Below are 80,902 nucleotides of genomic sequence, written 5' to 3'. Positions count from 1 at the left end.
GGAGCAGCGGCGATTTGCGAACATCGAGTACGTCCCCTCCGCGAATGAGAGGGTGAGAAGCAGGAAGATGGCGAAGACCGAGGAGTGGCTGAACGACCGTTCGTAGGGATTCTCGACAAAGAGGTCCTGGGTGCCGAACGAGCAGAGGCTCAGCATGAACAGGCTGAGCACCGTGAGCAGGACGACGGATTGGACGAGGCCCAGGCAGAAGGCCCACCATCGGCCTCGACGAGCCAGCCAGGACCAGAGAACGACAGGCAGGTAACCGGGGACGAGCCAGCATGAGAGCAAGAGCAGCTGCAGCGGGGGATTGGGGCAGGCGGTGACCCCGCTCCCGACCAGCGTCATCCCGAACATGCAGAAGACGCAGAGGTAAAGTCCGATGAGGAACGCCAGGAAGGCCGATTGCTTCTGGCGGTCGGGATGGCGACACCAGAGGTAGGCGCGGCGGGACAAGGACGCGGCGCGCGCCCGGATCGGCTCGCCGCCGAGCCAACGCTGAAGGTCATTGGACAGCTCGCGGGCCGAGGGGTAGCGGGAATCCGGATCCTTCTCCAGGCATTTCAGGCAGATCGTCTGGAGGTCGAGATCGACGAGCGGATTAATCCTCCGGGGCGGGGCGGGGGGCTGGCTCCGGACGAGATCGATGGTCTCGATGACCGATCCGGCCCTGAATGGGGGGCGGCCGGCCAGCAAGGCGTAGAGGATCGCACCCAGGCCGTAGACGTCGGTCGCGACCGTCGTGCACCCCCGCGTGCCCGCGGTCTGTTCGGGAGCCATGTAAGGCGGAGAGCCGAGCACCTCCCCGGTGACGGTCAGTTCCGGGTCGCCCGCTCGCTTAGCCAGGCCGAAGTCCGTGACATAAGGCTGACCGTCGCCGTCGAGCAGGATGTTGGAGGGCTTGAGATCCCGGTGGAGCACTCCGCGCTGGTGGGCGTGGAAGATGGCTTGCGCCACCGAGGCGACCACTCTCGCCGCTCCGCGGGGATCATCGCGGAAGTCGCCCAGGCGGTCAGCCAGGCTCGAGCCTTCGATGAACTTCATGCTGTAGTAGTCACATCCGTTGTCGTGGCCGACATCGTGGATGGGCACGATGTTGGGATGGTCGAGCGCCGCCACGGCCTCGGTCTCGGCCTGGAACCGCCTCCGCTCGGCGGGCGTGGCGAACTGCCCCGAACGGACGACCTTGACCGCCACGACCCGTCGCAGGCTCCGGTGCCAGGCCCGGTACACCAGTCCCATTCCGCCGCCTTTAATCGCGTTCAATAGCAGGTGATCGCCCAGGATTCGGTAGCCCTCTGCCGCCGCCTTGTCGACGCTCGGCGATCCGTCGAAGGGCGACGAAGCACGGCCCGCGATCGGCTCGGCATCGATCGCCGTCGCCGCGAACCCCCTCTCGTGATCGGGCTTCGCCAGGCCCGACACCATCCGACGGGCGGAGAAGAACTCGCTGAGCCGTGATTCCATCTCGGGATGCCGTGCGATCAGCTCCCGAGGGTCAGGGCCATGGCCTGCCTCCAGTTCCTCGAAGTAGGCGGCGAGCACTTCGCAGACCTGCTCATCCTCGAGCCCGTGCCAGGTGATCTCGTCGCCGGCCATCATGAGCTTGCCCCTCACGCAGAATCGAGCATCAACGATCGGAGGTTCTGCAAACCCCGATAGATGAGGCCGACCACGGCCTGGTTGCTCCGGCCCATCAGGATTGCCACATCGGAGATCGGCTGTTCGTACAGGTGGTGGAGCTCGACCGCTTCCCGTTGATCCGGAGACAGTTCCTGAAGCGCGCCCTCCAGGCGTGCCATATCCTCGTGCTTCTGCGCCTCGGTCTCCGGCGACGGATCTCCCCCGCGGAGCGACCTGAGGAGGCGGACCGACGACTGGTCGAGCATCGCGTTGATCGACGTCGTTGTCGAAGGGTGTCGGCCGACCCGTCGGCCGACCTCGGCGATCTGATTGGCCAGGATGCTGCGTAGCCACGCAGCCTGTTCGCCGGCCGTGGTCCCTCGGAACTGGGCGGCGTGCTCGTGCGCGGCCAGGAGTGTCCGCTGGACAAGGTCCGACGCGTCCTGATCGCCGATCAGGCCCTCGCCTAATTGCAGGCGGGCTTTCAGGTGCAGATACTCGCGAAATTTCTCCAGGGGCCGCGGCGGCGCGGTTTGATCGTGAGACACGACGAAGTACCCTGAATGGACCGGCTCTTGGATTTCCGGGTTCGGTTTCGTTCGAGGTTTCGCGCCTCGTACCGGTTTTAACGCGCGATTCCCCACGGAACAATGCGTCGGTGAATTCCTTCTTGCAGACATTTGTGACCGGCGACCCTGTTCTTGGGCCGAGTACGGGCCTAGAATTTCCTCTAAGGGTCAGTCACGCATCGATCCACGGTGCGTAACTTCGTGGATCATATTCCGGGATGGCCCACCCGCGGCCCCCGGGCGGTGAGCACACCGAAACGACCGTACTGCCGGCTCTTGGCCTCCTTTCCCGGCGTCTGCATGGCGCCTCCGGAGAGAGCTTCATGATTCGCCTCAGACGATGGCGAGACGACCAGGGCTTGCTGCGCCCGGGATATCTGGCGTGCCTGGTGCTGCTGGCGGCCGCGCCGGCCGTCGCGCCGGCCCGGGCCGCCGACACGCCGAAATCCTCACCGACCCGATCCGCGGCCGCCGACCGCCACCCGGGCCGGGCGGCCTTCATCGACCGCCTTCTGGAGGAGAGCTGGAAGAAGTCCGGCGTGACCCCGGCGCGGCAGGCAACCGATGAGGAGTACCTGCGGCGGGTCTACCTGGACGTCGTGGGTCGGATCCCGTCGGTCGCGGAGGCCCGGGCGTTCCTCACCACCAAGGAGCCGGACAAGCGCGAGAAGCTGGTCGACTCGCTGCTCGAGCACCCGGACTATCCCAAGAACATGGGGACCGTCTGGACCGTCTTGCTGATCGGGCGGGGGAACCAGGGGCGGACGGTCGACCGGGGGGCGCTCGCGGGCTGGCTCCGGAAGCAGTTTGCGGCCGACCGGCCCTGGAATGAGATCGTCCACGACCTGGTCGCGGCCACCGGCTCCAACAAGGAGAATGGCGCGGTCAATTACACGCTCGCCCACCTGGAAGGGGAGGCCGTCCCGTTGACGTCGAGGACGACCCGGCTCTTCCTGGGTCAGCAGATCCAGTGCACCCAGTGCCACGACCACCCGTCGAACGACTGGAAGCAGGCGGACTTCTGGGGGATCAACGCGTTCTTCAAGGGGCTCAAGACCGAGGACAAGACGGCCGTCAACGACACCGGCCTGGAAGCCTACGACCACACCGAGCTCCGCGACCAGCCGACCGACGCCTTCGTCCGCTACGACAAGCGGAACGGACTGGTGGGCATCGCCTTCCCCCGCTTCCTGGACGGCCGGAAGATCAGCCAGAACGGCGACGTCAACCGCCGCGACGAGCTGGCCAAGCTGATCTCCGACCCGAAGAACGAATCCCTGGCGCGGGCCTTCGTCAACCGGACGTGGGCGCACTTCCACGGCCGGGGCTTCGTCAACCCGGTCGACGACATGGGTCCGCACAACCTCCCCGTCCAGCCCGAGATCCTCGAGAAGCTGGCCCTGGAGTTCCGATCGTCGGGCTACGACGTCAAGCAGCTCATCCGCTGGATCACGGCGTCTCGCTCCTACCAGGTCGCAAGCCTGAAGCCGAAGGGGGCGGAGAAGCAGGACAGCCTCTTCCAGGTCATGCAGCTCCGGCCCATGACCCCGGAGCAGCTCTTCGACTCGCTCCTCACCGCCACCGGCGCCCATCGGACCGGAAACGCCCTCACTGGCGACCGGAAGCGGGATGCCTGGCTCCGCCAGTTCACCTTCGCCTTCGGCAACGACGAGGGGGAGGAATCGACGAACTTCCAGGGGACGATCCCCCAGGCCCTCATGATGATGAACGGCGAGCTCATGAACGACGCCCTCTCGGGCAAGGGGGGGAGCTTCCTGGAGGGGATCGTCGAGGAGGCCCAGCAGGTGCGTTCGCCCGGGGCCTTCCTCGTGAATCAGGTCTACTACGCGGCGCTCAGCCGCCCCCCCGGACGCAAGGAAGCGGACCGCGCCGTCCGTTACCTGGAGAACAACCCCGACTCGCTTCGGGTGATCCAGGACCTGTTCTGGGCCCTGCTCAATTCCAACGAGTTCATCCTGATCCACTGAGCCCGACGCGACCTGGTCCCGACCCGGGACCGAAGGAGCCGAACCCGTGACCCCTCGCCCCCTGACGAATCCCAGCCGACGCCACTTCCTGGGCCACCTGGCGGGAACCGCCATGGGCGTGCCGGCCATGCAGTTCTTCTCGTCGCTCCGGGCCGGCGCGGAGACCGCCCGACGCAATCAGCGGAGCTGCATCGTGCTCTGGATGTCCGGTGGCCCCAGTCACCTGGACATCTGGGACCTGAAGCCCGACAGCGAGAAGAACGGCGGCCCGTTCCGGCCGATCGACACCTCGGCCTCGGGCGTGAAGATCACCGAGCATCTGCCCAAGGTCGCCAAGCAGATGCACCACCTGAACGTCATCCGCTCCCTCGATTCCAAGGAAGGGAACCACGAGCGCGGCAATTACCTGATGCACACCGGGTACGTCCCGAACCCGACGGTGGTGCACCCGGGCTGGGGATCGATCTGCGCCTTCGAGCTGGGGGAACAGCTCCGGAATTTCGACCTGCCCCACTGCGTCGCGATCAACGAACCGGGGCAAGGCGCGGGCTTCCTGGGGATGTCGTATTCCCCGTTCATGATCCAGAATCCGAACGCGCCGATCGCCAACCTGAGGCCCCCCGCGGATGTAGACGGGGACAGGATGGCCCGCCGCCTCGACATGCTGGCCGCGCTCGAGAACGACTTCGTCGGCCAGCGCAAGAGCCAGATGGCCAGCGACCACAAGGCCGTCTACGGCAAGACGATCCGGATGATGAACTCGAAGCTCAAGAACACCTTCGACCTGAGCACCGAGCCGGCCCCGATTCGCGAGGCGTATGGCAAGGGCTCGTTCGGGTCGGGCTGCTTGCTGGCCCGGCGGCTGGTGGAGCAGGGGGTGACCTACGTGGAGGTGGCCCTCGGCGGCTGGGACACGCACACGAATAATTTCGACACCCTCTCTCAGCGGCTCCTGCCGGAGCTCGACCAGGGGATGGGGACCCTGGTGGCCGACCTGGCGTCGCGGGGATTGCTCGACTCCACCCTGGTCGTCTGGATGGGCGAGTTCGGCCGGACGCCGCGGATCAACCAGAACGCCGGCCGGGACCACTGGCCCAAGAGCTGGTCGGTCGTCATGGGCGGCGGCGGCCTGAAGGGGGGCCACGTCATCGGCGCCACCGACAAGGACGGCGTGGAGGTCGTGGATCGGCCCGTCGGCGTGATGGACCTGGTCGCCACGATGACGAAGAGCATGAACATCAACGTCGAGACCCAGTACACCACCCCACGCGGCCGGCCCATGAAGGTCGTCGACGGCGGGCAGCCGATCAAGGAGCTGATCGGCTAGCACCCGGTTGCCGGGCTCGATGCGGGACAGGCAGGAATGCCTGTCCTCCTTTCTCCCCGGCCGCGGCCGGACCTCATTCCACCGTCAGCACCCCGTTCATGACCATCCAGTGGCCGGGGAAGGTGCAGAGGTACGGATACCGCCCCTTGACGGACGGGGCCCGGAACGAGATCGCGAACTCGGTCCCCGGATCGGTGATATCGGCATAGACCAGGATATCCTCCCCCTTGGGAATGTAGTGGCGGAGCGCGGCGTCCGGCTCGGCGATGATCTTGTTCACCAGGTCTCCGACCTTCGCGAGGGTCCCCGGCCGGATCAGGGCCCAGTTGTGCGGGACCACGTCCGGATTGGCGAAGACCAGCTTGATCGGCTCATCAGGCTTGGCCGTGAGCGCGGCCGGGATGAAGCTCAGGTTGGGGCCGGCCGTGACCCGGATCTCGCGGGCGCCGGCAATCCTGGCCTTCCAGCGATTGGGGACCTTGACCTCGTTCAGCGCCAGCAGGTCGGCGAGGATCGGGTGCACCGCGATGGTCTTGTTCGCCGGCCTGTAGCCCGGGAAGCCCGTGAACGGGGCCGACAGCTTGTGAACGGTGAGGAACGCGTCCACGGGATCGCCGGCATCCACCTTGAGGCGGAGGTGGAGCTGGCTCACCGGCTGGAGGTCGGGCAGCTCCAGGAAGAGCGATCGGCCATCCCCCAGGACCTGCGCCGACTGGATCGGCCAGACGTCATGGCCGGGCAGGCCGCGATGGCTCGGCGAAAGCTCCTGGGAGCCGTAGGCGCTGCTGTACCGGTAGTTCCACGCCTGGGCGAGGTGATTCGAGGGATTCGAGGCGATAGCGCGATCGACGGGGCGGCTGAAGGTCAGGAGGATGCCGTTCTCGTGAGCCTGGCTGGCGACCGGTAGCTGGACGGGCTCTCCGGTATGGCGGACGCGCTGGAAGCAGCCGTCCGCGGAGGTGTAGGTCCCCCAGCCGCTCATCCCGCTGACGTAGAGCTGGCCGTCGCGGGGATGAAACCGCCCGCGGTGCACGCCCGAGGCGAAGTCGCCCGGCAGGGGGATCGCCGCCCCCTGGGAGATCCCGTCGATCGGCTCGCGGAGGACCAGGAACGCGGTCCCCGCTCCGAAGGAGAGGTGGACCGTCAGCCCCTTGACCGGGCCCCAGGAATCGCTCGTGACCTCGACCTGGGAGCCGCTCGAGTTGTCGAGCCCGCGGGGCAGGTAGACGAGCGGCTGATCGGGGGGGCGTCCGTCCTTCGGTCCGCCGTAGCCGAAGTGCGCGCCGGGCTTCACCTCGCAGATCATGGACGTCGGCGTCCACTCGCCCTCGGAGTTCGGCACGGTCAGGACGCCGGCGGAGGTCAGCGAGACCCCGTCCGGATTGCGGAGCCCGGTGGCCAGCACCGTCACGGATCGACCGTCGGCCGCGATCTTGAGGATGCCCTGCTTGCCCGAGGCCGTGTAAAAAGCCCCGGAGGGATCGCGCTGGAGGCCGCAGATGAAGTCGTGACCGGCCGGCGAGGTGTCGTAAGCGTTGCTGACGCACTCGTAGAAGTCGGCCTCGCCGTCGCCGTTGAGGTCGTGCAGGCGGGTGATCTGGTCGCGTCCCAGCACGTGGGCCTTCCCGTCCACGACGACCAGGCCCAGGGGCTGGTGCAGCCCGGACGCGAACCGCCTCCAGCGGACGGCGGAGAGCGTGTCGTCCAGGTTCTCGACGTGCCAGACGTCCCCCTGCATCGTGCAGATCAGGGCGGAGCCGTCGGGGAGGAAGTCGTGGTCGCCGAAGAAGAGCAGGGCGTTCCAGGGGTTGGCGAAGGGGGGCTCGATGGTGTCGATCGCGTACGGCCGGCCGCGGCCGAGCGACCCGCGCGTGGTCAGGACCTGGGGCCACTGGGGAGGCCCGCCCTTGATGACGCGGGAGAGCTCCTCGTCGCCGGCGGATCGCACGGTCCGCTTGAACTTCCCTCCGGCGACGCCCGCTTCATCCAGGTAGTCTTTGCCGTCGATCCGATAGGCGAAGACGACGCGCGGGCCGTTGCGGTAGAAGCCCAGATACTGGAAGGGTTTCTCGGGCTTCCGGCCCTCGGGGCGGGGCAGCGGCGAGCCGTCCATGATGAGGCCGTCCATGAAGCCGTGCCGGGTGGCCGAGAATTTGACGAAGCCGCCGGTCCAGATCGCCTCGTAGCAGAGCGTCTCCGGGTTGAAGCAGGCGGAGAGCTCGCCGCGGTCCCCCAGCCGGACGCAGACGCCCTTGGGCACCGTCACCCCCGCGCCGCGGAAGACGCCGCAGAGGACCGAGCCGAGCACGGTCTTGTTCCAGCGGTCGTCGGCCCAGGTCGTCTCGTTCTGGTTGCCCCAGTGGCCGAAGCTGCCGCCGTCGAGGCCGGGGTAGGGGGGGAGCACCGCGGGGAGGGGGGACTTGCCGCGGAAGGCATCCGCTTCCTTGGCGTAGAAGTCATAGACCCGATCGCGATTGACGGGCTCCTGCCAGTGGTCCCACTGCTCGGGATGGATCGGTCGGCGGTCGAAGGTGAAGGAGGCCGGCACGTGCGATCCCCGGGCGACCATCGCGGAGCCGGAGCCGCCGGGACGGCCTAGTTCCATCAGGAAGCGGACGAGGTCCCGCCGCTCGGCCGGGGTCATTGAGGCCGCGATCCCCTCGGGCATCACGGTCCCGACGGGGCGCTGTTCCTCGATCGATCGCTTGGGGATCGTCACGATGTGGCCGGCCGAGGCGTCCTTGAAGACGATCGAATCGGCCGTCGACTCGATCGGGTAGCCCTGGAACGTCTTGCCGTCCTCGGTGGAGACGGCCATGGCCTCGTAGCCGGGCTTGACCTTGAGCCGGGGGAAGAGGACCGACTCGGCGAGCTCCTCGGGGGTCAGGCAGGCCCCGGCGGTGGTCAGCTCCGGGCCGATGGTCCCGCCGGCCTCGCCGACGCGGTGGCAGTTGGTGCAACTGAACCTGGGATCGAGAAAGACCGCGACCCCCCGCCGGGGATCGCCCTCCTTCCTTGCGCTGGCGGCCAGGGCCGAGGCCTCGGCGGGGATGGCGTTCGGGCCCGTGCCCGCCGCCTTCTCGGACGGGCGGGGCGGGACGGGGGTCCTCGGGGTTGGCTTGGGACCGGCGGGCTTGCCCTCGAGCTGCGGGAGGAGCCAGTCCAGGCCGTCCAGGTTGTCCTTGAGGCGTGCCTCGGCGTCGTCCTGGGTGTGGCCCAGGATCCCGATCGGCCCGCGGTAGCCGCTGTCGCGGATGATCTTGAGCAGCTCCAGGTCGTGCTCCCCCTGGCCGAGCGGGAGGATCTTACGCCCCACCCGATCGCCGCCGCTGTCCATGCCGTTGAGGTTGAGCGCGAACAGGTGCGGCTTGATCTTCGGGAGGACCGCGGCGAACCGGCCGAGGTGGTCGTGGCCGTGGTGGAGGTTGTAGACCATCCCCACGTTGGTGACGCCCTGCGATTTCAGCCGGTCGAGGATGGCGAGCTGGTTTTCCGGCTCTCCGAACCAGCCGCCGTGGTTGTACAGGCCAACCGTGCAGCCGATCTTCGCGGCCTCCTCGGCGAGCGGCCGGAGCCTGTCCGCGGCGGCCTGGACCCTGCGTTCCTGCTCCGCCCCGGTCGCCTTGTCCTGGCCGAAATCGAGGAGCGACCAGAGCTGGGCCTTGATCCCGTGCCGCTTGAGGAGGTCGAGGATCCTCCGGGTGTCGGCATTCAGCTCGCCGGGGGCCCAGAATGCGTCCAGGGCGACGCCATGCCGCTTCAGGGCCTCGACCTCGGCGTCGAACGTGGGGACGTGCTCGGCCCGCCAGTCGTAGGCGAAATGCCGGAAGCCCAGCTTCTGGAGCATCGCGGCCCGCTCCTCGGGGGGCCGATTCTTCGAATCAAAAGGGACGATGCACCACGCGATCAGGTTGTCGCGAGCGAAGAGGGAGGACCCCGCGGCGGGGGGCGGATCGGCGGCCGCGGCCGCACCGGCGGCGGCGGCCCATGGTCCGATCCAGGCGAGGAGGGCCACGGCGACGGCCCGTCTCCTCGCGCATCGCGTGCGTACGGTCGGGATCATGATCGGGTCCCCATGAATGGTCGTTGGTTACCACGACTCGCGGGCCGGGCGGGACCGGCGGCGGGGGCGGGATGCTCGACTTCGAAGTCGGTTCAGGGTAGCCGGACCGAGAGGTGTCGGCAACCTGTCAGTTGCCGGCCTTCCAGTAGTCCGGCAGCCCGGGCTTCGTCGCCCGGAGGATCTCGAGGATCGCCGCCCGCTCCTCGGGCGTCCGCCGCTCAAACGCCGCGCCCCGGTCCTTGCCGCTGAGGACCTCCCAGAGTCGAAGGTAGGCCCGGTCGCGGGCCGCGGCGGGCAGGGCGTCGAATGCCCTCGAATAGATCAGGTAGCTGCACGGGTAGCGGAACATCCTCGTGTTCAGGTCGAAGTCGCGGAGCGAGCGTCCCCGGCCGTCCCTGGGGCCCCTGGCTGCAAAGTCCGCGGCGAACGTCGACGTGCCGCGGACCGGCCCGGACAGGGGAGCCTCATCCAGGAAGAGCATGTACCGGACCAGCTCCTCCACCGGCCCGTTGATCCGTCGGGCCGTGCTTTCCGACATGAAATCCTCGGGCTCGCCCAGGGCCCTGTTGATCTCCCGCGCCGACTCGACGGCCAGCCTCGCCTGATAGTTCGCCAGCGTGATCAGGTTGTGCAGCTTGACCTGATGCTCCAGGACCATCAGGGCCACGATGTCGCTCCCCGGGGCGAGGTAGGCAGACGTGTCGAATCGCTTCGACAGGTCCAGAAGATTCGCCCCCGCGCGAAGATCGAGTTTCTCGGGATGTTCGCGGTCGGTCACCAGCGCGTTGCCCATGTGGACCTGGGTCCCGTGCGTGCCCGTGACGTACCAGCCACCCCATCGCTCCCTGAGCGGGCTCTCATGGCTCGTCGAGAAGGTCCCGGCGTTGAAGGCCGGCTGGCCGGACGCATCCGGATAGACGGATCGGACCAGGTGGCCCGGCACGTCCTGGGTCCTGGCCGACGCATGACACTGGAGGCAGTCGTGCGTCTGCCGCTGGAACGACGGCTTCGAATGGCGATCCTGCTCGAGCAGGTAGAACGTCCCCCCGAGCGCGGGATCGGCGGCCGAGAATTCCAGGACCTCGGAGCCCTGGACGAAACCGACGTAGACGTCGTCATTGAAGTAGATCGCGCGGGGAGTCTCCGGCGCGATCCGGGTCCGCTGGAAGCTCGTCTTGGAGAAGACCAGGACCTGCGACGAGATCGGGATCTCGAGCGCGGAAAGCACCGAGCGGAGATACCCCGTCCGGCCGTCGTGACGGAGGACTTCCGTCCCCGCCTTGAGCTTCGCCTGCAGCCTCGCCACCGGGTCGTCCGGGGTGGCCGTCAGGTAGTTGATGGGCGCACGCTCGAAAGGGATCTCGGCGGCCCAAGCCGTAGCGAGAGGAAGGACCACCAGGCTGGCCACGCTGACCGCGAACGGCACGACCCTGTCGACTCGAGATCGCGCGACCAACCTGGTGTGTCTTGGAGTCGGCCTATATCCGTTCATGATTATGACGCCTGCCCGCCGCAAGAGCCAGCGCAAAAAGACGTTTCGAGAAACGTGACGGCCGGAGCACCGTCGGCCGCCGGTGTCCGTCCTCATCGTTCCACGATCACGAATCTAACAAAAGGAAAAATGGATCTCAATATCCAGAATTGGGGCGAGCCGATGTTCTTGACGCATCAATTCATGCGGGGGTATATCAATAAAGCAGAGGTCCTTGATTCCTCGGACAGGACGAGGTCGCGTCATGGGTGCCATTGCCTGCCCGCAGTGCGAGTCCCGCCTCAAGGTTTCGGAGGAGTGGAGGGGGAGGAAGATTCGGTGCCGGTCCTGCGGCGCGGTCTTCGTCGTGGGAGGGGGATCAACCGCGGCAGAATCGACGGCCGGTCCCGCACGCAAGCCGCCGGGGCAGGCGCAGTCGGTCCGCGAGGCGGCGTCCCCGGCGCCGCGAGGTTCGGCCGCGGGCAGCCGGACGGGCAAGCAATGGGAGGTCGGCGAGACGGTGCCGCTCTCGGGTGGGCCGGTTCGTCGACCGAGTCCCTCGCCCGAGCTCGAGCAGCCGGCGCCCCTCTCGCCCGTCGCGAAGGGCCTTAGCTTCCTCCCGGCGGTCGGTGCGCTCGGCCTGGTGGCGATCGGCGGTGCTTTGGGCGGGGGCATCGGCGGGGGCCTCGCGGGGTTGCTGGTGACGGTCAACCTGGCGATCTGCCGGCAGGCCCGTTGGCCGCTCGCCGTTCGATACGCCAGCGTCCTGGCCATCGGGCTGATCAGCAACGCGATCATCCTGGGGGCCGTGGTGTACTTGCTGAAAAACATGCCCGGCGAGAAATCCCCGACCGCGCCCCGGGTCGTCATGGCCCCTGCGCCTCGGAATCCGCCCGCCAAGTTCCCCGTCCAGGAGCCTGGCTCGCGGCCGTTGAAGGCGGAGTCCTCGCTGGACGCCCCCGGCACTCTGATCCCTCAGCCTCCCGAATCGGCCGGTCGCGAACACCGGGCCTTCACGTTCGAGCCGGCCGGCCCTTACGGACGACCCGAAGGTGCCGACTACCGGACGGTGCTGGGGCCGCTCGACCGGACGATCGACCCCGTCGGCGATTGCCGGATCGTCGTCGATGGAGCCTCCGCGGAGATCGAGGTTCCGGGGACGTTCCACGACCTGGTCCGACGTCCCGGGGAGACTCGCTTCGCCCCTCGGCAGTTTCGTTCGCTGGAAGGGGATTTCTTCGTGAAGGTGACCGTGCCGGCCTATGAGCCCCCCCGGGACCCTCCGGCCGAGCATTCCAGCGTGGCCTACAACGGGGCGGGGCTATACGCCGTGGGGGATGACGGCCGATCGATCCGGCTGGAGCGTGCCTCATTCGAACGAAACGGCATCCTCAACACGTATTTCCTGGCCTCCCTGCAAATTGGCGACTCGCCGCCGACGGAGGAAGAGCGCAGCACCGCCGCCGACGCGACCTATCATCTGTTTCTGGAGCGACGGGGCGGGAAGCTCCTCACCGGGATCAGCACGGACAACGTGAGCTGGGCGACCTGGCCCCCCATGGACTTCCCGGCCCGGAAGGTGGATGTCGGGATCGCCGCGGTGAACACGGCATCGAGGCCGTTCAAGGCCGCATTCCGCGACATCCAGCTCCGGGTCCCCTGATCCGCCGTCGGACCTCGGCCAGGCCTCCCGCAGTTCCCGCCGGAAGGGACTCAGCCCAGGGTCGGGACGGGCACCACGAAGGTCCGGAGCATCATCTTCCGGAGCAGGCTGATCTCGCCGCTATGGCGGGCCTCGTCGTGGAGGCCGTGGAGGATTGCAAACCGGACGGTCCGGGATGGATTCCCCGCGTCCGGCGCGTCGAGGGCCTCCGGCGAGAGGCTCGCGCAGAGCTCGTGGAGCCGGGCCTGCTGCTCGATGAGGGCCTCGCGGACGTCATCGAGGGGCGGCCAGGTCTCCGGCGCCGTGTGCGCGGGGTTACTCTCCCAGCTAAACATCTGGAGCCAGCCCGCGGGGAGCTTCGGTTCCTTCCCCAGCGCCTTCATGGTGAGGAACTCGGTGACGAAGTAGGCGTGGCCGGCGTGCCAGAGGCAGGAGTTCCTGAGGCCCGGCGGCGTCCAGCGGGCATGGACGTCGTCCAGGTTCTTCAGCTCGCTGAGGGTCTTGGCTCGCACGTCATCGAGCACGGTGAGGAGGGACTTGTCCGGCGTCATCTTCCATTTCTCCCTGCAAGCGCAACGGGGCAATCGGCCCGGCGACCGTCTTCCATCGGAGCCGCCATTCGGGCGGACCGTCGACTTCCCAGGTTCCGCGAGCGGACGCCCCGATGCAACCCCACTTGGTCCGCCCTCTCGACCTCCAGATGACCTGGTTTCGGGGCCGGGCTGTTCGGTTATGATGGCCGATCTGGCCCCGCGTGCCGCCGGTGATCGACCGCCGCCCGGCCTCGCGGGGAACCTGGAGGCCATCCATGAGTTCCAACAAGCCTGCACCTGGACGCGCCGCTCGACGTTCTCCGGCGGGAGGAAAGCCCCGTGACAAATCGGGAGTTGCCGTCGTCCTCGACTTCACGCTGAGCCGGATCGAGGCGTTCAACGCGGAGCGTGGTGGAGGCGTCGCCGTCCGCAAGGATGCGCACGGCTACTCCCTCTTCCGCGTCGACCAGGAACAGCCGGTGGCGCGACTGCGGTCGCGGGACTCGGGGAAGACCTTCGAGATCCTCTACTGGCACCCCTTCCGGGAGCGGTGGTTGCCCATCGGGGAGCTGGGAGGGGTCATCCTCCCCCTGAACGAGGCCCTCGAATACATCGCCCGAGATCCCGTCGATTGCTTCTGGCGATGACGAGTCCAGGCGGAGGATCGTCCCGGTCGTCACGCCCACGGGTCTCATTGCACGGCCATCTCCGGGTCGGTACGCTCTGAGGATGGTGCGCGATGCTCCCATCGTGCCGGTCCGTTCGCGACGTCTGGGCAAGAGGTTGGAGAAGATGGAAACAATGCAGGCCCTGGTGAAGAAGGAAGCCAGGCCCGGTCTGTGGCTCGAGCGAGTCCCCGTCCCGCGGATCGGGATCAACGATGTGCTGATCAAGATCCTCCGGACCGGCATTTGCGGTACGGATGTGCACATCTACGAGTGGGATGCCTGGGCGCAGAAAACGATCCCGGTCCCCATGGTGGTCGGGCACGAATTCGTCGGCGAGATCGTCGAGGTCGGGTCGAACGTCACGGACTTCCACGTCGGCGAGATCGTCAGCGGCGAGGGGCACGTGGTCTGCGGTCGGTGCCGGAACTGCCTGGCCGGGCGGCGGCACCTCTGCAAGGACACGAAGGGCGTCGGCGTCAACCGGCCCGGGGCGTTCGCCGAATTCCTGGCGCTGCCGATGACCAACGTGTGGGTGCACGACCCCCACATCCCGCGGGACGTGCAGTCGATCTTCGACCCGTTCGGCAACGCGGTCCACACGGCGCTCCAGTTCGACGTGCTCGGCGAGGACGTGCTGATCACCGGGGCGGGGCCGATCGGCGTGATGGCGGCGGCCATCGTGAAGCATGCCGGGGCCCGCCACGTCGTGGTGACCGACGTCAACCCGTATCGCCTGGAGCTGGCCCGGAAGCTCGGCGCGACGCTCGCCGTCGACGTCCGCGAACACTCCATCGCCGCCGCCCAGGAGCGGCTCGGCATGAAGGAGGGGTTCGACGTCGGGCTCGAGATGTCGGGCAATCCGGCCGCCTTCCGCGACCTGCTGGCGAACATGTGCCACGGCGGCAAGATCGCCATGCTGGGCATCCCCACCCAGGACATCTCGATCAACTGGCACACCGTGGTCTTCAACATGCTCACCATCAAGGGCATCTACGGCCGCGAGATGTACGAGACCTGGTACAAGATGACCGTGATGCTCCAGTCCGGCCTCGACATCGCGCCGGTGATCACCCACCGCTTCTCCTTCGAGGACTTCCAGAAGGGATTCGACGTCATGCGTTCCGGCCAATCCGGGAAGGTCGTCCTGACCTGGAACGAAGGCTGAGGAACGGGGGCTTCGGAGAAGGGGCGAGGGGCGAGGAGGACGGAAGGAACGGTCGGAAAATCGTCCGTGCCGTCAACCGCCCCGCATCCGTCCTGGGCCCCGTCAAACCCATGACGATCCCCCCGTCCTCCTCGCCCCTCGTCCCTCGCCCCTCGCCCCAATTCCGAATCCCCTTTTCACAGCCACTGGAATCTTGGAGAACTCGATGTACGGGACGCTGAAAGGCCATCTGCAGGGCCAGCTCGACGAGATCAAGGGGGCGGGGCTCTGGAAGGGCGAGCGCGTGATCACGACGCCCCAGCGGGCCCACGTCGGCGTCAAGGGCCGCAATGATGTCCTGAACATGTGCGCGAACAATTACCTGGGGCTGGCGGATCATCCCGAGGTCGTCGCGGCCGCTCGCGGGGCCCTCGACCGTTGGGGCAACGGCATGGCGTCGGTCCGGTTCATCTGCGGCACCCAGGAGCCGCACAAGGAGCTGGAGGCCGCCATCTCGTCGTTCCTGGGGACCGAGGACACGATCCTCTACTCCTCCTGCTGGGACGCCAACGGCGGCCTGTTCGAGACGATACTCGGGCCGGACGACGCGGTCATCTCCGACGAGCTGAATCACGCCTCGATCATCGACGGGATCCGCCTCTGCAAGGCGAAGCGGCTGCGGTATCGAAACAATGACCTCGCCGACCTCGAGGCGAAGCTGAAGGAGGCGGCCCCGGCGCGGTTCCGCCTGATCGCCACCGACGGCGTCTTCTCGATGGATGGGATCATCGCGAACCTCGCCGGGATCTGCGACCTGGCGGAGAAGCACGACGCGATCGTGATGGTGGACGATTCTCACGCGGTCGGGTTCATGGGCAAGCACGGTCGCGGGACTCACGAGCACTGCGGGGTCATGGGGCGGGTGGACATCCTCACCGGGACCCTCGGCAAGGCGCTCGGCGGGGCCAGCGGCGGCTACACGAGCGGGCCGGCCGAGGTCATCGGCCTGCTCCGCCAGCGTTCGCGGCCGTACCTCTTCTCGAACGCGGTCGCGCCCCCGATCCTGGAGGCCTCGATGAAGGCCATCGAGATCTGCCGGCGGTCGACCGAGCTGCGCGATCGGCTCGAGCAGAACACCCGCTTCTTCCGCGAGGAGATGACCCGCCGCAAGTTCAACATCATCCCGGGCGAGCATCCGATCACGCCGATCATGATCGGCGACGCCGCGTTGGCGGGGAAGTTCGCGGAGAAGCTGCTGGAGCGCGGGGTCTACGCCATCGGCTTCTCGTATCCGGTAGTCCCCCACGGCAAGGCCCGCGTCCGCGTCCAGGTCTCCGCCGCCCATTCGCGGGAGGACCTGGAATTCGCCATCGAGTCGTTCACCGCGGCTCGGGCGGACCTGGAAGCCTGATCGCCCCGCGCGGTCCCTCGATCGTTAGGCCTTCCGCGCGAAGACGATCCAACCTCCGGCCCGGATGCTCGGCATCAGCCAGGGGCGTTCGATCTCGCGATAGGATACGTCCTCGAGCGGGATGACCTCGTCGATCCGGAAGCCGGCGAGGCGGAGCTCCCGACGGAGCTCGCCCCAGCGATAGAGGTGCACCTCCATCCCCGGGATGCCGCGGTAGGTCATCCGTCTATCGCCCAGCTCGGATCGGCCTCGCAGGGTATCGATGAGCTGGGAGATCAGCCAGGACCGCCCCTGGGGATCGCGGAGATTGAGCCACAGGTTGTGGACGTGGATCGCGAGCCGTCCCCCGGGCCGCAGGATCCGGGCCGCCTCGTGCATCGCACGCCGCCGCGCGGCCTTGCCCCGGATCATGCCCAGGGTGCTGAACATCGACAGGGCGACGTCGAACGTCGCGTCGGGGAAGCAGGCCAGGCGGCAGAGGTTGGCGCGGACGGCTTGCAGCTCCACGCCCAGGTCCTCGGCCTTTCGCTGCACGATCTCGAGCATGGGACGGGACAGGTCGACCGCGGTCACGTCGAATCCGCGGCCGGCGAACCGGAGGGCATGCCGGCCGGAGCCGCAGCCCAGGTCGATGAGCCGTCCGGGGATGTCGAGCCGGCCGTCGAGGATCCGCATGTCGGCCTCGAAGAGGGGATGTCCGGCGAAGTAGGCATCCTCCTCCACGGCCAGCCTGGGCGTGTGGAGATACTCCCAGAGGGAGACGTTCACCCCCTCCGGCATCCTCCACGCGGGCGGTATGCGTTCGATCGGCATGGCAGGGACTCCCGCGGCCGGGCGGTGCGCGAGGGCGTCAGCCCGGCGGCGGCGTCGCCAGGATGACGGCGGATCGAGGCGTCAGGTCCAGGTGGAGGGCGCCCTGCTCGACCTTGCAGGTCACGCCGGGCCTGCCGGGCGCCTCGAAGGGCGTGCCCTCGGCGACGAGGCTGCCGGCGGGGACCGAGAGCCTCTGGTGACGCGTCGACGCGTTGAACGCGACCACCACGGCCTCGCCATCGAGCTGCCGGGCGTGGACGAACAGGTCCCCCTCCGCGTGGAGGATCCGGTAGCTACCCCGCCGCAGGGCGGGACGCGCGTGACGGAGCGCGATCAGGCGCTGGAACTCGTGGAGCAGGTCCGTGTCCCAGGTGTCCGTGCGGTGCCACGGGAAGGCGCCCCGATTGAACGGGTCGTGGCCGCCGCTCATGCCGATCTCGTCCCCATAGTAGATCGACGGCGCGCCCGGATAGGTCATCTGGAAGGTGGTCGCCAGCTTCAGGGCCGAGACGTCGCCCTGCGCCAGCGTGACGAACCGGGCCATGTCGTGGCTGCTCAGCAAGTTCAGCATCACGGCGTTGATCTCCGGGGCGTAGAGCCCTCGGAGCCGCTCGATCGACGCCCGAAAGGCCTCCGCGCCCGGCGGCCCGGCGGGATAGAGGCTTGTCGGCCGTAGCTCCTTTTCATCGACCCGTTCGCCGATGAAGAAGGCGACGCAGGCCTTCGTGATCTGGTAGTTCATGACCGCGTCCCACATGTCCCCCTGGAGCCACCGCTGGGAGTCGGTCCAGACCTCGCCGACGATGTACGCCTCCGGGTTCCCGGCCCGGATCCGTCGGCGGAACTCGCGCCAGAATGAGTCGTCGTCGATCTCGTTGGCGACGTCCAGCCGCCAGCCGTCGATGCCCCGGTCGATCCAGTGGCGGCCGATCCCCCAGAGGAATTCGCGGACGGCCGGGCTTCCGGTGTTGAACTTCGGCAGCGCCGGCAGGTTCCACCAGGCCCCGTAGTTCGGCCGCTTCTCCGTGTCGTAGGCGTTGAGCGGGAACCCCTTGATGTGGAACCAATCCAGGTAGGCGGAGTTGGGGCCGTTCTCCATGATGTCGTGGAACGGGAAGAACCCCCGGCTGGCGTGGTTGAAGACCCCGTCCAGGACGACGCGGATATTCCGCGCATGGGCCTCCTTCAGCAGCCGGTCGAGGGCGGCGTTCCCGCCCAGCATCGGATCGACCTTCTCGTAGTCGTGGGTGTGGTAGCGGTGGTTGGAGGCGGACTGGAAGATGGGGGTGAAGTAGACGGCGTTGACGCCCAGGTCCTGGAGGTAATCCAGGTGCTCGATGACCCCGATCAGGTCACCGCCCTGGTAGCCGTGGTAGGTCGGCGGGGCGCCCCATTCGTCGAGGTGACCCGGCTTGGGGACCGCAACGCTGCGGGCGAATCGATCCGGGAAGATCTGGTAGAAGACGGCGTCGCGGACCCATTCCGGTGTCTCAGGCTGCACGAGTCGGATACTCCCATCGCGGATGCCGGGGAAGACGCTCAGCCGACGGCGACCTTGAGCCAGTAGATCTGCTGGCGGTCTCCGCGGATCCGCAGGTCCTCCAGGAACGGGTCGAGGGTCAGCTTGACCGTCCCCTTGACCCGCGCCTTGTCGTTGAGGCGGACTTCGATCTTCCGCTTGAAGTCGATGATGCGGGGGCTCACCCAGATGTCGATCCGCGTGACCCCCGCGGCGCGGACGTTCACGAGGTTGCCGACGGCGCTCGTCTTGTACTTGATGGTCGCGGGGCTGAGGTTCTGGCCGAGCATCTCAACCGCCTCCGGCGCCGTCGATCTCCCCGCGGCGAAGTCGCGGATGACCGCGCCGTAGAAGCGGTTGTCGCAGGACCGGGCGCTCGCCACGTCGAACGACTTGGGATACGGATCGCGGCGGTGCCGATCGGTCCAGTCGAGGATGGCCGGGATCTCCTCGGGCAGTTCCTCCAGGCCCCGGTGGACGTACTCGGAGTAGGTCACGTCCCAGGCCTTGAGGATCAGCGGCTTCAGGTAGTTGCCGAAGACGATCTCGTTGGCGGCCGGCGCGAGGTCGCCGATCGCGAAGTAGAGGGGGAGACGCTCGTGGTGCGGCAGGTAGCGCGGCACATACTTCGCCGGGAAGCCGGAGAGTACCGCGACGCCCGCGAACAGGTCTGGATGCCCGAGCGCGACGTCCCAGGCCATCGTCCCGCCCTGGAGCTGCCCGGCCACGAAGACCCGGTCGCTGTCCACGGCGTATCGCTTGCGGGCGTCCCGCAACGCGATCTCGACGGCCGCATGCTCGGCGGGCGAGAACTGGTACTCCGAGGACTCTCCGGCCGTCGCATACTCCGGCACCAGCAGGATGTATCCGCGCCGGGCCGCCTCCGCCGTCCAGGCGTCGACCGCCGACTTGGGGCCGGTGCCAGAATGGAGCACGACGAGCGTCGGGTAGGAGCGGAGCGGATGATACTCCGGGGGCAGGACGATCGTGTACTCGGTGGGCTCCTGGTCCTCGCCGGCCTCGATCTTGTGGCCGATCCGCTTCTCCGCCTCGGCGGAGGGGTTGTAGAGCGGCGGCGGCATGAGCTGGACGATCCGGGTGGCCAGCTCGAGCTTTCGATAGCCCTCGGCCGCGCCCTCCGAGGCCGGCCAGTCCAGGTCCTCGAGCCTGGCGACGATCCCCTCGCGCGACGCCGCGTCGGCGGAGCCCAGGTAGTCCCGGATCAGGTCGCGGGCCTTCCAGAGGACATCCGCCGCCTTCAGGTCGGGGCCGGCCATGTCGCTGCCGGCGACGAATCCCGACAGGGCCAGGGCGAACAGCTCCGCATCGGTCGAGCTCGCGGCCGCCTTCGCCTTCCGCCAGGCCAGGAAACGGTCGCGGACGGCGTCCGGCGCCTGGTCGAGGGCTCGGTTGACCTCGATCACCCGCTTCCGCCAGGTCCCCCGATCCACGATCGGCAGCTTCGACTCCAGGCGGTTGATCTCGGCGGCGATCGACTGATCGGCGGCGCGTTGGTCGTCGTCCTGGCGGATCAGGTCCCGGACCTCCAGCAGGAGCTCGGTGCCGATCGCCTTGTCCGTGAAGGTCCGGAGCAGCGCCGCCGCCCGTTTCGGCTGCTGGGCCTTCTTCCGCGTCTCGACGTCGGATCGCCGCTGCGTCGCCTCGGCCTGGATCATGAACGTCTTGGCGCCGGAGGCCCGTTCCGCCAGGTCGGTCTTGGGGAACTCCTTGACGAGCTTGTCGAGCTCGGCCTTGGCCTCGGGATACCAGCCGGCATCCATGAAGAAGCGGACGACGCGCTCGCGCTCCGCCTGGTTGGTCTGCTCGACCTTGTTGAGCAGCCCGGTGACGACTTCCCGCGGGACCTGGGACGTGGCGACCTGGCCGAGCCAGAAGTTGTCCACCCCCCGAAACCGCGACACGTGGGGACCGATCTCGATGATCGCCTGTTCCATGGCGACCGGCCGGCTCGTCGGCGAGGCCTGGAACCGGAAGTCCCGCCGCCCGCGCTCGTTCCAGGCGCCGGCCTGGATGCTCGTCACGTTCTTGGGCATGGCCCCGGCGTGGACGCTCAGCGGCTGGACGAGCGTGAACTTCTCGCCGGTCCGGAACGCATTGTCGCCGACGATGTGGTCGATCCGCGAGTCCCGGAGGACCGTCTTCTTGAGCCCGTCCCAGAGGAAGACGAGGGTGTTGTCCTTGTCGGGCGCCCCCTGGCTCCGGTAGACGATCCCGTTCTTGAGATAGATCGTGTCGGCGCGGCCGCTGGCGGCGATCTGGAAGCTCAGTCCGCCGAGGAGGGCCGCCGCCAGGGCCGCCGACTGTCCGGGCCTGAATCTGTCTCGCACGGGCTTCCCCTCCTCCGGGACGTCTCGTCCCCTCGCACGTCCTCGACGGCCGGCGCACGACTCGACTTGACTCGGTGGGTCGTGCGGGTTGTCGCGGGTGCTCTCGGTTCCCTCTCGCTGAAACAGTCTACACTTCGAACTCGCGGCCATTGCAGGCCAATTCGCCGAGACATCCCGCGGCCCTCGGAGTGCGGGGCGGGGGTGTGGCGTGCCCGGCATCCGACGCGTAACCTGGGATCCACGGGACCGGAAAGGTCCTCCCGACGCCCGGCCACCAGGACCACGACCATGGCGGAGACGACGCTCAGGTTCCGTTGCTATCGCTGCAAGCAGTTGATCGGCGCCTCCTCGCGGAAGGTGGGGACCGCCGTCGAATGCCCCCGATGCAAGACCGAGCTCGTGGTCCCCGAGCCCGACGATGCCCCCGCCCCCGAGGCCCGGGGCGGGGCCGAGCCGTCGCTCATGGACCAGATCGTCGCGGCGATCCCCGACGACCTGGCGTCGATCCGGCCCGAGGACATCCGGGCGGAAGGCGAGTTCGCCAACCTCATCGTCACGTCTCCCGAGCCTTCTCCCGCGGCCGCCGAGGCCCCGGGAGGCCCCCGCCGGGAGCGGGACGGACGTTCCGCCGAGGAGCCTCTCCGGTTCGAGATCCCCGTCCCGGTCCCCCCCGAGCTCGCACCGGTGGACGAGGTCCTGGTCGCCGCCTTGCCTTCGATCGCGATCGATTCGCCCTCCCTCCGGCGGCAAGATCCGGACTACCCGCCCGTTCGCGAGGTCGTCCTCCAGCCGGCGACCGTCCTGGCCTGGTCGCTCCTGGTGCTGATGGCCGTGCCGATGGCGTTCATCGCGGGGCTCCTGATGGGACACTTCATCTGGCGGTGACCACAAGTTATCGCCGCTCGATGTCCAGGACGCATGGCAAGGCCATTTCATTCGGTCCCCGGCCGTCGCCATCGCGGGTGGAACGCGGGGTCCTCCATCTGCTACGATGGTCGTCCATCGCTTCGTGCCACCGAAATCGAGGTCCTCCATGCGTTCCGACACGATCAAGAAGGGTGACGCACGCGCCGCCCATCGCAGCCTGCTCCGCGCGACCGGCGTGACCGAGCAGGACTGGAACAAGCCCTTCATCGCCGTCTGCAACAGCCACGTGGACATCATCCCGGGCCACGTCCACCTCCAAGCCGTGGGGAACTACGTCAAGGAGTGCATCCGCGCCGCGGGGGGCGTCCCGTTCCTGTTCAACACGATCGGCGTCGACGACGGCATCGCCATGGGGCACGCGGGGATGAAGTACTCGCTCCCCTCCCGCGAGCTGATCGCCGACAGCGTCGAGACCATGATCCAGGGGCACATGTTCGACGGGATGATCTGCATCCCCAACTGCGACAAGATCGTCCCCGGCATGTTCATGGGCGCGATGCGGGTGAACATCCCCACGGTCTTCGTCTCCGGCGGCCCCATGGAGGCCGGCAAGACGGCCAGCGGCAAGACCGTGGACCTGATCGACGCCTTCGTGGCGGGCGCCCAAAAGGCGAACGGCAAGATCACCGAGGAGGAGCTGCTCGAGATCGAGCAGGTCGCCTGCCCGACCTGCGGCAGTTGCTCGGGGATGTTCACGGCCAACAGCATGAACTGCCTGGCCGAGGCCATCGGCATGGCGCTCCCCGGCAACGGCACGATCCTGGCGACCTCGGCCGATCGCAAGCTGCTCTTCGAGCGGGCGGCGAAGCGGGTCGTCGAGCTCGCCGTCGAGTTCGGCCGCAAGGGGGAGGGTCACGGCCTGCTCCCGCGCGAGATCGCCACGGCGGCGGCCTTCGACAACGCCATGGTCCTGGACATGGCCATGGGGGGCAGCACCAACACGGTCCTCCACATCCTGGCCATCGCCCACGAGGCCGGCGTGCCCTTCTCGCTGGAGCGGATCGACGAGCTGAGCAAGAAGACGCCCAATATCTGCAAGGTGAGCCCCTCGAGCCATTACCACATCGAGGACGTGGCCCGCGCGGGCGGGATCCACACCATCCTGGGCGAGGTCGCCCGCGGCTGCCCCGGGCTCCTGGACCTCTCCTGCCGCACGGTCACCGGCAAGAGCCTGGGCGAGAACATCGCGGATTACGACGTGCGGCAAGCGACCGCCGTCACCGCGGCCCGGACCTGGGCCCAGGTCCGCCCCGGCGGCGAGCGGACCAGCCAGGCGTGGACCGTCCCGAGCGTCGCCGCCGAGTCGCGGTCGCAGGCGGCCGGCCTGGCGCTGCTCGACGCGGAGGGGGAGGGCGTGGAACCCGGGCCGCTCGACGGATCCGGCGGGAATGGTGACGGGCAAGGCTCCGGCGACGGCTTCGATCCCTTCGACGTCATCCGGCCGACGGACCGGGCCTACTCGCAGACGGGGGGGCTGACGATGCTCTCCGGGAACCTCGCCCCCAAGGGGGCCGTGGTCAAGACGGCCGGCGTCAGCAAGTCGATGTACAAGCACTCGGGACCCGCCGTGATCTTCGAGAGCGAGATCGACGCCTACAACGGCATCGTCTTCGGCAAGGTGAAGGCCGGCGACGTGATCGTCGTCCGCAATGAAGGGCCGAAGGGCGGGCCGGGCATGCAGGAGATGCTCGCCCCCACGACGGCCATCAAGGCCGTGGGCCTGGACGACAAGTGCGCGCTCGTCACCGACGGCCGCTTTTCCGGCGGCAGCGCGGGGGCCTCGATCGGTCACGTCAGCCCCGAGGCCGCCGTGGGGGGACCGATCGGCCTGATCCGCGACGGCGACCTCATCGAGATCGACATCCCCGCCGGCAAGCTCTCCGTCCGCCTCTCCGATGAGGAGCTCGCCGCCCGCCTCGAGAGCTGGACCCCGCGGCCCAACCCGTTCAAGACCGGCTGGCTGGCCCGCTACGCGAAGATGGCCACCAGCGCCGACACCGGCGCGATCCTGAAATGGGATTGAGCCGCCGGCCCGCCAAGGGGTGAGGGCGACGTCGCGACTCACCCGCCCGAATCCCACCTGGCTTCGTCCCTGAGGCTCCCCCCGGATGGCTCGCAAACGCTCCCGACAGACCCCGAGTCCCGACGTCGCTGCGCCGGTGGCGCGCCCCTCGTTGCCGCCGCCCTCGCAGCGGCCGAAGGGGTATCGCGTGGAACGGCCGACGCTCCCGGGGAAGCCCGAGCCGGCCAGGGAGTCGCCGAGGAAGTCGGACCCGGCCCGCCTCCCGGCCCGGCCGGGTCTCGCCGCGAAGGACCCGGCCGGACCCGGCAAGCTCGGCGTCCCCCGGATCAAGTCCTACGCCGCGGTCGCCGCCCTGACCGCCTCGCTCACGCCGAAGGTCATGAAGGCCGTCCTCGACTCGGGCAAGCGGCTCGAGCCGGCGCTGGCCGCGGCGCTCGAGGGACGCAAGGAGACCTCGTGGAGCCATCGGCGGGTCGCCACCCGGTCGATCTCCGCCCTGCTGCGCTGGTGGGGCTGGATCGAACCCCTCCGGCTGGTGCAGGTGGAGGAGCAGCTCGCGCTGGCCTCGGCGCTGGATTCCACCGAGATCGACGGCTCGGCGCGGATCTGGGCCGAGAAGGCCGGCATACCCCGCACCGCCATGATGGCCGCGGGCGACGCCCCGAACTGGACCGCCCGCGCGGAGGCGCTGAAGCGATGGGTCCAGGGGCGGCCGGTCACGGCCGACCCGTGGCTCCTCTTCCCCGCCTGGCTCCGCGATCAACTCCCGGTGCCGCCCGGCGACACGCCGGCCAAGGGGAAGCGGCTCGCGTTCCTCTTCACCCTCCAGTTGCCCTGCCCGCTTTGGGTCGGCATCCGCGGAGGGACCGAGAAGACCATCTGGAATGAGCTCCGCGAGGCCGGGCTCAAGCCCTGGATTCATCGCCGGTGGACCTCGGCCGCGAAGCTCGATCCGGACACGGACCTCCGCGGCCAGCGGGCCCTTCAGGAGGGGGAGCTCGCCATCGAGGACCTCGCCTCCCAGGCGGTCGGGCGCGTGGCCGACCCCGATCCGGGCGAGCGCTGGTGGGTCGTCCACGGCGGCAACGGCCTGGTCGCGCTCCACCTCGGCTGCCTGATGCAGGGCAAGGGGGCCGTGGTCGCGACCGACGAGAACGAGCCGCGTCTCCGCGCCGCCTCCGTCCGGTTCCGCAAGTTCCCCTGGCGGAACATCGCCGCCAAGTCGTGGGACGGCCGCCACCTGCCCGCCAAGGCCGGCTCGTTCGACGGCGTGATCGTGGAACCCCCCAGCTCCGACGTCGGCTCGTGGCGACGCCATCCCGAGGTCCGCTGGACGGTCCGCAAGGAGGACCTCCCGCGCCTGGTCGAGGCCCAGACCCGGATGCTGGCCACCGCGGCCCCGGCGGTCCGGCCCGGGGGTATCCTGATCTACACGGTCCCCACGGTGACGCTGGCCGAGACGTCCGAGGTCGTCGCGGCATTCCTCCAGTCGCAGCCCGAGTTCCGGCTGGAGGCGTTCCCGCACCCCCTGGAGGATGCCAACACGGGCGGCACGCTTCAGATCTGGCCGCACCTCCACGACTGCGAGGCCCGCTTCATCGCCCGCTTCGTGCGGACGAGCCGGCCCGTCAAGGTCGCGAAGGCTGGGAAGGATCAGGCGGCACCCGCGGAGGAGGCGACGTGAACCGACGATCGCGGAGGTGGTGGCTGCTCACCTTGACGTGCGGCCTGTTCGCCCCGGCGGCCGCTTCCCAGCCCATCGCTCCGGCCGTCCCCCCCGGCGAGGATGGGGGCGCGGCCCAGGTCGTCGCGGACGACGGACGCACCACGATGCTCTGGCCGATCGGCAACCACCAGCGCGGCCGGCTCGTCATCGACGGCCGGCCGGGTAAACCGCTCCTCGCCGAGCTGTCCGTCATCAGCGAGCCCGGTGGGGCAACCAGGACGCCCCTCGAGGGGGTCGACCCCGCCGCGTTCGTCGTCGTCGGCGACCGGAGGGAGCCGGGCGGACGGCCGCCGGGCATGAGCGTGTTCAACACCTTCTTCGACACGCCCGCCAATCGGCCGCATCGATCGTATCGATCGCGACTCGACCTCAAGCGGGTCGAGGTTCGACGCCACGGCCCGCGGGTGACCGTGGCGATCGGCGAGCTCTCGGCCGGTCCCTTCACCGGCGAGTGGCAGATCACGGTCTCGCCCGGTTGCGGCCTGGTCCAGCTCGAAGCCGTGCTCACGACGAGCGAGCCGAGGACGGCCTATCTGTACGATCTCGGCCTGATGGGCGGACCTGAGTCGGCCGGGGAACGGCTGGCGTGGACCGACACCGAGGGGGCCTTCCGGGAGGTCGAGCTCAATCGAGCGGAGCCCGATCGCTCGATCGCCGTTCGGCATCGGGCCGTCGTGCTCTCCGGGTCGAGCGGATCGGTCGCCTGCTTCCCGCCGCCGCACCAGTACTTCTTCCCCCGCGACCTCACGGACAACCAGCAGACGGTCTGGGCCGGGCGGAAGCACCGCTCGCTCGACGATCGGTTCGGGTTCGGCATCCGCCAGACCGAGCGCGGCGGGGGCGCCTACGTCCCCTGGTTCAATGCCCCGCCGGGATCGGCCCAACGGCTCGGCCTGTTCCTTCAGATCTCGCCCGGCGATGCGCGAAACGCCATGGAACGGACGCTCGCGTTCACGAACGGCGACCGCTTCCCGGCGATCCCGGGCCACCGCACGTTCACGAGCCATTTCCACATGGCCATGGCCATGGCCGCGCTCGACCGCAAGGCGAGGGGTTTGCCGCCGGTCGTGCCCGACTGCGTGGGGATGTTCCGCGAGATGGGGGTGGAGATGGTCCACCTGGCCGAGTTCCACGGCGACGGCCATCCCCGCGACCCGGGCCCGCGCCGGCTCCAGGAGCTGCGGGCGATGTTCGACGAGTGCCGGCGACTCTCCGGCGACGGTTTCCTGATGATCCCCGGGGAAGAAGCCAACGTGCACCTGGGACTCCCCGCGCCGGGCCGCGACGCGGGCCACTGGCTTTATCTCTTCCCCCGGCCGGTCGCTTGGATCATGAGCCGGTCGCCGGGCCAGCCGTTCGTCGAGCCGCATCCCGACTTCGGCAAGCTCTACCGGGTCGGCGATCGGGCGGACATGCTCCGGCTCCTGGAAACCGAGCGGGGACTGGCGTGGACCGCCCACGCGCGGATCAAGGCCTCGAGCTGGACCCCGGACATCTTCCGGAAGGAGGACTTCTTCACCTCCGATCGGTGGCTGGGCGCGGCCTGGAAGGCCATGCCGGCCGACCTGTCGGACGACCGCCTGGGCCGTCGAGTCCTCGACCTGCTGGACGACATGGCGAACTGGGGAAATCGAAAGCAGGTCCTCGGCGAGGTGGACGTGTTCAAGCTCGACCACACCCATGAGCTCTACGGCCACATGAACGTGAATTACGTCCGCCTGGACCGCGTCCCGCGCTTCGAGGAGGGCTGGGCGCCCTTGCTGGACGCCCTTCGGGGAGGACGCTTCTTCGTGACGACCGGGGAGGTCCTCGTCCCCGAGTTCTCGATCTCCGGGGGCGAGTCGGGCTCGACGGTTCGGCTCGCCGCGGATGGCAGGGCCGCCCTCCACGCGACCGTCCGCGGCACCTTCCCTCTCGCCTTCGCGGAGGTCGTCTCCGGGGATGGCGACGCGGTTCACCGGCAACGGATCGACCTGTCCGACGTGCCCGCCTTCGCGATGCGGACCCTCGAAGTCCCCTTGAGCCTGGCCGGCCGACGCTGGGCCAGGCTGGAAGTCTGGGATATCGCTCGCAACGGCGCCTTCACCCAGCCCGTCTGGATCGAGTAGCCATGCCGCCGAGCCGCGGACTTCCCCCTTTCCTGGAGGACGGCGCGCGAGCCCCAATGGGTTCCGGGGTGTCGGGGTTGGCGAGACCGGTAGAATTCATGGTTCGCCGGGAGGAATGAGGCGCCGGAACAAGCAGGAGCCAGGAATGGATGGGGAGATTGATGCTGCGTCGGGGGATGACGGCAAGGGAAGCAAGGATGAGCCGGCCCCCATCCCTCGCCGCAGGCAGGTGACGGTCGCGCTGATGGTCGCGATGATGGTCACGGCGATGGAGCAGCTTGTGGTCTCGCCGGCCATGCCCACCATCATCGCCCAGCTTCGCGGGTTCGAGATCTATCCGTGGGTCATCTCGGCCTATCTCCTCGCCTCCACCGTCAGCACGCCCATCTACGGCAAGCTCGCCGACCTCTTCGGCCGCAAGCGGGTGCTCCTCTTCGGCCTCGGGATGTTCTCGGTGGGCTCGATGCTCTCCGGAACCTCCCAGACCATGGGGCAACTCATCGCCATGCGGACGCTCCAGGGGCTGGGCGCGGGGGCCGTCGGCCCGATCGTGCTCACCCTGCTGGGAGACCTCTTCACGCTCCGGGAACGGGCCCGGATCCAGGGCCTCTTCAGCGCGGTCTGGGGACTATCGAGCATCGGCGGGCCGGTCATCGGCGGCTGGCTGACGATGCAGATGAGCTGGCGCTGGGTCTTCTTCGTGAGCGTCCCGTTCGCGGCCGTGGCGATGCTGATGCTGGTGGTCTGCCTCCACGAGAAGGTGGAGCGCCGGGTCGTGGCGCCCATCGACTGGGCCGGGGCGGGGCTGCTGACGGCCGGGCTGTCGACCCTCCTGCTGATCGTCCTCGACGGCTCCGCGCTCGGCCTGCGGGCCGACCTCCTGCTCGGGGTCCTGACGGCGGTCCTCCTGGTCGGGTTCGTCTTCCGCGAGCTGCGTGCGGAGGATCCGATCCTGCCGATGGACCTGATGGTCCGGCCCGTGATCGCGGCGTCGCTGGTCGGCAACTTCCTGGTCGGCGGCATCCTCTTCGGCCTCGAGACGTTCGTCCCGCTGTTCATCCAGGGCGTGCGCGGGGGGAGCCCGGGCGAGGCGGGCTCGGCACTGACACCCCTCTTCCTGGCGTGGGCGATCAGCGTCGCCTTCGCCGCGAAGGCGACGGTGCGATGGGGGTTCCGCCGCGGCGGCATGATCGGCGCCGTGATGATCGGCCTCGGATTGCTCGGGCTGGTCGCCGGCTCGCTCGACCCGCGCTGGACGCGATTCGCGTTCACGGCGGCGCTGGCGGCGGTCGGGACGGGGATGGGCCTGACCTCGCTGAGCTTCATCCTGGCGGTGCAGCACGCCGTGTCGTGGGGCCAGCGTGGGGTGGCGACCGGGGCGGCCATCTTCTTCCGGACGATCGGTGGCGCGATCGGGGTCGGCGTGCTCGGCGCGGCCCTGGCCTGGAGGCTCGGCCGGCTCCTCGCCGCCGCCGGGGCCGGGGGCATCGACGTGGCCGTGGTCCTGCGCCCGGACGACCACCATACGATCCCGGCGGAGAGCCTCGCGGCCGTCCAGGCGGCGCTCGGACAGTCGCTCTCGGCCGTCTACGTGCTGATCGCGACCCTGGGCCTGGGAACCCTGATCTGCGCCGCGGGCCTGCCCGGCCGCGGGGCCGCGCAGGCCGATGGCACGGCCGATGAGGCCATCGAGGAAGAGTCCCTCGAAGGAGGCTTCGCGGCGGCCGCCTCGGAGCTCTAGGAACCCACCATCGGGGCCCGCGCTGGTCTCTTCCCCGCCTTCCGGACGCCGAGTAGGATGTTGCCGTCGGGACGACCCCACGAACACCGAGAGGCCGCATCATGCGACGACGACGGCGCCTGGACTTCACGAGGGTCCTCCTCACGACGCTGGTCGTGGGGCTGGGCACGGGCTGGGGATATCGCGAGCTGGCCCACGCCCGCGAGCGGGCGGGCGTCCTGACCTCCCGGACGATCACCGTGGATCAGGTGCCGATGAAGGTGTACGAGGACCAGGGGAAGCCGGTCGGTCAGATCGGCCTGTATACCGAGGGCGAATCGCCGCGGACCGCCTCCCTGGTCACCGGCCGATTCGTCGTCGATCCGGGCAAGTCGCCCCACGCCCCGCACGTCCACGAGGATGAGGAAGTCCTGATCGTGGCCTCGGGCGTGGGGGAGATCCTCTGCGACGGCAAGGCCACGAAGGTCGGGCCCGGCTCGGTGATGTACTCGACGCCGAACGTGCCGCACGGGATCAACAACACCGGCGCGGAGCCGCTGACCTTCTACTTCATCAAGTGGCTGCCCAAGGGCGGCGGGACCACGCACTGATTCGATCGCGGGGAGCCAGGATATTCATGAGGACCGCTCGGACTCCCGTTCACTGCCTCATGCTCGCCGTCTTCCTCGGGGCCGCCGGCTGCGGGGGCCCGGGCGACTCGGGACCCGGCCGGGGGGGCGCTCCTCCATCCGCCGCGTCGGCCCGGATCGGCGCGGTGCTGCCGATGTTCAGCCACCCCTTCTTCCTCGCCCAGAAGAAGGGGCTGGAGGATAAGGCGAAGGAGCTCGGCCTCGAGATCGACGTCCGGGACGGCCAGGACGACGACGTCAAGCAGATCGGCCAGGTCGAGACGCTGATCAACCTCGGCTGCAAGGCCCTGATCCTCTGCCCCCGCGACGAGGACGCGCTGGTCCCGGCGGTCGAGGCGGCCAATCGAGCCGGCGTGCCCGTCATCGCCCTCAATCGCCGGATCAACGGCGGCACCGTCCTCTCGTACGTCGGGGCGGACGATTCCGAGGGGGGAATCCTCCAGGGTGAAGGGGTCGTTCAGGCGCTCGGCGCGGAGGGCGGGAAGATCATCTACCTCGAGGGGACCGAGGGCTCGAGCCCGCAACGGAAGCGGAGCGAGGGGCTGATGGCCATCCTCAAGACCCACCCCGAGGTCGTCATCGCCGACCGCCGCTTCGCCGGCTTCCAGGAGGACCGGGCCAAGGGGGTCATGACCGACCTGGTCCGCCGGTTCTCTCCCGGCGAGATCCGAGCCGTCGTCGCCCAGTCGGACGAGATGGCGCTCCCCGCCGCGGAGGTGATCCGCAGCGAGGGCTGGAAGGACGTCCCCGTCTTCGGCTTCGACGGCAGCCACACGGCCTTCGAGGCCGTGAAGGACGGCCGCCTCAGGGCGACCGTCCTCCAGGACCCGTACGAGCAGGGGGCGAAGGCCATGGAGACCCTGGCGGCCCACCTCAAGGGCCACAAGCCCGACCCCGAGGTGATCACCCCGTTGCGTCTGATCACGAAGGCCAACGTGGATCGATTCAAGCCGGCCTATTGAGGGGCCGAGGGACGTCCCGGGACGTCCGCGCCGTCCCCCCGACGTCAACGGCCGCGACCGTGGCCGAAGCTCCCGTGAGGCCCGCCGGGCCGAAACCCGCCTCCGGGCCCGAAACCGCCGCCGGGCCCGCCCAGGATCAGGTCGAGCTGAGCGGACTGGCCGGGGTAGCTGGTGGTTGAGCGGCCCAGGTTCGTCAGGTCGGTCTGGATGGCCGTCTGGTCGTTGGCGATGGCCGTCAGCTCGGTGGTCGTCGCGTTCAGGCCCTTCGCGACGGTGACGAAGTCATTGTAGGCGGTGGTCACCAGCGCGGCCTGATCGGTTGTGAGCGCGGCGCCCGAGGCGCCGGAGAAGGCCGCGGTGAACGAGGCCTGGATGGTCGCCGCATTGGCATCGTAGGACCCATCGGCGATGTCCGTGAGCAGGGTCGTCGCCACCGCCTGGAGGGCCGTCCGATCCACGTTCACGCTCGCGTTGCGGAGGGCGGCGAAGTCGCTGTTGAGCGCCTGCCGCTGGCTGTCGGTGACGGACGAACCGGAATAGACGGCCTTGACGTCGGTCTGGAGCTGCTTCAGGTCGGTCGCGAGCTGGGCGTTCTGGGTGGCCGATCCGGTGTGCGTCGAACTCGTCGTGGACGTCGACGTGGTCGTGCGATGGGCCGCGGCGACCCGCGACGCGACCTGGGCGTGGGCCCCGAAATGCGAGAGTGCGATCCGCTCCTCCAGCGGGGCGAGCGTCGGGGCTGCGCGCCGCAACACGGCGACGGGGCTGCGACGATTCGGCTTCAGGGCGGCAAGGAACGTGGGGACGATTCCGCGGCGGTGGCTCAAGAGAGGCTCCTTTCGCGGCCGCGCGTACGCGAATCCGAAGCCCCGGGCGATCAACCCCGCGCCTCGATGATCCGCGGCGACCTTTGGTGATGGAAAATCCGGGGGTGCGACGCTCAAGGGGCGTGACGGGGCCGTGGGCAAGCCGATCGCGGCCGCATCGCCTCGTGCCCCGTCATCGAAACGGAATTTCCATGGCCCGGCGCGCGCAAAATCCCGCGGAAGGATCGCGATCGATCGCGACGCCGGAAGGGTCCGCGGAGCGGTGGGTCGTCCGGGAGGTAGGTCTCAGCCTCAGGAGCGTCTTCCGCGGCGATGGCGGCAGGGAATTCCTGGCGGGGATCGAAAGAGGCCGGCCCGGTCGACGCGCCGGCCCCGTGTCGGGACACACGACGATCACTCCGGCGGTGGCCCGCCGGGAGGGGGACCGCCCGGGCCTCCTCGCCCGCCGGGCCCGCCGGGACCCATCCGCATCTGGCGGAGCGTCTTCGCTTGCTCCTCCGTGAGGATCTTCGCCAGTCGCGAATCGACCTCCTTCTGCAGCTCGTCGAGCTGCTTCGCCTGCTCCGCCGTGAGCCTGAGTCTCTGGCGAAGCGGGGCGGGAACGACCTCACCCGGGCGGGGCATCGTCGTGGGGCCGCCGGGGCCCGGGCCGGGGCCGGAGTCCGGCGAGCTCCCGCGGTCGCCCGCCGCCTCCTTCGCGGCGAGATCGAGGAGCTCCTTCCGCGTCACGGTCCCATCCTTGTCGGCGTCGGCCCGCGCGAAGAGGCGGTGAAGGCGCGTGTCGGTGACCTCCGCCCGGGACAGCTTTCCGTCCCTGTCCTTGTCGAAGCCCAGCATCCGGTCCGCGAAGGTCTCCGCGGACTCCGGAGGTGTCTGGGGGAAGCCCGGAAGGCCCTGGCCCATGGTGGCGGCGAACCCGCACAAAAGCCCACATGTTATCATGATCCGAGAGAGGAAGCGCATGAATGCCCTCGATGGGTCGATGGGGTGGAAGATGGCGGCGCGGGTCGAATCAGGACCGGTTGCCGGCCTTCTCGTCCGGGGTCCGTCCCAGGATCAGGTCGTGCCGGGCGGACCATTCGCCGAGCTTCGAGCCCTCGACTCGCGTCCAATCCGCCATGGTCAGCTCGCGCTCGATGGGGCCGCCGACGGATCGGACGACCTGGTCCACGGCGTTGCCGCCATGGCCGGCGATGTTGATCTGGCTGACGAGGACCTCGCGGTCCCCGCGCTTGACCTTCACGTGAATGTGAGGGGCGGGGCGGCCGGGGTAGGGGACGGGCTTGATCGTCCGGAAGCGGTATTCGCCCGTCGATCCCGTCGTGAACCGGCCGAATCCCTGGAAGTTCCTGTCCGGCTTGCTCCTGGTCGTGCTCAGGTCGGCCGTGTGATGGTAGACCTGGTTGGCGTCGCACTGCCAGATCTCGACGGTCATGTTCGACAGGGGATTGCCGCGCGGGTCCAGGATCCGGCCGGTCAGGTGGGTGATCTCGCCGACGGCCGGAGTGAGGTTGTCGCCCAGGATGATCAGGTCGTTGTCCGTGTCGAGGGGGAGATGGTCGGGATAGAACGGTCCCTCGGTCATCGGCGGCGTGCGGAAGAGCTCGTCGGCGAAGGCACCCGGCGTGTCGAAGAAACAACGGAGACCCGCCAGCCCCGCCATGCCGGTCGCCGCTCGACCCAGGAAATGACGACGGCTGGGAGTTTTCGGCCGTGATGGATTGGACATGGGCGGGCGGCTCCTTGATGAGAGGGTTCGAGAGGAGGATCGAGTGAAGGGGATTCTCTCGGAGGACTGTTAGTCACAGGGGCGATGGAATAGATAACGTCGAACCGTCTGGCGAGAGGACAGCTATTCCGGTCGGAGACCGGCGTCGGGGGGAGCGTCCTTTCCCCGGGGCTCGTCGATCGAGGCAGGGCCACGCCGAATTTTCGCGGCCCATTCATCGATCCGGCGAGCCGCGACCAGGTGGCCGAGCCTGCAATAGTCCTCGGCCAGGTCATCCGCGCGGGCGGCGATCATCTCGCCGCCGGATCGTTCGGCGGCGATCTTCAGGTCGGCCAGGGAGCCGTCCACCAGGACGCGGGCCGATTCGAGCCGCCCCTCCTGGATCTCCAGGGCGGCGAGGGCCTCGCGGACATCGCCCCGGTCGACGCGTGCGCGGAGACTCCGGGGATCGGCGGCGAGGATCCGATCCGCCACCGCGATCGCCCGATTGTAGCTCGTTCGCGCCTCGTCGATCTGCCCACGCCGTCGCAGCACGCTGCCGAGCTTCGAGTGGACGTGGATCCGAGAGATCTCCGCGTCCGCGCTCGGGGCCCCGAGCGAATCCAGCGAGTCGACGTGAATGGCCGCCCGGCGGAGTCGAGCCTCCAGCGTCTCGAGCTCGCCGTCGTCGATCGTCCAGGGGTTGGACATGATCGACGCCTCGACCAGGCGCATCCGGAGGTCGGGCCGATGGGGAGCCTCCTTGACGAGCTCCTCGAGCATGGAGATGGCCCGTCGGAAGGCCTGTTCCGCCTCGGCCGGCCTGCCCAGGCTCGCCTGGATGGCACCCACCCGACGATAGGCCCATGCGGCCTCCGCCTTGAGCCCGCTATTCGAGGCGTTCTGCCGCGCGAACCGGTCGTAGAAGGTGAGCACTTCCTCGATCATCGCGCCGTCATTGGGAGATCCGGACGATCCCTGCGAGGACTTACCGACCATCGGCGACGGGGGCGGAGAGCCGAGGGGAGGGTCGGGCGACCGACCGAGGACATCCGTCCGTTCCATCGAGGCTTCCACGTCCTCCGGCGGCATCGGGGGCCGGTGCCGCGCGGCCCGGCCGGGCGGCGGCGGGAGGAGCATGGATCGGACCCGCAGCCTCTCGAAGAGCTTGTCGAGGAGGTCCAGCGAGAGGGTCTCATTCGCCCTGGCCTGCTCGAGGGCCTTGCCCGTGCTCACGTAGCCCGCCCAGCCGATCGCCGAGGCCAGGATCAGGAGCCCCGAGGCGACCCCGACGAGGGGGGATACCAGCGGATTCCTCCGCGCCCAGCGGCGGGCGCGCTCGAACGGCGAGGCCCGCCTGGCGGCGATCGGCAGGTCTTCCAGGAAGTTCGCGAGATCCTCGCCGAGGGCCGCGGCCGATCGGTAGCGATGCTCCGGCTCCTTCGCCGTCGCCTTCAGGACGATCGTCTCCAGGTCCCTGGGGATCGAAGGGTCGAGCTTCCGAGGCCGGACCGGGTGCTCCTCCCGGACCCGCTTCACCAGCTCGCTGGGGCTGAGGTCTCCGAACGGGGGCCGGAGCGTGAGCATCTCGTAGAGCGTGAGGCCCAGGCCGTAGACGTCGGAGCGGGCGTCCGCGAGCCCCCGGAGCCCCTCCGGGGCCAGGTAGCGGAGGGTGCCGACGATGTCCCCCGGGCCGGTCAGGTCGTTCTGGCCGGCCAGCTTGGCCAGGCCGAAGTCGGTGATCCAGACCGTTTGCTGCTGGTCGATGAGGAAGTTCGCCGGCTTGATGTCGCGATGGAGCACGCCCTGCTCGTGGGCATACTGGATCGCCCCGGCGGCCTGCACGCCCATCCTGGCGATGAACCTCCAGCGCTCGGCGCCGGGGGGCGGCCCCTCGCGGGCCCACCTCGCCAGGAGCTCGTCGAGGGCCGTCCCCCGGATGAGCTGCATCACGTAGAAGGGCTGGCCGTCGTGCTCGCCGATGCCGAAGATGGGGACGATGTTGGTGTGGTGGAGCCGCGCGACCGCCTCCGCCTCGCGGCGAAACCGCTTCAGATGGCTGGCCTTGAGATGGATCCGCGGGATGATCTTGAGGGCCACCGGCCGGCCCAGCGACTCCTGCACGGCCTCGTAGACGATCCCCATCCCCCCCTGGCCCAGCTCGCGGACGACCCGGTACTCCCCCAGCCGTGCCGGCGCCGATCGAGTCAGGTCCCCGACCGGCAGGCCCTGCTCGCGCCGCTTGATCCCCTCCATCAGCGCGATCGTGGGGAAGAACCGGCGGATCAGGTCCGCGTGCTCCGGGTGCCTGACGGCGTAGTCCTCGATCGACGGCTCCTCGCCGATGCGACAACGTTCCGCGAACTCGTCGATGAGGAGATTGAACGCGCGCTGCGAGTCCGACGACGGGCCGGGGGCCGAGCTCTCGGAAGACGCTCCCTCCGACGACGAGGGGCCCACGGTCAAGGTGTCGTCGGTCGGCTTCAACCCGAGGGATGCGGGTTTCATCCGGCACCCCCTTCCGGGCCACCCGCCGCTTCGAGGACCTGCCTCAGGCGGTCGAGGGCCCGCAGGTCGCGCTGGCTCGCGGCCGGCGGATTGATGTCCAGCGTCGAGGCGACCTGCTGGTTGGTCCGTTCCTCGGAGCGCCCGAGCGCGAGGATCTCGCGGTCGAAGGGCTCGAGCCGTTCCAGGACCCGGCGGACCCGCTCGATGGCCTCCATCCGCTCGATGGCGAGGCTCGGCGACGTGAGATCGGCCATCCGGGTGGCCTGCTTCTCCGGGCTCGCCTGCACGGAGCGGTATTCCGCCAGCAGGTCCGCGAGCGCGTGCTCATCGCCCGCGCGGACGCCCTCCACGAGAGTCATGATTTCCGCGCACTGGTCGGTCATGCCTCGTCGCTCGCCCCGAAGATGATCCTCGTCCCGGGGAATTGTATCCGGCCGGCCCGTTCCGGGAACAGCATTCAATGCGGCTCGTCGACGACGGGCATGTCGCCGTCGGATGCGGCCTGACTGGCATCCTTCTCGTTCCGCTCGATCTGAGCGATGCCCCGCTCGGCCATCTGGCGGAGCTCCGCATCCGTGTCCCGGGCCGCCGCGCGGAGGGCCGGGAGCACGGCCGGCCCTTCCTCGGTCATCGACAAGAGCAGCCGGGCGGCGAGGACGCGAGAATCGGGATCGCCCGAACGAAGCTCCTCCAGCAGGAAGGGGATCCCGGGCTTCCGCATCTCCGCCAGGGCCGTCATGGCGGCCTCGCTCCGTCCCGGATCGAAGCGGTCTCGGGCTGCGACGGCCAGGATCGGCATCACGGAGGGATCCTGCTCCGCCAGCTTCCGGAGGGAGCTCGCGGCCTCGGACCGGACCAGGGGATTGACGTCATCGAGCGCCCGGATCAGGTGCGGGATCGCCGGCCGTGCCGCCGCGCCGATCTCGCCGAGAGCCCGGGCCGACTGTTTCCGGATCTGGCCGCCATCCACGGCCAGTTCCGGCTCCGGATCGTCTGGTTTGGAGCGAAGACCGACCAGGTCGCCGGGCTCCGCGAGTGTCCGCATGAGCGCGGGGACCGCGGGGGCCGCCTTCGCTTCGAAGCAGCCGAGCGCGTGCGCCGCGTGAAGCCGCACGAGGGGGGCCTCGTCCTGCAGGGTCTCGACCAGCTCTGGAATGGCCGCCTCGGCGCCGTCGAGCGCCCCGAGATCGCACAGGCCGACGCAGGCGGCGACACGCAACTTCGGTGTCGAGGGTTGGACGGACCAGTGGATGGTGTTATCGGACGAATCGGGCGATGAGCCTCCGCCCAGATACCACGTCCCCTTCGGCAGCCGGACCGTTCGCAGGCGGAGCATCCCCCGCAGCCGCTCGATGATGGGCCCGGCCTGAGGCGCGTCCGGCTTGAGGAGACCGCTCGCGAAGGCCGCGGCCCACCGCACCTGGGGATCGGGATCCTCGAGCAGCTCCTTGATCCGGCCCAGGATCTCCCGCTGGTGCCCTCCCCCGGCCAGGGACTCACCGGAGGCCCCGGCCATGTACGCGGCCACTGTCCGAACTTCGGCATCGGCGTCCTGAAGACCCACGGCGAGCGAGGGAGCGGCGACGGAGACCTCGCTCATCAGCCAGTCCGTGCTGGGGAGGCGCAGCCGCGCCTTCCCATGGGCCCCGAGTATGGTCCGGACGATGGCCTTCTGGTCCTGATCCAGTCCCACGAGGCGAACCAGGGCCATCGTCCGACCTTCATCATCCTCCTCGACATCGAGGAGCCGCTCCTCCAGGACCGCGCGCACGAGCGCGGGCTTCAGCTCGCGGATCGGTGTCTTGCCGTCATCTTCCAGGAGATTGTCGCAGCCCAGGAGGAAGCGCCCGATCGATCGACGTCGCGACCAGGGGGTCTTCGGATCTTCGAGCATCGAGCAGAGTGACGGACCTGTCGCGCGGATATGGACCTCGAGGGCGTGGCAAGCGGCCTTCCGGACGCGGGGAATGGGGTTGTCGAGCAGCTCGATCAGTCGGGCGTAGGCTTTCGGCAGCTCGCCCGGCGCGATCGCCTTGATGGAGTCGGTCGCCTGCTGAGGCAGCAGGAACATGGCGGCCGAGTCGTCGCGGACGTCGTCGAGACGTCGAAGGAGGACGGGCACCGCATCCCGGGCGGCCGGCCCGAACTTGCCAATCGCCGACACCGCCGCAATCCGGACGATCGCCGCGGGATCGTCCATGCGTTCCAGGAGCAGGGGGACCGTCCGCGCCGCCTCATCGGGGAGCGCCGTCAACGCATGACAGGCCCCGGCCCGAACCCGCCGATCTGGATCCTCGAGCGCCTTGCGGAGGGCGTCGCCCGCGCCCGCGAACTGTGCGATGGACCGTGCGGGGTAGCTGCCCAGTGACGTCTCTTCCGGCGAGGTGAAGACGATGCCGGCCGGGTCGGCCAGGGCCAGCCTGAATGCGGCGGCCGACCTCGTCTCGGCGTCCGGGTCCGCGAGGGCCGCCATCAGGAGGCCGACCTCCGCGTCATTGGCCGAGATCATCACATCGTTAGCCGCCCTGCGTATCCTGGGGCTGGGGTCGTGCTGGCAGGCCTTCAGGCCCGCGACGAGGGAGGCATCATCCGGCGTGGCCAGGGACCGGATGGCACGCAGTGCCGCGAATCGAACGGAGTCATCCCGATCCTGGATCAGCGAAAGGATCTCCGGCGGCGTGGACAGGCTCATCCGCATCAGGCCCTCGATCGCCGCCGCTCGGACGCGGGGGTCGGAGTCTCGGAGCGCGGCGAGCAGTGCCTCCCGGTGCGCGGGGCTCGGCGGATCGCTCCCCGATGCCATCCTGCCGAGCGCCTTCACCGCACCGAGCCGCAGCCGGGGATCGCGGTTCTTGCTGGCCGGGATCAGCATCGGCACGGCCCCGCGCGCGGGAGCGCCGATCTGATGGAGGGCCTCGGCCGCCTCGGCCCGGCAGCCCGGCTTCACCAGCAGATGCACGAGGGCCGGCACGGCGGCTCGGCCCGCCGGGCCGAATTCACCGATCGCCCTGACGAGGAGGGGACGCTCGCGCGGTTCCGATCGGTCGAGCCGCGCGACGAGCTCGCGCAGGGCCGTGGGGCCGATCGCCGCGATCGCGGCCGGATAGCCCGTCGGCTGCGGGTACTCGGGGTCGCCCTTGAAGTCGAGCGGGATCGGCGGCCTCGGATCATCCGGCGGGACGGGATCGCCCAGGCCTTCCACGAGCGTCGCCAGCGCCGCCGCGGCCCGGAAGCCCATCAGCTCGACGGCCCGGGCCGCGACCCCCCGCACCCTCGGATCGCGATCGCGGAGCGCCATGATGAGCGGCGCGACGGCGTCCGGCCCGCATCGCGCCAGGGCCCAGGCCGTCTGCTCGCGGGCCTCTCGCTCCGGCCTTCGTGCGGCCTCGATCAGGCGGCCGATGGCGCACCTTGCCTCGGGGCCAAGGTCCTGGAGGACCCTGGCGCCGACCACGAAGAGACGCTCATCCGGCTCGTCGAGGAGTGCCAGGGCCGTCGGCAGGGCCGCCGCCCCGGCGCCGGCCAGCAGGTGGACGGCGGGGGCCGAAAGCCCCTTCGGATCCTTGCGGACGGCGGCCGCCACGGCCGGGATGAGCTTCTCCGCCGGAGCCTCGAGTCGCCGGAGTGCGTCCGCGGCGGCAAGGCGGACGGACCGGTCCGGATCCACCAGCCGGGCGAGCATCGCCTCCGAGGCCGCCGAGGCATCCGGCCCGAGCTGACGGATGAGTTTCGCGGTCACCGCCCGGACCCGAGGTTCCGGGTCCGCCAGCACGGGGATCAGGGCGGGGACCAGCGGTATGGCCCGATGCCCGAGCTGGCCAATCTGTCCCAGGCATCGGACCTTCGCGTCGGCGTCACCGTGAGCCAGCCCATCGACCAGCCTCGAGGGATCCGAGCCATCGTCGCTGGGCGCCTGAATCGTCGGTCCGAAAACCAGGGCCATCGCGAGCAGGGTTGTCGTCAAGGCGGAGCCGCTCACGGGATGGATCCTGGTACGGTGATTCGCTCGAGCTCTTCTTCCACGTCCGCGTCGGCGGGCTTCGGGCGTTTGGCGGCGGCCTCGATCTGCTGGATGGAGCTGGTCGCAAGCTGACGAAGGTCGAAGCTCGCGGACTCCGCCAGCTTCTTCAGGTGGGGAAGGGCCGGCCTGGCCATGTCTCCCATCGACCCGAGAGAAGCCGCGGCCGCCGATCGGTCCTTCGGTTCGATCGACGTCAGCTCCTCGATCAGGATCGGGACCGCCGGGCTCCCCATCCCCTCCAGGGCCTTTCGCGCCACGTCGGCGAGGTAGTATCGATAGCGGTCGTGCATCGCACGGGTCAGCGCCGTGGCCGTCGTGGGGTCGTCCGGGGCGACCTTGACGAGGGCCTGGGCGGCCACGTTGCAGATGAGAGGGTCCGGCTCGTCCAGGGCCCGGATCAGGGCGGGCAGGGCGTCGCGGGCCGGCCCGCCGATCTGGCCGAGGGCCTGAATCGCGAGGTGGCGATCGGCCAGCTCGTCGCGGCTCGAACACTCGCTCCGGCGCTCGACCACCGCGAGCAGGGGCGTCACCACCGACCGCGCGACCGGGCCGAAATGGCCCAGGCAGCGGATCACCGTCCAGCGGGCGAATCCGGTTTCCTCCTCCATGGCGGCCACGAGTTCGCGGACCGTCTCCTCGTCGCCCGTCGAAAGGCTTCCCAGGGCCCGGGCCGCGGCGATGCGGAGCCGAGGACCGCGGTCGCCTGCGACGACTCGCGTGGTCGCCATTCCCTGGAACGTGTGCATGTCGAGATACCAGTCTCCGGGACGGAGCCGCGCCGCGCGGTCCCGGAGCATGTCCTTCAGCTTGCGGACTGTCTCGGGGTCGACCGGATCCGGGGGCCTTCCGGGCCGACGCTGCTTCGTTCCCAGCGTGGTGGCGGCGGCCCAGCGAACCTGCTCGTCGGCGTCATCGAGGGCTCGCGTCAGCGCCGCGAGAAGTCGATTCCGGGGCGCGGCGGGATCGTTGCCGACCGGCTCATTCGCGAGGGGGATCCACGAGGCGAACGCCGCGACGGTCCTCACCTGTTGGTCCGGATCATCCATCCCGGCGATGAGTGCGTCGACGTCCTTCGGCAACGCCACGCCGGAGACCGACCGGTCAACAGTCCCCAGTCGGCTTCTGCCGAGGACCTCGAGGGCCAGCCGGCCCTGATGATGGGGATCGGTCGACAACGCCACGGCCAGCTCGAGCGCGGAGCGACGCACCGCCTCGTCGGCCTCGACGTCGAAGGCGATCCGCTCGATAAAGGGTCGAGCCTCCTCGAGACTTGCTCGCCATTGCGACGCCGTATCCGTGGCCCCGGGGCCCTGGACAGGGACAGGGCCGCCTCGCCGAAGAGCGGGGAGCACCTGCCGATGGCTCGACAGGGCCGTGGCGATGGCGGCTCGAAGGGCAAGGCTGGTCTCCGGGAGCGTCAGCCGGTGGCAGAGTCGTTCCAGGGAGACGGAGACCTCCTGGTTGAGCGCCAGGCGTGCGGCCTCGCGGACGACCGGCCGGGGATCGCCCAAGAGCTCGATCAGCCGATCCGTGATTTCGGGCGCCTCCTTGCGCCGGATCGCCCGGATCGAGCGGGCGGCGCTGATCGTGATGAACGGGGCGAATTCCATCCCCCCGGTGGGATCTCCGAGGGCGTCGAGGAGCGCCGGCAGCGCGGCCGTCGCATCGGTCTCGAAGCCGCCCAGGACCTGGGCCGCGGCGTCACGGATCAGGGGAGCCGGATCGACCCTCAGCCGCTGGATCAGGGCGGGCACCGTCTCGGCCGCTTCACCGGGGAGGGCCGTCAGCGCGTGGGCGGCCGCCACGCGAACCCTCCGATCGGGATCCTCGAGCGCGGCCCGGAGGATTCGCCCCGCGCCGGCCGACCTTGCCAGGGCGTTCGGCGGAGCGGCCCCCCGGATGGAACGATCCGGCGCGATCCGGATCGTCTGCTCCCCGTGGACGACGGCCAGGTTGAGGGCCGCCTCGGCTCGGACGTCGGCATCCGGATCGGCCAGCAGGGAAAGCAGCGCCATGGCGATCCCTTCGTAGCCGGTGTCGGCGGGGTTGACCGCGACGGCCGCCGCACGTCGGACGCGGGGGGCGGGATCGCGCATGGCCGAGACGAGCTGGGCTCTCAGGGCCTCATCGTGATTCGGCCGGTTGGCGAGCATCTCGAGGGCGAAGCAGCGGATTTTCGCCTCCGGATCCTGGACCAGGGGGATGAGCTCGGCGAACTGCATCGACGAGATTTGTGCCAGGCTCCAGGCCGCCGCGAACCGCACCCCGGGATCCGCGTCCCGCGCGGCCCCGGTGAGCCCCTTGATGGCATCCCTCACCGCGGGCGTGCCGTTCAGGTTCATCCGGCCGATCGCCCTCGCCGCGCTGCTTCGAAGCTCGGGGTCCCGGTTCTTGAGGAAGGTGATCAGCATCGGTGCCGATCCGTGGGCGGGGAAGCCGATCCATCCGAGGGCCTCCGCCGCCTCGGCCCGGAGGCCGGGTCGGGCCAGCATGCGGACCAGCCCCGGCACGGCGGGCTCCGCCGTCTGGCGGAAGGCGGCGATGGCACGGATGGCCGCGACCCGCTCCTCGCGTCGCGGGTGTTCGAGCCGAGCCACCAGGGCCCTGAGGGCGTCGGGTCCGATGGAGACCAGGGCCGCATGATAGCCGAGGATGGGGTTGGACCCGTCGTCGTCGTCGTCCAGGGACCTCTGGTCCGGCGTGTTCGGATCGTCGCAGGTGCCGGGTTCGACCAGGGCCTCGATGAGGGCGGGGATCCCTTCCGCCGCGCGGAAAGACAGGATCGCCATCGCCCTCGCCGCGGTGCCACGGACTCTCGGATCCGGGTCGCGGAGAGCCTTGACGATGACGGTGAGGCCCGGCCGGCCGACCTTCGCCAGGGCCGCGGCGATCTCCATCCGAACGCCGCGCTCGGCCCCGCGCGCCGCGGCCAGGAGCGGGACCGCGGCCGGCCCCTCACATTCGCCGACACGCTGGAGGATCCGGGCCCCCAGCACGACGCGTTCCGGCTGCCGCGATCCGAGCATTTCGATCGCGGCCGGGACGGCTCGCACGCCGGCGCCGGAAAGGAGCTCTACGGCCAGGGCGTAGAAACCTCCCGGTTGGTCGCTCGCCGCGACGACCGCCGGGACCAGCCTCTCCGGGTCCGAGGGGACCCGGACCAGGGCCCACGCCGCGGCCAGCCTCACCGCCGGCTCCGGATCGGAGAGCTTGCCGATCAGCGTCGCGGCTGCGGTCGTCGCTTCCCGGCCCAGTCCGCCCAGGATCCGCGCCGCCGCGGCCCGGACTCGCGGCTCGCCGTCGCCGAGGGCGTGGATGAGCTCGGGAACGATCGGCACCCCCCGCGATCCCATCCGGCTGATGCGCTGGAGGGCGTCCATCCTGGTCGCGAGGTCGCCGTGTCGGAGCTGCTCGGCGGCGATGACCGTTGCCGTGTCCCGCGTGGGCGGATCGGCTCGCGACGCGACGGTTGCGGCCAGCAGGCCGACGACCGCCGCCGCCAGGGGCCCGGGATGGAGGGTCAACGTGGAGCCTTTCTCGTCAGCGGTCGCCTCAGGCGAAGATCCGCGTGACCGGATTGCCGGCCGCGACAGGAAGAGGACGATTCAGGGTGTCGCGAAATTCGGTCGCGGGATCGATCCCGAGCGCCCAGAACATGGTCGCGGCGATGTCGTCCGGGGTGACGGGGTCGGAGGCGGGGTAGGCGCCGATGCGGTCGCTCGCGCCGTAGATGGCACCCGGGATCGTGCCGCCGCCGGCGAACAGGACCGTGTAGCAGAAGGGCCAGTGGTCGCGGCCGTCCGGGCCGAACTGCTTGGTGTTCGTCACCCGCGGCGAGCGGCCGAACTCGCCCATCCAGACGACCAGCGTCTCGTCGAGCAGGCCGCGGGCGGCGAGGTCCAGGATCAAGGTCGGGACCGTCCGATCCGTGATCGGCAGGAGCCGGTTGCGGAGCTGCTTGAAATTGTCCCCGTGCGTGTCCCAGCCCCCACGGTCGCCGCCGATCGAGGCTGAGTAATAGACCGAGACGAACCGCACCCCCGCCTCCACGAGCCGACGGGCCAGCAGGCAGCTCTGGCCGTAGGTCGTCCGGCCGTAGTCGTCGCGGACCGACTCGGGCTCGAGCGAGAGGTCGAACGCCTGGCGGACCCGCGGCGACCCCAGCATCGTGAGGGCCCGGGTGTAGAAGGCATCGACCCCCTGCGCGGCCGCGGACCACTCGAGCAGGTCGGTCTGCGAGTCGATCAGCTTCTGGAGCCCGCGCCGGTCGTCGAGCCGCTCCAGGCCAAGGTCGGACGGGAGCGTCAGCTCCGGGAGCCTGAAGCTGGGCCGGTTCGGATCCTGGGAGACGAAGAATGGGTCGTACGCCTTGCCCAGGAAGCTCGCATGCTGCCCCGGGGTGACGGAGCCGTCGCGGAGGACGTGCGGGAAGGCGACGAAGCTGGGGACGGCCGGGTCGCCCACGGGGCGGAACCGGGCCACCGTGCTGCCGTACGAAGGATAGAGCTCCTGCGTATCCCGGAGCCGGATGTCATCGATCGGCGGCGCGTGGCCGGTCAGGCTGTAGTAGGTCGCCGAATTGTGGTTCCTCATCTTGTGATGCACGGAGCGGACCTGCGCGAACCGGTCCAGCACGGTCGAGAATCTCGGCAGGTGCTCCGAGATCGTCATCCCCGGCGTGTGAGTGGAGATCGGCCGGAACTCGCCCCGGATCCCCGAGGGGGCGTCCGGCTTCATGTCGAACGTGTCCAGGTGCGACGGCCCGCCGAACTGGTGGAGGAAGATGACGTGCTTCGCCCGGGGTTTGAGCGACGACCCCGCTCCGGGACTCTCCGCCCGCAGCAGGCCGGCGAGGCCCAGGCCCGCCAGGCCCGAGGTCCCCGCTCGCAGCATGGCACGCCGCGAGAGCCGGCCCGACTGGAAATCCGCGCATCCCCGGTTCATGCTCGCCTCCTGGTCCGCCCGGCCCGATGAGGATCAATGCCGGAGCAGGAACTCCTTGCTGTTGAGGATGGCCCAGGCCGCATCTCGCCAGCCTTCCGTCGGGCTGGACGAACTCCGGACATGCTGCAGGATCGCGCGGGACTCGACGACCGTCGGCTTGCGGCAGAGCGCGGCGAGGTAGAGCTCCTCGAGGATCTGGTCGGGTGGCGTCCTCGCATTCAGCAGGCGGCCGATCCGGTTTTCCGGATGAGCGAGCTTCTTCCGAACGGAGGGGCCGTTGATCATCTGGAAGGCCTGGGCGAGCGTGGTGGAATCGGTCCGCTCGCACTCGCAGGTCAGGAGCCGCTCGGGCTTGCCGAAGACCTTCAGGAACGGGTTCTCGGCACCGATCCCCGGCAACTGCACGGCGCGGAGGCGGGCGGGGGCCTCCTTGTAGCGGTCTGGGACGTCCGTCACCTGGCTGATCGCGTCGAGCAGGACCTCCGCGGGCAGGAGCCGGACCGATGCGTGGGCATGGGTCGACGGATCGTCGTCCTCCCCGCCGACGGGGCGGCCGTCGAGCTGATAGGCATGCGAGCTCATGATCAGGACCACGAGCGGCCGGAGCCTCATCCCGCGGGCGATGAGCTCGTCCGTGAGCGCCTCGAGCAGCTCCGGATTGGACGGCGGATTCGAGGCCCGGAAGTCGTCCACGGGCTCCACCAGGCCCCGCCCCATCAGGTGGAACCAGACCCGGTTGGCCAGGTTGCGGGCGAACTGGCGATTCCCCCGCGTGAGCCAGTCCGCGAGCTCGTCGAGCGCCCTGGAGCCGTCCCCCGAGGCGAGCGCCGGCCCGCCCGGCGGCCGGGGCGCGAGCCTTTCCCGGGTCCGGGGCTGGAGCATGGAGGCGGGGCCGGACGTGAAGATGATCTCGTCGCCGTTGATCTCATGGCTGTCCAGCTTGTCCGATCGGGCGTTGCTCGGCTCCTTGCGGCGGACGTTCGAAAAGCAGGCCGCCAGGCCGTAGTAGTCGTCCTGGGTCCAGTCGTCGAAGGGATGATTGTGGCAGCGTGCACACTGGAGGCGGATGCCCAGGAAGACCTGCGCGACGCTCTCCGCCGCGGTCGTCGGGTCGCGATTGGTCCGGTGGAAGCTGGCCGGGGGATTGCTCCAGGTGGAGCCCCGCCCGGCGACGATGCGGCGGGCGATCTCGTCGAGCGGGACGTCGGCCGCGATCGCGTCTCGAAGCCAGCGCTGGAAGACCCAGACCCCCTTGTCGCCCATCGTCTTCTCTTCGTTGCGGAGCAGGTCCGCCCACTTGAGGGCCCAGAAGTCGGCGAACTCGGGCCGTGCGACCAGCGCCTCCACGAGCCTTGTCCGCTTGCCGGCATCGGTGTCGGCCAGGAAGGCGCGGGCCTCGTCGGGCGAGGGGAGGCGTCCGGTCGCGTCCAGGTAGGACCGCCGCAGGAACGCATGATCCGCGGCCGGCGGCGAGGGGTTGACTCGCAACGACCTCAGACGGGCGAACACCTGCTCATCCACCACGTTGACCGGCGGCGGGCCGTGCCAGTCGAACGACGGCCGGTCCGGCAGGAACGTCAGCCGGCTGACGCCGCGCCCCTTCAGGTAGCGGACCGCCACGGCGACCTCTCCGAGCCTTCGGGCCCGGACCAGGCCCGACACCGAGACCTCCGCCACCGTCGGGTCGCTGAGGTCGAAGGCACACTGCCGGGTGACGTCGCGCGAGGAGCCGTCCTCGAAGGCGGCCACCACCCGGAGCTGGACGGACCGGACCGGATCCGTGACGATTTGCACCGCGGGCTCCACCGCGATCGACCGCAGCCGAGGTGCCGTGGCGAGATCATCGGCGGCCCCGCCGGCGATCCAGGCGCGGAGGGCCTTCGCCTCCGGCGACGACGCGGCGAAGCGGATCCCGCCCTCGTGCGGGACCTGCCCGGTCGGCTTGAGCACGATGAGGCTGGAATCGGGTTGCTCCGCGCAGATCCGACGACCGAACGACTCCCGCGTCAGCACCCGAAGGTCGAACGCCGGGTCATCGCCCCGCAGGCTGAGCTTGAAGCCCCCCTTGCCGCTGGCGTTGCCGTGGCAGGCCCCCATGTTGCATCCGGCCGACGAGAGGAGCGGGACGATGTCGTTCCGGTAGCTGACCCCGGGCGCATCGGCATCCGCGGCGGAGGCGGTCGAAGCCAGGAGCAGCAGGATCGTCGACGTCACGTGTTGCCCCCGGGGAGCGGTCGCCTCGAATCCATCGGTAGGATGTGTGACTGATGTTTAACTTACGTCTCCGGGAGAACTCGCGTCAAGCCGGCGAGCGGGAGGGGCTTCGGAAAGGGGCGAGGGGCGAGGGGCGAAGAGGAGAAGACAGGATGGGCGTCCGACGGACTGAACTGTCAGCCATTCTCCCCGGTCCCTTTCTCCTCGTCCCTCGTCCCTCGCCCCTTTCCGAAGCCCCTCGCCCCCTTTTTCTGAAGTCGCCCCTTGCAAGTCTCCGACAATTGTGGTGAGATGACCCTGGCACAAATGTCGTAGACGGTGAGCGACGCACCATCGGGTGCGTCGCGGTCCGTCGGTCGGGCGGGGAGACGGGCGGATGTCTCAGGCGGAGGACGGGGCGAGGTCGGCGGGGTCACTCACGTTGGGGGAGCTGGCGGCGCTCAATGAGGAGATCGTGGCGCTGGTGAAGGCTGGCTTGCCGCTGGACCAGGGGCTGGCCCGGATTGGCGACGATCTCCGCGGCGGCCTGAAGCGGATCGCGGAATCCCTGGCGGTGCGGCTGGGGCGGGGTGAGGACCTGCACCAGGCGCTCGAGGCCGAGAGCGCGGCGGCCCCGCCGTTGTACCGGGCGGTGGTGGAGGCGGGGGCGAAATCCGGCAACCTCGCCTCGGCCCTGGAGGGGCTGGCCCGTTACATCCGGGGTTACGCCGAGGCCCGCGAAACGATCGGCCTGGCCCTCTGGTATCCGCTGGTGGTGCTGTCCCTGGCCTATCTCCTCTTCCTGGGGATGGTGACCCTGGTCATACCGCGGTTCGTGGAGGCCTGCGAGTCGCTCGGGGTGGAGGTGGTTTCGCCGGTCCGATGGCTGGCGGCCGTCGGCACGCACGCCTGGCTCTGGTGGCCGATCTGGCCGCTGGCGCTCGTGGCCCTCTTCGTCGCCTGGCGGCGATCGGGAGGGGCGGCGGCCTTTCGGGGGCCGGGTCGAACCGTGCTACGTTTCGTCCCCTGGATGAGCGAGTTGAGTGAGGATTACGAATCGGCCGGCTTCGCGGAGCTGCTGGCCCTGCTGCTGGAGCACGGCGTGGGCTACCCCCAGGCGGCTCGGCTGGCCGGGGAGGCGTCCGGCAATCCGACATTGGCCGCCGGGGCCAGGGAGCTTGCCGAGGCCGTCGAGCGAGGGGAATCGCCGCGGGCCGTCTTGAAGGACTCCTCGCCCGGTGCCTTCCGGCCGCTGCTCCGCTGGACTCTCGCGGCCGGGGAGGAGCAGGGATCGCTCGTGAAGGCGCTGCGAAACCTGGCCCCCATGTATCGCAAGCGAGGCGCCTACCAGGCCGAGAAGCTGAGGATCGTCCTCCCGACGGTCCTGATGGTGGTGCTGGGGGGGACGGCGACGGCGCTCTATGGACTGAGCCTGTTCGTGCCCCTCTCGACCATGCTCCGGGGGATTGCGATCCCCTGATCGCGGCCGATCGCGCGGGCGAGCGAACGGTCAGAACCAGTCGTTCGGGAAGGCGAGGCAGAGATGGCGGGCGGTTCCGATCACTCCGGAGGACGTGGCGAGCTCTCGGCCGAGGAAGCGGCCCGGATGACCGATCAGCTCGCCGGCCTGACCGGGGCGGGCTTGCCGCTCGGCCCGGGGCTCGCCGCGCTCGGCGAGGAGCTTCCGGCGGGCCGCCTGCGTACCTCGCTGCTGGAGCTGGGGCAGGCGCTGGAGGCCGGCATACCGCTCGACGAGGCGATGGAGCGGCAGAAGGGCCGGATCCCCGCGCACCTCCGAGGGATCGTCCTGGGGGGCCTGAAGTCGGGCCGGTTGGGAGACGTGCTCGGCCGGTTCACGGGCTACGTGAGCGTCGGGACCGATCTCCGTCGCCGACTCTGGCTGGGGATGGCCTACCCGATCTTCACCATCGCGCTGACGATCCTGATCCTGGTCGTCGCCGACACCTTCGTCGTCGCCATGTTCGAGGCGATCTTCAGGGACTTCGGCGTCTCCCTGCCGGGGATCACGATCCTGCTGATCAACGTCTCCCACGGGATCCGCGCCGTCTGGCCCGGGCTGGCGATCGTCGGCCTGGCCTTCCTGGTCGTCTGGTTGTCGGGCAAGCTGATCGCGGGTAGCCCCGCGTTCCGAGGCGCGATGGCGAAGGTCCCGGTCCTGGGTTCGGTCTGGAAGTACACCGGTTGGGCCGAGTTCTGCCACCTGCTGGCCCTCCTGCTCGAGAGCCGGCTCCCCATGCCCCAGGCCCTGCGATTGACGGGTGAAGGGGTGGAGAACTCCAGCCTGGCCCACGCGGCCGAGTCGATGGCCCGGGGGGTCGAGAACGGCCAGCCGCTCTACTCGACGATGGCGCGCCAGCCGGACCTGCCGCGCAACCTGCCCCGCCTGATCCGCTGGGCCGACGATCACAACACGACCGCGGAGATCCTCCACACGGCCGGCGAGATGTACGAGGCGAGGGCCCGGACCCAGGCGTCGTTCGCGGGGACCGTGATGGCCGTCCTGGCGGCGCTCTTCGTCTTCATGGGCGTCGCGGTGGGGGTCGTCGGGCTCTTCCTGCCCCTGATCATGCTGATCACCAGGTTGTCCGGCTGAGGGAAGGTCGAGGCCCGTCGAGGGACAGATCCGGGGAGCGATCCATGAGCGGCGAGGGTGTCTGGGAGGTCGACGACGAGCCGGAGCGGCAGGGGACACCCGCGTCTCCCGCGCCGAACAAGCCATCCCGGGGATGGTCCGGGGAGGAGCTGGACCTCTCGCTCGCGCCCCCGCCGCGGCCTTCGATGCGGCTCTGGCAGATGATGGTGCTGGTCCTGGTGGTCGCGGTCGGGATGGCCGTCGCCCTCGCCGTCGGTTGGAGCGCGGTCTTCGCGGGGATCCTCTTCCTGCTCGCCGCCGCGATCGCGATGGGCGTGGTGGCCTCGAAGCGGATGTCGACCCAGCAGGACGCGCTGCTCTCCATCATCGCGATCGCCGCCGAGCGCGGCATGCCGCTGCCGGTGACGATCGCGGCCTTCGCCGACCAGTACTCGGGACGGGGACGCCGAAGCCTCCTCGAGCTGGCGGCGAACCTCCACGCGGGCGAGCCCCTGTCCCGGGCGCTGGAAGCCTCGCCGCGGCTGGTCTCGAAGGATGCGGTGCTGCTCGCCTACGTGGGAGAGCGGACGGGGAAGCTGCCGGAGGCCCTGCGGATGGCGGCCGCCTCCCGGGCGGCTCGGATGCCCGTCTGGGGGGCGATCGTCAGCCGCCTCACGTACTTCCTGGCCATGGCGCTGGGGATCGAGGCGATCACCGGATTCATCATGTTCTCAATCGTCCCCAAGATGGAGATGATCTTCAAGGACTTCGGCGTGCCGCTGCCGCAACTGACGGTCTTCGTCATCGAGGCCAGTCATTTCGTCATCAAGTATTTCTACCTATTTTCGCCCCTGATCCTCGCCAACATCCTGCTGCTGATCTATCTGCCGTACTCGTTCACCGGGTGGTGGAACTACGACGTCCCGTTCTTCGATCGCTTCTTCAGGCGGAGGCATTCGGCCTTGATCCTCCGATCGCTCTCGCTGGCGGTCGGTTCCAGGCTGTCGATCGAGTCGGCCTTGCGGACGCTCGAGGAACACTACCCGACCTGGTGGGTACGGCGTCAGCTCGCCGCGGCCGAGTATGAGGTCCAGCACGGCGGGCCCTGGATCGACGCCCTCCAGTCCCGAGGCCTCCTGAAGGCGGGCGATGCGGAGCTGCTGCGATCGGCCACCCGGCTCGGGAACCTGGAATGGGCCATGAAGGAGGCGGCCGACGGCGGCGAACGGCGGCTGGCTGGCCGGCTCCAGGTCCTGATCCAGATGATCTTCCCCCTGATGGTCCTGCTGCTCGGGTTCGTCGTCTTCGTCGTCGCCGCGGCGTTCTTCCTCCCCCTCGTCACCCTGATCTCGAGGATCGCCGACACATGATTATGCGAAGAGGACGATCGGGTCCGCGCGGGGCGTCGGGCGGCGGCCGGATGCGGCCGGCGTTCATCCTGGCCGAGCTCGCCATGTCGGCCGCGATGTTCATGATCGCCATGTTCCTCATCGTCAAGGTGATGGGCTGGGTCGCCGCGGAACGCCGGGGCGCGGAGCGACGGGAATGGGCGGTCCAGGAAGCGTCCAACCTGCTCGAGACGTTCACGGCGCGGCCCTTCGAATCGGTCACCTCGGAGGCCGCCTCGAGGGTCGCGCTCTCGACGCACGCCCGGGGAGTCCTCCCCGGTGCCGAGCTGAAGGCGGAGGTGGTCGCGGACGGGGCCGCGGGGGGACCGGGATCGAAGCGGGTCTCGCTGGTCCTGCGCTGGCGGGACCGTTCCGGCGGTTGGGCCGCGCCGGTCCGGCTGACAACCTGGCTCTTCGCCGGGAGGCCGCGGCCATGATGGTTCGAAGTTTCACTCACGGGTCACTACGGAGGCGAGGCATCACGATCATCGAGATGATGGTCATGATGAGCGGCCTGGCCGCGATGCTCGGCATGTGCGCCATGATGCTCCAGCTCCTGCTACGGCTCGACGCCGACGGCCGGACGCGGATCGACGGGGCCGTCGCCCTGGCTCGGCTCGCCGAGCAGTTCCGGAACGATGCCCATGCGGCGGCCTCCGCCTCGCTGGTGGAGAAGGAGCCCGGCCTGAGGCTCGTGCTCGGGCCGGAGCACGAGGTCCTTTACGACTGCACCAGGGACGCTCGACTTGGCCGGGTCGAGCGGCTCAAGGGTGCCGTGGTTCGCCGCGAGACCTATCCGCTATCGGCCCGGTCGCGAGTCAGGCCGGAGGTCCGCGAGGACGGCCCATACCGCTTTGCCGTGCTGGCGGTGGATCGGCGGACGCCGGACGAGTCGTCGAGCTCGCCCCGGCTCTTCGAGGTCGTCGCCCAGATCGGCAGGAACAGCACGAAGGCCGGGGCGACATCGAGCCCGCCGGCGGGGGGAGGCACGCGATGACGTTCACAACCATCAGGTCGGCCCGGCGCGGCATGGCGGCGGTGGCGGTGCTCGTGTGCCTCGTCGTGCTGACGATGATCTCCGGGGCCCTGCTGCGGCTGGGGGTCGTCCGGCGAGACGGCCTGCTCGTCCACGAGCGCGAGGCCCAGTCGCAGTGGCTGGCGCAGGCGGGCCTCGAACGGGGCCTCGCCCGGCTGGCCTCGAACGCGAGCTACGCGGGCGAGACGTGGACGCTCTCCCGGGCGGACCTTGGCCTGGGCGGCACCGCACGGGAAGGCCGGGCCGACGACCCGGCCGCCGTGATCGTGATCAAGGTCGAGCAGGACGGTGCGTCACGTCACCTGGTGATCCACGCAGACTACCCCCCGGAGGCCCCGCGGCGGGCCCGGTCGTCCCTTCAGGTTGAGCTCGAGCCCGGCTCGGTCAAGACAGGAGCTTCGCGATGATTTGCAGACATCCCCTGACGGCCCGCCGCGGCGGGTTCACCCTGATCGAGCTGCTGGTCGTGATCGCCATCATCGCGGTGCTGATCGCGCTCCTGCTGCCGGCGGTCCAGTCGGCCCGCGAGGCGGCCCGGCGGGCGCAATGCGTCAACAACCTCATGCAGCTCGGGCTGGCGCTCCAGAACTACGAATCCTCGCACGAGTGCCTGCCGCCCGGCGTCATCGCCGCGAGCGGGCCGGTGCTCGACGTCCCCAAGGGGTACGGGTTCGGCTGGATGGCCCAGGTCCTCCCGTACTTCGAGCAGAAGAACGTCTACAACCACCTGAACTTCCGCGTCGACCTGTATGAATCCGTGAACCTGACCTCCCGGACCCACCTGATCCGCAGCTTCCTCTGCCCGTCCGACGGCGGCCCGTCGCGCGACAAGGACCGCGTCGCCATGACGAGCTACGCGGGCGTCCATCACGACGTCGAGGCTCCGATCGCGGCGGACAATCACGGCGTCCTCTTCCTCAACAGCCACGTGACCTACGAGGGCATCACCGACGGCAGCTCGTCCACGCTCTTCGTCGGGGAGAAGCTGAACGACGGGCTGGACCTGGGCTGGGCGTCCGGCACGAGGTCCAGCCTGAGGAACACGGGGCTGGTCCCGAATCGGATGCTCTCGCCGGGGCGGACCGTGCCGACTCCTGCCGGCAATCTCACGGCCGAGGAGGAGGCGGGGCTGGCCAACGTGGGCAAGCCCGATTTCGTGGGCGGGTTCGCGAGCCGGCACCCGGGCGGGGCGAACTTCGCGTTCGGCGACGGGTCGGTCCGGTTCATCAAGTCGAGCATCGCCACCAACGTGTTCGGGCTGCTGGCGAACCGGGCGGACGGCGAGGTGATCGACTCCGACAGGTACTGAGCAACGGGCGCAAGATCCCCGCGACGAGGGAGCACGACTCATGCGACGGTCCCGGGCGTTCACGCTGGTGGAGATCCTGGTCGTGATCGCGATCATCTCCTTCCTGGTGATGATCATGATCCCCGCGTTCCTGGCCGGGGCCGGATCGGCCAGGCGGATCCAGTGCATCAACAACCTCAAGCAGGTCTCGCTCGCGCTCCTGAACTACGAGACCGTCCGGGGCGCCCTGCCCGCCGGCTGCTGGGCGGATTCGCGGCCCGTAAAGAACTCCCGCGAGGGCTACCAGTTGAGCTGGGTCGCGTCGATCCTGCCCAGCATGGAACAAGCGCATATCTACAGTACGATCAACTTCCGTCTCGGGGCGGATTCCGCGGCCAACTCGACGGCCTTCGTGACCCGGATCAACACGCTCCTCTGCCCGTCCGGGGCCCGGGACCTGGGCGATGCCCCCACGGGTTGGTTCCTGCGTCGGACCAATCGTCTCAACCCGGGCCCGACCGGCAAGACCTCGCCCGGCCCCGGGCTCACCCTGTACGCCGCCTGTCACCACGACGTCGAGGCGCCGATCGACGTCGACAATCGCGGCGTGATGTACCTGAACAGCCGGGTTCGCTTCATCGACGTGACCGACGGGCTCTCCTCCACGATCCTCCTGGGAGAGGTCCAGAAAGCGAGCCCGCTCGGTTGGGCAACCGGCACTCGTGCCACCCTGCGAAACACGGGCCACCCGCTGAACGAGGAGGGGGCCGCCGATGCGGACGGGAAGCCGGCCGTCTCGCCCGAGTTCGTCGGCGGATTCGGCAGCTTCCACCAGGGAGACGGCGCCAACTTCGGGTTCTGCGACGGCTCGGTGCGGTTCATCAAGCGGACCGTCGCTCGGGCCGTGTATGAGCACCTGGGGAACCGCCAGGACGGCGAGCCCCTGGACGAATCGGACTACTGAAAGGGCCTGTCCATGCGTTGCGAAGGGCGAACCCGGAGGGACGGGGCGGGCTTCACGCTGGTGGAGCTGCTGACGGTCATCAGCATCATCGCCATCCTGATCGCGCTCCTGCTGCCGGCCATCCAGTCGTCCCGCGAGACGGCGCGGAGGCTGCAATGCTCCAAGAACCTGATGCAAATCGGTATCGCCCTTTCGAACTACGCGTCCGCGCATCGGGTCTTCCCGCCGGGAGTGGTCAACGAGAAGGGGCCGATCTCGAATGTCCCCGAGGGGTATCACATGGGCTGGGCGGTCCAGGTCTTGCCGCAACTGGAGAAATCAGCCGTCTTCCGCGCGTTCGACTTCGCGGAGGGTGTGTACGCGGAGGCGAATCTCACGGCCCGCAGCCACAGCCTGGAGAGCTTCCTCTGTCCGTCCAACGCCTGGCCAACCCAGATGAACTATGCGGCCTGCCATCACGACCAGGAGGCGCCGATCGACGCGGACAATCACGGTGTCTTCTACCTGAATAGCAAGGTCGGCTTCCGGGACCTGTCGGACGGGCCCGGCTGTACGATCCTCGTGGGCGAGATCGTCGGCGAGCAGTCGCCCATGGGGTGGGCCGTCGGCACGTCCTCCACCCTGCGGAACACGGGCACGCCGATCAATGCCGCGAGCGCCCGCAATCCGTCGCTGACCCGATCCGGCAGCCCCGGCCGGCTCACGCCGGAAGAGGTCAAGGACCTGATCGCGACGGGGGCTCTTGACGAAAAGTCGGTCGGGGGCTTCTCGAGTCATCACGGCGGCGGGGCGAACTTCCTCTTCGGCGACGGCTCGGTCCGGTTCCTCGACGAGCGGATCGACGAGGGCCTCTATCGGTCGCTCGGCCACCGGAACGACGGCAATCTGATCAGCGACGACGCGTTCTGAAGCGGACCGATCACGGCGCCACGGCCGCGACGGGCAGGCCATCCCCCCCGCCTTCCGTCCGGATCGCCGAGGTCTCCGCCGGGGCCGCCGATCCCTGGTCGAAGAGCTTGCGCGAGGACCATCCCGCGACGGTCGCGACCAGGCCCGCCGCGGTCGGGAGGAGGCCCCCGGCGAAGGCGAGGAGGCCGAGCATCGCGCCGAGGATGAACAGCCCCCAGGCCCCCGGTCGGGCGCGGACGATGGCCGCCAGGCCGATCGCCGCGAGCACCACCAGCATCAGCAGGGACCGGGCCCGGTCGGCCGTCTCTCCCTCGGAGACCGCCGGCGAGTTGCCGCGGGAGATGGTCAGCGACGCCGGCTCGTCCGCGATCCCCGGCGCCATCCCGATCAGGAACGACATCCGGCCGAGCCCGCGAATCCGGTCGCCGATCGCGGGCTCGGCGACGGAGATCGCGGTCGATGCGGGGGTTTCGTCCTGCCCGAGGTACGATAGGGCGGCGGCAATCTCGTCGTCGAGGGCCGCGGCCTTCAGGCCCTCGATCAGGAGCCGGCGGGAGGCCTGGATCTCCGCCAGGTCGCGTTCCGCCCGGTCCCGCCGGTCGGAGGGGAGGTGGCGCGACGACCAGCGGATCGAGCGCTCGGCGGCCCGGAGGTTCAGCTCGTGGGCGATCAACAGTCCCGCGACCTTCTCCCGGTCGCGGCCCGATCCTCGGTCCATCTGGATGAGGAATTCCATCAGCTCGCGTCCGATCCGTTCGGCGCGATCGAGGATGACGCGGTCGGCGACCGTGAGGTCCAGGTCCGTGGACAGGCTCCGGACCGCCATCCCGTCCGCCAGGTGGACCGTGACCCGGGCGGGCACGCGATCGGGCCCGGTGGTGGGGATCGCCAACCGAAGGTCGGCCGTGTCTTCCCCGGTCGGCGAGGCCGGCGGCGGGACCGTCCAGTAGATGGCCACATGCGGCCCCGCGCTGTCGCGCAGCGGGATGAGCCAGCGACGTTCCCCCCCCCGGAGGGGGCGGACCGGGACCTGGTCGACGGTGGTCCACGGGATCTGGCCACCGGCGTCGAGCTCGACGGTCAGGAATCGCCCCGTCCGCGGCAGGACGTCGACCACGGATCGGCCCCTCGCCGACCCGTCCGGGAGGATCGTCAGGTCGACGTCCGCCGAGACGACCCGGGCGGAGGGATCGGCCTCGTCCTGGCGCTCCGCCGGGCTCGCGGGGACCTGGACGCGCAACGACCAGTTGTCGCGCTCCACATGGAACGCCCGAGCCTGGGTCCCGGGCAGCGTCCGAAACTCCTCGTCGGCGAAACGTCCGGCGTAGGCCACCTGCTGGAACGTGCTCGAGCCGGCCGTGGTCAGGGTCGAACCGATCGCGTGGACCAGGGCGAGATTGGTCGCGACCGAGGAGACTCCCAGCGGGATGACCTCCGGATGCTGGATCTCCTGGCCTGGAGAGAGGGGCTGGGACGACCGGACAACCAGCCGCTGAGTGCCCCAGACCGGCCGGGCGGGGGTGAGCGTCCAGATCGAGTTGCTTCCCCTCTCCTCGCTGGTGCGGCGGAGCTCGTTCCCCGGCATGCTGGCCGTGGCGACGGCCGCCCACGCCTGGGGGATTCGAAGCCGAAGGGACTCGATCGGCCCCCCCCGGACGCTGTAGCGAAGGACCGCCACCCATTCCGCGGCGTCCGGCCCGATGGTCATCTGGCTCTCGATTCGGACCTCCACCTGGGGAGGCGCGGGGATCCAGGTGAGCGTCCCCAGCCGGGCGGCATCATCCACCTGATAGAGCTGCGCGGTCGGGGCCGGAGCGGCCGGATTCGCCGGGGATGGGGCGGGCGCCGTCCGGCTGACCGCATCTCGCGGCGCCTCGATGTCCACGCGGACGTCGGACGTGAGGACGAGCTTGCCGGGGAGTGATTCCATGCCCGGCAGCGCGATCCAGGGGGTCGGCATCCGCAACGACCGTCCGCCGCGGACCATGGGATCCTGGAGGGCGGGGATCCAGCCGGTGATCGCCAACTTCCTTCGGGTTGCCCGGAGGGGCCGGTCGTAGCGGAGCATCAGCGAATCGGGCGCCGTCCGGCTCCAGGCCGTGAGGCCGTCGCATTCCACCTGGTCGACCTTGAGCTCCCTCGGCACCGAGACCGTGAGGTGGTCGACCGCATCGGAGAAATCACCGAGCTCCGCCTCGTAGCTGGCGAGGATTCGCCCCTCCTGGACGGTCAGGTTGAGCGCCGGACGGACCCGGACCCGGACGATGGCCGGCCCGGTCCGGTACTCGGGCCTGTCGTCGCGGCCCAGCCTGGTCGTACCGCAGAGCGTCAGGCGGTCGTCGGGGAGCGGGCCCCAGAGCTTGACGAATCCCTCGTCGCTGAGCGGATCCTCGCCGCGGAGGGGCTCGACGCGCCCGGTCCAGTGGCCGGGCCGGCGGACGCCCAGTGCCCCGGAATAGCGGTCCACCTGGAGCGGCTCGAGGCGCGGATAGTCGCGCCCGGTCTCGACCGGAGAGCCCTCGTCGCCGGCCGCGTCGGGCACGCTCGGCCGCGACTTCGTCCGGGGCCGCCACAGGTCCAGCTCGATGACGGCCCCGTCGCGAAGCGGAGGATCCATGCGGGCAGTCCAGACCGGCTCTTCCTCGGTCCCTCCCCACGACTCCGACACCAGCCCCGGAATCGACGTGGAGCGCGGGATCAGGGCGGGATCCATCAGGAAGCCGAGCTGAGCCAGCGGGCTCGATCCGCGATACGTGAACCGCGCCCTCAGGCGGTCGCCCGCCGGCTGGATGTCGTAGAGCAGCAGGCCCTCCATGTTCGTGCCGGCCGCCTGTGGGGCCGATTTCCCGGGGTCTCCGAGCCGGATCTCGAAGCGATCCGATGGCCCGAGCGAGCCGAGGGTCGCGCCCTCGTCGCCCTTCTCGCTCTTGCCCCGAAGGTTGGGGAGCCGCAGCGTGCCGCCCGCCAGGGGCCTGCCCACGACGACCCGGGCCGAGGGGTGCGGATTCACGGGGATATCCACGCCCTCCGCCCCGCCGGTCGGGCTGAGGGAGGCGGACCGCCGGATCGTCAGGTCGTGCCGGCCGGCGCCGGTCACATCCACCTCGGCCCTCGTCCCTCCCGCCTCGATGAAGACGGGGACCGGCTTGCCGTCGATCGTCGCGCCGATGTCGCGGCACCCGGCGATCGGAATGCTCCATCGGCCGGGGGCCCCGTCCCGCTTCAGGATCACGAGCTCGCTCGCGATCGAGACCTCGCGCGCGCCCTGCCAGGAGACGCGATGCGTCGCATCGACGAGCACCAGGGGCGGCGGCTCGCTCCTCGATTCGACGCGTGCCAGCCGCTTGAGCGTGTCGAGGTCGCTCAGCCGGAGGATCGCTCGCGTCGGGGGCCGGCCCGGTTCGTAGCTCCCCTCGTAGGGGAGGAGGATCGGGATCGGACCGTCGTCCCGGCCCGCCACCGCGGCGGCCCCGAGCAGGAAGGCCAAGGCCGTCGCCGCGGGGGCGACGCGGGCCATGGACCGGGTCAGGCGGATCCCGACGTGAGAGGCCGACTGTCTGGTGGGATGGCTCCGACGGAACTCCTGGAGGGTGATCGTCCGCCCCAGCGAGACCAGCAGGCCGACGGCGGACCCGAAGAAGGCACCCGCGAGCAGTTCGTACGGATCCCGGCCCAGCCAGAGGCGACCGAGGACGCTCAGCGCCAGGAGCAGAGTCGGCAGCACCAGGGCGCGACGGGGGGAGAGACGGACGACGAGGAGGCAGAGCACGATCGCGACCATGGCCGCGGCGATCCATCGGGGGAGGCTCGCCGAGCGGTCATCCCGGATGACCACGCCCGCGGATTCCGAGGGCCATGAGACGCAGGCGAGGTGCCACGAGGACCAGCCCGGCGGGGGACGCAGCCCCGGCCGGCCGAGATCGGAAGCCGATTCGACCGGCGTGAACTCACCGCGCCATCGGGCCACGGACTGGAGCCTGTCGGAGCGATCGCTCCCCCAGAGCAGGGCCTCGCCAACCGAGGCGTTCCAGGATCGGCCGGCCTCGAACTCGCGGCTCGCGGCGGCGGTGGTCACGATCAGGGTCCCATCGACGGGGATCACGGCGAGTCCGTGTCGCTCCAACGATCGCTGCGAGGTGGAAATCCCCGAGGGATCGCGCGAGAGGTCGCAGCGAGACCGGGGCCCATAACCCGCCGCCGCGAGCGAAACCCGATCGATGAGCACGGGGGTCGAGGTGGAATCCCAGCGGATGAACCAAGCGGAGAAGCTCATCTCCTGGGCGGGATTCGCGGTCAGGATCTCGTCGAGCCGTTTCCAGGTCGACTCGGCCACGACGGCGGTCGTGCCCTGGCGTGCACGCCAGGGAAGGCTCGGAAATCCGAGGGCTCCGAAGGGCCACGAAGGGACGACCTCCGGCTCCGCCGCGACGAGGTAACCCGTCGCCCCGGCGACGCGCCGGCCCGGGGGGGCGACCACTTCCCAACTGAACGACAGGCAGGGCAGGTCGAAGACCGGCATGAGGGGACGGATCGTCCCGCCGCCGGTGAGTGCCGTGCCGTCCTCGAAATCCAGGTCCACCGTCCTGGGTCGTGGGGATCCGGCGGCGGCGGGCATCAGGAGCGAGAGCCGGCCGTCCCGGGAGAGGACGGCGGCATTCTCCCCGTCGATCGCGGCCCTGAGGAGCGAGATCCCGGCCGGGAGCTGAAACGAGAGCTCGCGGCCGGCCTCGACCTGGGCAAGCAACCTCAAGCGGTTGAGTCGAGGGCCGTCGGGATAGGCGAGGGTGGTCAGGTTCGCGTCGCGGACGATCCCGTTGGTCTCCGTCGCGGGGAGCGACGTGGTGGACAGGAAGAGTGTGGCCCTGGCGTCTCGGTAAGACAGGGCGTGGGCGATCGCGGACCAGTCTCCGGCCGTGTTCCGTCGCCAAGGTTCTGCGAGCCGCTCCGCGACCTGCGAATCGAGGCGCGAGAGGCCGGCGGTCTTGACGCTCGTGGGCAGGTCGCGGGGGACCTCCACCAGCACATTCGCCCGGGGACGGAGGCGGGCCGGGACGTTGATCAGGGGGATGGCACCCTGGCCCTGCCAGGCAGGGGCGGCGCGGAAGCGTACTCGAGGCGTCGCGTCCGCGGATCCGGGCCGCTCCAGGGACCACGCCGTGCCACTTTCCGGCAGCCCTTCTCGTTTGCGTTCCGCCGTCGTCAACGGCCTGGCGGCGATCGTCGCGCCCTCATCGGACAGGAAGGCCCAGGCGGAATCGGCGTCGACCCCGGTCCCGATCCAGACCGGCAGGTGGGCGCCGGCCACCGTACCGGTCGTCTCGATCTCGCCTTCGATGCGGAGTCGCTGTCCCCCCTGATCGATCCGGACGAGCGTGGTGATCTCCGTGCGGGCTTCCGGCGCGATCCGATCTCGGCGGACGAACGCCTCGCCGTCGTCACCCACCCATCGCCACGCGATCTCGGGGTGGAGTCCGGCCCTCGGGGAATTGGCGCCGGTCAGACCTGGATATCGTTCGTGATCGATCCAGCTCAGTCCCTTCGCCTGGGTCGGGATCAGCCTCGTGCCGGGATCGACGAGCGCGAGCCAGGCCTCGTCGAGGATGGCGGCCCCGAGGGGACGGACCCGAGGGAGGGGCAGGGGATCGCGGCCCGGCGGCGAGGAAGAGGTCGCCTCGATTGTCAGGCTCGGCGGCGCCGACGAGGCGTCGCTGGCGGGTATCAGGACGCGGAGCCTTGTCCCCCCACCGGGCCGAGGAGAGTAGCTCCACGAGAGGGCCTGGTCGGCTCCGCCCCAGGACACTCGGCCGGGCGTCCAGCCCGCGGAGAGGTCCGCCTCGATCTCGGTCGGCCCGCCGCGCGCATCCAGGCCGTTGATCTGGCATTCCAGGCTCGCCACCGCGTCGTTGACCTTCAGCCTCCCGAGCAACCGGCAGGTCGGCCTCGGTCGCCGGAGCGTGAAGTCGAGCTCGGCCACCGAATTCGGCGATTCGGCCTCGAAGACGAGGACGTCGGCCTCGCCTCCCTCGGCCGGGGCTGGGACGCGGCGGCCGGCGCGTTCTCGGCAACCTTCCAGGACCCGAAGCGAATCGAGGCGGACGATCGTATTCCCGCCGGTCCAGATCGCGTCGATCGGTCGAATGGCGGGGACGTTCCAGCGGCCCTCGACGGGGACCCTGGCGTGGGCCACGAAGACGACCTGCGTCGCGGGACGGGGCTGCTGGGAGAGGCGGACATGAACCCGGGTCCGATCACCGGTCCGGCTGACCTGGTGCTCTTTCAGGCCGGGCCCGACGACGTCGATGAGGTCGAGCCCGGGGTCGAGCTCCGCGGAGAACTCCATGGAACCGCGGGGGTCGGGCTGGACGGTCCACTCCGTCCGCCAGTTCGCGGCCCGAGGGTCGATGCGGGGCTCAGGGCCCAGGTCGATTCGCGTGTCCCCGCTCACCCAGACCAGGCCGCCTCCCCGGACGCCCTGATCCGCACGCGAGCCGACGATCCGGAGGTTCACCAGCCCCGGGCGACCGTGGAAGGCCCAGGCCCGGTCGCCCGGCCCCGAGGCCGGGAGGGGGCCCTTGCGAGGTCCGACGGGCCCGATGGGAGCCCATTCCGCCGGCAGCTCGATCGTCAGCACCGAGGACTCGTCGCCGGGCAGGCCCAGCGCGAACCCGCGGTCCTCGGATTCGGCGAGCGCTCGCTGCTCCCAGTCGAGGACGATCCTGACCAGGTCCGAGGGCGCGGCCGTTGGGACGGTGCGGGTCGTGGTGGCCGGCGGCAGGAGCGCGACCGCCTGCCCGGTCGCAAGGGCCCCGACCGGCGGCGCGGCGTCATCGGGCCGGCGGATGGCGGGGGTCCACGGATCGAGCGCCAGCGCCGGGGTGACGGCGCCGGAGCGATCCACCAGGAGCTCGGAGCGCCCCACGAGCGATTTCCCGTCCCAGCACGCGTGATGGCTAGCTCGCACCAGCCGCGGCTCTCTCCCCGCGGGGACGATCGATCCGCCCCGGCCGGCGGCCTCGAGCAGGCCCTCCAGCTCCGACGGCTCGATCATCCGGAGCGGCGTCCCGGCTGGGAACCAGTCGGCGACCTTGGCGGCCGGGATGCGGAGGCGGGCCACGCGCGGGGCCTCCGCCCACGCCGCGGGGCCAGTCGACGCCAGGACGGCCAGCCAGGCGACGAACGCCGGTCCGATCCGGCGGATCACCGGAGGGGGGGCGGCCGACTCTTCGGGAGATGATCGCATGGCAAGAATTCGCAACGAGGTCTGTTCGGGCCAAGCCTCGCCGGCCCTGGAATCAGCGGCCGGCCTGGCTGACGCGCGATCCGGACGAGGGGTCCGGGCCGGTCGTGAAGCTCAGCGGTGAGGCGTAGTCCATGGTCGACGAGGGGCGGTGCCGGATCGCCGTGGAATCGTCGGAGCCGACCTTCGACGGCGTCAGCTCGGAGATTGCGGAACCGGCCGCCGGGCTCGCCGTTTCCGCCCCGGCGGCCCTCGGGCTCCCTTCCGTATATCGTCGGATCCCCAGGCCCAGGAAAGCCAGGACGATGCCGAAGAGGGACGACTGCAGGACCAGGAAGAGGACGCTCGAATGGACGAGCGACACCGCGAGGACGGCCGCGGCGGCGAGCGCCGGGTAGATCACGCGAGGGCCCGACCGCGAGAACATGATCCAGAAGCCCAGTGCGAGCGCGCCGCCGGAGCAGACGGCCACGAGCCAGGCTCGCGACGCGATCCACGGGTGCAGCTCGCGCGGCGGCCCGGGCCGCGAGAAGAGGTAGGCGTGAGTCGCCTCCTGGGAGTCGCCGGTCGGGTCGTCCAGGACCGCGTCGGACGACGCCGAAGCGGAGAGCCACTGCAGGAGCCCGGCGAACGGCCTCCTCGGCTTTCGCTTCCAGACGTAAACGTCCCAGAACCACTGATTCTCGTCCCCCCAGCCGCGGGGGACGCCGACGACCGCCTGGTTCCAGGGCGTCCGGATCTCCCAGAGGGACTGCATCACGACGGCCCCCCCGCGCAGCTCCGGCGGGGACCAGTCGCGGCCCGAGGGCCCCGCGGCCGCTTGATATTCGATGTCGAGCAGGACCGGCCGGCCGCGCGAATCGAGCGGAAAGTCGATGCGGTAGCCGTCGCCCTGGGCGGTCCGCTCCACCTGCTCCGCCACGCGGCCGTCGATCCTCGCCCGGATCCACTGCGCGGCCGGGGGGAGGGAAAGCTCGGCATATCCGGGATGGGTCTCGATCACATACCACGCCTCGGTCCTGGAGCCGCCGTCGGGGCCGTCCCAGGTCCGAAGCAGCATTCGAGGAGCGACGAGCGCGGGGAGCGCCGCCTTCCTGATCGTTCCGGCCGCGAACGGGAGGCCGAGGCCGGCCTCGGCCGTGGTGCGACGATAGGTCCTCGAGCCTCCCGTGGCGACCGCGCCGCCGTCGGCCGATTCCCAGCCGGCCGCCTCGACCTCGGTCGAGATCCCCGGCGCCGGGCTCAACTCGACGACCACCCCGGTCGTGGTCGCCTGCTCGATCCGGACCCAGTCGACGGCCCCCCGGGCCGCCGATTCGCCCTCGGGGATCGTCAAGGGCCGCCGCAGGGTGAACGTCAGGGTGGCGGCGGACTCGATCGGCGGGTCGAGGGCGAGGCGATATCTCGTCGAGGCGGCGTCGGCGGCGGGTTCCGCCTCGGTGACGGTGATCGACGATCGCCCCTTCACCTGCCACTGGTCGCGACGGAGGACGGGGACGCGGACGAACAGCTCGCGGATCGAAGCGTAACGGACGTCGATCGCGGTCTCCTGGCGGATCTCGAGCGAACCCTCCTGGACGCGGGCGGCGAGCTTGATGTCCTCCGAGATCTCCGGGCGATGGCGGCGGAGCCGGCCGCGGAGCAATGGAGGGCTGGACTGGGATTGCAGGACGGCCACGGGGACCCGTCCGCCGCCGGTCAGCCCGGCGACCGCCGCGGCTCGCTCCTCGCCGACGAGCCTCCGGAAGCTGGCCTGATCGACGCCGTCCGACTCCGAAGGGACGGAGGTGGGATCGAACGTGACGTTCCGGGAGGCCAGCACGGCGACGGTCCCTCCCGCCTGTGCTCCTTCTTTGAGCGTGAACAGGGCCAGGCTCGCGTCGCCGTCGACGGCCACCTTCTGCACGCCGGCGAGCTTGATCGCGAACGTCGGCTGATCGCGGGCGACCGCCGTCAGGCGGATCCGTGCGAGCTTCCCGTCCGCGGCCGGCCTGGCGGCGACGGCGGCTCCCGTGCCGGCGGGGACCGGCGCCGCGGTCGGCGGGGAGGCCGCTACGGCGGTCGTCGGGGCGGCCGGTACGGTGGCCACCGACTCCACGAGTTCCGCGGGGCCGGCGGAGGTCAGCTCGAGCCCGGGCGGGACGGCGACCACCACCTCGAAGGGCCGGCCGCGCACCCGCTGGATGTCCAGGGTGGTCTCCGAGCGGGCCGTCTCGCCATCGAGGATGATCCGCGTGGCGGCCGTCGCACGCAGGAGCGGCGGCGCATCCTCCACCGACAGCGACAGCTTGAAGGGCTGGTCGAGGAACTGGAACGCCATGCACGTCCGCGGCTTGGTCCGGAGGTCGGAGGGAAGCTCGCGAGGATCGATCCGCCGGAGCCCCTGCGAGCCGGCGTCGTTCAGCCAGAGGTTCGCGGCCTGGGTGACGCCGATGGCCCCGGTCTGCTCGGCCGCGGCCTCCAGCGCGAAGCCCTTGAAGAGGAACGTCCGCGGCCCTCCCCGCGGGAAGCCGCGGCGGATCTCCATGAAGAGCCGGCGGGAGTCGCCCGGGCGGAGCGGCTCTCCGAGCGGGATCGTCAGGACGTTGGACTCGATGTCGGCCGGGATGAACTGATCGTCGAGCTTGACCTGGCGCGCCACATCCGCGGGATCGAGCTGGATCTGCAGCCTGCGTGCCTGCCCCCGCACGCAGCGGATTGCCCAGGTGGACTGGGTCGTCACGGACTCGGCGTCGGCGTCGATCGACATCTCGACCTGGGCGGTCAGCAGGGGGGGCAGCGGGCTCCCGGCCCCCGCCTGGTTGGTCCACGAGAGGCTCAGCATCGAACGGGGCGAGAGGTGGGCCGTCAATCGGGTCGCCTTGCCCTCGGGGAGCGGGGCGGCCACGATCGACTCGCCGGGGCCGACGGACACGTCCCGGATCGCCTGGGGGACGTCCAGCTCGAGATAGGTGGACGAAGCCTCGGGGATCGCGATCTCGAGATGGTTCCGATCCGGGCTGATTCGGACCGGACGTTCCAGCGAGACGTCGAGGTGATGACGTCCGGCCCCGCGAAGGCGAACATTCCACCGCCCTTCGCCGCCCCCCTGCAGCTCCAGCTCCTGGTCGTGTTCCCTCGCCGACGTCACGATCTGGCTGCGGATCCCCAGGGGGATCCAGGCTTCCGTGCGCTCGAGGAGCTCCAGGTCCAGCTCGAGCCGGAGCGAGGCGACGTCCCCGTCCACCTTGCCTCGAATGGCGACGCGATTGACGACGAATGGCTTTGCCCCCGGCACGCCCGCGGGGACGCCCGTGGGCGGGGCTGCCTTCTCTCCCGGCCGCGTGAAGATCCAATCGGGCTGGTTGATCCGCTTCAGGAAGTCGGCGAAATCCCCCACGTTGTTGAAGATGACGAATTCATCGGGGAGACGCCCGGCACCGGGGGCCGGGGCGGCGGGAACGTCGGCGGACGGTGGGGCGGTTCGGGCGGCCGCGCCGGGACTCCCCGGCGGGGAGGGGATGGCCTGTCCCAGGGCCGCCGGAGCACCGTCTTGCGACAGGGCAAGCCCAGCCAGTACCGCCGCGAGCCAGCCGATGCGAGTCAAGGTGCCGAACCTTCTGAAAGGACCCCACGCGGCAGCCCAGGGCGGCCGGCCCGTCGTGGTCGGTGGCTTCCCACGGCTCACGATGGGGCCGGCGCAAGACGGGTCGAGGTTCTCGCCGGCCTCCGGACGAATCATATCACGCGCCAGGCCGAAGATCCAACCGGGCCGGTAGCCTTTGCGGATTGCGAAAGCGCTGAGGGGCGTTGCCCCGGCCGTGACCCGGATCAGTCCCCCTTCTTCGCGGCGGCGGGCTTTAGCTCGCCCCGTGCCGACAGGGTCTTCCAGGCGTTGTAACCCTTTTCATCGGCCTTGTCGGGATCGTAGCCCTGATCGCCCCGGCCTGTGATCGTCATGAGGTTATCGAGGGCCAGGCTGCGGATGACGAGCGGTTGGTCCCGCGGGGAGAGGAGGTCCACCAGCCGCTTGAGGGCCTCCGGTTGAGGGCTATCCGGGGGCGTTCGCCCGACGAGGAGCGACTCGGCGACCTGGCCCACCTCCGGGCCGAACTCCTCGTCGAGTGCTTGACGGAGATGGCGGAGCGCCTCGGGACCAAGGCCGATGTAACTTCGCAAGGCGGCCACGGCGCCCTGCCGGGCGCCCGGGTCATTCTTGCCGAGGATGGGCATCAGGAGGGACAGGTCGCCCATGGCCTTGAGACCCTGGATCGCGAACTTCCGGACCACCGGCGACTCATCCTCCGTGAGGACGACGATATCGGAAAGGGCGGGCCGATCCGCGGCGAACCTGGCGTTGAACTGCTCCGCCAGCTTCTGGTCCTTCAGGGACGGATCGGACGCGGTCAACCATTCGGGCATCGCCTTGTCGGCGACCGCGTGGATCGTCCCCGAGGCGTCGGCGACGAGCTGACCGGGGCCGCTCAGCCCCTGAGTGGAGGCGCCGATCGTGGCCGACGCGTCCCCCTCGGAGGAGAAGATCGCCAGGGCCGCGGCGGCCTCCGGCCGATGGCCGAAGGCCCAGGCCGATCGTCGTTCCAGGCCAACGACCCCGCGCGACGGGCGAGCGATCGTGGCCGTATGCCCTGCAAACTCGACCCGCAACGGAGTCGCCCCCTCGCCGGGCTCCACCACGACCTTCCCCTCGGCAAGGTCCAGGGAGACGGGATCGGCGACGGCCTTCCCCGTGAGCCGAATCTCGGTCTCGCCCAGGAGCGTCACCGGGGACTTACCGATCACCAGCCGGGACCGGAAGGGCGCGAGGCAAAGCACGCGGTCACCACCATTGAGCGAGGCCCCGGCCGCGAGCTTCTCCCAGGACTGCTTGTCCGCGTCGAATCGGAGCAGCAGCCCATCGGACTTCTCGACGACACCGATCGCGCCGGGGGGTACGGCCGTCGGCGTTGACGCGGGAGACGCCGTCTTGGTCGGTTCCGCCGGTCCCGACTTCTCCGCCGGGACATCCGGCTTGCGCGTATCGGGGGCGGGAGCCTCCGCCTCGACCGTCTCCTCGACCGGTGGAGCCTTGGCCGGGACCGCGGCCGGTTTGGGAGCGGCGGGCCCCTCGATCGCAACCGGAGCGGGCGGCGAAGCCACCCCCTGATCGCTCGACGGGCCGAGGCTCAGGTAGGCGGACCAGCTCAGCAGGCCGATCAGGCCCACGCAGGCCGCCGCCGGGCCGAAACGCTCGACCCAGTGACGCTTCGGAGGCTCGGGCGCGACCCATGGCTGGATGGGCCTGGTCACGGGCTCGCTGGGGCGTTCGGCCACGCCGTTGGCCCTGGGCGGCACGATCGACTCGCGCCCCTTCACCAGGAAGTACATCCGCGACTTCACGTCGGCCGGGACGTGGACCTTCTGGCCCAGGAGGCTGAGGATCTGATGGACCGCGGCCACCTCGGCGAGATTGACGTCCGACGTCAGGCACTTCTTCTCGTACTCGGCCACCTGATCGGGCTCGAGGTCGTTGTCGACATAACCGGCCACGACGTTCGGATCCGTGGCCTCCGGACCCGACTTCCCGGGCACCGTGTAGCGACGCTGGCGGGTGACGCGATGGATCCGGTCGACGAGCTCCCGGGCGAAAGGAGAACTCGACACCTGCTTGCCGATCTCCCGGACCTGGGACGGGGGCAAGGTGTCGTCGAGCCAGGCGAGCAGGGTGCGGAGAGTCAGACGCATGCCGGGTGCTCCCATCCGAACGGTTGATCGGGTCGAGCGGCGAGAACCTCCGGGGAGAGGCCGTAACGGGCCTCGTGGGACTCGCCCTTCCTGAGACATGAGTGCCGTCGCGTGAGGAAATCCGTGCGGCCCCGGGAATTTTCTCAACGCGACGCCGGTCGAAGCCGGTAAATCCGGAAGAACCCGTCCCGTTCCGATGGGCCGTACAGGGGTTCGAACCGCTCCGGATGCCGGTCGGCCCAGACTCGCTCCATGGGGAAGTGCTCCGCGTCCGCGATGTTATGCGGACCCTCCCCGGCATTGACCCGGGTGACCACCAGGAGCTGGATCCGGAGAGCGTCCAGGTTCGCCAGCCAGGCGTCATAATCCGGATTCGCCCGATCCCAGCCGGGACGAGAGCTGGGCCAGGACGATTCTCCCCTCGCGGTGGCTTCGCATTGATAATCGTGGAGCAGCCAGTCCCGATGCCGGTCCACGTTCACGTAGAGGACCTCGTTGCGCAGGCCGGCGCCGAAGAGGTAATAGGGGATGTTGGTCCCCGCATAGGCTATCCGTGACCCATCCGGCCCGGAGCGGCCCTCGAGGTTCATCCAGCCGGCATAGAAATCGCGAAACCCCGGGTAGACGAGGAGGCGAGAGTCGACACCGATCGCGCCCGTTCCGAACGCCGAGGAGGCGACCAAACCGGCCGCGGCCGCGGCGGCCATCGCGGGCCTTGACCGCGCCGCCCCCCATGCGACAATCCCCGCGCAGCAGGCGGTCAGGGCAGAAAGGACGAGCATCATCAAGGGGGCCGGACGGATGAAAATCCGGCCCGGCTCCTCCGCGACTTCGAGCACCCGCAAGGGGCCCTCGATCGAATTCGGGATGAACGGCGACATGTCCCAGGGGATGTCCGCGTCGCGGAGTGCGATCGGCCACGTCAAGGGCGTGAGCAGATGGAAGGCCAGCAGGATCACGCCGAGCGGCCCGAGGATCGCAGGCTTGCGGTCGAACGTGCGGGCGAGCGGCGCGGCCGCCAGCCCGAGCGCCTGGAGCATGAATCGTTGCTGGGTCCGGTAGGGGATGAAGAGCCAGTAGAGGGCCACGTTGAGCACGGCCAGCCCGGATATGACCCACGTCCATCGGTCTCGGAGGATTGACTCTCGGAGGACCGTTCCTCGCCAATGCCAGGCTCCGAGGATAGCGGCCAACCAGACCGGGGCCATCCTGGGATCGAGGACCGCGAGCATGATGTCGCCGAATGCTCGCAGGTCTTCTCGAGGTATGTAGTAAATGCTCCTCCGCATCGCGGCCGCGTCGTAGGCACCCGGGAAGACGGTCCTCCCGAGGGCCTTTACCGTCAGGGGGTAGATCGGATTGCCGGTGACGAGCCAGTTGCGGCCGTACCAGTAACCGCAGCCCGCCAGGGCCGTCAGCCCGATCACGCCGGCCAGCCCGAGAGCATGGCTCATCGGTCGGACCTTGATCAGGACCGCTCCCATCGCCAGAACGATCACCGGGGTCACGAAGACGATACCCACCGATTTCGTCCCCAGCGCGAGCCCCGCGGCCAGGCCGGCCAGACCAAGCCGGCCCGCCCGTCCCTCGTCCTCGAAGGCCGCCTGCGCGAAGAAGCCAATCGCGCACAGGTAGGACGCGATGAAGATCGTGTCCACGTTGGCCTCGAACGAGAAGATGAGGAACGGCGTGGACGTGACGAACCAGCAGGCCGCGACGGCCGAATTGTCGCGGCCGGCGCCAAGACGCCTCGCGATGGCGAAGCTGGCGAGCGCGGCGATGACGAGGAAAGGGGCCTGCCCGACCCGGGCGAGCCGGTCTCCTCCCCAGGCGATGGTCAGCCAGGTGAACCAGAGGTCGCCGTTGGCCGGGAAATAGGTCGCGGCATTCTCGCCGAAGGGGACGGGGACCAGGAAGAGCTGCCCGGCCTTCCACCAGCGAACCGCGAAATAGAGGTGGTAGATCGGCGCGTCGCTCATGACCTTCACGGGCAACAGGAGCGACGAGGCGCAAAGGACGGCGCAGGCCCAGAGCGTCAGGCCGATCGCCAGGATGGCGTGGATCCGCCAGACGGCTGGGGGGGCACCCGGGTCTGTCTCGATGGCGGGCACCAGGGCCCGGCGTCGCCGGATCAGGAGGCCGCCCGCGGCGAGCAGCCCCGACCAGCCGAGAATCCCGGCGGGCCGGAGCCAGCCCAGGGTGCCGAGCACTTCCATGCCGAGCACCACCCAGGCAAAGGCGATCATCGCCGCGCCAAGCCCTGCGTCGAGCCGACGCGTCAGCCGCAACCCGCCGCGAACCAGCCACCAGGCACCGGCGGCCAGCAGGACGTTCGCCAGGATACCCGACAAGACCACCATGCGACGTTCGCGACTCCCCGCTCGGCTCCGGGCCGGCGATCGATTCTAACCGAACGACCCGACGAAGCGACCTCCGGGAGCCTCGTCCGTGGTCCGGCCCGTCGCTTTACGCCCCCGCCGGGGGCGGCTATGATGGTCGAACCAAGCATGCAAGATCATGCAAGATGGTGCTTTCCGGTCCGGAAGGGGTGCGACGATGATCGGTGCGACGATGTCGGCGAAGGACTACCTGGCGCTGGTTTGCCAGGAGATCGAGAAGATGGATACCACGGAGCTGGAGAAGGTCAGCGAGCTCATCGAACAGGCCTACGACGCCGGCCGATTCGTCTTCATCATCGGCAACGGCGGCTCCGGCGCGAACGCCTCGCACCTCTGCGAGGACCTCGCCAAGTGCACTCTCTGCGACTTCGAAAATCAGAAGCGCCTCAAGGTCCTGAGCCTGACCGACAACACGGCCGGGATCATGGCCTGGGCCAACGACGAGGGGTACGACCGCATCTTCCTCGAGCAGCTCAAGAACCTGTCCTCGCCGGGGGACCTGCTGCTGGCCATCTCCGGCTCGGGCAACAGCCCGAACATCCTCCGCGCGGTCGAATGGGCCAATGAGCACGGGATCACGACGGTCGGAATCACCGGGTTCGGCGGCGGCAAGCTCCGGAAACTGGCCCATCACGGCCTGCACGCCGCGGTGGACGACATGGGAATCGTGGAGTCGCTCCACCAGGTCGTCTTCCACTGGCTGATCGACGATCTCCATCGCCGATTCAAGGAAAAGGCCGTCACGGTGAACGGCGCGAAGGCCCGCTGACCCATGGCAAGCGGCTTGTTGCTGGGAATCGAGATCGGCGGCACGAAGCTCCAGCTCGGGCTCGGTCGGGGCGATGGCAAGATCCTCGCCCTCGAGCGGAGGCGGATCGACGCCGCCTACGGCGCATCGGCCATCCTCGACCAGATCAAGGACAGCTACTCCGAGCTGCTCGCCACCGAGGGCACATCCGCGGCCGAGGTCGCCGCGGCGGGCGTCGGCTTCGGCGGCCCGGTTGACGTGGACCGCGGGCGGCCGACGACTTCATTCCAGGTCGGCGGCTGGGCCGACTTCCCGCTGGCGGACTGGATCCGCACGAACCTCGACGTCCCGGCCGTCGCCGTCCAGAACGACGCGGACACCGCCGGGCTGGCCGAGGCCCTGTTCGGTGCCGGGGTCGGGACGTCGCCGCTCCTCTATCTGACCATCGGGAGTGGGATCGGCGGCGCGCTCATCCTGGATGGGGCGATCTATCGGGGCGCCGGCCGCGGGGCCGTGGAAATCGGCCACCTTCAGATTCCGGACGTCTTGACGACTGGCTCGCCCCTGGCCGAGCTGGAGACAATCGCGTCCGGTTGGGGGATCGCGGCGCGGGCCACTTCCGTGGCGGTCGAGCGTCAGGCGGCCGGCCTGCCCACCTGGAACGTCCTGGAGAGGGCGGGGGGAGATCCTCGGGCGATCACCGCGGACCTCGTCGCCACCGCCGCCCGCGAGGGCGATCCGATCGCCGACGGGGTGCTCGACCGGGCCCGGCGGGCGATCGCCCACGCCCTGCGCCAGGCCGTGGCGCTGCTGGCCCCGCGGCGGATCATCCTCGGCGGGGGCGTCTCGCTCATCGGCGAGGAGCACTGGTTCAGGCCGATCCGACGGCTCGTGGAAGCCGAGGTCTTCGCCCCGTTCCGGGGCTCGTTCGACATCGTGCCGGCCCAGCTCGGCGAGGAGGTGGTCGTGCACGGGGCCCTCGCCCTGGCCCGCGGGGTCGCCACCAGGCTGCCCTGATCGGCGAGAGCCGGAGGGAATTCCTCCCCCTCTCACGTTCGGTCCAGATCATGAGCAAGGACTGCCGGGAGTTCTTGCAGACCACTTGGACGAAATTGCCACTCGTCCGTACCCCCTGGCCGGACCGGCAGATCGGGATACGTCAGTCCCCACCATTCCATCCCCGGGATCATGGTGAGCCAGGGATCATTAGGGCGTGCCCACCGCGGAGGACCCGGGATATTTCCCTAACTCCCACGGAAGAACGAGTTACAGACTCTCTTGGGAGGTGTCGGAGGGCTTCAGGCTGGGGGGCCGGGCGGTGCGTAGCCAGGCCGGCAGGACCGAATCAGACGATTCTGCGGGACGTACCGGGATCTCCTGATGGTTTTTTCAGACAAATGGCCCTGAGTTTGCTGTGCGGGATATCATGTTGGTGAGTGATGGTGGGATCAAATTCTCGGAGTCGCCTCTTTCTTCGGATGAGTCCTGGGCTACATTTGAATAAAGGAATCAACGTTCTTCATCACGCGGAGGATTCCGCGAACCATGACGCCCAGAACCTCGTCTACACGAATGAAGGCAAATCGGGAATAATCCGCCCGCTCGATTCGAGGAAGACCATCCGGCGAGAGCCTTGTTGAGAAGCCCGGTCTGTGTCGGGTAGCGCCGGACGGTGGAGGAGATGGGTTCCCGTGTTGCAAATCGCCTGAGGGTCGATCCCCAGAAAGAACATGAGGCTCGCCATGACTGCGAAGCTGGCCGAAACCCAGATGTGGCAAACCAATCTGGCCTCCCTGATCCGCTCTGGTCTGTTTACCAGGGCCGAGACGGGCGAGTTGAACGGTCTCTATACGGTCGTTGGCGTGTACTCCGACGAAACGTGTTCCGCACCCATGGCCAAATATTCCGACGCGAGGCGGGCTGCCGACGCGGCGAATATCGTGAACCAGCTCGCCAAGACTCCTCGGTCGGCGGAATCGAACTGAATCGATCGACGCTCGCCCAGACTAATACACGGGGCGGCCGCTCTTTACGCAGAGCGGCCGCTCCGTTCGTTTTCCAGCCGGCGAATCCGGGTCGCGGCGGGCGCTGGCCGTGCTTGGCGAAGCCGGATGCCCTGTTTATGATTGTCGTGCTGACCTCGAAATCGAACCGCCCGGAGCAAGCCCCATGTCGATCCTGGTCGTGTATCACCTGGAAGGGAAATGGTATGGCGAGGAGGCCACCTACAAGCGCTCGGGGAGCGGATTCTACCGCGAGTACACGCGCATCGAGATCCCCCAGTCGAAGGCCGAGATCGAGGGCTTCGCCGCCCAGAACAACTACAAGATCGAGTGGCGGGGCGAGATCCCCGTCGCCGCGGCGGGCTGATCCCGGGCCATGGGCCGGGGTCTTCAGGGGACCAGGGGCTTGCTCCTCCAGACGATCTGACAGCGATTGCCTTCGGGGTCGTTGAAGAACGCGGTCTTCATCGTCGGCGTGTCCACCTCGGTCCCCGTTTCGAATGCGATCCCCAGGGCCTCGAGCTCCCTGCGGCGAGAAGCCACGTCGTCGACGAGGAAGGCGGTGTGGCAGACCCAGCGCGTGTTCGCGACCGACGCTCCCTCGGCGAGTCCGATGATCTCGAGGGCGACGCCTTTCTCATCGGCGAGGAAGAAGCCAGGCGGATTGCCGCCGCTCTCGAGCGCGACCGTCATCCCCAGCGTCTTGACGTAGAAATCCTTGAGCGCGGGGGCATCCTTGGCGAAGATGGCGAAGTGTTCAATACGTGCCACGGTCGTGTCTCCCATCGGTTTCTTTCCAGGATCGCCGGTCACTTCGATCGCTCGGTCCTGGGTTTCGATCTCGGTTTCGATTGCTTGGGTTTCGCGGGCCCGGCGAGCTTCATGATGGCGGACCATTCGGCCGGGCTCACGGGCTGGATGGACAGGCGGCTCCCCTTCCGGAGGAGTTCCATGCCGGCGAGCTCGGGGATCTCGCGGAGGCGAGGCAGGCCGAGGGGGGGCTCGATCGGCCGGATCGCCTGAATCGAGACCTGGACCCAGGTCGGAGCGTCGGAGTCGCTCTTCGGGTCGTAATGGTCATCGGAGGGGTCGAAGGCGGTCGGATCGGGGTGCGCCTCTCGGACCACGCGAGCGATGCCGGCGATCGCGGGGGGATCCGCGTTGGAGTGGTAGAAGAGGACCTCGTCTCCCTGCTTGATGGAGTCGCGGAGGTAGTTCCTCGCCTGGTAGTTCCTCACGCCGTCCCACCCGGTCGTGCTCTCCGGCGCGGCCTGGAGGTCGGCGAAGGAAAAGCAGTCGGGCTCGGACTTGAACAACCAGTAGGCCATCTCGATTCGGCTCCCCCGAGTCACGGCTCGCCGCGACGGAATTACCCGAGAAACCTGGCGCGCCGACCAGAGAGTCTATAGCATGAAGGTCGGGGCTCAAACGGGGAAGCGACGTGTAGGGGTGGACCGGCGAGGGACGTTCACATGGAGGGTCTGAGTCCACTGATGGCGGTCCTGACGCCCCCGGGACGTGGAGCGATCGCGGTGATCCAGGTCTGGGGCGAGGGGGCGACCCAGGCGGTGGACGCCTGCTTCCGGCCGGCCCGGGGACCGGGACTTTCCGAGGGAGCCCCGGGACAGCTCCGACTGGGCCGGATCGGTCGCGGGGCCGGCGATGAGGTCGTGGCGGTGCGGCTCGACGGGCCGCGATCGGCGATCGAGCTTCAGTGCCATGGCGGGCCGGCGGCGGTCGGGCTCGTCATGGAGGCGCTCGGGTCGGCCGGGGTCGTCGCGACCGGGACCGACGCATGGGCGGCCTGGCAAGGCGATTCCCGCATACAGGCCGAGGCGCTCGAGGACCTGCCCCTCGCCCCCACGGTCAGGACGGCGGAGATCCTGCTGGAACAAGCCCAGGGGGCACTCGACCGGGAGCTGGTCGCGGTCGAGGAGGAGTTACAGGCCGGTCGGATCGACGCGGCAGGGCACCGGATCGATCTCCTCCTGGAGCGGGCGAGGATCGGGCTCAGGCTGCTGAGCGGGTGGAGTGTCGTCCTGGCCGGGGCGCCCAACGTGGGGAAGAGTCGTTTGCTGAACGCCCTGGCGGGCTATCGGAGGGCGATCGTCGACTCGACTCCCGGGACGACGCGCGACGTCGTGACCGTTCCGATGGCCTTCGACGGCTGGCCGATCCAGCTCTCGGACACGGCCGGCCGGCGCCATTCCGACGATCCGATCGAGCGCTCCGGCCTCGATCGCGCCCGCCTGGCCGTGCGGTCGGCGGACCTGGTGCTCGTGGTCCTCGATCGGTCGGGGCCCCTCGCGATCGGCGAGGAAGACGAGATCGTCACCGTCGAGCCGGATCGCTCGGTCCTGGTGGCGAACAAGTCGGATCGCCCGGCGGCCTGGCACCCCGAAACGGTCATCCCGGCGGACCGTCGGGTCGTGGTGGTGTCGGCGGCGACGGGCGAGGGCCTGGACGGCCTTTCGGCCGCGATCGTCGCGGCGATCCTCCCGGATCTGCCCCCGCCGGGGGCGGCGATCCCGTTCCGGGTCCGTCATCGAACCTCCCTCGAAACCGCGCGACGATCCCTCGCGGCCGGGGATCGGCAGGACGCGATTCGCGAAATCCGAAGCCTCCGGCGCGACCGTGTCGGGGCCGGCCCATCCGGGGGGACCGGTTGAGCCGCGGACGATCAGGAGTCGGTCGCGGGCGGCGAGGGGAGCTGTCCGAGGTCCGGCCCCCGATCGAGGGCCAAACCTTGGGGGTCGAGGGAGAAATCGTCCTTCGAAAGGGAGCAGGCGGGCTGATCCGGGTCGAGCCGGTTCCGGAAGCGAACTCCCTCGATGATCGGGAGCGAGTCGCTTGCATCGAAGGCCGTTTTCCAGTCCGATCGCGAATAGTCGCGGGGCGAAACGCCGGTCTGGCGGACCTGATCGCGACGATAGGTCGAGATCTGGACGTAGGCGATGTGATCCGCCTTCCAGGCGATCCGATCGCGAAGCTGGTCCAGGGAGCCCTGGCCGTCGACCCGGAAGAGGGGCTCCTGGCCGGCGGTCGTGAGGATCGAGTTGCTGGCCTCGATGGCCGTCGTGGCGGGTTCCTTCAGGTCCGGCGTGCTCTCGAGGTAGACGAGCCCTCCCTTGGTGCGGGCGGTCGATCGATCGATCCGGACCTTCAGCGTCGGCGAGGAGGCGGTCGCCGGCGGTCCGGCCGACGGCGCCTGGGGCATGCCGGTGGCGTGGAGGAGGCTGCCTTCGGTCCCGACCAGGACGCTCCGGAGCTGAATGTCCACGGGACGGCCGGACGCGACGACGATCGCGTCGCCGCAGGAACGGAGGAGCGAGTCGGAGACGAGGATTGTGGACACCGAGGAGGCTTCGCGGGGGCTCCAGGGGGCCATCGTGGGCTGGACGGCGATCGCCGCCGAGCGAGGCGATCGATCCGCGATGGTGATCGTCGTGTCCAGGATCTCGAGACGAGTGCCCGGCGAGACGGCGACGGCCGCCTCCGGACCGGACATGGCCAGGTCGATCTCCTGGCGCGGGAGGACGAGATCCAGTCCCCGGAGCGTGAGGCTCCCGGATCGGAGCTGGAAGAGAGACATCCACGACGACGGAGACCTCGACCCGAAGGCCGGCGGGCGGAGCCGGAGCCGGGGCCGGCTGCCGGCCCCTTCCTCGGACTCGATGATCCACCGGCCGCTTGACGAAAGGTCGATCGGGGACAGGTCCAGGTCCGCGTTGCGGGCGATCCTCAGCGTCCCGCCGCGGGCGCCGTCCCGGCTGACCGCGTTGAGGAGCTGTGCCGCGCTGCGGATCACGTCCTCATCGGACGTGACGGTCGAGGTTCGATTGTTCGACTCGCCCGGGTTCGAGCCCGTGGACGTGGCCACGGGGGGGGCGGAGGCAACCGGGGAGACCGGGCCAGGCGAGGCCGGCGGTCTTGCTGGCGGAGCCGGGCTCGCCTCCTGGCGAGCTTTCGGAGTCGTCTCAACGCGGGCGGCGGGCTCGGTGGGGCCGAAAACGACCGAGGGCGGGATGGTCGGCGAGGGAGCGCCCTTCGTCTCGGCCGCGAGCCTGCGCTCGGCGGGCTCGACGTCCTTCGTCGCCGCGGTGGTCCGCCCGTCGGCCGCTGGGTTCGGAATCGTCGCCGATCGGGACGACTTCGCGGCGGCGGACGCGAGTTTCGCCGGATCGCCCGCGGCCGGCGGCTCCCCCGGCCCGGCGGCATGAGCCGGCTCCAGGGTCCGCGCGGCATAAGGGCCCTGCCGCACCCCGAAGGATCGCCTGCTCCCATACTCCGATGAAAGAGTAAACGCTTCCGTCGGATTCTCCTGGTCGATCGTCAGCTCCTGGAGGGGGCGGGGGGAATTCCACACGGGCGACCTGGCGAGTATGGTGTCCGTCTCCCGGAGGGCGGAGCCGGCCTCGCACCACGAGCCGAAGTCGTCGATGGCCTGGGATTCGTCGGCCTCGCCCGTCGGCTTGAGGAACGTGCGGATGCGATAGAAGAGGTTGTACCGCCCTTGCCAGGTCAGGTCTCGAGGCACATCCACCGCCACCAGCGTTGCCGGCGTGGAGCCGGCGGGGGCCACGACGGAATCGTCGCACTGGACGCGAGCGATGACCCCCTCGAGCTCGAGCACGGGGCCGTCGCCGGCCATGAAGCTGGAATGGCGGAGGCGGATGTCGGCGGGGACCGGGGCGTCGCCCGCCCGGTTGAACACGCGGATGGCCGGAGAGCAGGGCCCCAGGGTGCAATCCCGGAGGATGAGATCGGTCGCACCCTCGGATGCGATCCCGGCCTGGAAGCCGTCGAAGTGGCACGTGTCGACGAGGACGCGAGGGGGCCGATCGCGGTCGATCCCGTCCGCCTGGGGCCGCTGCGAGCGGAGCCGAATCGCGGTACGGTCGCGGCCGTCGCTCCGCGAGCCCTGCCGGAACATGCAGCCCCGGATCGTCAGCGATGTGTCCTCGGCCACGAGCGCGGCCTGGACCGCGGGGCCGTCGCTGTCCAGCTCGAAGGTGAGGCCGTCGAGGCTGACGCTCCCGCCGGAGAACCAGAGCAGGGCAGGGGGGACGCCCGTGACGGCCTTCTCGGCCGCGGACTTCGCGGTGCCGGCGCCCAGCTCGATCCCGGCCGTCGCTCCGTCCGCGAACGCGGAGTCCGCGGCGAACCTCAGGACGGGGCGGGTCCCCGAGTCGGCCTTGATGGTCAAATCCCGGCCGGTCAGGACGGCGGTCGCGCGGTGATTGCCTCCTCTGGCGCCGATCACGTAAGGCCCATCCTCGGTCAGCGTGATCACCGCGCGGGGCGGCGCGGCCGAGAGGATGGAGGCGAGATCGTCCCCCGGGCGGACGGCGATGTTCCTCGGCTGGGACGTGACGAGAGGCCGGGGATCGTCCGCGGCGGCCGCTCCCCTGCCGGACGGGCCGTTGGCGGGCACGGCCGCCGGCCGGACCGAGCCCGAGGGCTCGACGACGGCGGTCCGCGGCGAGGGGAGGCTCATGCTCGCGGCGGCCGGGTCGTTCAGCTCTCGTCCCCACCAGGCGAGGAGGCCGATGACGGTGCAAAATGCGAGCCCGGGCAGGAGCCAGACCAGGTGCCGCTCCCAGGCCTTCCGATCGCCGCGCGACGACCACGGGTGGCTGTCGGACGGCAGGACGGGCATCCCCATCTGTCCCGCGATCACGAGGAGGTCGCGGACGACCTGCTCGGGCGTCTGGTAGCGGCGCTCGCGATCCTTCGCCAGGAGCTTGCCGATGAGCCGGCCGAGCTCCGCCGGGACCGAGTCGTTGAGCCCGCGGATGTCGGGAGGCGGCTCCTCCTGGTGCTGAAGCAGCTTCTGGAGGACCGTCCCCCCGGGGAACGGAGGCCGCCCGGCGAGCATGTGGAACATGGTGCAGCCGAGCGAATAGAGGTCGCTGCGAACGTCCACGTCCCGGGGGTCGCGGGCCTGCTCCGGGCTGATGTAGTCGAAGGTGCCCAGCGTCATCCCGCTCTGGGTCAGGCCGTGGTCGGTGTCGCGCTCGAAGCGGCGCGCCAGCCCCATGTCCACGAGCTTGGCGCGTCCCTGCGGGGTCAGGATGATGTTCGATGGCTTGATGTCGCGATGGACGACCCCGCGATCCGAGGCGTGGACGAGCGCCTGAGAGATCTGGAGGCTGATATCCACGGTCTCGGCGGCGGGGAGCGGCCCCTTCTCGTCGACCCGGCGTCGGACCGTCTCGCCCTCGATGTACTCGAAGGCGATGAAGTGATACGGTCCGTCCTGGCCGATGCTGAAGACCCTCGCGATATTCTCGTGATCGAGCTGAGCCGACGAGCGGCCTTCCTGGTAGAACCGCTGCACGATCTCCGGATCGTCCGTCTGATCGAGCGGCAGGAGCTTGAGCGCGATCCGCCTGTCGAGCTGGACGTCGAGCGCGCGGAAGACGGCCCCCATGCCCCCGACGCCGATCGCCTCCTCCAGGACGAACGTGCCGATGATCTCGCCGGCACGCGGCAGCAAAGCGACCGCGGGGGCCTGGACGGCCGAGCCCTGCCCGGCCTGGAGCTTCCGCGCCAGGCTGCTGGGCGTGCGGACGACCGTCGGCGGATCCTGCGTCTTCTCCGGTCCCGCTCCTTCAGCCCCCTCGGCCCGGGGCGCGGAGGCCCCGTGGGCCCCGGAGTGGGCGGATGGCTCCTTGCCACGAGTTTCTTCAACGCTCTGCATCAAGGGCTGCTCGATCCGACCCGGATGCTCCCAGCAGGACGCCTCCGTGTCCGTTTTCAAAACTGGATTTGATGGACAGAAGTGAAGCGACGTGGCGCGGCGAGTCCCGTTCGTCGGCCCGGCCAAGTATACCGCGTTGTCCATGCCGAGCCTAGAGACTCAAGGACTCTCTCGGCCGCAATGGACGATTTCACCCTGGAGGGGATAGGAAGGGCAGGACGACCCGAGACAACGCGTCTCGCCACGTCCGCGTGGTGAGCCCGGGAGTGGACGTCGGCCGCATCCGCAAGGGTCCCGGCCTGGAGGCGAAGGCAACGCGACGGAACCTGGCCGTCGGCTTCCTGAGGTCGACCGGGACTGAGAAGACCGCCGATAGCAACCGAAGGCAGGCCACCCGGGTTGATGGCCTCTTCGCCAGGCCGAGCATCCTGCAAGGGTGAGTCGCCCGGTCGGCCG

At 69.6% G+C, this 80,902-nt stretch carries 52 protein-coding genes; 28 read left to right on the top strand and 24 right to left on the bottom strand.

Features of this window, described 5'->3' with window-relative positions:
* Positions 1 to 1,602: serine/threonine-protein kinase (locus G6O54_RS20115; RefSeq protein WP_165227451.1), on the bottom strand; the 1,602-nt coding region annotated here is incomplete at its 3' end.
* Positions 1,603 to 1,613: 11 nt separating this feature from the next.
* On the bottom strand, positions 1,614 to 2,171 hold the full coding sequence (locus tag G6O54_RS20110; protein ID WP_165227450.1) for a sigma-70 family RNA polymerase sigma factor: 558 nt from the start codon (positions 2,169 to 2,171) through the stop codon (positions 1,614 to 1,616).
* A 344-nt stretch (positions 2,172 to 2,515) separates the two neighbouring features.
* Between G6O54_RS20110 and G6O54_RS20105 the strand changes: the two genes are divergently transcribed.
* Together G6O54_RS20105 and G6O54_RS20100 are read left to right on the top strand one after the other, a co-directional pair.
* On the top strand, positions 2,516 to 4,180 hold the full coding sequence (locus tag G6O54_RS20105; protein WP_165227449.1) for a DUF1549 and DUF1553 domain-containing protein: 1,665 nt from the start codon (positions 2,516 to 2,518) through the stop codon (positions 4,178 to 4,180).
* A 46-nt stretch (positions 4,181 to 4,226) separates the two neighbouring features.
* The gene (locus tag G6O54_RS20100) at positions 4,227 to 5,507 is read left to right on the top strand and encodes a DUF1501 domain-containing protein (RefSeq protein ID WP_250846995.1); all 1,281 of its coding nucleotides are present in this window, start codon (positions 4,227 to 4,229) and stop codon (positions 5,505 to 5,507) included.
* 73 nt (positions 5,508 to 5,580) lie between these two features.
* On the opposite strand, the gene G6O54_RS20095 is transcribed toward G6O54_RS20100, so the two are convergent.
* Positions 5,581 to 9,570: a DUF6797 domain-containing protein gene (locus G6O54_RS20095; RefSeq protein ID WP_165227448.1), complete on the bottom strand. Its 3,990-nt coding sequence runs from the start codon at positions 9,568 to 9,570 to the stop codon at positions 5,581 to 5,583.
* 127 nt (positions 9,571 to 9,697) lie between these two features.
* The gene (locus tag G6O54_RS20090; protein ID WP_205678933.1) at positions 9,698 to 10,996 is read right to left on the bottom strand and encodes a hypothetical protein; all 1,299 of its coding nucleotides are present in this window, start codon (positions 10,994 to 10,996) and stop codon (positions 9,698 to 9,700) included.
* Between the two features lie 310 nt (positions 10,997 to 11,306).
* On the opposite strand from G6O54_RS20090, the gene G6O54_RS20085 reads away from it, so the two are divergent.
* A complete protein-coding gene (locus G6O54_RS20085) occupies positions 11,307 to 12,704 on the top strand; it encodes a zinc ribbon domain-containing protein (RefSeq protein WP_165227446.1) in 1,398 nt (465 codons plus the stop codon).
* A 50-nt stretch (positions 12,705 to 12,754) separates the two neighbouring features.
* Here G6O54_RS20085 and G6O54_RS20080 read toward each other — a convergent pair whose 3' ends face one another.
* Positions 12,755 to 13,255 (bottom strand): DinB family protein, encoded by a 501-nt coding sequence (locus G6O54_RS20080; RefSeq protein WP_165227445.1) that lies wholly within the window; start codon positions 13,253 to 13,255, stop codon positions 12,755 to 12,757.
* 257 nt (positions 13,256 to 13,512) lie between these two features.
* On the opposite strand from G6O54_RS20080, the gene G6O54_RS20075 reads away from it, so the two are divergent.
* The 3 genes from G6O54_RS20075 to G6O54_RS20065 all read left to right on the top strand — a co-directional run bounded on the left by G6O54_RS20075 (position 13,513) and on the right by G6O54_RS20065 (position 16,460).
* Entirely contained in the window at positions 13,513 to 13,884 is a 372-nt protein-coding gene (locus G6O54_RS20075) for a DUF3024 domain-containing protein (protein WP_165227407.1), read from the top strand.
* A gap of 154 nt (positions 13,885 to 14,038) precedes the next feature.
* Positions 14,039 to 15,070 (top strand): L-threonine 3-dehydrogenase, encoded by a 1,032-nt coding sequence (gene tdh, locus G6O54_RS20070; protein WP_165227456.1) that lies wholly within the window; start codon positions 14,039 to 14,041, stop codon positions 15,068 to 15,070.
* A gap of 205 nt (positions 15,071 to 15,275) precedes the next feature.
* Positions 15,276 to 16,460: a glycine C-acetyltransferase gene (locus tag G6O54_RS20065; RefSeq protein ID WP_165227444.1), complete on the top strand. Its 1,185-nt coding sequence runs from the start codon at positions 15,276 to 15,278 to the stop codon at positions 16,458 to 16,460.
* A gap of 24 nt (positions 16,461 to 16,484) precedes the next feature.
* Here the strand turns inward: G6O54_RS20065 and G6O54_RS20060 are convergent, their stop codons facing one another.
* From G6O54_RS20060 to G6O54_RS20050, 3 genes are read right to left on the bottom strand one after another with little or no spacing between them, the layout of a single operon-like run.
* Positions 16,485 to 17,273, bottom strand: coding sequence for a class I SAM-dependent methyltransferase (locus tag G6O54_RS20060; protein WP_165227443.1), 789 nt, complete (start codon positions 17,271 to 17,273; stop codon positions 16,485 to 16,487).
* A 37-nt stretch (positions 17,274 to 17,310) separates the two neighbouring features.
* The gene (locus G6O54_RS20055) at positions 17,311 to 18,774 is read right to left on the bottom strand and encodes a glycoside hydrolase family 13 protein (RefSeq protein ID WP_165227442.1); all 1,464 of its coding nucleotides are present in this window, start codon (positions 18,772 to 18,774) and stop codon (positions 17,311 to 17,313) included.
* 38 nt (positions 18,775 to 18,812) lie between these two features.
* Positions 18,813 to 21,140 carry a carboxylesterase family protein gene (locus tag G6O54_RS20050; RefSeq protein WP_165227441.1) on the bottom strand — a complete coding sequence of 776 codons (2,328 nt, stop codon included), beginning with the start codon at positions 21,138 to 21,140 and terminating at the stop codon, positions 18,813 to 18,815.
* A 288-nt stretch (positions 21,141 to 21,428) separates the two neighbouring features.
* On the opposite strand from G6O54_RS20050, the gene G6O54_RS20045 reads away from it, so the two are divergent.
* From G6O54_RS20045 to G6O54_RS20015, 7 genes are all read left to right on the top strand, one after another.
* Positions 21,429 to 22,025: a hypothetical protein gene (locus G6O54_RS20045; RefSeq protein ID WP_165227440.1), complete on the top strand. Its 597-nt coding sequence runs from the start codon at positions 21,429 to 21,431 to the stop codon at positions 22,023 to 22,025.
* Between the two features lie 148 nt (positions 22,026 to 22,173).
* Entirely contained in the window at positions 22,174 to 24,090 is a 1,917-nt protein-coding gene (gene ilvD / locus G6O54_RS20040; protein ID WP_250846993.1) for a dihydroxy-acid dehydratase, read from the top strand.
* A 187-nt stretch (positions 24,091 to 24,277) separates the two neighbouring features.
* Complete coding sequence (locus G6O54_RS20035) at positions 24,278 to 25,774, top strand: RsmB/NOP family class I SAM-dependent RNA methyltransferase (RefSeq protein WP_165227439.1); 1,497 nt, start codon at positions 24,278 to 24,280, stop codon at positions 25,772 to 25,774.
* The gene (locus G6O54_RS20030; protein ID WP_165227438.1) at positions 25,771 to 27,924 is read left to right on the top strand and encodes a CehA/McbA family metallohydrolase domain-containing protein; all 2,154 of its coding nucleotides are present in this window, start codon (positions 25,771 to 25,773) and stop codon (positions 27,922 to 27,924) included. The genes G6O54_RS20035 and G6O54_RS20030 overlap by 4 nt, the downstream gene beginning before the upstream one ends.
* A 145-nt stretch (positions 27,925 to 28,069) precedes the next feature.
* Positions 28,070 to 29,665 (top strand): MFS transporter, encoded by a 1,596-nt coding sequence (locus tag G6O54_RS20025; protein WP_165227437.1) that lies wholly within the window; start codon positions 28,070 to 28,072, stop codon positions 29,663 to 29,665.
* Positions 29,666 to 29,766: 101 nt separating this feature from the next.
* Positions 29,767 to 30,255, top strand: a complete 489-nt coding sequence (locus tag G6O54_RS20020) for a cupin domain-containing protein (RefSeq protein WP_165227436.1) — start codon at positions 29,767 to 29,769, stop codon at positions 30,253 to 30,255.
* A gap of 26 nt (positions 30,256 to 30,281) precedes the next feature.
* Complete coding sequence (locus G6O54_RS20015; RefSeq protein WP_165227435.1) at positions 30,282 to 31,256, top strand: sugar ABC transporter substrate-binding protein; 975 nt, start codon at positions 30,282 to 30,284, stop codon at positions 31,254 to 31,256.
* Positions 31,257 to 31,300: 44 nt separating this feature from the next.
* On the opposite strand, the gene G6O54_RS37380 is transcribed toward G6O54_RS20015, so the two are convergent.
* From G6O54_RS37380 to G6O54_RS19970, 9 genes are all read right to left on the bottom strand, one after another.
* The gene (locus tag G6O54_RS37380) at positions 31,301 to 32,083 is read right to left on the bottom strand and encodes a hypothetical protein (RefSeq protein WP_205678931.1); all 783 of its coding nucleotides are present in this window, start codon (positions 32,081 to 32,083) and stop codon (positions 31,301 to 31,303) included.
* 393 nt (positions 32,084 to 32,476) lie between these two features.
* Positions 32,477 to 32,986, bottom strand: a complete 510-nt coding sequence (locus G6O54_RS20005) for an EF-hand domain-containing protein (protein ID WP_250846992.1) — start codon at positions 32,984 to 32,986, stop codon at positions 32,477 to 32,479.
* Positions 32,987 to 33,095: 109 nt separating this feature from the next.
* Positions 33,096 to 33,812 (bottom strand): dioxygenase family protein, encoded by a 717-nt coding sequence (locus G6O54_RS20000; protein ID WP_165227434.1) that lies wholly within the window; start codon positions 33,810 to 33,812, stop codon positions 33,096 to 33,098.
* 123 nt (positions 33,813 to 33,935) lie between these two features.
* The gene (locus G6O54_RS19995; protein ID WP_165227433.1) at positions 33,936 to 36,299 is read right to left on the bottom strand and encodes a serine/threonine-protein kinase; all 2,364 of its coding nucleotides are present in this window, start codon (positions 36,297 to 36,299) and stop codon (positions 33,936 to 33,938) included.
* The gene (locus G6O54_RS19990) at positions 36,296 to 36,682 is read right to left on the bottom strand and encodes a sigma-70 RNA polymerase sigma factor region 4 domain-containing protein (RefSeq protein ID WP_165227432.1); all 387 of its coding nucleotides are present in this window, start codon (positions 36,680 to 36,682) and stop codon (positions 36,296 to 36,298) included. The genes G6O54_RS19995 and G6O54_RS19990 overlap by 4 nt, the downstream gene beginning before the upstream one ends.
* A gap of 74 nt (positions 36,683 to 36,756) precedes the next feature.
* Entirely contained in the window at positions 36,757 to 40,278 is a 3,522-nt protein-coding gene (locus G6O54_RS19985) for a HEAT repeat domain-containing protein (protein WP_165227431.1), read from the bottom strand.
* Positions 40,275 to 43,844: a HEAT repeat domain-containing protein gene (locus tag G6O54_RS19980; RefSeq protein ID WP_165227430.1), complete on the bottom strand. Its 3,570-nt coding sequence runs from the start codon at positions 43,842 to 43,844 to the stop codon at positions 40,275 to 40,277. Before G6O54_RS19980 ends, G6O54_RS19985 begins: the two co-directional genes overlap by 4 nt.
* A 28-nt stretch (positions 43,845 to 43,872) precedes the next feature.
* Entirely contained in the window at positions 43,873 to 45,264 is a 1,392-nt protein-coding gene (locus G6O54_RS19975; protein ID WP_165227429.1) for a DUF1501 domain-containing protein, read from the bottom strand.
* A gap of 33 nt (positions 45,265 to 45,297) precedes the next feature.
* Positions 45,298 to 47,478: a DUF1549 and DUF1553 domain-containing protein gene (locus G6O54_RS19970; RefSeq protein ID WP_250846991.1), complete on the bottom strand. Its 2,181-nt coding sequence runs from the start codon at positions 47,476 to 47,478 to the stop codon at positions 45,298 to 45,300.
* Between the two features lie 376 nt (positions 47,479 to 47,854).
* Here G6O54_RS19970 and G6O54_RS19965 point away from each other — a divergent pair, with 376 nt between their 5' ends.
* From G6O54_RS19965 to G6O54_RS19925, 9 genes are all read left to right on the top strand, one after another.
* The gene (locus tag G6O54_RS19965; RefSeq protein WP_165227428.1) at positions 47,855 to 48,937 is read left to right on the top strand and encodes a type II secretion system F family protein; all 1,083 of its coding nucleotides are present in this window, start codon (positions 47,855 to 47,857) and stop codon (positions 48,935 to 48,937) included.
* A gap of 63 nt (positions 48,938 to 49,000) precedes the next feature.
* Positions 49,001 to 50,071, top strand: a complete 1,071-nt coding sequence (locus G6O54_RS19960; RefSeq protein WP_165227427.1) for a type II secretion system F family protein — start codon at positions 49,001 to 49,003, stop codon at positions 50,069 to 50,071.
* A gap of 44 nt (positions 50,072 to 50,115) precedes the next feature.
* Complete coding sequence (locus tag G6O54_RS19955; RefSeq protein WP_165227426.1) at positions 50,116 to 51,420, top strand: type II secretion system F family protein; 1,305 nt, start codon at positions 50,116 to 50,118, stop codon at positions 51,418 to 51,420.
* Positions 51,417 to 51,875 (top strand): hypothetical protein, encoded by a 459-nt coding sequence (locus G6O54_RS19950; RefSeq protein WP_250846990.1) that lies wholly within the window; start codon positions 51,417 to 51,419, stop codon positions 51,873 to 51,875. The genes G6O54_RS19955 and G6O54_RS19950 overlap by 4 nt, the downstream gene beginning before the upstream one ends.
* A complete protein-coding gene (locus tag G6O54_RS19945) occupies positions 51,872 to 52,435 on the top strand; it encodes a hypothetical protein (RefSeq protein ID WP_165227425.1) in 564 nt (187 codons plus the stop codon). Before G6O54_RS19950 ends, G6O54_RS19945 begins: the two co-directional genes overlap by 4 nt.
* The gene (locus G6O54_RS19940) at positions 52,432 to 52,881 is read left to right on the top strand and encodes a hypothetical protein (RefSeq protein WP_165227424.1); all 450 of its coding nucleotides are present in this window, start codon (positions 52,432 to 52,434) and stop codon (positions 52,879 to 52,881) included. The genes G6O54_RS19945 and G6O54_RS19940 overlap by 4 nt, the downstream gene beginning before the upstream one ends.
* Positions 52,878 to 53,783: a DUF1559 domain-containing protein gene (locus tag G6O54_RS19935; RefSeq protein ID WP_165227423.1), complete on the top strand. Its 906-nt coding sequence runs from the start codon at positions 52,878 to 52,880 to the stop codon at positions 53,781 to 53,783. The genes G6O54_RS19940 and G6O54_RS19935 overlap by 4 nt, the downstream gene beginning before the upstream one ends.
* Positions 53,784 to 53,823: 40 nt before the next feature.
* Positions 53,824 to 54,726: a DUF1559 domain-containing protein gene (locus tag G6O54_RS19930; RefSeq protein ID WP_165227422.1), complete on the top strand. Its 903-nt coding sequence runs from the start codon at positions 53,824 to 53,826 to the stop codon at positions 54,724 to 54,726.
* 12 nt (positions 54,727 to 54,738) lie between these two features.
* Entirely contained in the window at positions 54,739 to 55,635 is an 897-nt protein-coding gene (locus G6O54_RS19925; RefSeq protein WP_165227421.1) for a DUF1559 domain-containing protein, read from the top strand.
* Between the two features lie 10 nt (positions 55,636 to 55,645).
* Here the strand turns inward: G6O54_RS19925 and G6O54_RS19920 are convergent, their stop codons facing one another.
* The 4 genes from G6O54_RS19920 to G6O54_RS19905 all read right to left on the bottom strand — a co-directional run bounded on the left by G6O54_RS19920 (position 55,646) and on the right by G6O54_RS19905 (position 70,953).
* Positions 55,646 to 62,875: a hypothetical protein gene (locus G6O54_RS19920; protein ID WP_165227420.1), complete on the bottom strand. Its 7,230-nt coding sequence runs from the start codon at positions 62,873 to 62,875 to the stop codon at positions 55,646 to 55,648.
* 52 nt (positions 62,876 to 62,927) lie between these two features.
* On the bottom strand, positions 62,928 to 66,458 hold the full coding sequence (locus G6O54_RS19915; RefSeq protein WP_165227419.1) for a hypothetical protein: 3,531 nt from the start codon (positions 66,456 to 66,458) through the stop codon (positions 62,928 to 62,930).
* Positions 66,459 to 66,682: 224 nt separating this feature from the next.
* Positions 66,683 to 68,593, bottom strand: a complete 1,911-nt coding sequence (locus tag G6O54_RS19910) for a HEAT repeat domain-containing protein (protein WP_165227418.1) — start codon at positions 68,591 to 68,593, stop codon at positions 66,683 to 66,685.
* Positions 68,594 to 68,736: 143 nt separating this feature from the next.
* On the bottom strand, positions 68,737 to 70,953 hold the full coding sequence (locus G6O54_RS19905) for a phospholipid carrier-dependent glycosyltransferase (protein ID WP_165227417.1): 2,217 nt from the start codon (positions 70,951 to 70,953) through the stop codon (positions 68,737 to 68,739).
* A gap of 196 nt (positions 70,954 to 71,149) precedes the next feature.
* Between G6O54_RS19905 and G6O54_RS19900 the strand changes: the two genes are divergently transcribed.
* The 4 genes from G6O54_RS19900 (at position 71,150) to G6O54_RS19885 (ending at position 74,110) form a co-directional block, all read left to right on the top strand.
* On the top strand, positions 71,150 to 71,761 hold the full coding sequence (locus G6O54_RS19900; RefSeq protein WP_165227416.1) for an SIS domain-containing protein: 612 nt from the start codon (positions 71,150 to 71,152) through the stop codon (positions 71,759 to 71,761).
* Between the two features lie 3 nt (positions 71,762 to 71,764).
* The gene (locus G6O54_RS19895; protein ID WP_165227415.1) at positions 71,765 to 72,757 is read left to right on the top strand and encodes an ROK family protein; all 993 of its coding nucleotides are present in this window, start codon (positions 71,765 to 71,767) and stop codon (positions 72,755 to 72,757) included.
* A gap of 725 nt (positions 72,758 to 73,482) precedes the next feature.
* The gene (locus G6O54_RS19890; protein ID WP_165227414.1) at positions 73,483 to 73,725 is read left to right on the top strand and encodes a hypothetical protein; all 243 of its coding nucleotides are present in this window, start codon (positions 73,483 to 73,485) and stop codon (positions 73,723 to 73,725) included.
* 184 nt (positions 73,726 to 73,909) lie between these two features.
* The gene (locus G6O54_RS19885) at positions 73,910 to 74,110 is read left to right on the top strand and encodes a hypothetical protein (RefSeq protein WP_165227413.1); all 201 of its coding nucleotides are present in this window, start codon (positions 73,910 to 73,912) and stop codon (positions 74,108 to 74,110) included.
* 23 nt (positions 74,111 to 74,133) lie between these two features.
* Here the strand turns inward: G6O54_RS19885 and G6O54_RS19880 are convergent, their stop codons facing one another.
* Both G6O54_RS19880 and G6O54_RS19875 read right to left on the bottom strand, forming a co-directional pair.
* On the bottom strand, positions 74,134 to 74,514 hold the full coding sequence (locus G6O54_RS19880) for a VOC family protein (protein WP_165227412.1): 381 nt from the start codon (positions 74,512 to 74,514) through the stop codon (positions 74,134 to 74,136).
* A 38-nt stretch (positions 74,515 to 74,552) separates the two neighbouring features.
* On the bottom strand, positions 74,553 to 75,071 hold the full coding sequence (locus G6O54_RS19875; RefSeq protein WP_165227411.1) for an EVE domain-containing protein: 519 nt from the start codon (positions 75,069 to 75,071) through the stop codon (positions 74,553 to 74,555).
* A gap of 144 nt (positions 75,072 to 75,215) precedes the next feature.
* On the opposite strand from G6O54_RS19875, the gene G6O54_RS19870 reads away from it, so the two are divergent.
* Positions 75,216 to 76,412: a GTPase gene (locus G6O54_RS19870; RefSeq protein ID WP_165227410.1), complete on the top strand. Its 1,197-nt coding sequence runs from the start codon at positions 75,216 to 75,218 to the stop codon at positions 76,410 to 76,412.
* Between the two features lie 11 nt (positions 76,413 to 76,423).
* On the opposite strand, the gene G6O54_RS19865 is transcribed toward G6O54_RS19870, so the two are convergent.
* The gene (locus G6O54_RS19865) at positions 76,424 to 80,446 is read right to left on the bottom strand and encodes a serine/threonine-protein kinase (RefSeq protein ID WP_165227409.1); all 4,023 of its coding nucleotides are present in this window, start codon (positions 80,444 to 80,446) and stop codon (positions 76,424 to 76,426) included.
* A gap of 266 nt (positions 80,447 to 80,712) precedes the next feature.
* On the opposite strand from G6O54_RS19865, the gene G6O54_RS19860 reads away from it, so the two are divergent.
* The gene (locus G6O54_RS19860) at positions 80,713 to 80,886 is read left to right on the top strand and encodes a hypothetical protein (RefSeq protein WP_165227408.1); all 174 of its coding nucleotides are present in this window, start codon (positions 80,713 to 80,715) and stop codon (positions 80,884 to 80,886) included.
* Positions 80,887 to 80,902: the final 16 nt, after the last annotated feature.

This window comes from Aquisphaera insulae (genome assembly GCF_011064615.1).
Taxonomy (GTDB): Bacteria; Planctomycetota; Planctomycetia; order Isosphaerales; family Isosphaeraceae; genus Aquisphaera; species Aquisphaera insulae.
This window is presented reverse-complemented; position numbering and strand designations above follow the sequence as displayed.

Bases quoted from the DNA above. Each gene is read 5' to 3' on its own strand.
- G6O54_RS20105 (WP_165227449.1), top strand. From the start codon at position 2,516: ATGATTCGCCTCAGACGATGGCGAGACGACCAGGGCTTGCTGCGCCCG.
- G6O54_RS20095 (WP_165227448.1), bottom strand. From the start codon at position 9,570: ATGATCCCGACCGTACGCACGCGATGCGCGAGGAGACGGGCCGTCGCC.
- G6O54_RS20085 (WP_165227446.1), top strand. From the start codon at position 11,307: ATGGGTGCCATTGCCTGCCCGCAGTGCGAGTCCCGCCTCAAGGTTTCG.
- G6O54_RS20080 (WP_165227445.1), bottom strand. From the start codon at position 13,255: ATGACGCCGGACAAGTCCCTCCTCACCGTGCTCGATGACGTGCGAGCC.
- G6O54_RS20075 (WP_165227407.1), top strand. From the start codon at position 13,513: ATGAGTTCCAACAAGCCTGCACCTGGACGCGCCGCTCGACGTTCTCCG.
- tdh (WP_165227456.1), top strand. From the start codon at position 14,039: ATGCAGGCCCTGGTGAAGAAGGAAGCCAGGCCCGGTCTGTGGCTCGAG.
- G6O54_RS20065 (WP_165227444.1), top strand. From the start codon at position 15,276: ATGTACGGGACGCTGAAAGGCCATCTGCAGGGCCAGCTCGACGAGATC.
- G6O54_RS20060 (WP_165227443.1), bottom strand. From the start codon at position 17,273: ATGCCGATCGAACGCATACCGCCCGCGTGGAGGATGCCGGAGGGGGTG.
- G6O54_RS20045 (WP_165227440.1), top strand. From the start codon at position 21,429: ATGGCGGAGACGACGCTCAGGTTCCGTTGCTATCGCTGCAAGCAGTTG.
- ilvD (WP_250846993.1), top strand. From the start codon at position 22,174: ATGCGTTCCGACACGATCAAGAAGGGTGACGCACGCGCCGCCCATCGC.
- G6O54_RS20025 (WP_165227437.1), top strand. From the start codon at position 28,070: ATGGATGGGGAGATTGATGCTGCGTCGGGGGATGACGGCAAGGGAAGC.
- G6O54_RS20020 (WP_165227436.1), top strand. From the start codon at position 29,767: ATGCGACGACGACGGCGCCTGGACTTCACGAGGGTCCTCCTCACGACG.
- G6O54_RS20015 (WP_165227435.1), top strand. From the start codon at position 30,282: ATGAGGACCGCTCGGACTCCCGTTCACTGCCTCATGCTCGCCGTCTTC.
- G6O54_RS20005 (WP_250846992.1), bottom strand. From the start codon at position 32,986: ATGGGCCAGGGCCTTCCGGGCTTCCCCCAGACACCTCCGGAGTCCGCG.
- G6O54_RS20000 (WP_165227434.1), bottom strand. From the start codon at position 33,812: ATGTCCAATCCATCACGGCCGAAAACTCCCAGCCGTCGTCATTTCCTG.
- G6O54_RS19995 (WP_165227433.1), bottom strand. From the start codon at position 36,299: ATGAAACCCGCATCCCTCGGGTTGAAGCCGACCGACGACACCTTGACC.
- G6O54_RS19990 (WP_165227432.1), bottom strand. From the start codon at position 36,682: ATGACCGACCAGTGCGCGGAAATCATGACTCTCGTGGAGGGCGTCCGC.
- G6O54_RS19975 (WP_165227429.1), bottom strand. From the start codon at position 45,264: ATGAACCGGGGATGCGCGGATTTCCAGTCGGGCCGGCTCTCGCGGCGT.
- G6O54_RS19965 (WP_165227428.1), top strand. From the start codon at position 47,855: ATGTCTCAGGCGGAGGACGGGGCGAGGTCGGCGGGGTCACTCACGTTG.
- G6O54_RS19960 (WP_165227427.1), top strand. From the start codon at position 49,001: ATGGCGGGCGGTTCCGATCACTCCGGAGGACGTGGCGAGCTCTCGGCC.
- G6O54_RS19955 (WP_165227426.1), top strand. From the start codon at position 50,116: ATGAGCGGCGAGGGTGTCTGGGAGGTCGACGACGAGCCGGAGCGGCAG.
- G6O54_RS19950 (WP_250846990.1), top strand. From the start codon at position 51,417: ATGATTATGCGAAGAGGACGATCGGGTCCGCGCGGGGCGTCGGGCGGC.
- G6O54_RS19945 (WP_165227425.1), top strand. From the start codon at position 51,872: ATGATGGTTCGAAGTTTCACTCACGGGTCACTACGGAGGCGAGGCATC.
- G6O54_RS19940 (WP_165227424.1), top strand. From the start codon at position 52,432: ATGACGTTCACAACCATCAGGTCGGCCCGGCGCGGCATGGCGGCGGTG.
- G6O54_RS19935 (WP_165227423.1), top strand. From the start codon at position 52,878: ATGATTTGCAGACATCCCCTGACGGCCCGCCGCGGCGGGTTCACCCTG.
- G6O54_RS19930 (WP_165227422.1), top strand. From the start codon at position 53,824: ATGCGACGGTCCCGGGCGTTCACGCTGGTGGAGATCCTGGTCGTGATC.
- G6O54_RS19925 (WP_165227421.1), top strand. From the start codon at position 54,739: ATGCGTTGCGAAGGGCGAACCCGGAGGGACGGGGCGGGCTTCACGCTG.
- G6O54_RS19920 (WP_165227420.1), bottom strand. From the start codon at position 62,875: ATGCGATCATCTCCCGAAGAGTCGGCCGCCCCCCCTCCGGTGATCCGC.
- G6O54_RS19910 (WP_165227418.1), bottom strand. From the start codon at position 68,593: ATGCGTCTGACTCTCCGCACCCTGCTCGCCTGGCTCGACGACACCTTG.
- G6O54_RS19905 (WP_165227417.1), bottom strand. From the start codon at position 70,953: ATGGTGGTCTTGTCGGGTATCCTGGCGAACGTCCTGCTGGCCGCCGGT.
- G6O54_RS19900 (WP_165227416.1), top strand. From the start codon at position 71,150: ATGATCGGTGCGACGATGTCGGCGAAGGACTACCTGGCGCTGGTTTGC.
- G6O54_RS19895 (WP_165227415.1), top strand. From the start codon at position 71,765: ATGGCAAGCGGCTTGTTGCTGGGAATCGAGATCGGCGGCACGAAGCTC.
- G6O54_RS19890 (WP_165227414.1), top strand. From the start codon at position 73,483: ATGACTGCGAAGCTGGCCGAAACCCAGATGTGGCAAACCAATCTGGCC.
- G6O54_RS19885 (WP_165227413.1), top strand. From the start codon at position 73,910: ATGTCGATCCTGGTCGTGTATCACCTGGAAGGGAAATGGTATGGCGAG.
- G6O54_RS19875 (WP_165227411.1), bottom strand. From the start codon at position 75,071: ATGGCCTACTGGTTGTTCAAGTCCGAGCCCGACTGCTTTTCCTTCGCC.
- G6O54_RS19870 (WP_165227410.1), top strand. From the start codon at position 75,216: ATGGAGGGTCTGAGTCCACTGATGGCGGTCCTGACGCCCCCGGGACGT.
- G6O54_RS19865 (WP_165227409.1), bottom strand. From the start codon at position 80,446: ATGCAGAGCGTTGAAGAAACTCGTGGCAAGGAGCCATCCGCCCACTCC.